This window comes from Azonexus hydrophilus (genome assembly GCF_001956855.1).
GTDB classification, from domain to species: Bacteria; Pseudomonadota; Gammaproteobacteria; order Burkholderiales; family Rhodocyclaceae; genus Azonexus; species Azonexus hydrophilus_A.
On the sequence record NZ_MTHD01000003.1, the window covers coordinates 448,714 to 540,646 of the forward strand.

Annotated in this window: 88 protein-coding genes (1 of these 88 cut by a window edge); 35 read left to right on the forward strand and 53 right to left on the reverse strand. The window is 61.9% G+C overall.

Annotation, left to right across the window (positions count from 1 at the left end; translation table 11 throughout):
• From BJN45_RS10865 to fabI, 5 genes are all read right to left on the reverse strand, one after another.
• Positions 1 to 414: the 5' portion of an acetate/propionate family kinase gene (locus BJN45_RS10865; RefSeq protein WP_076095073.1), read on the reverse strand. 768 nt of this gene lie to the left of the window's left edge; only the first 414 of its 1,182 coding nucleotides appear in the window; the start codon lies at positions 412 to 414; its stop codon lies beyond the left edge, outside the window.
• Positions 415 to 416: 2 nt separating this feature from the next.
• Positions 417 to 1,835, reverse strand: a complete 1,419-nt coding sequence (locus BJN45_RS10870; RefSeq protein WP_076095075.1) for a bifunctional enoyl-CoA hydratase/phosphate acetyltransferase — start codon at positions 1,833 to 1,835, stop codon at positions 417 to 419.
• 29 nt (positions 1,836 to 1,864) lie between these two features.
• Entirely contained in the window at positions 1,865 to 2,347 is a 483-nt protein-coding gene (locus BJN45_RS10875; RefSeq protein ID WP_076095077.1) for a hypothetical protein, read from the reverse strand.
• Positions 2,348 to 2,378: 31 nt separating this feature from the next.
• Positions 2,379 to 2,957 (reverse strand): hypothetical protein, encoded by a 579-nt coding sequence (locus BJN45_RS10880; protein WP_076095078.1) that lies wholly within the window; start codon positions 2,955 to 2,957, stop codon positions 2,379 to 2,381.
• A gap of 80 nt (positions 2,958 to 3,037) precedes the next feature.
• On the reverse strand, positions 3,038 to 3,829 hold the full coding sequence (fabI, locus tag BJN45_RS10885) for an enoyl-ACP reductase FabI (RefSeq protein ID WP_076095300.1): 792 nt from the start codon (positions 3,827 to 3,829) through the stop codon (positions 3,038 to 3,040).
• Between the two features lie 227 nt (positions 3,830 to 4,056).
• Here fabI and BJN45_RS10890 point away from each other — a divergent pair, with 227 nt between their 5' ends.
• The 5 genes from BJN45_RS10890 to BJN45_RS10910 are packed head-to-tail and all read left to right on the forward strand — an operon-like array spanning position 4,057 to position 9,168.
• Complete coding sequence (locus tag BJN45_RS10890; RefSeq protein WP_076095080.1) at positions 4,057 to 5,955, forward strand: NAD(P)H-dependent oxidoreductase subunit E; 1,899 nt, start codon at positions 4,057 to 4,059, stop codon at positions 5,953 to 5,955.
• Complete coding sequence (locus tag BJN45_RS10895) at positions 5,952 to 6,656, forward strand: 2Fe-2S iron-sulfur cluster-binding protein (protein WP_076095082.1); 705 nt, start codon at positions 5,952 to 5,954, stop codon at positions 6,654 to 6,656. The genes BJN45_RS10890 and BJN45_RS10895 overlap by 4 nt, the downstream gene beginning before the upstream one ends.
• Position 6,657: 1 nt before the next feature.
• Entirely contained in the window at positions 6,658 to 7,206 is a 549-nt protein-coding gene (locus tag BJN45_RS10900; protein ID WP_076095084.1) for an NADP oxidoreductase, read from the forward strand.
• Positions 7,207 to 7,216: 10 nt separating this feature from the next.
• Positions 7,217 to 8,677, forward strand: a complete 1,461-nt coding sequence (locus tag BJN45_RS10905) for a Ni/Fe hydrogenase subunit alpha (RefSeq protein ID WP_076095086.1) — start codon at positions 7,217 to 7,219, stop codon at positions 8,675 to 8,677.
• A complete protein-coding gene (locus tag BJN45_RS10910; protein WP_076095088.1) occupies positions 8,677 to 9,168 on the forward strand; it encodes a hydrogenase maturation protease in 492 nt (163 codons plus the stop codon). Before BJN45_RS10905 ends, BJN45_RS10910 begins: the two co-directional genes overlap by 1 nt.
• 4 nt (positions 9,169 to 9,172) lie before the next feature.
• Here BJN45_RS10910 and BJN45_RS10915 read toward each other — a convergent pair whose 3' ends face one another.
• Both BJN45_RS10915 and BJN45_RS10920 read right to left on the reverse strand, forming a co-directional pair.
• A complete protein-coding gene (locus BJN45_RS10915) occupies positions 9,173 to 11,788 on the reverse strand; it encodes an ATP-binding protein (RefSeq protein ID WP_139326337.1) in 2,616 nt (871 codons plus the stop codon).
• 75 nt (positions 11,789 to 11,863) lie between these two features.
• Positions 11,864 to 12,307 carry a universal stress protein gene (locus tag BJN45_RS10920; protein ID WP_076095092.1) on the reverse strand — a complete coding sequence of 148 codons (444 nt, stop codon included), beginning with the start codon at positions 12,305 to 12,307 and terminating at the stop codon, positions 11,864 to 11,866.
• Between the two features lie 83 nt (positions 12,308 to 12,390).
• Between BJN45_RS10920 and BJN45_RS10925 the strand changes: the two genes are divergently transcribed.
• The 8 genes from BJN45_RS10925 to BJN45_RS10960 all read left to right on the forward strand — a co-directional run bounded on the left by BJN45_RS10925 (position 12,391) and on the right by BJN45_RS10960 (position 19,395).
• Positions 12,391 to 13,803, forward strand: coding sequence for an MBL fold metallo-hydrolase RNA specificity domain-containing protein (locus BJN45_RS10925; protein ID WP_076095094.1), 1,413 nt, complete (start codon positions 12,391 to 12,393; stop codon positions 13,801 to 13,803).
• A 32-nt stretch (positions 13,804 to 13,835) separates the two neighbouring features.
• A complete protein-coding gene (locus tag BJN45_RS10930; RefSeq protein ID WP_083651211.1) occupies positions 13,836 to 15,584 on the forward strand; it encodes a PHA/PHB synthase family protein in 1,749 nt (582 codons plus the stop codon).
• A complete protein-coding gene (locus BJN45_RS10935) occupies positions 15,581 to 16,204 on the forward strand; it encodes a chemotaxis protein (protein ID WP_076095096.1) in 624 nt (207 codons plus the stop codon). The genes BJN45_RS10930 and BJN45_RS10935 overlap by 4 nt, the downstream gene beginning before the upstream one ends.
• A gap of 13 nt (positions 16,205 to 16,217) precedes the next feature.
• On the forward strand, positions 16,218 to 16,958 hold the full coding sequence (locus tag BJN45_RS10940; RefSeq protein ID WP_076095098.1) for an MBL fold metallo-hydrolase: 741 nt from the start codon (positions 16,218 to 16,220) through the stop codon (positions 16,956 to 16,958).
• A 90-nt stretch (positions 16,959 to 17,048) separates the two neighbouring features.
• Positions 17,049 to 17,492 (forward strand): hemerythrin domain-containing protein, encoded by a 444-nt coding sequence (locus BJN45_RS10945; protein ID WP_076095099.1) that lies wholly within the window; start codon positions 17,049 to 17,051, stop codon positions 17,490 to 17,492.
• A complete protein-coding gene (locus tag BJN45_RS10950) occupies positions 17,492 to 17,716 on the forward strand; it encodes a DUF2249 domain-containing protein (RefSeq protein ID WP_076095102.1) in 225 nt (74 codons plus the stop codon). Before BJN45_RS10945 ends, BJN45_RS10950 begins: the two co-directional genes overlap by 1 nt.
• Positions 17,717 to 17,725: 9 nt before the next feature.
• Positions 17,726 to 19,021, forward strand: a complete 1,296-nt coding sequence (locus BJN45_RS10955) for a hypothetical protein (protein WP_076095104.1) — start codon at positions 17,726 to 17,728, stop codon at positions 19,019 to 19,021.
• Complete coding sequence (locus BJN45_RS10960) at positions 19,018 to 19,395, forward strand: SirB2 family protein (RefSeq protein ID WP_076095106.1); 378 nt, start codon at positions 19,018 to 19,020, stop codon at positions 19,393 to 19,395. Before BJN45_RS10955 ends, BJN45_RS10960 begins: the two co-directional genes overlap by 4 nt.
• Here BJN45_RS10960 and BJN45_RS10965 read toward each other — a convergent pair.
• Entirely contained in the window at positions 19,390 to 21,375 is a 1,986-nt protein-coding gene (locus BJN45_RS10965; protein WP_076095107.1) for a sigma-54-dependent Fis family transcriptional regulator, read from the reverse strand. The two genes, BJN45_RS10960 and BJN45_RS10965, sit on opposite strands and share 6 nt — an antisense overlap.
• Positions 21,376 to 21,624: 249 nt before the next feature.
• On the opposite strand from BJN45_RS10965, the gene pedF reads away from it, so the two are divergent.
• Together pedF and BJN45_RS10975 are read left to right on the forward strand one after the other, a co-directional pair.
• On the forward strand, positions 21,625 to 22,050 hold the full coding sequence (gene pedF / locus BJN45_RS10970; protein ID WP_240494549.1) for a cytochrome c-550 PedF: 426 nt from the start codon (positions 21,625 to 21,627) through the stop codon (positions 22,048 to 22,050).
• A 24-nt stretch (positions 22,051 to 22,074) separates the two neighbouring features.
• Complete coding sequence (locus BJN45_RS10975) at positions 22,075 to 22,608, forward strand: cytochrome b (protein WP_076095111.1); 534 nt, start codon at positions 22,075 to 22,077, stop codon at positions 22,606 to 22,608.
• 95 nt (positions 22,609 to 22,703) lie between these two features.
• On the opposite strand, the gene BJN45_RS10980 is transcribed toward BJN45_RS10975, so the two are convergent.
• From BJN45_RS10980 to BJN45_RS11005, 6 genes are all read right to left on the reverse strand, one after another.
• Positions 22,704 to 23,033, reverse strand: a complete 330-nt coding sequence (locus tag BJN45_RS10980) for a c-type cytochrome (RefSeq protein WP_076095113.1) — start codon at positions 23,031 to 23,033, stop codon at positions 22,704 to 22,706.
• Between the two features lie 89 nt (positions 23,034 to 23,122).
• Positions 23,123 to 24,643: an acetaldehyde dehydrogenase ExaC gene (gene exaC / locus BJN45_RS10985; protein WP_076095303.1), complete on the reverse strand. Its 1,521-nt coding sequence runs from the start codon at positions 24,641 to 24,643 to the stop codon at positions 23,123 to 23,125.
• A 278-nt stretch (positions 24,644 to 24,921) separates the two neighbouring features.
• On the reverse strand, positions 24,922 to 26,058 hold the full coding sequence (locus BJN45_RS10990) for a porin (RefSeq protein WP_076095115.1): 1,137 nt from the start codon (positions 26,056 to 26,058) through the stop codon (positions 24,922 to 24,924).
• A 356-nt stretch (positions 26,059 to 26,414) separates the two neighbouring features.
• Positions 26,415 to 27,269, reverse strand: coding sequence for a cache domain-containing protein (locus tag BJN45_RS10995; protein WP_076095117.1), 855 nt, complete (start codon positions 27,267 to 27,269; stop codon positions 26,415 to 26,417).
• A 36-nt stretch (positions 27,270 to 27,305) separates the two neighbouring features.
• A complete protein-coding gene (locus BJN45_RS11000; protein WP_170873075.1) occupies positions 27,306 to 27,953 on the reverse strand; it encodes a response regulator in 648 nt (215 codons plus the stop codon).
• Positions 27,954 to 27,957: 4 nt separating this feature from the next.
• Positions 27,958 to 28,797 carry a sensor histidine kinase gene (locus BJN45_RS11005; RefSeq protein WP_076095119.1) on the reverse strand — a complete coding sequence of 280 codons (840 nt, stop codon included), beginning with the start codon at positions 28,795 to 28,797 and terminating at the stop codon, positions 27,958 to 27,960.
• A gap of 209 nt (positions 28,798 to 29,006) precedes the next feature.
• On the opposite strand from BJN45_RS11005, the gene BJN45_RS11010 reads away from it, so the two are divergent.
• The 3 genes from BJN45_RS11010 to BJN45_RS11020 all read left to right on the forward strand — a co-directional run bounded on the left by BJN45_RS11010 (position 29,007) and on the right by BJN45_RS11020 (position 32,027).
• Complete coding sequence (locus BJN45_RS11010; RefSeq protein ID WP_076095121.1) at positions 29,007 to 30,884, forward strand: methanol/ethanol family PQQ-dependent dehydrogenase; 1,878 nt, start codon at positions 29,007 to 29,009, stop codon at positions 30,882 to 30,884.
• Positions 30,885 to 30,954: 70 nt separating this feature from the next.
• Positions 30,955 to 31,530, forward strand: a complete 576-nt coding sequence (locus BJN45_RS11015) for a pentapeptide repeat-containing protein (protein ID WP_076095122.1) — start codon at positions 30,955 to 30,957, stop codon at positions 31,528 to 31,530.
• 5 nt (positions 31,531 to 31,535) lie between these two features.
• The gene (locus tag BJN45_RS11020) at positions 31,536 to 32,027 is read left to right on the forward strand and encodes a c-type cytochrome (protein ID WP_076095306.1); all 492 of its coding nucleotides are present in this window, start codon (positions 31,536 to 31,538) and stop codon (positions 32,025 to 32,027) included.
• A gap of 416 nt (positions 32,028 to 32,443) precedes the next feature.
• On the opposite strand, the gene BJN45_RS11025 is transcribed toward BJN45_RS11020, so the two are convergent.
• From BJN45_RS11025 to BJN45_RS11040, 4 genes are all read right to left on the reverse strand, one after another.
• Positions 32,444 to 33,904 carry a hypothetical protein gene (locus BJN45_RS11025; RefSeq protein WP_205750572.1) on the reverse strand — a complete coding sequence of 487 codons (1,461 nt, stop codon included), beginning with the start codon at positions 33,902 to 33,904 and terminating at the stop codon, positions 32,444 to 32,446.
• 376 nt (positions 33,905 to 34,280) lie between these two features.
• On the reverse strand, positions 34,281 to 35,774 hold the full coding sequence (locus tag BJN45_RS11030; protein WP_076095126.1) for a VWA domain-containing protein: 1,494 nt from the start codon (positions 35,772 to 35,774) through the stop codon (positions 34,281 to 34,283).
• Entirely contained in the window at positions 35,765 to 37,306 is a 1,542-nt protein-coding gene (locus BJN45_RS11035; RefSeq protein ID WP_076095308.1) for an AAA family ATPase, read from the reverse strand. Before BJN45_RS11035 ends, BJN45_RS11030 begins: the two co-directional genes overlap by 10 nt.
• A 74-nt stretch (positions 37,307 to 37,380) precedes the next feature.
• Positions 37,381 to 38,181, reverse strand: a complete 801-nt coding sequence (locus BJN45_RS11040) for an NYN domain-containing protein (protein WP_076095128.1) — start codon at positions 38,179 to 38,181, stop codon at positions 37,381 to 37,383.
• A gap of 736 nt (positions 38,182 to 38,917) precedes the next feature.
• Here BJN45_RS11040 and BJN45_RS11045 point away from each other — a divergent pair.
• Genes BJN45_RS11045 through BJN45_RS11055 form a run of 3 tightly spaced genes read left to right on the forward strand, consistent with a single transcriptional unit; the run spans position 38,918 to position 42,742 of the window.
• Complete coding sequence (locus tag BJN45_RS11045; RefSeq protein ID WP_076095130.1) at positions 38,918 to 39,688, forward strand: quinoprotein dehydrogenase-associated SoxYZ-like carrier; 771 nt, start codon at positions 38,918 to 38,920, stop codon at positions 39,686 to 39,688.
• Positions 39,685 to 40,623, forward strand: coding sequence for a quinoprotein relay system zinc metallohydrolase 1 (locus BJN45_RS11050; RefSeq protein WP_076095131.1), 939 nt, complete (start codon positions 39,685 to 39,687; stop codon positions 40,621 to 40,623). Before BJN45_RS11045 ends, BJN45_RS11050 begins: the two co-directional genes overlap by 4 nt.
• Before the next feature lie 28 nt (positions 40,624 to 40,651).
• On the forward strand, positions 40,652 to 42,742 hold the full coding sequence (locus tag BJN45_RS11055; RefSeq protein ID WP_076095134.1) for a TonB-dependent receptor family protein: 2,091 nt from the start codon (positions 40,652 to 40,654) through the stop codon (positions 42,740 to 42,742).
• A 10-nt stretch (positions 42,743 to 42,752) separates the two neighbouring features.
• Here BJN45_RS11055 and gdhA read toward each other — a convergent pair whose 3' ends face one another.
• Together gdhA and rnk are read right to left on the reverse strand one after the other, a co-directional pair.
• The gene (gdhA, locus tag BJN45_RS11060) at positions 42,753 to 44,096 is read right to left on the reverse strand and encodes an NADP-specific glutamate dehydrogenase (protein ID WP_076095136.1); all 1,344 of its coding nucleotides are present in this window, start codon (positions 44,094 to 44,096) and stop codon (positions 42,753 to 42,755) included.
• A gap of 25 nt (positions 44,097 to 44,121) precedes the next feature.
• Complete coding sequence (rnk, locus tag BJN45_RS11065) at positions 44,122 to 44,514, reverse strand: nucleoside diphosphate kinase regulator (protein ID WP_076095137.1); 393 nt, start codon at positions 44,512 to 44,514, stop codon at positions 44,122 to 44,124.
• Positions 44,515 to 44,653: 139 nt separating this feature from the next.
• Between rnk and BJN45_RS11070 the strand changes: the two genes are divergently transcribed.
• Positions 44,654 to 45,604, forward strand: a complete 951-nt coding sequence (locus BJN45_RS11070) for a LysR family transcriptional regulator (protein WP_076095139.1) — start codon at positions 44,654 to 44,656, stop codon at positions 45,602 to 45,604.
• Between the two features lie 13 nt (positions 45,605 to 45,617).
• Complete coding sequence (locus BJN45_RS11075) at positions 45,618 to 46,772, forward strand: PQQ-dependent sugar dehydrogenase (protein WP_240494550.1); 1,155 nt, start codon at positions 45,618 to 45,620, stop codon at positions 46,770 to 46,772.
• A 3-nt stretch (positions 46,773 to 46,775) separates the two neighbouring features.
• On the opposite strand, the gene fnr is transcribed toward BJN45_RS11075, so the two are convergent.
• Positions 46,776 to 47,519: a fumarate/nitrate reduction transcriptional regulator Fnr gene (gene fnr / locus BJN45_RS11080; RefSeq protein ID WP_076095141.1), complete on the reverse strand. Its 744-nt coding sequence runs from the start codon at positions 47,517 to 47,519 to the stop codon at positions 46,776 to 46,778.
• A gap of 85 nt (positions 47,520 to 47,604) precedes the next feature.
• On the opposite strand from fnr, the gene hemN reads away from it, so the two are divergent.
• The 10 genes from hemN to BJN45_RS11130 all read left to right on the forward strand — a co-directional run bounded on the left by hemN (position 47,605) and on the right by BJN45_RS11130 (position 59,543).
• Positions 47,605 to 49,008: an oxygen-independent coproporphyrinogen III oxidase gene (gene hemN / locus BJN45_RS11085; RefSeq protein ID WP_076095143.1), complete on the forward strand. Its 1,404-nt coding sequence runs from the start codon at positions 47,605 to 47,607 to the stop codon at positions 49,006 to 49,008.
• A 79-nt stretch (positions 49,009 to 49,087) separates the two neighbouring features.
• Positions 49,088 to 49,759 (forward strand): sulfite exporter TauE/SafE family protein, encoded by a 672-nt coding sequence (locus BJN45_RS11090; protein WP_076095146.1) that lies wholly within the window; start codon positions 49,088 to 49,090, stop codon positions 49,757 to 49,759.
• A 1-nt stretch (position 49,760) separates the two neighbouring features.
• The gene (locus tag BJN45_RS11095) at positions 49,761 to 51,974 is read left to right on the forward strand and encodes a heavy metal translocating P-type ATPase (RefSeq protein ID WP_276205214.1); all 2,214 of its coding nucleotides are present in this window, start codon (positions 49,761 to 49,763) and stop codon (positions 51,972 to 51,974) included.
• Positions 51,971 to 53,662, forward strand: coding sequence for a putative bifunctional diguanylate cyclase/phosphodiesterase (locus tag BJN45_RS11100; RefSeq protein WP_083651214.1), 1,692 nt, complete (start codon positions 51,971 to 51,973; stop codon positions 53,660 to 53,662). Before BJN45_RS11095 ends, BJN45_RS11100 begins: the two co-directional genes overlap by 4 nt.
• A 3-nt stretch (positions 53,663 to 53,665) precedes the next feature.
• Positions 53,666 to 53,872, forward strand: coding sequence for a heavy-metal-associated domain-containing protein (locus BJN45_RS11105; RefSeq protein ID WP_076095148.1), 207 nt, complete (start codon positions 53,666 to 53,668; stop codon positions 53,870 to 53,872).
• A gap of 9 nt (positions 53,873 to 53,881) precedes the next feature.
• The gene (locus BJN45_RS11110) at positions 53,882 to 54,205 is read left to right on the forward strand and encodes a hypothetical protein (protein WP_139326338.1); all 324 of its coding nucleotides are present in this window, start codon (positions 53,882 to 53,884) and stop codon (positions 54,203 to 54,205) included.
• Positions 54,206 to 54,373: 168 nt separating this feature from the next.
• A complete protein-coding gene (locus tag BJN45_RS11115; protein WP_076095152.1) occupies positions 54,374 to 56,659 on the forward strand; it encodes a TonB-dependent receptor in 2,286 nt (761 codons plus the stop codon).
• A gap of 51 nt (positions 56,660 to 56,710) precedes the next feature.
• Positions 56,711 to 57,838 carry an alpha-hydroxy acid oxidase gene (locus tag BJN45_RS11120; RefSeq protein WP_076095154.1) on the forward strand — a complete coding sequence of 376 codons (1,128 nt, stop codon included), beginning with the start codon at positions 56,711 to 56,713 and terminating at the stop codon, positions 57,836 to 57,838.
• Positions 57,832 to 58,515: a Fe2+-dependent dioxygenase gene (locus tag BJN45_RS11125; RefSeq protein WP_076095156.1), complete on the forward strand. Its 684-nt coding sequence runs from the start codon at positions 57,832 to 57,834 to the stop codon at positions 58,513 to 58,515. Before BJN45_RS11120 ends, BJN45_RS11125 begins: the two co-directional genes overlap by 7 nt.
• 11 nt (positions 58,516 to 58,526) lie before the next feature.
• A complete protein-coding gene (locus BJN45_RS11130) occupies positions 58,527 to 59,543 on the forward strand; it encodes an extracellular solute-binding protein (protein ID WP_076095158.1) in 1,017 nt (338 codons plus the stop codon).
• 68 nt (positions 59,544 to 59,611) lie between these two features.
• Here BJN45_RS11130 and BJN45_RS11135 read toward each other — a convergent pair whose 3' ends face one another.
• The 32 genes from BJN45_RS11135 to BJN45_RS11285 all read right to left on the reverse strand — a co-directional run bounded on the left by BJN45_RS11135 (position 59,612) and on the right by BJN45_RS11285 (position 90,764).
• Positions 59,612 to 59,815 carry a (2Fe-2S)-binding protein gene (locus BJN45_RS11135; RefSeq protein ID WP_076095160.1) on the reverse strand — a complete coding sequence of 68 codons (204 nt, stop codon included), beginning with the start codon at positions 59,813 to 59,815 and terminating at the stop codon, positions 59,612 to 59,614.
• A 217-nt stretch (positions 59,816 to 60,032) separates the two neighbouring features.
• Entirely contained in the window at positions 60,033 to 60,515 is a 483-nt protein-coding gene (gene bfr, locus BJN45_RS11140) for a bacterioferritin (RefSeq protein ID WP_076095162.1), read from the reverse strand.
• Positions 60,516 to 60,525: 10 nt separating this feature from the next.
• Entirely contained in the window at positions 60,526 to 61,011 is a 486-nt protein-coding gene (bfr, locus tag BJN45_RS11145) for a bacterioferritin (protein ID WP_076095164.1), read from the reverse strand.
• A 204-nt stretch (positions 61,012 to 61,215) separates the two neighbouring features.
• A complete protein-coding gene (locus BJN45_RS11150; RefSeq protein WP_076095166.1) occupies positions 61,216 to 63,912 on the reverse strand; it encodes a M16 family metallopeptidase in 2,697 nt (898 codons plus the stop codon).
• The gene (locus BJN45_RS11155; RefSeq protein WP_076095168.1) at positions 63,912 to 65,000 is read right to left on the reverse strand and encodes a cytochrome-c peroxidase; all 1,089 of its coding nucleotides are present in this window, start codon (positions 64,998 to 65,000) and stop codon (positions 63,912 to 63,914) included. Before BJN45_RS11155 ends, BJN45_RS11150 begins: the two co-directional genes overlap by 1 nt.
• 57 nt (positions 65,001 to 65,057) lie before the next feature.
• Positions 65,058 to 67,898 carry a TonB-dependent receptor gene (locus tag BJN45_RS11160; RefSeq protein WP_170873076.1) on the reverse strand — a complete coding sequence of 947 codons (2,841 nt, stop codon included), beginning with the start codon at positions 67,896 to 67,898 and terminating at the stop codon, positions 65,058 to 65,060.
• A 156-nt stretch (positions 67,899 to 68,054) separates the two neighbouring features.
• Positions 68,055 to 69,050, reverse strand: coding sequence for a FecR family protein (locus BJN45_RS11165; RefSeq protein WP_076095170.1), 996 nt, complete (start codon positions 69,048 to 69,050; stop codon positions 68,055 to 68,057).
• Entirely contained in the window at positions 69,047 to 69,559 is a 513-nt protein-coding gene (locus BJN45_RS11170; protein ID WP_076095172.1) for a sigma-70 family RNA polymerase sigma factor, read from the reverse strand. The genes BJN45_RS11165 and BJN45_RS11170 overlap by 4 nt, the downstream gene beginning before the upstream one ends.
• An 18-nt stretch (positions 69,560 to 69,577) precedes the next feature.
• Positions 69,578 to 69,820: a FeoA family protein gene (locus BJN45_RS11175; protein ID WP_076095174.1), complete on the reverse strand. Its 243-nt coding sequence runs from the start codon at positions 69,818 to 69,820 to the stop codon at positions 69,578 to 69,580.
• 7 nt (positions 69,821 to 69,827) lie between these two features.
• Positions 69,828 to 71,774 carry a ferrous iron transport protein B gene (gene feoB / locus BJN45_RS11180; protein ID WP_076095176.1) on the reverse strand — a complete coding sequence of 649 codons (1,947 nt, stop codon included), beginning with the start codon at positions 71,772 to 71,774 and terminating at the stop codon, positions 69,828 to 69,830.
• A 14-nt stretch (positions 71,775 to 71,788) separates the two neighbouring features.
• Positions 71,789 to 72,292, reverse strand: coding sequence for a TlpA family protein disulfide reductase (locus BJN45_RS11185; RefSeq protein WP_076095178.1), 504 nt, complete (start codon positions 72,290 to 72,292; stop codon positions 71,789 to 71,791).
• Entirely contained in the window at positions 72,292 to 74,427 is a 2,136-nt protein-coding gene (locus tag BJN45_RS11190; protein ID WP_076095180.1) for a TonB-dependent receptor plug domain-containing protein, read from the reverse strand. Before BJN45_RS11190 ends, BJN45_RS11185 begins: the two co-directional genes overlap by 1 nt.
• A gap of 42 nt (positions 74,428 to 74,469) precedes the next feature.
• On the reverse strand, positions 74,470 to 74,889 hold the full coding sequence (locus BJN45_RS11195) for an ExbD/TolR family protein (RefSeq protein ID WP_076095182.1): 420 nt from the start codon (positions 74,887 to 74,889) through the stop codon (positions 74,470 to 74,472).
• Between the two features lies 1 nt (position 74,890).
• Positions 74,891 to 75,637, reverse strand: coding sequence for a MotA/TolQ/ExbB proton channel family protein (locus BJN45_RS11200; protein WP_076095184.1), 747 nt, complete (start codon positions 75,635 to 75,637; stop codon positions 74,891 to 74,893).
• A 1-nt stretch (position 75,638) separates the two neighbouring features.
• Positions 75,639 to 76,280 (reverse strand): energy transducer TonB, encoded by a 642-nt coding sequence (locus BJN45_RS11205; protein ID WP_076095185.1) that lies wholly within the window; start codon positions 76,278 to 76,280, stop codon positions 75,639 to 75,641.
• 99 nt (positions 76,281 to 76,379) lie between these two features.
• The gene (hemP, locus tag BJN45_RS11210; RefSeq protein ID WP_076095315.1) at positions 76,380 to 76,556 is read right to left on the reverse strand and encodes a hemin uptake protein HemP; all 177 of its coding nucleotides are present in this window, start codon (positions 76,554 to 76,556) and stop codon (positions 76,380 to 76,382) included.
• A gap of 76 nt (positions 76,557 to 76,632) precedes the next feature.
• Complete coding sequence (locus BJN45_RS18055; protein ID WP_083651217.1) at positions 76,633 to 77,913, reverse strand: DUF2325 domain-containing protein; 1,281 nt, start codon at positions 77,911 to 77,913, stop codon at positions 76,633 to 76,635.
• Between the two features lie 93 nt (positions 77,914 to 78,006).
• Positions 78,007 to 79,221 (reverse strand): NnrS family protein, encoded by a 1,215-nt coding sequence (locus tag BJN45_RS11220; protein ID WP_076095187.1) that lies wholly within the window; start codon positions 79,219 to 79,221, stop codon positions 78,007 to 78,009.
• A complete protein-coding gene (locus tag BJN45_RS11225; RefSeq protein ID WP_240494551.1) occupies positions 79,218 to 79,913 on the reverse strand; it encodes an ABC transporter ATP-binding protein in 696 nt (231 codons plus the stop codon). Before BJN45_RS11225 ends, BJN45_RS11220 begins: the two co-directional genes overlap by 4 nt.
• Positions 79,914 to 79,951: 38 nt before the next feature.
• Positions 79,952 to 80,767, reverse strand: coding sequence for an ABC transporter permease (locus BJN45_RS11230; RefSeq protein ID WP_076095188.1), 816 nt, complete (start codon positions 80,765 to 80,767; stop codon positions 79,952 to 79,954).
• Complete coding sequence (locus BJN45_RS11235; RefSeq protein WP_076095190.1) at positions 80,764 to 81,747, reverse strand: ABC transporter substrate-binding protein; 984 nt, start codon at positions 81,745 to 81,747, stop codon at positions 80,764 to 80,766. Before BJN45_RS11235 ends, BJN45_RS11230 begins: the two co-directional genes overlap by 4 nt.
• Positions 81,747 to 83,804 carry a TonB-dependent receptor gene (locus BJN45_RS11240; protein ID WP_083651219.1) on the reverse strand — a complete coding sequence of 686 codons (2,058 nt, stop codon included), beginning with the start codon at positions 83,802 to 83,804 and terminating at the stop codon, positions 81,747 to 81,749. Before BJN45_RS11240 ends, BJN45_RS11235 begins: the two co-directional genes overlap by 1 nt.
• 237 nt (positions 83,805 to 84,041) lie before the next feature.
• Entirely contained in the window at positions 84,042 to 84,482 is a 441-nt protein-coding gene (locus tag BJN45_RS11245; RefSeq protein WP_076095191.1) for a hypothetical protein, read from the reverse strand.
• Entirely contained in the window at positions 84,466 to 84,669 is a 204-nt protein-coding gene (locus BJN45_RS17655) for a hypothetical protein (protein WP_139326339.1), read from the reverse strand. Before BJN45_RS17655 ends, BJN45_RS11245 begins: the two co-directional genes overlap by 17 nt.
• Positions 84,670 to 84,944: 275 nt before the next feature.
• A complete protein-coding gene (locus BJN45_RS11250) occupies positions 84,945 to 85,169 on the reverse strand; it encodes a hemin uptake protein HemP (RefSeq protein WP_083651221.1) in 225 nt (74 codons plus the stop codon).
• Between the two features lie 20 nt (positions 85,170 to 85,189).
• Positions 85,190 to 85,807 (reverse strand): 30S ribosomal protein S4, encoded by a 618-nt coding sequence (gene rpsD, locus BJN45_RS11255; protein ID WP_076095193.1) that lies wholly within the window; start codon positions 85,805 to 85,807, stop codon positions 85,190 to 85,192.
• A gap of 22 nt (positions 85,808 to 85,829) precedes the next feature.
• Entirely contained in the window at positions 85,830 to 86,096 is a 267-nt protein-coding gene (locus BJN45_RS11260; protein ID WP_240494552.1) for a hypothetical protein, read from the reverse strand.
• A 209-nt stretch (positions 86,097 to 86,305) separates the two neighbouring features.
• Positions 86,306 to 88,138, reverse strand: coding sequence for a DEAD/DEAH box helicase (locus BJN45_RS11265; protein WP_076095195.1), 1,833 nt, complete (start codon positions 88,136 to 88,138; stop codon positions 86,306 to 86,308).
• A gap of 200 nt (positions 88,139 to 88,338) precedes the next feature.
• Positions 88,339 to 89,133 (reverse strand): ferritin-like domain-containing protein, encoded by a 795-nt coding sequence (locus tag BJN45_RS11270; RefSeq protein ID WP_076095197.1) that lies wholly within the window; start codon positions 89,131 to 89,133, stop codon positions 88,339 to 88,341.
• On the reverse strand, positions 89,130 to 90,176 hold the full coding sequence (locus BJN45_RS11275) for an aldo/keto reductase (protein ID WP_076095199.1): 1,047 nt from the start codon (positions 90,174 to 90,176) through the stop codon (positions 89,130 to 89,132). Before BJN45_RS11275 ends, BJN45_RS11270 begins: the two co-directional genes overlap by 4 nt.
• Positions 90,177 to 90,203: 27 nt before the next feature.
• On the reverse strand, positions 90,204 to 90,527 hold the full coding sequence (locus BJN45_RS11280; RefSeq protein ID WP_139326340.1) for a hypothetical protein: 324 nt from the start codon (positions 90,525 to 90,527) through the stop codon (positions 90,204 to 90,206).
• Between the two features lie 15 nt (positions 90,528 to 90,542).
• Complete coding sequence (locus tag BJN45_RS11285) at positions 90,543 to 90,764, reverse strand: YdcH family protein (protein ID WP_076095203.1); 222 nt, start codon at positions 90,762 to 90,764, stop codon at positions 90,543 to 90,545.
• A 68-nt stretch (positions 90,765 to 90,832) separates the two neighbouring features.
• Between BJN45_RS11285 and BJN45_RS11290 the strand changes: the two genes are divergently transcribed.
• Together BJN45_RS11290 and greB are read left to right on the forward strand one after the other, a co-directional pair.
• Positions 90,833 to 91,141 (forward strand): hypothetical protein, encoded by a 309-nt coding sequence (locus BJN45_RS11290; RefSeq protein WP_076095205.1) that lies wholly within the window; start codon positions 90,833 to 90,835, stop codon positions 91,139 to 91,141.
• Positions 91,141 to 91,698: a transcription elongation factor GreB gene (greB, locus tag BJN45_RS11295; protein ID WP_076095206.1), complete on the forward strand. Its 558-nt coding sequence runs from the start codon at positions 91,141 to 91,143 to the stop codon at positions 91,696 to 91,698. The genes BJN45_RS11290 and greB overlap by 1 nt, the downstream gene beginning before the upstream one ends.
• The last annotated feature ends 235 nt before the right edge of the window (positions 91,699 to 91,933 follow it).

Below are 91,933 nucleotides of genomic sequence, written 5' to 3' on the forward strand. Positions count from 1 at the left end.
CTGCAGCGCCTTGATGCCGGCGACGTTGTGCGGTTCGTGCAGCGGTGCCAGCGGAATGAAGCTTTCCAGGTGGCCGAGCACGGTGTCGTCGACGACGATCGGCTGCGCGTAGCGGTCGCCGCCATGGACGACGCGGTGGCCGACGCTGACGATCTGCCAGCCGGTATAGGCTTCGAGGAACCATTGCAGCATGGCGTCGAGGGCGACGGTATGGCTGACGGCTTCTCCCGCGATCAACTGGTCGGCGATGCGTTCGCCGGCACGGTTCTTGGCTACGAGTTTCGTGGCGTTGGTGCCGATGCCGTCGATCTGGCCGGAGACTTCGGCTTCCGGCGAAATCGGGTGGGCGAGCGGGAAAAGGGCGAACTTGATCGAGGACGATCCAGCGTTGATCGTCAAAATGCCTTGTTTCATGGTCAGGTGGTTCCGTTCTTGCGGTTGGCGTGAGCGACCAGCGCGGCGATCACGCAGGAGGCGGTGCGGGTTTCGGCGGTATCGGCGCGGCTGGTCAGCACGATCGGCACCTTGGTACCGAGCACGATGCCAGCGGTCAGCGCGTTGGCCAGGTATTCGAGCTGCTTGGCCACCATGTTGCCGGATTCGAGGTCGGGGACGACGAGGATTTCGGCGTGGCCGGCGACGGCCGACTTGATGCCCTTGGTCTTGGCGGCAACGATGGAGACGGCGTTGTCGAAAGCCAGCGGGCCGTCGAGGATGCCGCCCTTGATCTGGCCGCGGTCGGCCATCTTGCACAGCGCGGCGGCGTCGAGCGTGGACTGGATCTTCGGATTGACCGTCTCGACGGCGGACAGGATCGCCACCTTCGGTTCGGGAATGCCGATGATGTGGGCCAGATCGATGGCGTTGCGGATGATGTCGGCCTTTTCTTCCAGCGTCGGTGCGATGTTGATCGCCGCGTCGGTGATCATCAGCGGCCGGTGGTAGGTCGGCACGTCCATCAGGAAGACGTGGCTGATGCGGCGACTGGTGCGCAGGCCGTTGGCGCGGGCAACGACTTCGGCCATCAGTTCGTCGGTGTGCAGACTGCCCTTCATCAGCGCCTCGGCGTCGCCGGTCTTGACCAGCGATACGGCCATTGCTGCGGAGTCGTGACTGTGCGCGGCATGGACGATGCGGATGCCGTGCAGGTCGATGCCGAATTCCTCGGCAATGGCGCGGATCTTGTTTTCCGGGCCGACCAGGATCGGCTCGATGATGCCGGCCTGAAAGGCCTGGACCGGACCCTTGAGGGATTCTTCGTCACAGGGGTGAGCCACGGCGGTCGGAATCGGTTCGAGCCCCTTCACGCGCGCCAGCATCTGGGTGTAGCGCGCATGTTTGTCGTCGATGTGGATTTCCGGTGCCTGCCCGCCCTGCAGCCGGGAAATCTTTTCGCTCGGTGCCAGCACTTCGGCGCTGCCGCGAACAACCTGCAGGCCTTCCTGGTTGGTGCAGACACAGTCGAAGACGATGTGCCGGTTGTGCTCGAATTTCTGCTTCACCGTAACGGTAATGACGATGCGGTCGCCGATGGTGACCGGCCGGGCGAAGTGCAGTGCCTGATCGACCAGGATGGTGCCGGGACCGGGGAACTGGGTGGCCAGCACCGTCGAGATCAGCGAACCGCTCCACATGCCGTGGGCGATGGCTTCGCGGAACATGCCGCTCTCCGAGTATTTCGGATCGATGGTGGCCGGATTGACGTCGCCGGTCAGGATGGCAAACAGCTTGACGTCTTCCGGCATCAGCGTGCGGGTCAGGCTGGCGGTATCGCCGACGGCAATCTCGTCGTAGGTCTTGTTGACGAGGTATTGCTGCTCGCTTTTTTCATACATGGCGTGGTTTCCTGGCTGGGATGAAGGGGTCACTCGCGGTTGGCGATCCGGCGTTCGCGCCTGCCGTCCGGGGTCGGCACGTCGACGCTCAGCGCCGGATGCAGCGCCAGCAGCGTGTCGAGTACCCAGGGATTGGCTTCGTAGGTGAATTCGCGTGCTTCCAGCGGTGCGCCGGAAAAGGCTTCGACAAACAGCGCCACCGCAGCGGAACGGCTGACGCCGTACTCACAATGCACCATCACGGTCATTTCGAACGGAGCGGCATGGAGTTCTTCGACAAACCCGGAAATGCTTCGTGCCATGTTGCGGTCGAACAGGCCGGGCAGGGCCGGCTGGTATTCGTCGGCCGGCACGGCATCGAAAAACGACAGCCGGAGGACATGCCGGAACAATGGGTCGAGGCGGGCTTCCGGGGTCGTCGGGTCGGTGATTGAAATCACCGCCATGTAGGGATTGCCTTCCAGCGATTCGGCCAGCTTGCGCGAGGTGAAACGGACGTGGTTGATGGTCATCTTGCGGTCAACGCGGGTTTTTCGGCATTTTTCATTCCATGAAGACCGGATCGGAAAACACCAGCGTGCCATCCTTGCGCATCATCAGGTTGTCGGCCTTGATCAGGTCGGGCAGGGCGCCATAGTCATCGGAGAAGGTTTCCAGCGCCTGCAGCGACTGCTGCACGGTGTCAGCCCAGCCCATCGGTGTCACCGCCAGATGGTGCAGGGCGATGCGGCCCATGTCCTGGGCCAGGTTGCGCCACATCATGCAGGCGTCGAAATAGGACGTGGAAATCTTCGTTGCGACCTCGGCCGCTTCGCCGGCGCCGGGTAACGGATAAAGCCGCTCGACCTCGACGACATGAAAGGGATAGCCGCGACTGGAGCGGCCGACCGCCCCGTGATCGGCGAAGACCACGGGAAAGTGCCGGCCGGTCGGCCGGTCTTCCGCGGTGTAATAGGCGTAATCAGTCGGCGAGGAGAGGATCTTGTAGACGCGTTCCTGACCGTCGACCGTGTCGGCTTCGAGCACGATGGTGCTCTCGCCGCGGCCGATTTCCTTTCTGCCCTTGAGCAGCGGATGATCGGGGACCGGGTCGGTGATGATGCAGGCTGGATTCTCGTCCATGTTCTCTCCCTTGCTCGTCGGTTCTTCATGGCGAGCATACCGCAAGTCGGCGCCGGGGCGCCGGCTTGCGCTGCCGGTACTCAGGCGACGATGTGCGCGCCGCCGTCAACGAAGATGGTCTGGCCGGTCATGCCCGAGGAGCCTGGGGTGCACAGGAAGGCGGTCAGGGCGCCGACTTCGTCGATGGTCACGGTACGGCCGAGCGGTGCCTTCTGGGCATCGGATTCGAGCAGGTTGTTGAAGTTGGCAATGCCTGAAGCGGCGCGGGTCATGATCGGGCCGGGCGACACGGCGAAGACGCGGATACCCTTGGGGCCGAGGTCGTAAGCCATGTAGCGGACGGCCGACTCAAGCGCTGCCTTGATGATGCCCATGACGCCGTAGTTGCGCACCACGCGTTCGGCGCCAAGGTAGGACATGGTGATCAGCGAACCGCCGTGGGCCATCAGCGGCTCGAGGGCCTTGGCCATGCGCAGGAAGCTGTGGCAGGAGACATTCATCGCCGAGTCGAAGCCTTCTTCGGTGGCGTCGATAACGCGACCGTGCAGGTCTTCGGCATTGCAGAAGGCCATCGAATGGATGGCGAAATCGAGTTCGCCGAAGGTTTCACCACACTGGGCGATGACGCTTTCCAGGCTGCCTTCCTCGGCGACATCGAGCTTCAGGAACAGCTTGGCGCCGAGTCCTTCGGCCAGCGGCTGGGTGTACTTGGCGGTCTTGTCGTTCTGGTAGGTGATGGCGATTTCGCCGCCCAGCGCGACGATGGCCTTGGCAACGGCGTAGGCGATCGACTTGTCGTTGGCGACCCCGGTGACCAGGCCTTTTTTGCCGGCGAGCGGGAGGTGCGAGGTATTTTCGTTGGTGGCGTTCATTTTGTTTTTCCAGGCGAGTGTCGTGCGCCGATGCTGCAATGCAGCATCGTTGGCGTGCGACCGGGGTTGAGACGAGGGCTGTTCATGCTGTGGTGCAGCATCATTCTTGCACATTCCGGCTACGTTTTGGTGACATGGAAAACGCTAGCGATTTGATCTGAGACAAGAAACGGCAAATTTCCGGTGCTAGTCTCTCGTTCGTCATTTCATGTTTTCCGGAGGCTGTCGTGACCGTAAACGATACGCGGGACATCGCCCTGATCGCCGTCGTCGAGCGCATTGTCGAGCGCAATGGCCGTGATCCGACGCGCATGGTGCAGATTCTGCGGGAAGTCCAGGAGGCGCTCGACTGGTTGTCGCCGCAAGCCATTGATGCCTTGCAGGCAGCGCTCAAGGTGCCGCGCACCAAGATCGAGGGCGTCGCCGGCTTCTACGCCTTTTTCTACCTGCAGCCACGTGGTCGCTACCGCCTGCTGTTTTCCGACAACATCACCGACCGCATGCTCGGCAATGAAGCCCTGCTCGAGCGTCTGTGCAGGAACCTGTGGATCGAACCGGGCAAGGTGTCGGAAGACGGGCTGGTAAGCGTCGATACGACCTCCTGCACCGGCCTATGCGATCAGGGGCCGGCATTGCTGGTGAATAATCAGGCAATTGGCCGGTTGACCGCAGAACGCATCGACCAGATCGCCGAACTGGTGCGCAGCAAGGTGCCGCTGGCCGAGTGGCCGGACGAGTTGTTCGCCATCGAGGACAACATCCGCCGCGCCGATGTCCTGCTCGGCAACGACATGCAACCGGGCGATGCCCTGCGCGCCGCGCGGGCGCTGGCGCCGGATGAAGGGTTGATGGCCTCGAACATGCGTTCCTGGCGCGAAGGTCTGCCGACCGGGCTGGGCGGGCCGGCGGCGATTCTCGACGAAATCAAGCATGCCAACCTGCGCGGTCGTGGCGGCGCCGGTTTCACTACCGCCCTGAAATGGGAGGCCTGCCGCAATGCGCCGCTGAAGCTTGGCCAGCAGCGCATCGTCGTGTGCAATGCCGATGAGGGTGAACCGGGTACCTTCAAGGATCGGGTGCTGTTGACGCGGCATGCCGACGCGGTTTTCGAAGGCATGACGGTGGCGGCCTACGCGGTTGGCGCGACCCTGGGCTTCCTCTACCTGCGCGGTGAATACCGGCATCTGCTGGAACCGCTCAACGCCATCCTCGAACGCCGGCGTGGCGAAAATCTTCTCGGCCAGAACATTCTTGGCATTCCCGGTGCCAATTTCGATATCGAGATCCACCTCGGCGCCGGTGCCTACGTCTGCGGCGAGGAGTCGGCGCTGATCGAGTCGCTCGAAGGCAAGCGCGGCACGCCGCGCAACCGGCCGCCGTTCCCGGTCACCAACGGTTATCTCGACCAGCCGACCATCGTCAACAATGTCGAAACCTTCGCCGCGGCGGCGCTGATCGCGCTGAAGGGCGGCGCCTGGTACGCCAACATCGGCACCCGGCATTCGGCCGGAACGAAGATCCTGTCGGTTTCCGGCGATTGCGCCCGGCCCGGCATCTACGAATATCCGTTCGGTGTCAGCGTGCGCCAGGTACTGGCCGATTGTGGTGCCGACGATGTCCAGGCGGTGCAGGTCAGCGGGCCGTCCGGTGTCTGCATTGCGCCGGCCGAATTCGATCGCATCATTGGTTTCGAGGATATTCCGACGGCCGGCGCGTTCACGATTTTCAACAGCAGTCGCGACATGTTCGAAGTCGCCCGCAACTACGTCCATTTCTTCCAGCACGAGAGCTGCGGTTTCTGCACGCCGTGCCGTGTCGGTACCGCGTTGCTGAAGAAACTGATGGACAAGTTGCACCAAGGCGCCGGATCGCCCTACGACTTCGCCGAGATCGAGAAGCTCAACGTCCTGCTGCAATCGATGAGCCACTGCGGGCTCGGACATACCGCCTGCAATCCGGTGCTCGACACCATCGCCCGCTTCCGCCCGGCTTACGACCGGCGCCTGATGCAGAAGGATTTCACGCCGGCCTTCGATCTCGACCAGGCGCTTTCGCTGGCCCGCCAGATGACCGGCCGCGACGACGCGGGGGCCCACCTGGCCTCGCAACATGGAGGTGAAGCATGAGTCAGACCTTTACCCTGGACGGCAAGACCATCGCCTTCGAACCCGGCCAGACCATCCTGCAGGCGGCTGATGCGGCCGGGGTCTTCATCCCGCACCTGTGCTACCACCCGGAATTCAAGCCGCATGGCTCGTGCAAGCTGTGCACGGTCAAGGTCAATGGCCGGCAGACCGCCTCGTGCACGATGCGCGCGATGCCCGGCATGGCGGTCGAGAGCGATACCGAGGAAATCAACGCCGAACGCCGGGCGCTGACGCAGATGCTGTTCGTCGAAGGCAATCACTATTGCCCGTCGTGCGAGAAGAGCGGCAACTGCCAGTTGCAGGCCACGGCCTACCACCTCGGCATGATGAGCACGCACTACGATCATTTCTTCCCGAATCGTGCGGTCGACGCCTCGCATCCCGAGGTTTTGCTCGACTTCAACCGCTGCATCCTGTGTTCGCTGTGCGTGCGCGCCAGCCGCGATGTCGACGGCAAGAACGTCTTTGCCCTGTCCGGGCGCGGCATCGATACCCACCTGATCGTCAATGCCAGCAGCGGCCGTCTCGGCGACACCGATTTCACGCTGGCCGACAAGGCCGCCGAGGTCTGTCCGGTCGGCGTCATCCTGAAGAAGCGCCAGGGTTTCGCCGTGCCGATCGGCGAGCGCACCTACGACAAGGCGCCGATCGGTGCCACTACTGCCGGGGAGGCGTGCTGAAATGACTGAAAAGAAAAAGCTGCGCGTCGCCACGACGTCGCTGGCCGGCTGTTTCGGCTGTCACATGTCCTTTCTCGACATCGACGAGCGCCTGTTCACGCTGCTCGAACACATCGATTTCGACCGTTCGCCGCTGACCGATATCAAGACGGTGACGCCGGGTACCGACATCGGCATCATCGAAGGCGGCCTGTGCAACGCGGAAAACGTCCATGTCCTGCGCGAGTTCCGCCAGAACTGCCGGATCCTGATCGCCATGGGCGCCTGCGCGATCAACGGCGGCCTGCCGGCCCAGCGCAACAGCCTGTCCTTGCCGGCGATCTTCGACGAGGTCTACCAGGCCGGTTTCGGTCTGGCCAACGCGCTGATCCCGAACGATCCGGAACTGCCGCTGGTGCTCGACCAGGTGCATCCGATCCACGAAGTGGTGAAGATTGACTATTTCATTCCCGGCTGCCCGCCGTCCGGCGACGCCATCTGGAAATTCCTGACCGACCTGCTGGCCGGGCGTGAACCCGAATTAGGCCACGGCCTGATGCACTACGACTGAGGTTGCACTCATGAACTACAACCTGGAAACCGCCGAACATCCCGAGAACCTGCGCCGCGTCGCCATCGATCCGGTGTCGCGGGTCGAAGGTCACGGCAAGGTCACGATCCTGCTCGACGATCACAACAAGGTGCATCAGGTGCGCCTGCACATCGTCGAGTTCCGCGGCTTCGAAAAATTCATCCAGGGCCGGCCATACTGGGAAATCCCGGTGATGGTCCAGCGCCTGTGCGGGATCTGTCCGGTTTCGCATCATCTGGCGGCGTCCAAGGCGCTGGATCTGGTGGTCGGCGCGACGCACCTGACGCCGACGGCGGAAAAGATGCGCCGGCTGATGCACTACGGCCAGATGCTGCAATCGCATGCGCTGCATTTCTTCCACCTGTGTTCGCCGGATCTGCTGTTCGGTTTCGACAGCGATCTGACCAAGCGCAACATCGTTGCTGTTGCCGCGCAGTATCCCGAGATCGCCCGCCAGGGCGTGCTGCTGCGCAAGTTCGGCCAGGAAGTCATCCGCCTCACCGCCGGCAAGCGCATCCACGGTACCGGGGCGATTCCGGGCGGCGTGAACAAGGCGCTGACCATCGCCGAGCGTGACGAATTGCTGAAGGAGGTCTATCACGCGATCGGCTGGTCGCGCGAGGCGGTCAAGCTGATCCGCCAGGTGCACGAACAGGACCCGGATCTTTACGACAACTTCGGCACGGTGCGTTCGAGTTCGCTGTCGCTGGTCGGTGCCGATGGTGGCCTGGACTTTTATCACGGTCGACTGCGTGCCCGCGACGAAAATGGCGAAACCATCTTCGACGGTGTCGATTACCAGAATTACGACCAGTACCTGGGCGAGGAAGTGCGCTCCTGGAGTTACATGAAGTTCCCGTTCATCCGCTCGCTGGGCATGACCGATGGCTGGTACAAGGTCGGCCCGCTGGCCCGCGTGCAGAACTGCGACCATATCTCGACGCCGTTCGCCGAACATGCACGCCGCGATTTCGTCGACTACGCCGGCGGCAAGCCGCTGCACGCGCCGCTGGCCTACCACTGGACGCGGATGATCGAGATGCTGCACGCGGCCGAGGTGATCAAGGAACTGCTGCACGACGACGACCTGCTCGGCGACCAGCTGGTCGTCCAGGGCGAGCGGCGGCGCGAGGGCGTCGGCGTCATCGAGGCGCCGCGCGGCACGCTGTTCCACCATTACCAGGTCGGCGACGACGATCTGGTGACGATGTGCAACCTGATTGTGTCTACGACCAACAACAACCAGGCGATGAACGAGGCCGTGCGCCAGGTGGCCCGGCGCTACCTGCACGGGCGCGAGGTCACCGAAGGCCTGCTCAACCACATCGAGGTGGCGATCCGCGCCTACGATCCCTGTCTGTCCTGCGCCACGCACGCGCTGGGCAAGATGCCGCTGACCGTTGAGGTGGTCGAGGCCGACGGCCGCGTCGTTTCGTCGCTGAGCAAGTGATGGTGGCACCGGTCGTTATTTTCGCCATCGGCAATCCAAGTCGCGGCGATGATGCCATCGGACCGGTGCTTTGCGGTCGACTGGCCGAATGGCTGAAAAACCAGGGGCTGAGCGGGCAGTTCGAGCTGATCGAGGATTTTCAGCTCAACATCGAGCATGTGCTCGACCTGTGCGGGCGGGAGCTGGCGCTGTTCATCGACGCCGGCGACCGGACGCCGGGGCCGTTCCGTTTCAGCCGCATTCAGCCGGCGGAGGGCATCGCCCATTGCACGCACGAACTGGCGCCGGAAGCCGTGCTGCAGGTTTACCGCCGGACCGAGAAGAGCGAGCCGCCGCCGTCCTTCGTGCTGTGCATCCGCGGTGAGTCCTTCGAACTCGGCGAGCCGCTGAGCGCTGCCGCGCAGGCCAATCTCGAACTGGCCAGCGCCTGTCTGCAGCAGTTGTTCCGGCAGGCCGACCTGGCCAGCTGGCAGGCACTGGCCGAGGCCTGATCCGTCAGGCCTCGGGCTGCCCGGCAGCGGCCAGCGGCAGCGTGAACCAGAATGCCGAACCGCTGCCTTCGCGGCTGTCGACGCCGATTTCACCGCCCATCATTTCCACCAGCCGTTTCGAGATCGACAGGCCGAGACCGGTGCCGCCAAAACGCCGGGTGGTCGAGTTGTCGCCCTGGGAAAATGGCTGGAACAGGAGCTCAATCTGCTGTGCCGTCATGCCGATGCCGGTGTCGCGGACGGTGAAACGGATCCGGCCAGCCGCGTCGGGTACCACCTCGAGGTCCACCTGGCCGGACGAGGTGAATTTGATCGCATTGCCGATCAGGTTGTTGAGGACCTGACGCAGGCGCGCCGGGTCGCCGGTGACTTGTTCGGGGATCGCGGGCGAGAGCTGGCAGTGCAAGGCCAACTGCTTCTCGGCGGCAAGAACGGCAAGCAGATCGCAGGTCTGGCGCAGGATGAAGGGCAGCCGGAATTCGACGCAATCGACCTGCAGCTTGCCGGCTTCGATCTTCGAGAAATCGAGGATGTCGTTGATCACGCCGAGCAGCGAGCCGGCGCTCTGCTGGACGATTTCCGCATATTCCCGCTGTTCTGCGGTCAACGGCGTATCGAGCAGCAATTCGCACATGCCGATGACGCCGTTCATCGGCGTTCGCAGCTCATGGCTCATGTTGGCGAGGAACTCGCTTTTCGCCCGGCTGGCCGCCGCTGCCTGAGCGAGCGCATCGCGTTCGGCAGCCAGGGCACGTTCGTTGGCGATCGCCAGTGCCAGCAAGCCGCCGATCTGTTGCAGCGTGTCCAGCCGGATCGGCGAGCGCGACGGATTGGGCAACGTGTGCAGACAGAGCACACCCAGGCATTCACTGCCGAGCAGCAGCGGTACAAGGTAATGGCCGTGCGCGGCATTGTCTGTGGAGTGACCGCTATCCGCCGCGCAGTTGTCGGAAACGATGAGCTTGCCGGTGGTCGCGGCGCGCTCGCACAGGTAGTTCCCGGCATCGTCCTGCCACGCGCAGTGGCGTACTGCCTGTTCGGCGGTGGCCAGCAGTATCCGGCCGTGTTGTTTGCCGCTCATGCCGCGCATCTGGAACAGGACGGCGAGCACCTCGTCGAAGCGCTCGCTCAGCGGGCGAGCGGTTTCCTGCAGGATGCGGGCGACGGCGAACTTGGTTTCGGCACCTTCGCGGGCATCGATTTCGCTGGTCTCGCGTTCGTGCCGTATCGTGATGTCGGATGCGGCGCCCCGGTATCCCTGGAGATTGCCGGCAGGATCGAATACCGGAACACCACTGACGGCGAGCCAGACGATGCGTCCATCGGGCAGACGGGCCTGGTACTCGAAGCGATGGAAGGCCTGGTGCGCATCCAGATCGGCAAAATGAGCATCGATTCTTGCCTGTTCGTGCGCATCGCTTGCCAACATGATGTCCCGGCGCGATTTCCCGATGATCTGCCGGGCATCAATGCCAAGCAGGCTGGACAGGTTGTCGGAGAGAAAGGAAAAGCGCTGGTCGGCATCGGTTTCCCAGAACCACCAGTCCGAACTGGTCGAGAAGATATCCTGGAAGCGTTGTTCATTGGCTTCCAGCGACTCGTGTGCCGTCTGCAAGTCGTGCTCGATGGCGCGGGTGCGCCGCGATAGCGCCAGGCCGAGCAGCATTGCCAGGCCGCCGGCGACCAGCAGGGCGAACAGCAGTTTGCGCAGTCCTTCGCCACGTTCGGCCGTGACATCGCGCAGGATTGCCAGTGATGCGACCGCTCGCCGTTCATGATCAGGCAGGGGAAGCAGGCTGGCCGACCACGAACGGGCTGCATCGTCTACCGCAAAAACCGTATCCGGCAGGCCGCCGGGATTGGCATTCCAGCGGGTTGCCAGGTGCGCGGGCAGGCGTTTCCTGCCCTGGTCGAGGATGGCGATCTGCGGATGCTCGTTCCAGTAACCGGTGAAACCCAGCGCCAGCTTGCCGGCGGCAAAGGCGGATTCGCTGGTGTAGGCCTTGTCGACCGCAGTAATGATGTCGACTTGCAGGATCTTTTCGATTTCCCGGGCAAACCATTCGACTTCGAGGCCCATCTCGATGTAGCCAAGCAGTTGATCGCCGTCGTACCAAGGAAGGACGTGGCGCAGGGTATAGGTGCCCAGCGGGCCGAGTTCGAGTCCGCTGACCGGGCGGCCGCTGGCGGCGGCATCGGCCAGCGTCCTCCGTTTGATCAGGTCGCCGCTGTTTTGCGGTGCGTGGACGCGCAACAGCGTATGCCGGTCCGGTCGGATGAAATACCAGTGGCTGATGCCGAATTGTTCGCGCAATTCGGCAAAGCGTTGTCGCGTCAGGGTGAGCAGGGTATCGCTGTCGCCACGCTGCATGGCCTCGCGCAGTTGCGGGTCGGCTGCGCTTTCGCGGGCGAACCAGTGCAGGTGCTGGGTGTTCTCCTGTTGCAACCTGTCCCAGGCGATCCGGACCTGGCTGGTCGTCTGCAGCGTCCGGGCAAGTTCAATCTGGCCAAGATAAAGCCAGAAGCCGAGGGCGAAGACGAGCAGTAGCCCAAGCAGCGCCATGCTGACCGGCAGGAGTATCTGGCGCTGGAAACTGAATCGTGAGCGGATGAAAGGCATCAACGGGCCGCGGCCGACGACCACGGGAATGAATGGCGGATCGCCGGCGCAGGAATCCGGGCGCTGCGGCAGGGGTCAGCGATAGACGAGGACCGGTACCTTGGAATGGGTGAGGACCTTGTTCGTTTCGCTGCCCAGCAGGAAACCGCTGATGCCACGCCGGCCGTGCGAGGCCATGAAGATCAGGTCGCAACCGGATTTGTCCGCTGCGTCGATGATGGCTTCGTACGGAATGTCGCTGGTTGCCGACAGCGTACTGCATTCGACGCCGGCTTCCTGGCACCAGGCGGCGACTTCGCCGAGGAATTCGGTAGCCTGCTGATCGGCCATTTCGGTGAATTTTTCCGGGGTGGTCGGATCGATCAGGGCGCCTTCGCCGAAATAGGCAATCGGGTACTCGGGCTTGGCGTAGAACGCGGTGACCTTGGCGCCGGCTTCGCTGGCAAAGGCGACGGCGCGTTTTGCGGTGGCGCGGGAGAGTTCGGAGCCGTCGGTCGGAACGAGAATGTGCCTGAACATGCTTTACCTCCTGAGATGGTCTGCTGGCGTTGCTTTCCGCCTTATTGGGGTTCATGCTACGCCAAGTCGGGAGGATTATAAACATGCGACTAGGCTTTTTTGGTGCGGCTGGCGAAGTGACCGGCTCCTGTACATTGGTGGATACCGGCGAGTTTCGTTTCCTGGTTGATTGCGGCATGTTCCAGGGCGGTTCCGAAGCGCGACGCAAGAACGAGCGGGCGCTCGATTTCGGTTTTGACGTGCGCCGGCTTGATTTCGTCCTGCTGACCCATGCCCATATCGACCATTCAGGCCTGCTGCCGCGCCTGAGCATGTTGGGTTATCGCGGACCGGTCTATGCGACGCCGGCGACCAAGGCGCTGGTCGACGTATTGCTGCCGGACAGCGCGCACATCCAGGAAAAAGAAGCCGAGTGGCAGTTGCGCAACCGCCATCGCCGCGGTCGCAGCGAACGTGGCATTCAACCGCCGCTCTATACGGTGGTCCAGGCGCTGAGCGCACTCAAGCTGCTGCAGCCGGTGAACTATGGTCAACGTTTGCATCCGGTCGATGGAATCGAAGTCTGCTTTCATGATGCGGGGCATATTCTCGGTTCGGCATCGCTTGAAATTACCGTCAATTCCGGCGGTCGACCGCGGAAACTGGTTTTTTCCGGCGATCTCGGCATGCCCGGGCGGCCGGTATTGAACGACCCGGAAAAACCGCCGCTGACGGCCGATGCGCTGCTCATCGAATCGACCTACGGCAATCGCCTGCATCGTCCTTTTGGCGAAACCGAAGAAGAGATTGTTGCTGCCTTTCAACGGACCTGGGCGGCAGGCGGCAACGTGATCATTCCGGCCTTTGCCGTCGGCCGGACGCAGGAAATCCTTTACCTGCTGGCCGATCTGGTCCGGCGCGGCCGGCTCGATCCGCTCAAAGTCTATGTCGATTCGCCGATGGCCAGTTCGGCGACGCGCATCACGCTCGATCACCGCAATCTGCTCGATGCGAAAACCTGCGAACTGATCGACTGGCAACAGGCGCATCCGCACCGGATGGCCATCGAGTTCGTCGCCGATGTCGAGCGCTCACGACAACTGAACGAGATCCGCCATGGCGCCGTGATCATTTCGGCCAGCGGTATGTGCGATGCCGGACGGATCAAGTATCACCTGCGTGAGAACCTGCGACGCAGCGAATGCACGATATTGATAGCCGGTTTCCAGGCCGCCGGAACGTTGGGCCGGCGCCTGGTCGATGGGGCGAAGCTGGTGCGCATTTTCGGTGAAACGGTACCGGTCCGGGCAAAGATATGCACCGTCGGGGGGCTGTCTGCCCATGCCGACCAGGCGGCCTTGCTCGACTGGCTGGGCGGGTTTCGCAAGCCGCCTGGCAAGGTTTTCGTGGTCCATGGCGAAGCCGGGGCATCGGCCGATTTTGCCCGCGCCATCACCGCCCGTTTCGGCTGGCCGGAAGTCCATTTGCCGCAACCCGGCAGCTTCGTCACGCTGTAAGATGGCAGTAGCCAGTCGATAGGAGTATCAAGATGTCCGGAAATTCTGCAGCCAAACACGACAGCCTCGATCTGGGCAGCCTGAGTCCCGCGGAGTCGATCGGGAAAGCTGTCAGCAAGGCGATTGATCCGTTCGGGATGACGACTTCGCTGCTCAACGCGCAGGTCGCCTGGATGATGCATCCGCAGGAGCTGTCGCGGGCGGTCAACGCCCTGTCCGGCGATCTTATCGCCTTGCAGTCGCACGTCATGCGGCGGGCCATGGGGATTCCGTCGGATGACGTGATCCAGCCAAACGCCGACGATGCGCGCTTTGCCGATCCGGTCTGGACCGATTCCGCCTCCTGGGACATCACCAAGGAGTGGTATCTGGCCTTTACCCGTCGCCTGCAGGACATGTTCTTCGAAACCCCCGGCCTGTCGGACAAGGAGCGCCGGCGCGCTGCCTTCTGGTTGCGCGAGTGGCTGAACATGGTGGCGCCGACCAATGCCTTCTGGACCAACCCGGTAGCCATGGAGCGCTGTGTCGCGACCAACGGCGAAAGCCTGCGCCAGGGCTGGGCCAATTTCCAGCGCGACATGAAGGCCAAGAACATCCAGATGGTCGAGCCGGATGCCTTCACTGTCGGCAAGGACCTGGCGACGACGCCGGGCAAGGTTGTCTTCCGCAACCGCCTGGTCGAACTGATCCACTACACGCCGACGACGGAAAAAGTGAAGGCGATGCCCATCGTCATCGTCACGCCGTGGATCAACAAGTTCTACATCCTCGACCTGAATGCCAAGAAGAGTCTGGTCAAGTACCTGACCGACCAGGGTTTCTCGGTGTTCATCACCAGCTGGAAGAATCCCGGCGAGGACCTGAGCGACATCCGCTTTGACGACTACCTGCTTGAAGGCGTCAACGAAGTCGTGCGCGTTGCCGCCGAGTTCTGCAAGCAGCCGAAGGTGCATCTGGTTGGCTACTGCATCGGCGGTACGCTGGTATCCACCTACATGGCCTGGGCCAACAAGCGTTTCGGCGAGGACAAGGTGCCGGTTGCGCACTGGACCCTGTTCACCACGCTGACCGATTTCTCGCATCCGGGCGACATCGATGTCTTCATCGACGAGGCCTGTGTTGGTGCGCTGGAAGAGTCGATGGCCAAGAAGGGCTACCTCGACGGTACCGAGATGGCGACGTCGTTCCGCCTGCTGCGCTCGAACAGCCTGATCTGGAGCTACTGGGTGCACAGTTACCTGCTGGGCGAACCGCTGCCACCGTTCGACGTGCTGTTCTGGAACGTCGATTCGACGCGCATGCCGCAGGCCATGCATTCCTATTACCTGCGCGAGATGTACCTGCACAACAACCTGATCAAGCGCGACAAGCTGACGATTGCCGGCGAGGCGATCGATCTCGACCGCATCGTCCAGCCACTCTATGCGGTGACCGCCGAGGACGACCACATCGCACCGTGGAAGCAGTGCTACCGCATACGCAAGTACGTCAATGTCAAGGCGCCGGTCCGTTTCGTGCTGTCGACTTCCGGGCACATCCTGGGCATCGTCAATCCGCCGGCCAAACCACCGAAGCGTGCCTACTGGATCGCCGAGCCGGAACGCAACGAACATTGGGAGCACTGGTTCGAGCGCGCCGAGAAGAAGCCGGGAACCTGGTGGGAAGACTGGACAGCATGGCTTGGCGAACGCACGGGTGAAGCGGTCGAGGCCTATCCGGCCGCCAACCGCAAGTACCCCGCACTGGCCGATGCACCCGGTACCTACGTCCTGGAAAAATGAGTACGGCGATGGTGTCGACCGCAGCAGGCAAGCCGCAAGCCGGTGTCGATCTGCTGCGCATCGTGCGCATCAACGAGGAAATCAAGGCCGTCGTTGGCGTCGCGTTCAAGATCAACATCATGGCGCTCAACGCCATTTTCCTGGCCAAGCGTGCCGGTACGGCGGCGCTTGGCTTCGGCGTGCTGTCCAATGAACTGCGGGTGTTTTCCCAGGATCTGCGGACCTGCATGGGAGCGCTGACGGAACTGATTCACCGTTGCGTGAACGAGGTTTCGGTGGTGCTGCAGGACATCCGTCACACCCGTCTGCTGCGCGATGCCGTGCTGATGTCGTCCATGCCCGGATTGGCTGTCGTGGTGCACCGCCGGGAAGCGGCCAACGTCGAGCATCAGGAGCGCCTGGCCGGATTGCGCCGGCAGTTGCAGCGGGCGCTGGAGGATGCCTTCCAGCTGGTCGAACTGGGCGGCGTGCTGGCCAAGTCGGCCAAGATCGAAGCTGCCTACGGGCAGGGCTTTGCAGCATCGCTGGCGCAGGTTTCGGGCGAGTTCGACGGTGTCGTCGAGGAAATACGCAATTCGCTGCAGGCCCTGCAGCGCTCAGATTTTTTCAAGTCCAACTGATTCCGGGGGCGGAGTGAAGAAGACCAACACGATTTTCCAGGAGGGCGATCACAAGTGGATTGCCATCGTTCGTGATCCGGAGCGTCCGGGGCATCTGGTCGATACCAACGAGTATCTGGTGTTGCACGGCGGCAAGGGCATGCTCCTCGATCCGGGTGGGGCGGAGGTTTTTCCCGCCGTCTTTTCGGCGCTTTCCGGGGAATTCGACCCGTCGGCGCTGAGCGCCGTCTTTGCTTCGCACCAGGATCCCGACATCTGTTCGTCGCTGGCCCTGTGGCTGGAATTCAATCCGGGCATGCGCTGCTACGTCAGCTGGCTGTGGGCCAGCTTCATTCCGCATTTCGGCGGAACCGCCGAGACCTTCGTCAGCATGCCCGATGAAGGCATGGACATCGCCCTCGATGGCCTGATGCTGCAGGCCCTGCCGGCGCATTACCTGCATTCGTCGGGTAATTTCCACCTCTACGACCGGCGGGCAAAAATCCTGTTTTCCGGCGATGTCGGTGCAGCCTTGCTGCCAGCAGGCCACGATGCCTTGTTCGTCGACAATTTCGATACCCACATCCGCTACGCCGAGGGCTTCCACAAACGCTGGATGGGATCGAACGAGGCCAAGCGCCGCTGGTGCGAGCGCGTCGCGCAGATGGACATCGACCTGCTTTGTCCGCAGCATGGCGCCATTTATCAGGGAGCGGATGTCCAGCGCTTCATCAACTGGTTCGACGAGTTGCAGGTCGGTATCCTCGGCGCCTGAGTTTTGCCGGAGGCTTTGATGCCAATCAATGCCGCGGCCGGTGCGCAAAGCAGAAAATGCTGATACACCTCAACCCCGTCGGACACCAACATGACCATTCGAGATTTCCTGATGGAGGATCATCGCCACTGCGATGACCTCTTCGCTGCTGCCGAACAATCCGCCAATGCAGGCGATCTGGCAGCAGCCGGCGCTGCTTTCGGGCAGTTTCGCGACGCTGTCTTCCGCCATTTTGCCGGTGAGGAGCAGACGCTGTTTCCAGCGTTCGAGGCGCGTACCGGCATGAGCATGGGACCGACCCAGGTCATGCGCATGGAGCACGGGCAGATGCGCGAGCTCATCGATGCTGCGGTCGACGCGCTGCAGGATGGAAATTCCGAAGAATTCTTCGGCCAGGCGGAAACCCTGCTGATCATGATGCAGCAGCACAACATGAAGGAAGAAAACGTGCTCTATCCGATGTGCGACCAGCAGCTTGCCGACAGCAGCGGTCTCCTGGTCGAGCGTCTGCAGGCCGAATTGAAGGGCGCCTGATGGAATTCCCCGCCGAACGTACCGTAGATGCCCGTTTCATGGAGCCGCCGCAACCTTTCGTGGCGACCATGGAAATGCTCGACACCCTGCAACCGGGTGAGGAAATGCTGCTGCTGCTCTATCGCGAGCCGCATCCGCTGTACCGGGTGTTGCAGCAGAATGGCCATCGCTGGCAGACAGAACTGCAGCCTGACGGGACATTCGCCGTCCGCATCACCTGCTGAGCGCGGCCGATGCAGCCCAAGCAGGCCCTGTTGTCCTTCGATCAAAGCCCGCCGTTGTCGGCGCCGCTGCGTTTCTTCCTGACGGCACCGCTGTTCCTCGTGCTGGCCGGGCTGCTGGTTGCGGTCGAGGGCGAAGCGCTGTTTGCCTCCCGGTGGACGCCGGCCGCGCTGGCGGCGACCCATCTGCTGACCATCGGTTTCATGCTGCAGGTCATGCTCGGCGCGCTGATCCAGATCCTGCCGGTACTTGCTGGGGCGAACCTGGCCCGGCCGGCGTTGATCGCGGCCATCGTCCATCCCGGGCTCAGCCTGGGGACGCTGGCGCTGGCCGTTGGCTTCCTGGCCGGTTCAACGGCGTGGCTGTATGGCGCCGGACTGCTGCTGGCGATCAGCCTGCTGGTATTCATCGCCGCCGCCGGTTGGGCGATCTTCCGCGTGCCATCGACCAGCCCGGCGATCCGCGGCCTGAAGCTGTCGCTGCTGGCCCTCGCCATTGCTGGTGGTTCCGGGCTGTTCATGCTGCTGGCCTTGGCCGGCGGCTGGGCCGTGCCCTTGCCGGCGCTGGCCAATCTGCATGCAGGCTGGGGGCTGGCTGGCTGGTCCGGAATCCTGCTGGCGGCGGTGGCTTATGTGGTGGTCCCGATGTTCCAGCTGACACCGGGTTATCCGGCACGACCGGCGTGGTGGTTCCCGGTGGCCGTGGTACTGGCACTTGTCCTGTGGAGCATTTCGGTGTTGCTTGACGCCGACGGCTTGGCACGCGGTGCGCAAGGCTTGCTCGCGCTCAGCGGCGTGGCCTTCGTACTGCAGACGCTGAAATTGCAGTCCGGCCGGCGGCGGGCGCGCGCCGACTGTACCTTCCGTTACTGGCAAGGCGGCTTGTACGCCTCGCTGGCGGCATTGCTGATGTTGCTGCTTGATGCTTTCCTGCCGGCCTTGTCGACGGCACCGGCGTGGCCGCTGCTGTTCGGTGTGCTGATCCTGGTCGGTGGCTTTCTGGCCTTCATCATCGGCATGCTGTACAAGATCATCCCTTTCCTGCTCTGGTTCAATCTGCAGCATCAGGCAGCCGTTCCGGGCAAGCCGGTGCCGTCGATGAACAAGTTGCTCGACGATGGGGAAATGCAGCGCCAGATGCGGACCTTTTTTGCTGCTTTTGCCCTGTTGACCGCAGCAGTCTTCCAGCCCGATCGCCTGGCCTTGCCGGCCGGCATGATCTTCGCGCTGGCTGGCGGCTGGCTTGGCTGGAACCTGCTGCAGGCCGCATTGCGGCACCGCCGCCACCGTCTCGCCGGCACGTCATGAGCTACCTGCTGCTCAAGCATCTCCACGTCACTTGCGTCGTGCTCAGCGGCGCCGGTTTCGCATTGCGCGCCTACTGGATGCTGGCAGCTTCGCCCCTGCTGCAGCATCGGTTGACACGCAGCCTGCCGCATCTTGTCGATACCTTGCTGCTGGGCAGTGCGCTGCTGATGGTCTGGATGAGCGGGCAGTACCCGTTCGTGCACGGCTGGCTGACGGCCAAGGTGCTTGGCCTGCTGGCCTATATCGGCTTCGGCATGATGGCCTTGAAGCGCGGCAGGACCAAGGCGGTCCGCCTGCGTTTCGTGGTGCTGGCGGTGCTGGCTTACGCCTATATCGTCAGCGTGGCGCTCAGTCGAAATCCGTTGCTGTCATAAACGACCAAGCTTGCGGTACAGCGTGTTGCGGCTGATGCCCAGCTGTCGGGCGGCGGCCGAGACGTTGCCGTTGCTCTGGTCGAGCGCCCGCTGCGCCAGCTGGCGGCCGATTTCTTCCAGGCTGCCGACCGGGTTTTCCAGCGGTGCCGCAGCCCACTGCGGTTCGTTACCGATTCCCGGCAAGGCCAGCGGTGCTTCGAACAGTTCTTCCGGCAGGTGCGATTCGTGGACCGTGGTCTCGTCGTCGTCGAGCAGGGCGATGGCGACCCGGATCACGTTGAACAACTGGCGGATGTTGCCCGGCCAGGCATAACGCTCGATTACCTGCAGCGCGCCTTCGGTGAAGCGGACCGGGCCGCGTTCGCAGCTTTCGCTGGTGGCCAGCTTGGCCACCAGTTGGCGGATGTCGCTACGCTCGCGCAGCGGCGGCAAGGTGACGCTCATGCCGTTGAGGCGGTAGTAGAGATCCTCGCGGAAGTTGCCGCGGGCGGCTTCCTCGCGCAGCTTGCGGTGGGTGGCGCAGACCAGCGAAATGTCGACCTGGATTTCCCGGGTGCTGCCCAGCGGCGTCACGGCGCGTTCCTGCAGCACGCGCAGCAAGCGCGCCTGCATGCTCATCGGCATGTCGCCAATCTCGTCGAGGAAGAGTGTGCCGCCATGTGCCTGCTGGATTTTTCCGGGGGCGCCTTCCTTGCGCGCGCCGGTGAAGGCGCCGCCCTGGTAACCGAACAGCTCGGATTCGATCAGGCTCTCCGGGATCGACGCGCAGTTGAGGGCGACGAACGGACCATCGGCGCGCGGGCCGCTGTTGTGGAAGGCCTTGGCGAACATTTCCTTGCCGGCGCCGGATTCGCCCTGGATCATGATCGGGATGTCGCGGCCGAGCATCCGCCGGCTGCGGTCGATTGCCAGTTGCAGGCGGGGGTCGCCGGTATTGATCGTGTCCAGCGTCAGGCGCTGCGGGCAGGGCGCTTCGCTGCGTCGGGCGGGGGCCGGGCGACTGCCGGCCTCGACATCGTAAACGCGACCGGCGGCGGACGGCGCGGGCAGGTTGCCGCGCAGGACCAGATTGATCGTCCGGCCGTTCACCGTGATCGTCGTGTGGCCCTGGGGGTTCTGCCGCTGGCGGTCGATCAATGTGCTGAGGTTGTGTTCGAAGACCATCGAGAAATCGCGACGTACCGCGTCGACGCGCCGGATGCCGAGGATTTCCAGACCGTTGTAATTGATTGCCTTGACCTGTCCGTCCGCCGTCACCGCCGCCAGCCCCTCCTTGGGGCTGCCCAGGTAGTCGGGGCGGGCATGGAAGCAGACGATGATGTCGCTGGCGTGCGCCGACTCGAACAGGCGTTTCTCGGCCAGCGCCGTGGACAGCCGGGCGAGGCCCAGGGTGTGCCGCTGCGTCGCCCGGTAGTCGCCGGAGATGTCGAGCACGCCGATCAGCGTGCCGTCCGGGCCGAAGATCGGGCTGGCGCAGCAAGTCAGGAAACCATTGTGTTCGAGGAAGTGTTCGGCGCCGAGCACTTCCACCGGGCGCTCCTCGCTCAGCGCCGTGCCGATGGCGTTGGTGCCGCGCTGGTTTTCGTCCCATGACGCTCCGGGGGCGAGCGCGATGCGGTCGGCGCGATCGACGAAATCAGGGTCGCCGACGGTATCGAGCAACAGGCCGTTGGCGTCGGCCAGGATGACCATGCTGCCTGAGTCGCGGATCTGCTCATAGACATGTTCCATGATCGGCCGCAACTGTTGCAGCAGGTAGCGGTTGCGTAGCTGCTCGGTCTTCAGTGCAACCCGGTCGAGCGATTCGACCCCGGGCAGGGCGAAGTTCTCGGTCAGGCCGAAACGACGGCAGCGTTCCCAGGAACGCAGGATGAGCGGGTCGATCAGTCCTTCCGGCAATTCCCCGCGCTCGAAAAATGCCTGCCGTGCTTCGCGCAGGCGCGGACCGTGCAGGCCGGCCACGACTTGAATTTGTCCCATCTCTCCTCCGGGCTCCAGATATAGGTATTTTTGTCTTTTGTTTCATAACGTAGCACCTGCCCAGTTTGTGAGCAATGCGCTGCGCAACTTCACGCTTCTCGAAGCAAGTCGGATGCCAGTTTCTGGTTCCTGCCGTGCGTCAGCTACAAGCAAGCTTCCGCGCTTTGGCGGGCAATGGACGGTGACTGGCACAGGCTTTGCAGACAGCTTCAGCACAAGCTGTCATTTGCCCTCACCATAGGAGACCCCGTGAAGAATTCCAAGTATTCCGCTGGCGCTTTGTTCGCCACCCTGTTCCTGTCCGCTTCGGCGACCGTCTTTGCCCACGGCGACGTGGTTCCACAGGCAGTCGATACCACCGGTTTGAAGCAGCTCGGTACCGACTGGCAGGTTTCCAACCCCTATCGCGGGGATAAGACAGCAATTCGCATCGGTGATTCCGCATTCAATCAGAATTGTGCACGCTGTCATGGTCTGGGAGCCGTCTCCGGCGGTATCGCCCCCGATCTGCGTTATCTGCCCAAAGGCGATGAAGGCGATGAAATCTACTTGCCGCGCATCCGCAATGGCGCGGTGCGTGCTGGTCGGGTGTACATGCCGCCGTTCGACGGCCTGCTCAGCCAGGAAGCGATGTGGGCGATTCGTGCGTGGCTCGAGACCGTCCATGAGGAATGATCCGCTTTTCCGGGCGTGCGCAGCATGAGCGGCGCCCGCTATAGCCGGGAGGCGATGCTGCTGCACTGGGGCCAGGCGATCCTGATCGTCTGGCTGCTGTGGCTCGGCTGGATGATGACCGACCTGCCCAAGGGGGCTGAGCGCGGTGCCGCCTATGGCCTGCACAAGTCGCTCGGACTGCTCGTCCTGCTGCTCACGCTGATCCGGATCGGCTGGCGGCTGCGTCACCCGCCACCGCCGTCGCCACTGGTCGGCCCGATGGCCCGGTTGGCCGGCGCGACGCATGGCGCGCTCTATGGCTTCCTGCTGCTGGCACCGCTGGCCGGCTATCTGGCCTCGTCCTTCACGCCTTTCGCGATGAAGTTCTTCGGGGTCGAGTTGCCGCGCCTTGTAGCGCCCGATGAAGCGCTCAACGCCTGGTTCAAGCAAACGCACCAATGGCTGGTGTGGGGAGGAGCAGCGCTTGTGCTTCTGCATCTGGCCGGTGTACTGAAGCACGTCTGGCTACGCGACGGGATACTGGGGCGCATGCTGCCCGGAAAGTTGTGCAAAAAATGAACAGTTGCTGCATGACAGCGCAATCTACGGTCTACTGACCGGGCAGGCAAAAAATGGCCGGCGGACATCGAGGATGCCCGCCGGCCAATTCGTATTCATTCGAGTGCCAGTATCCAGGCGATCGCCTGTTGCAGATCATCGTCACTGATCTTGTCGGCCGGGTGTGCCAGCATCGGGACCGTGCCCCAGTTGCCGCTGCCGCCGTGGCGAACCTTGTCGAACAACTGCGTCGGTGCCTTTTTGTCGCCGCGGTACTTGGCCGCCACTTCCTTGTAGGCGGGGCCGACACGCTTGGCGTCGATGGCATGGCAGGCCACGCAACGGGCCTTCTTGACGATGGCTTCGCTGGCCTGGGCCGGCAGGGTGAGGGCGAGCAAGCTGCCGGCAACGAGCAGGGCGCTGGCCGATCGGATGTTTTTTTTCATGGAGTCTCCAGTAAATTTTTCAGAAAAAAAAGGGGCGGTTGCCCGCCCCCGAATTGCCCACATACGGACAAGGAGGGAGATCGAGATGATCAGAAGAAGCCGAGCTTCTGTTCGGCGTAGGAGACCAGCAGGTTCTTGGTCTGCTGGTAGTGGTCGAGCATGACCTTGTGGGTCTCGCGCCCAATGCCGGATTCCTTGTAGCCGCCGAAGGCAGCATGCGCCGGGTAGGCGTGGTAGCAGTTGGTCCACACGCGGCCGGCCTGGATGGCGCGACCCATGCGGTAGGCGACGTTGCCATTGCGGCTCCAGACGCCGGCGCCGAGACCGTACTGCGTGTCGTTGGCGATGGCCAGGGCTTCGGCTTCGTCCTTGAAGGTGGTGACGGCGAGTACCGGCCCGAAGATTTCTTCCTGGAAGATGCGCATCTTGTTGTGGCCCTTGAACAGTGTCGGCTGAATGTAGTAGCCACCACCCAGATCACCGTCGAGCTGGGCACGTTCGCCGCCGATCAGCACTTCGGCGCCTTCTTCCTTGCCCAGTTTCAGGTAGGACTCGATCTTGTCCATCTGGATCTGCGACGCCTGCGCGCCCATCATCGTTTCGGTGTCGAGCGGCGAGCCCTGCTTGATCGCGGCGACCCGGGCCAGGCAACGTTCCATGAACTTCTCGTAGATCGATTCCTGGATCAGGGCGCGGCTCGGACAGGTACACACTTCGCCCTGGTTGAAGGCGAACAGCACCAGGCCTTCGATGGCCTTGTCGAGGAAGCCGTCGTCCTTGTCCATGACGTCGGCGAAGAAGATGTTGGGGGACTTGCCGCCCAGTTCCAGCGTCGCCGGGATCAGGTTGTTGGCAGCGGCCTGGGCAATGACGCGGCCGGTCGCGGTCGAGCCGGTGAAGGCGATCTTGGCGATGCGCTTGCTGGTCGCCAGCGGCATGCCGGCTTCGCGGCCGTAGCCGTTGACGATGTTGAGCACACCCGGCGGCAGCAGGTCGGCGATCAGGTCCATCAGGATCAGGATCGAGATCGGCGTCGATTCGGCCGGCTTCAAGACAACGCAGTTGCCGGCACCGAGTGCCGGGGCGAGCTTCCAGGCGGCCATCAGAATCGGGAAGTTCCACGGGATGATCTGGCCGACGACGCCGAGCGGCTCATGGATGTGATAGGCCATGGTGTTCTCGTCGATTTCCGAGATGCCACCTTCCTGCGAGCGCAGGCAGCCGGCGAAGTAGCGGAAGTGGTCGACGGCGAGCGGGATGTCGGCATTCAGCGTTTCGCGGATCGGCTTGCCGTTGTCGACGGTCTCGGCGTAGGCGAGCAGTTCGAGGTTGGCTTCGAGGCGGTCGGCGATCTTCAGCAGGATGTTCGAGCGCGTCGCGGCATCGGTCTTGCCCCACTTCGGGAAGGCGGCGTGGGCGGCGTCGAGCGCCAGTTCGATGTCTTCTGCGGTCGACCGGGCAACCTGGGTGTAAACCTTGCCGTTGACCGGCGTCACCACGTCGAAGTACTGGCCCTTGACCGGGGCCGTCCACTGACCGTTGATGAAGTTCTCGTACTTGGCCTTGTAGGCGATTTTTGCACCAGCGGTGCCGGGGGCTGCGTAGATCATCTTGTCTCCAGTGTTCTCGAAATGGGTTGCGAACAGTTTTTCAAGGCCGGCGAATACATCAGGGGAAGATTCAGCGCGACTCGTGATACTGGTGTGCATGCTGTGTGCCACCCTGAGTTTGATTTTAAAATCGTCGATAAATCATGTGTTTGCGATTTTTTCTTCGGTGGAGGTTCGGCTGGGGCTGCTCAATGGATCAACGACTGTTCAAATGTGGAGCAACAGTCGCCAAGAAAATCAGGCCTGACGCGTCGCCCGTGCAGCGCGTCAGGTCGGCATCAGAAGCTGTGTTTCATCCCCATCGCCAATCCCTTGATGCCAGCACCGCTCAAACCGAGCGAATTGCCCATCGGGTTGATGGTGAAACTCGCATTGCTGTCGTTCTTGATCTGAGCATAATCGGCATACAGTTCGGTCCGCTTGGACAGCGTATAGCGCGCACCGATCGCCCATTTGCGGGCGTCGGCGTCAGACAGGGTGCGATCCTTGACCTGGCCGTAGCTGACCAGAGCCTTCGCCTTGCCGAAGGGTATTTCCGCGCCAACGAACCAGTTTTGACGGTTGTAGCTCTGTCCAGCAGCCAGTCCGCCAAGGGTTTGATTGCCTGCAGTCGTGGCATCCAGATCAATGTTCCCGCCAATCAGCGAGTTCGGGTCGCCCTTGATGATGTCGTATACGCCTGAAATCTTCAGCGCACCGAAGTCATACGAAACACCAGTCGTTGCAACGTAAAGGCGGCTATTGGAATAACCTACGGCTGTGGTAGTTTCATAGTCGAGATCGACACTCAAAGGGCCGTCTGCGTAGATCAGGTTAGCGGAGAACAGGCGGTCATCACCATTGTTGCCCTTGGTTGCCACACCTGCAGTTGTATGAACGCCATTCAAGCTGCCTTCGGCACCTTGAGTGTTGGTTGCAGCAGCCAGGATCAGCGTGAAGCCGCTGAAAGCGGGAGAGATGTAGGCCACTGCATTGGCCGCACGGTCGTACTGGGTGGTCATCGAAGCAAAATTGCCCACCGAGTAGTTGCCGAACGGGTTGTATTTTCCGTAGATGCCATAACGCAGGCCATCGAGATAGCCGGCAACCAGCGTACCAAACCCCCCGCTCACGCCGACGTACTGGTGTCCGGCTTGGTTCAGGCCGCTTCCGGTATCGGGGGCGATCCGGTACTGCAGATCGAACACTGCCTTGAGGCCATTGCCCAGATCTTCCGTGCCCTTGAAGCCGATATGACTCTGGGAGCCGGCACTCTGCAGGTCACGTTGCGACTTGCCGGATGCAACTGCGCCATTATTGCCGCTACGATACATCCAGCCCATATCGACGTTGCCGTAGATGGTGACATTGGCCTGTGCGAAGGTGCTACCCGAGGCTGCCGCCGCTATGGCCAGTGCGATGAATTTTCTTGTCATGAATTGTCTCCAGATGTTTTCAATGATGTGTGCTGCCAGGGTGTTCTACCCGGACAGCGTTCCCCCGCTGCCATCGCTGCGATGGCATGGAAACCTGCTTGTTGCGAGGGCTGTGCCAGATTGAATTCGAACCGGGGAAAATCGACCAAACCTTTACCGGGCGGCTATTTTCAGGCAACGACCAGTATTTCGCGCCCGTGCAGGGCACTTGCCTGCACGCTCTGTTTCTGGACAGTTGCTCAAGGATGGAGCGAAATGAAGCAGCAGCTATTGCGCAAGTAAAACCGGGCGTCGAACAGAGGGAGTGCGCCCTGCACGGCGCGGCGGCCGGCAGGGTGTGGTGGGGTGGTGATGGGCTATTCGCGGTAGAAGCCGACGCCGATCATGCTGCCGTTTTCACGCCGAACGAAGCTGCGCTTTTGCTCGACTGCGTTGGTGACCGGGTTGCGCCAGACGTAGTCCACCGTGCCTTCGCCTTTGCTTCGGGCCAGTTCGAGCATTTCCCGGATCAGCGGCTTGCCTTCGACGTCGTGCAGGTCGCTGGCGTCAGTGCCGGTCCATTTCGGATTCATTCCATGGGCTTCGAATCTGCCGCTTTGCAGATTGACGGCGAAGACATAGAGGTCATCGCGCACGAAAGGGCCCTTGGTGTCGTTGAAGCTTTCCAGTGCCGCGGCCAGACCCTGCTTGCGGATCTGTGCGCTGGCGGCATCGAGCAGTTTGCGGGCGTCGTCGGCGGTCGAGCGTACGGCGTAATAGCCAACGCCGAGTATGTAATCGCCCTGACGATGCAGCCAGGCGAACTTGGGTTCGACACGGTTGCTCTTGCGGTTGAGCCAGACATAACGAATGCGCGCTTCTGCCTGCTTTTCGGTAACTGCGATCATCTCGCGAAAAAGCGGCGAGCCGGCGGCATCGACGCTGTCGAGCACCTTGAGGCCGATCAGGCTGTCCGGGGCGGCGCCATTGGCGACGTAGGTGCCCTGGCGGTCGATCACGTAAACATAGAGGTCCTTCTTGACGAAATGCCCCTTGCGGTTGTTGAAGGCAGCCCAGGCCTTCTCGTTGCCGTTGGCCTTCAGGTAGGCGACGGCTTCGTTGAACAGGGCGCGGGCTTCGCGCGGGGTGGCGTGATCGGCGGCGCCGGCCAGCGTGCTGGCTGCACCGATCAGCAGGGCGCCCAGGATGCGGGCGAATTTCAATGACTTCATTTTGGTCTCCGGGTGTGGTGAATGCTGTTGTGGGGTTCAGGCGCCGAGCGCGTGATGGATGTCCACTAGGCCATGGCGGGCGGCCAGGTGGAGCAATTTGAAATCACTGTCGGCATCGAGCTTTTGCCGGATCAGCGACAGATAGTTGAGGACGGTTTTGGGACTGACATGCATGGAACTGGCGATCCTGATCGCTGATTCGCCATGTGCCAGCATGCGCAGCACTTCGAATTCACGCGGCGTCAGGTGGGCCAGCGCGCCGTCGCCGTCGATCGCCTCCTCGGCCAGGACCTGGGCGATTTCCGGCGAGAAGACCCGCTTGCCGCAGGCAATTCGGCGGATACCGTCGATCACGTCAGCCGGCTCGCAGTACTTGGTCAGGTAGCCGAGTGCGCCGCTACGCAGGGCCTGAGTGATGTGACTGGCGCCATCGTGCATCGACAGGACCAGGATTTTCAGTTTCGGCTGGCGCAGCAACATGCCGCGGATCGCCTCAATGCCGCTGCTGCCGCGCAGGCTCAGGTCGACCAGCGCGACATCGGCTTCGGTATGCAGGATCAGGCTGTTGGCTTCGTCGGCGCTGCCGGCTTCGCCGACGACCTGCAGGCCTGGTTCGGCATCGAGCAGACGCCGGTAACCATTGCGAACGACGGCATGGTCATCGACCAGAATGATGCGAATCATGTCTCTAACTCCTCCTTGCTACGCTGTTCGGTAACGGCAGCCGGGCCTGCAAGTGCATGCCCTGGCCTGCTGCACCCGATAAACTCAGGTGGCCGCCGATCTTTGTCAGGCGTTCCCTTATCCCGAGCAATCCGCAGTGCAGACCGCTGTTTGCTGCAACGGCCATACCCCGGCCGTCATCTTCAATGCGCAACTGCAACTCCCCCCGGCCAGGCACGACGGCAATACGGCAACAGCGAGCGGCGCTATGCCGGACCACGTTGGTCAGTGCTTCCTGGACCAGCCGGTAGGCGGTCAGACCGACTTCACCGTCCACTTCAGGCAACGCGGTCGGCATCGACAACTGAAATTCGATGCCGGTCGCCCGTTGCTGCCAGCAGCTAACCAGTTCCTGCAATGCCGTGACCAGTTCGTCTGCTGTCAGGCCTCCGCTCTGCCGAGGCCGCAGGATTTCCTGCAGTTGTCGCCGGCATGCCTGCAGATCGCGTTGCAAGTCGCCGGCATACTCACGAAGCAGTGCCGGATTCAGCCGGTCGGCGTTGCGCTCGAGAAATGCTGCGGTCAAACCAATGACGGTCAGGCTCTGGCCCAACCCGTCATGCAAATCCCTTGCCAGAGATTCTCTCTCCTCGTCCTGTGCCGCCTGCAGTTGCTGGATCAGGCGATGCAGGCCGGCTTCGTGTTCGCGCCAGGGACGCAGCACGTGCCGGAGAATGAACACGCATGCTCCAGAAAGAAGCAACAAGGTGATGCAAAGTCGAACACTGTCTTCAAACCGGCTGCTCAGCAGCATTCCGCCGAGCAAGGCGGCGAACAACAAGATGATCTTTTTTTCCTGCGTCATGCGATTTCCAACGTTGAGAACAATGCTTGCCGCTCTGCAGGTTCCGTGCCGGCCACCCGGAAAATCCGGGAAAAACTCCCGGTTTGCCGCCGTCGATCTCCCGAGACATCGCCGCAAGCTGTCCCCGATACTCGGCTCGCCTGGTGTCAAACCCGGGCCGGCCCGAAGCATCGGGAACGCAAGGACACCCTTCTGGAGACGAAGAAAACATGAAATCGACCCGGTTCAATACCCGCCCCACGCTGCTGGCTGCCGTACTGGCCGCTTCCTTCTGCACCCCGGTCATGGCTGCCAAGTCCGTGAGTTGGGAAGACATCCTCAACGACGACAAGACCACCCAGGATGTGCTGTCCTACGGTCTCGGGCTCAAGGCCCAGCGCTTCAGCACGCTGACCCAGATCAATACGAAAAATGTCGAGCACCTGGTGCCGGCGTGGAGCTTTTCCTTCGGCGGCGAAAAGCAGCGTGGCCAGGAAGCTCAGGCCCTGGTGCACGATGGCGTGATCTACGTCACCGCGTCGTATTCGCGCATCTTCGCGATCGATGCCCGCACCGGCAAACGCCTGTGGGAATATGAAGCCCGCCTGCCCGACGACATCCGCCCCTGCTGCGACGTGGTCAATCGTGGCGCCGCCATCTACGGCGACAATATCTACTTCGGCACGCTCGACGCCGCCATCGTCGCGCTCAACAAGAACACCGGCAAGGTTGCCTGGCGCAAGAAGTTCGGCGACCACAAGGTCGGCTACACGATGACCGGTGCACCCTTCGTCGTGAAGGACGAGAAGAGCGGCAAGGTGCTGCTGGTGCATGGTTCGTCGGGTGACGAATTCGGCGTCGTCGGCTGGCTGTTTGCCCGCGATCCGGAGACCGGCGAGGAAGTCTGGGCGCGGCCGATGGTCGAAGGCCACATGGGCCGCCTGAACGGCAAGGAATCGACCCCGACCGGCGACAAGGAAGCGCCGTCCTGGCCACGTGACAAGGACGGCAAGCTGGTCGAGGCCTGGCATCAGGGCGGTGGCGCCCCGTGGCAGACGGCCAGCTACGACGTCGAGAAGAACATGGTGGTCATCGGCAGCGGCAACCCGGCGCCGTGGAACACCTGGCACCGGACCAAGGAAGGCGACGACCCGCGCAACTGGGACAGCCTGTTCACCTCGGGCCAGGCGTATGTTGACGCCAGCAACGGCGAACTCAAGGGCTTCTTCCAGCACACCCCGAATGACGCCTGGGACTTCTCCGGCAACAACTCGGTGGTCCTTTTCGAATACAAGGATCCGAAGACAGGCAAGCTGGTCAAGGCCTCGGCACACGCCGACCGTAACGGCTTCTTCTTCGTCACCGACCGCGAGAAGCTGACCAACGGTGCCGGCTATCCGAACAAGCCGACCTCGCTGATTGGCGCCTGGCCCTTTGTTGACGGCATTACCTGGGCCTCCGGCTTCGACCTGAAGACCGGCAAGCCGATCGAGAAGGACAACCGCCCGCCCAAGGTAAAGGATGGTGCCGAGAAGGGCGATTCGATCTTCGTCTCGCCACCTTTCCTCGGCGGCACTAACTGGATGCCGATGAGCTTCAGCCAGCAGACCGGCCTCTTCTACATCCCGGCCAATCATTGGGCGATGGACTACTGGACCGAAAAGCTGACCTACAAGGCCGGCTCCGCCTATCTCGGCCAGGGCTTCCGCATCAAGCGCCTGTTCGACGACCACGTCGGCATCCTGCGCGCCATCGATCCGAAGACCGGCAAGATCGCCTGGGAGCACAAGGAGAAATTCCCGCTCTGGGCCGGCACCATGACCACCGCCGGTGGCCTGTTGTTCACCGGCACCTCGGACGGCTACGTCAAGGCCTTCGATGCGAAGAACGGCAAGGAGCTGTGGAAGTTCCAGACCGGCTCCGGCGTGGTTTCCGTCCCGGTGACCTGGGAAATGGACGGCGAGCAGTATGTCGGCATCCAGTCCGGTTACGGCGGCGCCGTGCCGCTGTGGGGTGGTGACATGGCCGAACTGACCAAGCAGGTGACGCAGGGCGGTTCGATGTGGGTATTCAAGCTGCCCAAGGTGCTCACGCAGGGCAAGCGCTAAACAGCTCAGGCCTTCGCAAACCGGCCGGTTACGGCTGGCCGGTTTTTACGACAAGCGATGAAAGCAGACCATGTTGCGATATCTGATCGTTGCCATGATGAGCATGGCTACCGTAGCAACCCATGTCGCCGCCGATGAAGGGAATGATCCACCGGTGATCAATGGTTGTGCCATCTGGTCGCATACCCGTTGTCCCGGTGCCGACCTGCGTCATGCCGACCTCTCCGGCAAGAACCTGGCCGGTGCCGATTTTCGTGGTGCCAACATGGCCCGCGTCGACCTGCGCGGGGCCATGCTCGCCGGTGCCAATTTCGATGGCGCCGACCTCACCGGCGCCCGCATGAGCAAGGCTTCGGCCCCCACCGCCACCTTTCGCAAGGCCAGGTTGGTTGGCGCCGACCTCGAATTTGCCCGGCTCTTCCGCGCCGATTTCACCGACGCCGATCTGACCGCTGCCAACCTCGAAGCAGCCAAGGCAAACTTCGCCTGGTTCGAACGGGCCCGTCTGGTCGACGCCAACCTCCAGGAAGCCAAGCTTTACACCGTCAATCTGCGCGGCGCCGACCTGAGCGGCACCTATCGCCGCTATGCGGTATTCCAGGATGCCGACTTCACGGGCTGCACCGGCTGCCCGACCGACTGGTGAACGCCATGAAAATCCCCCAGCTTTCCCTGTTTGCCGGCCTGTTCGCGCTGCTCTTTGCCGGCACAGTGCACGCCATCGAAATCGCCACCCCGCCCGACGTCGACTATTCGGCCTTGCCGCCGCTCGGCCAGCAATGGCGCGACAGCAACCCCTACCGGGACGTAGCCGCCGCCCCCGAAATCGGCCGCGTCGCCTACAACCAGTCCTGCGCCCGCTGCCATGGCGCCGACGCCGCCACCAACGCCGCGCCGGCGCCCGATCTGCGCAACCTGAACCGCGCCTGCTGGCGCATCGTGAACACCGACCTGAAGGCCCGCTGCATCGCCGACAAGGACGCCTATTTCGCCAAAACCGTGCGTCACGGCAAGACCATCGTTGGCGTCATGCATATGCCGCCCTGGCAGGACGTCCTGCCGCAGGAGCTCGCCTGGTCCATCCAGGTCTTCATCGAAGCCCAGGCCGCCACCAAGGCTCGGGCTCAGGCGGCAGCCAGGTAAGCCAAAGCCGGCCGCCGCCGGATCGGCCTGACCGCCTTCCGCTTCGACACCGCAACCCGGCAATGCATTGCCGACAACAGTTTTGAAGCGAGTTTTGTCGATGATGCGCAGAAGACCGCGTGGGGTGAGCGGTTGGATGTGATTGTTGCGGTCGACGGGTGAAATATTGGGAAAATGGGTGAGTCGGGCTTTCGGCCAATCCGGCTATTGGCCCATGGGCTGGTGTCAGGCAGCAATCTCGCGCAGACCTGCCGTTCAGCTTCTGACCTCCTCGAACGGCAGCTTCTTCATCTGGTGAATACCTGCTTCCGACCCGAAGCGGTCAATCGGACTCAGGGAAAGCAGACATTGAACTCTCTGGTTAGCCAGCGCAGCCTAAAGCACGTGGGGGCCGGGCTGAAAGACCAGCTTAGGCTTCACATTGGGCTCTTGAACTGTGAATGGCTCCTACGAAACCGGGGATTCTCCGCTTTTGGGGAGTAGGCTACAACCTTCGGATCGATCTCCACTCGCCGGGCCATTACATCGTGCAGTTCCCCAAGTGATGCAACCACGGCAAGGTCGTTAATGACGTTGCGATAGATTGCACAAAACCCTACCTCGCGGCGCATATCTCTAAGAAACGGTGGAAGTGGCACCTTTAGATCGATGTCTGGAAAGGGGGGGAGACCGGCCATGCCTCCTATGGCGTTATACACGGTGATGAGCCGGGTAACTGGTACACCTTGGCGGGTCTTGACGGAATACTTCTCCCGCATTGAGGCAGATACACGCTGCACCGCAGCAGTGAGTTTTTCGAGCCTGCGATTGCCTTGGGCCAATGACTGATCGTGGAATGCTTCGTGAAGTTCGTTTAACTGAGCACGCGCTTCAACGAAAGGTTTGTCCAATCTGATCTCCTCTAGGGCGTGGATTGCCGCAGAGGGGTCTCCGCATTGCTGCGCGAGCCAAGCAGAGAACACCGGTAAGTCGCATGCTGCGAGTATTGGCGAGCCTGCGGTGTGGACCTCCGCAATATCTCTGCTGAGTGACATCGAAACTTGCTTGACGAGTCGTCGAGGAAAATCCGCATGGTATTGAAAGCGCTGCGCGATGTAGTGCTGTTGGTAGGCTTGACGAATCGGATAAAGAAACGAGTCTGCTTTAAGGTGTGCTGCCGCGAGGGTATAGAAGATAGCTCTGTTCGCGATCCAAACTAGCGATGCAACGAAGGCGGGAATTGCGCCGCTAACTGGCCCGGTTTCGCCGATCCCCCAACGCGCATCAGGCACCTTGTAGTCCTTGGTAATAGGATTTCCATACCGGTCAACCAGTTCGACATCCGGCTTTATCCATTGTCCGGCATTCTTGGCATCACCAAGCTCTTGGAAAATGGCAGTAGCGACGGCCCCATATTTGCGGAATTCTTGGCTTCCTTCCTCCGCAAGCACCTTCAAGGTAAGGTGGTAGATACTGCTCCCGATATCCCATGTGCAAACCATGTGGGACTGAAGTAATTCAAAAAGCGCTTGGAACTCGTTATTAGCAAAGTTCCCTCCATGAATCTTCGGTCGAATACCTGCTGCAATGGTGTCGGCCGTGGCTGCGACTTGCTGTAGCCCAAGAGCAGCCGGATCGATGTGCGTTACCTGAGGGAACGCTTGGCGCCGGCCTTCACGGAGGCCTGGGATGTAGTCATCTATGACTGCCAAGTCGTCATAGAAAAGTCGCGCCTGAACGAAGTTCTCGAAAGCCACCAGATCGACATCTATCGAATCTGTACTCCTTGACGGCGCTTGTCCAAGAATGCGCTGAACGCCAGTCAAAGTCGCGTTGTCTGTAAGGGCTGTGGTCATGGTTTGTGAAGTAAAACTGTTATTGAATTGATATTTCCCCACGGATTATGCGCGCGGTATCCAATGCAAGGTAACGAAACTACCGTTCCATAGCGCCTGTATACGAACTCCAATACTCGAAAGCGAGATGGGCGAATGTCCGCTTTCGGGATAGCATCCCGACGGACCGCTCCTGGCCGATTGTACTCATTGGGCATTTTGTCCGAAAGCGGTCTGTGGCAACATCGCGACCAACGGCGAGCGGCTGCTTGCGGGAGCGCATCCCCAAAGGCAGTCTTCAGCCAGGAGTTGCCGCACGACGTTTCCACAATGCAGCCATTCAAACGCCTGCGCTACTCCCTAAGTGGCCAGAATAGCGAATCCCATGCATCGCCAATGCTGTAGTTCATCTTGTGATTGCAGCAATTACAGCCACAAACTATTGAACACTCGCTTTTTCGATTATGTTTCGCTCAAAACTTACCAGTTCATGAATACGACTGGTTCGCGGGTCATAAACCCATTCATTGTCAAAAAACGTTTTCAGGCGATGGGACATGTAGCAGTTCCCCACAACAAGCGAGTGAAAACGGTTCCCGTCAAGTCGTCGGCCTTCTATTCGGCTTAGCGAATATTCTGGCAGTTCGGACATAATGAAATCGGAAACGATCAGCAGATCTGCGTTTTTGTAAGCATCCTCTTCCATCTTATCCAATGCGTGCTCAAGGGCTGGAGCAACATCAGTGCCTCCGTGAAATGACATCCCTAGAAAGCGTAGCAGGGATTCCATGCCGATATCTGCACTCAAATCCAAAGTGTAGATACCTGTCGAGAAATTGATCAGGTAACAGGGTCTTTTCTGCTCCCTTGCTTTCGTGGCGAGGAAAAGAGCGACAGCCTTGGCAACAGTCTCGGGCGTACCGTTCATTGATCCGCTGGTGTCGATACAAATAACCATTGGGCCTTGCTTTTCGGCTTCTTTAATACTTCGCTCTTCTTCTGTTTCCACATGCCTATGAATGTTTTGAATACCGTTCATATCAAAGCACATAAGACTGGATTCGACATATTTCAGGTCGAATAGGATGGCAGTGTCAGGGTCTGCAAGTAGCGCAAGTTCAGAGGGCAACACATGTTCAAGATCACGCCCGAGCCGGATGCCGATAATTTCCTCCCGTGAGTTGATGTCAGGAAGGTTTGCTTGAACAGGAGTGACGGACCTGACGCGCTCAATTTTTTCCGACAGTTCAATTTGTCGGATTTTTCCCAAGAGTTCGCACAACGTCCTGATACCATTATCTTCCGCAAGGTATTTTGCCCATCGCTCGAATTGCTGGATGTCCTGAGCAGTGAGACTCCCCTTGGACAGGTCAAGCAAGAGGCCCGTATCTAGGCCAAGCTCTTGAAGCCGCTCTCGCAAGCTCTTCAATGAGCGCAATATTTTTTCGAGTTCTACCATGAGAGCAGCCCGGCGTGCCTCGATTTCTCGAAGTTCCCATTCCGTACGAACTCGATCCATTCGCTTTTGCCATTCATTCAACAAGAGGCGGATGCCAATTGAGGTGTCGTCAGCGCGCTTTTGGGCAATGGGCGTTTTCGGCGTTTTTGATTTGAACTGACCTCGCCAAAACGATTCGTTAGCGGGATGCCCAGTTTCCTTGCAGAAATCCATGTACCCATCCACAGCCTTAGCAAGGTCGCTCTCGGAAATGGCTGGGTTTTGCAGGCGATTGTGCCAGTCGAAAAAATCTTGTTCTTGCGATAAGAAAGGAAATCTCGAATCGAGAATGGACGTAGTCGCCAACTCCCATTCCCTGATTCGATCAGTGACGTGGCTACGGATGGCATTCGAACTGGCCAGCAATGGTGAATAGGAAGAGCCTATCTCGTCGCGGATGCTTTCTGACGCGATTACGATTGGGCTTATCGGCATAGCTCTTCAAGCCGTTCGCAATCCTTGATACGGAGTTTCAAGCTTTCAACCTGCTCAGAAATGCCGAGAATCGCCAGATTGGTTTTTTCGGTTGGCACAAAAAGAGAAGCAAGCTCAGATTCAATTTTTGAAAAATTATTGGTTACTATTTCTAATGCTGATAGAAGCTGAGACTTGATTTCAGAAACTGATTTGGATAGTGCCGCAATAAGCCGCTGGTTGACACCTTCTTTTTTATCTCCTTTTTTAATCAGGATGGCTGGCGTGAAATTGACGGAATCTCTGTTCTGTATATATTGAACCTTACACGACCCTTGCCCATCGAAAGAGCATTCGATTTCTCGAATCACATTGCCCGATATATCCACGGGCGTGAAGGGGGTTTGGGATTTGATTTTTTCACATGAAAGGTAAATCAACTTACTTGAGTTGTAGTGTCCTGAGCGAGGAAAATTTGGGGCGAATTTAAAGAACTCTTTTCCCTGTATTTTTTCTGTCTTGTATATGTCTGACGAATGAAATAGCTCCTCGGATATTTCTTGCTCGAGGGTTTCCTTTTTTCGGTCAATATCGGCCAAGCTATATTCACTATTAATTCCCGATGCCTTTACCGCCTCCATGACAATATCCGTCACTGCCTGATGATTTTTTTCTTCCGTCCAAAGGCAATGCTGCAATAGCAACGCATCGCTATGGTTGGTTGCCATTCTTCCATTAAAGAACGCCGCAGCCTTCATCAATATGGCAGCGCGTTGCCAACGCCGATCAGATACGTAAATCGCGGTCGACTCATCCAACTTCGCCAGTTTTTCACGGATCAGATGAATGATCGTCAGTGTTTCTGAGGACAGCGCGACTGAGTGGATTTGTTGCTGCCAAGCATCCCATTCGTCAGATTTAATGCGAAGCTCCTCAGAAACATTAGCCTCTGCCGAACTAGGTTTACTGTTCAGTAAGAACTCGAAATGTTGCAGCTCACCGATGGGCTGAACCATCAAGCGGACAATGAAACGATCATATAGCGCCTCTAGCCCTTGGTTGATGTCTGGCGTTTCATTTGATGCAGCAAGTAATGCCTTGAGCGGCACTTGCTCTATGGTTTCACCATTCTTGAATATCCGTTCGTTGATGAGTGTCAGAAGGGTATTCAGGATTGCAGGACTGGATTTCCAGATCTCGTCGAGAAAGGCGAAATCTGCTTTCGGGAGATAGGAATCTGTCTTCCGAATATAGTGATCCTCCTTTAATGCCTTGATCGAAACAGGGCCGAATACTTCCTCAGGTGTGCTGAAGCGGTTCATCAAATATTCAAAGTAGGCCGGTTTATGAAAGGCGCAGGAGAGGCGCCTGGATATCAGGCTCTTTGCTGTCCCTGGTGGGCCATACAGAAATGTATTCTGCCCACAGAGTACCGCCAGGAGTGAAACAGCAATGATTTCCTCCCGTTCGTACATGCCCGCACTAATTGCTTTGATCAGATGGTCAATTCGGTCTCGCAGGGAATTCGTATCTGAGGTTTTGTTGTTTCTCATGAAGGCACCGTTGTGATGATCTGTTATGGCGACGTAAGCCACATGTTGGTAACTAACGCACGCGAAATTTTTGATTACTTTGCGCGTAGGTAAAGTTGTTTTTGGGTTTGGCTGCCAGGTGGTAGGCGTTCTTCGGTAATGAACAAATCAGTCTTGGCTTTTACCAAGTCAGATAATTTCTTGAAGCCATATACCCGAGAATCAAAGTCCGGTTGGAGCTTTGTGAGATAGCTGCCGAAAGTGCCAAGATGAGCCCATCCGCTTTCATCTGAAGATTCCTCAAGAGCGGAAAGGAGAAAACCCTTGGGAAAAACAGTGGAATCCAGCCCTTCTGGGGTGAGTTTTGCCACCGCAACAGGAATCGCATCAGACTTGTTTGGAACCACTTCGGGTTCGGGGGCGGGGCGGCGCAGTACCTCTGTGAGGATAAATTTATTGCACGCATTTCGAAATGCATCAGGGGTTTTCTGTTCACCAAAACCCAAAACCAATAGACCTTCTTCTCTAATGCGAGTGGCTAGACCCGTAAAGTCACTATCACTGGTAATCAGGCAGAAGCCATCTAAACGGCGGGTATAGAGCAGATCCATCGCGTCAATGATGAGTGTGCTGTCCGTCGCATTTTTTCCTGTTGTGTATGCGAATTGCTGGACTGGCTTGATGGCGTATTTCTGAAGAACTTTTTTCCAGGATGAGCTGTTCGGGGAAGTGAAATCGCCATAAATCCGCTTGACAGAAGCTTCGCCAAACCGAGCCACTTCCGCGAGGATTCCTTCGATAACGGCAGCTTGTGCGTTGTCCGCATCGATAAGCACTGCAAGCCGGAGGGTTGGTTCTTCGGATTCAATTTTTGCTACCAGTCGTGGGGAAACCATTGCGCCGCCTGAGAAATTTTACAGAGTCAAAATCATAGTGCATATACGCTAGGAGTTGCTTAAGCCGTACGACACCGGTTTGAGGATTGCCAACAGTAGCGAGCCGATATAACTAATGATCAAGCTTGGAGGATGAACGACCCCTCCAATCGCAAACCTACCGTTCAATCCCCGATGGGATGAGTGTCTCTTGTGGGTCGAGAGCACGTATTCGCCAGAAGGGAAAGCTGCCGCTCAGGACCTCTCAAGGCTAAGCGGCAGGTAAGCGGCCGATAGCAGCCCGATTGAGCGCCTTATGCCAATGGCCGGAATGGCCGAATTCCCCGCGTACGTCCTAAGCACTCTCCCAAGTCAATTCAATCCGGAAAAACCGCAAATTTTTGCGGTCGACCGCAGAATTCGCGCAGTTTTGTCATCAGGGCAGCCTCCGCACTAATCCCAACATTATTGGCTGGAATAAGTCGGGAGCTTCCGGCAGAAGACCGTGCGCATCTGCTTGCACTGCCGTCGCACAGCACGCCGGCCATGATCACCGGGCAGTCGAGATGCCGACCGGCGGGTAGCGCCGGTCTTCGGTCAGGCAGCTAACCGTCTTGCTGCAAATGGAAGCAACTGCTCCACGCTTGAACAGCGTGCCTGCTGCATCGGATGCTCGCGCGGGACAGGGCGGGGTTCTGGTGTTGGCACGGCGCTTGCGAACTCACTACCAAACAGCCCACAGGGCGTGGAGTGAGACATGAATCTGATGACAGGCATTGCCGCCGTTTTGCTGGCGGTGCTGGCGACTGTCCGGCCTGCGCTGGCCGGGCAGGACGAGGTCGATCCGCTGGCGTCGCCGCGCTGGGCGGATATGCGCTACCTGTTCCCGGAAGGGGCGACGCTGCGTTTCGATCCGCGGGTCCGGGTGCTGGCGCCAGCCGTGGCCGAAAATCCGCTGCAGGTGCCGCTTACTGTGGACGCCAGCGAACTCGGGCCGGTCAGTGAGGTGCTGGTTTTTGCCGATTTCAATCCCATCGTCGAGGTGATGCGCTTTTTTCCGGAGGCAGCACCGGCCTGGCTGGGTTTTCGCATCAAACTGCAGCAATCGACGCCGGTGCGGGCGGCGGCGCGGACAGCCGATGGTGTCTGGCACGTCGGCGGCACCTGGGTGACCACGGTCGGCGGAGGCTGCACTGTGCCCTCGGCCAAGGCGGGTAGCCCGGACTGGCAGGCGCGGCTCAATCAGGTCAGCGGCCGGCAGTGGAACAGGGGGGCGCAGGCTGACCGGATCCGGCTGCGCATCGAGCATCCGATGGATACTGGCCTGGTTGCCGGAATTCCCGCTTTTCACCTGGATCAGGTGGAGTTGCTAGACGCGGCGGGCCAGCGCCTGATGCGCCTGCAACTGCACGAGCCGGTCAGCGAGAACCCGGTGTTCACGCTGCGTCGTGGCGCTGTCGCCGGGCCGGTCGAGGTGCGCGGCTACGACAACAACGGTAATGCCTTCCACGCGAGGATAGCGCCATGAAGCGCTGGTTGTCGGGCTTTCTTGTGCTGCTTGCCGGGGCTGCCGGGGCTGCCGATTTCGATTACGGGCTCAAGGCGCAGCGGGTTGCCGATGGTGTCCATGCGTTTATCGGCAAGACCGAGGACTTTACGCCAGCCAACGGTGGCAACATCGTCAATACCGGTTTCATCGTCGCGCCGGGCGGCATCATCGTCATCGACAGTGGACCGTCGCGCCGCTACGGCGAGCAGATGCGCCGGGCGATTGCCGCCGTGGATCAGCGGCCACTGGTGCTGGTCATCAACACCCATCATCATCCCGACCATTTTCTCGGCAACCAGGCCTTTGCAGGCGTGCCGCTGGCGGCGCTGCCGGGCACCATCAAGGGTATTGGCGAGGAGGGCAATGCCTTTGCTGAAAACCTTTTTCGCCTGACCGGCGACTGGATGCAGGGTACTGAAGTCGTGGTTCCCGGGCAGGCGCTGCGGGCCGGCCACCAGGAAACTGCCGGGCGCCGCCTGCGCCTGCTGGCACTGGCCGGACATACCGAGGCCGATCTGGCGATTTACGACGAAACCAGCGGCGTGCTGTTCACCGGGGATCTCGGTTTTTTCGAGCGGGCGCCGACGACACCGCACGCTGATGTCGGCCGCTGGCTGGCGGCACTCGATGCGCTGGAGGCGATCACCCGCGAGCCGGGTTTCCGGGCGATCGTTCCCGGGCATGGGCCGGTGGCGCGCGATGCCGCGCCGCTGCGGCAGACCCGCGCCTGGTTGAACTGGCTGCAGATGGCCCTGCGCCGTTCGGCGGAAGAGGGGCTGGACATGAACGAGACGATGGCACGCGCGATCCCCGCCGAGTTTGCCGTGCTACCGCTATCCGCCAGTGAATACCGGCGCTCGGTCGGCCATCTGTTCCCGGGGGTCGAGCAGGAAATTCTCGAACCGGCACGTTGAAACAGCCATTATTACAACCGGAGACAAAATGAAAACTCACCGCATGAACCCGCTCGCCACCTGCTTGGCGCTGGCCTTTGCCGCGCCGGCGCTGGCCGACGAGGCAATCCGTTTCGACCCGATGGTGATCACCGGCAGCCGGGTCGAGCAGAGCACGTTCGATCTGCCTGCTGCGGTCGACGTGGTCGATTCGGCAAAAATTGGCGCCGCCCAGCTTGGGGTAAATGCTTCCGAGGCACTGGCAAGTGTGCCCGGGATCGTCGTCCAGAATCGTCAGAACTACGCCCAGGATCTGCAGATTTCGTCGCGCGGTTTTGGCGCCAGAACCGCCTTCGGCGTCCGCGGCATCCGTCTGGTGGCCGATGGTATTCCGGCGTCGATGCCGGACGGACAGGGGCAGGCGGCGACCTTCAATCTCGACCGTGCCGAGCGCATCGAGGTCATGCGTGGGCCGCTGTCGTCGGTTTATGGCAACGCGGCGGGCGGCGTCATCCAGTTGTTTACGCCGGATGGCAAGGGGCGGCCAAGTATTGAGGGCCGTTTCAGCGCTGGCAGCAACGACACCTGGAAGAGCGATCTGGCCAGCCAGGGCGAGGTCGGCGGTCTGGCCTATGTCGTCGATGCCTCGCGTTTCGTGTCCGATGGTTACCGCGACCATAGCGCCGTCCGGCGCGACCAGGGCCTGGTCAAACTCGGCGTTTCGCCGAGCCCGGACGGGCGGCTGACTTTTGTTGCCAGCAGCTTCCGCCAGATCGCCGACGACCCGCTCGGGCTCGACTGGGCCGCTTACCAGAGCCGGCCGGAAGGCGTCACCCCGGGCGCACTCAGTTTTGATACGCGCAAGCGGATCAGCCAGCAACAGGCCGGGCTCAATTACGAGCATCGTTTCGGCGAACATGCCCTGCAGTTGTCGACCTACGCCGGCCAGCGCTCGGTGATCCAGTACCAGTCCATCCCGGTCGGGGTGCAGGGCAATCCGCGCCATTCGGGCGGCGTCATCGATTTCGACCGCAGCTTTGCCGGCGCCTCGGCGCGCTGGATTGCCCGCAGCCGGCTGGCCGGCGGCCGGCTGACGACAACCCTGGGCGTCGATTACGAGCGTTCGCTCGATGACCGCCAAGGCTACGAGAATTTCATCGGTGCCACGCTCGGGGTCAAGGGCCGCCTGCGCCGCGACGAAACCGACCGGGTGGCGGCTAGCGGTGTCTATGTGCAGGGCCAGTGGCAGGGCGAGCGCTGGGGTTTCAGCGGCGGCCTGCGCCATAGCCGGGTTGGCTTCAAGGTCAGCGACCACTACATCGTCGCCGGTAACGGTGACGACAGTGGTGAGGTCGACTACCGCAAGACGACGCCGACGCTGGCAGCAACGTTCGCGCTGACGCCTGGCGTCAATCTCTACGCCAGCGTTGCCCGCGGTTTCGAGACACCATCGCTGAACGAGCTTTTCTATTCCGGGCCGGGTGCCAGCTTCAGTTTCGACCTCAAGCCGGCGACCAGTACCCACCTGGAAACCGGTATCAAGGCCCTGCTCGGCAACAACAGCCGGCTGGACATCGCGCTGTTCGAAGTGCGGACCCGGGATGAACTGGTGGTGGCTGCCTCGGCTGGCGGTCGCACCAGCTACATCAACGCCGGTCGTACCCTGCGCCGTGGCATTGAGGCGGCGCTCGACGTGCGCTGGTCGGGGGGCTTTTCCGGTCGTCTCGCCTACACCGGCCTGCGCGCCGAATTCGACGAGGCCTATACCGGCAACAGTGGTGTCGTCGCTGCCGGCAACCGCCTGCCCGGCGTGCCGTCCTCGCAGTTGTACGGCGAACTGGCTTGGAAACATGCGGTCAGCGGTTTCCAGGCGGCGATCGAAACGCTGGCGCGGAGCCGGGTCTATGTCGACGACACTAATGCCGCGCGTTCGGCACCCGGCTACGCGATCGCCAACCTGCGCTTCGCGCTTGATCGCGATTACGGCGCGTTGTCGGTCGGTACCTTCCTGCGCATCGACAACCTGTTCGATCGCCAGTACGTCGGTTCGGTAATCGTTGGCGACAGCAACGGCCGCTATTACGAATCAGCGCCCGGCCGCAACTGGCTGGCCGGGGTAACGCTGAAACACCGTTTCTGAACGATGCCGTTCAGACCACGCCCTGCGCCAGCATTGCATCGGCAACCTTGACGAAGCCGGCGATGTTGGCGCCATTGACGTAGCTGACCTTGCCATCCGGGCCTCGTCCATACTTCAGGCAGGCTTCGTGGATGTTGCACATGATCTCGTGCAGGCGGGTATCGACTTCTTCACGCTGCCAGGAGAGGCGCATGGCGTTCTGGCTCATCTCCAGGCCGGAGGTGGCGACGCCGCCGGCGTTGCTGGCCTTGCCCGGGGCGTAGAGCACGCCGGCTTCTTCGAAAACCCGCACTGCTGCTGCCGTAGACGGCATGTTGGCACCTTCGGCGACGCAGATCACGCCGTTGTTCACCAGGGTCCGAGCATCGTCACCGTCGAGTTCATTCTGTGTCGCGCAGGGCAGGGCGATGTCCACCGGTACGTGCCACGGACGGACGCCGGGCAGGAAGTCGGCCTTGACGCGCTCTGCGTAGTCGCTGACACGGCCATAGCGGTGGTTTTTCACCTCCATCAGTTCGGCCAGTTTCTCCGCCGTGAAGCCATCGTTGTCGACGACGGTGCCGCTTGAGTCGGAGACAGTGATGACCTTGGCGCCGAGCGCCATGGCCTTTTCCACGGCGTACTGGGCGACATTGCCGGCGCCGGAAACGCTGACCCGCCGGCCGGCGAAGCTGCAGCCTTGCTGGGCGAGCATCTGCTCGGCGAAATAGACGGTGCCGTAGCCGGTGGCCTCCGGGCGGATCAGCGAGCCGCCAAAGCTCAAGCCCTTGCCGGTGAACACGCAGTCGGCGCGGTTCGACAGCTTTTTCATCATGCCGGCCATGAAACCGACTTCGCGCCCGCCAACGCCGATGTCACCAGCCGGCACGTCGGTGTCGCTGCCGATGTGGCGGAACAGTTCGCTGACGAAGGCCTGGCAGAAGCGCATGACTTCGCCCGGGCTGCGGCCCTTCGGGTCGAAATCGGAGCCGCCTTTGCCACCGCCCATCGGCAGCGTCGTCAGCGCGTTCTTGAAAGTCTGCTCGAAAGCCAGGAACTTCAGGATCGACAGGTTGACCGAAGGATGGAAGCGGATGCCGCCCTTGTACGGGCCGATGGCCGACGAGTGCTGGATGCGGTAGCCGCGGTTGACCTGCACTTCGCCATGATCGTCCACCCAGGAAACGCGGAACATGATGACCCGTTCCGGTTCGACCAGGCGGTCGAGCAGGCCGTGCTCGGCATATTTCGGATGTTGCTGGATATACGGCCAGAGGCTTTCGATGACTTCGGTGACCGCCTGATGGAACTCGGGTTGCCCGGGGTTTCGTGCGGCAACGTGTTGGGTGAATTCCTCGAATGACTTGTAGCGCACGATATTGGGCTCCCTGGCGTGTTTTTCAGTGTTGTGGTGATTTGTCTTCGGCCGGGCCGGCAGTCGGCTGGGTGACGCCGACGACAACCAGTCGGCGGGTATTGCCACCCGGGAAATCCCAGTCGATTTCATGGCCGATGCACAGGCCGATCAGCGCGGCGCCAACCGGGGCGAACACGGATATCCTGCCCTGCGCCGGGTCGGCTTCTTCCGGGAAAACGATCTCGACTTCACGGCTGTTGCCGGTTTCGAGTTCGGCGTAGCGTACGCGTGACCCCATCGTGACGGTGTCGTTCTGTATTGATTCGTCCTGGACGACAATTGCGCGTTCAAGCTCTGCACGTAAATCGGGCGGGGGCTGGCTCGCCATCAGGCGGACAAAGTCGGTCTCGCCGATGATCAGGTTAGTTTGTTGCATTTAAAGTGTTTTTTCTTTTGTTTCTTGAGGTGGTTAATCTTGTTTTGAAGACTTGGGATGTTAGATCGCTTGCTGTCACTTGATAAGTCGGCAACTTTGAATAAAACTGTTTCCAATTTGATAACAATAAAGTTCCGAGATGAGTGATATCAACGACATGCTGCTGTTTGCCCAGGTGGTCAAGGCCAGGAGTTTTTCCGGGGCGGCACTGCGGCTCGGTATCTCGAAGTCGCGGGTCAGCAAGGCCGTGGCGCGACTGGAAACGGCGCTCGGGGTCCGTCTGCTCCAGCGCAGCACCCGGCGGCTCAGCCTGACCGAAGTTGGCGAAGCCTACTTCGAGCATTGCGACCGCATCCTCGATGAGCTGGCGCTGGCCGACAACACGGTCAGCAGCCTGCATCAGGAGCCGCGGGGGCGGTTGAAATTCAGCGCGCCGGTTGCTTTCAGCACCCTGCACGTGGCCCCGGCCTTGCCGGATTTCATGGCGCAATATCCCGACGTGTCGGTGGACATGACGATCAGCGATCGTCTTGTCGATCTGGTCGAGGAAGGTTATGACCTGGCGCTGCGCATTGCGCCGGAGCCCGGCTTGAATCTCGTGGCCCGGCGCCTGGCGCCAATCCGGCGCAAGATCTGCGCGAGTCCATCCTATCTGGCGCGGCGCGGCATACCGCGGGTTCCCGAAGATCTGGTCGGGCACAATTGTCTCGACTACACCTACATGAATGCCCAGGGGTTCTGGCATCTTCAGGGGCCGCAAGGCGATGCTTCGGTAGCGGTTTCCGGCACCTTGCGCATCAACGACGATGAGGCGCTGTCGCAGGCCGTGCTTGGCGGTCTGGGACTGGCCCTGTTGCCGACTTTCATCATCGGTAGCGAACTGCAGGCCGGCCGGCTGGTCGAAGTCTTACCCGGCTATGTGCCAGTCGAGCGCTTCATTTACGCCGTGCATCTGCCCAACCGGCATTTGCCGCTGAAAGTCAGGGCTTTTGTCGATTTCCTGCAGCAACGTTTCGGCGATGATCCCTATTGGGATCAGGCGCAATCCGGTGATGACTCGGAGCGGCTGTGGCTGGGATTGAGTCGTTGAACAGGAGATGTTGATGCGGCATGGATGGATGATGGCGGGCTTGCTCGCAACTGGTTTTTGCCTGACCGGATTTGCCGTTGGGGCCGAGCAGCCGCCGATCCGCAGCGAACGGGAAAACTTCCGTATCGAGGTGGTCGCGGCGGGCTTGGAACATCCCTGGTCGGTTGCTTTTCTGCCTGATGGCCGTTATCTGGTTATGGAACGTCCGGGACGCCTGCGCGTCATCGATGCCGACGGTCGTCTCGATCCACGTCCGGTTGCCGGAATTCCCGCGGTTTCGGCGCGTGGTCAGGGCGGTCTGCTCGATGTCGTCTTGCACCCGGGGTTCGCCGGGAACGGGTGGGTGTATCTCAGTTATGCGGGCGCTGGCGAGGGTGGTGTCGGTACCGAGGTGTTGCGCGGACGCTGGGTCTCCGATCGCGCCGGTAATCGTCTGGTCGATGTGCAGGTCATCTACCGGCAGTGGCCGAAGTCGGATGGTGGCGTGCATTTCGGCTCCCGGCTGGTGTTCGATCGAGCCGGATTGCTCCATGTCACCCAGGGCGATCGGGGCGAAATGGCGCGGGCCCAGCGCCTCGACGATCTCGCGGGCAAACTGGTGCGGCTTCACGACGATGGCGGCATTCCTGCAGACAATCCCTGGCGGGGTGTTGCCGGCGCCCGTCCGGAAATATTCAGCGTCGGCCACCGCAGCATGCAGGGCGCGGCGCTGCATCCGGTCACCGGCGAGTTGTGGACGCACGAGCATGGCCCGCAAGGCGGCGACGAGATCAATGTCGCCCGGATCGGGCGCAATTACGGCTGGCCGGTGATCACTTTTGGGGTCAACTACGGTATTGGCACAAAAATCGGTGTCGGTACGCAGCGCGAAGGGCTGGAGCAGCCCTTGCATCAATGGACACCGTCAATCGCGCCCTCCGGGATGGCGTTCTATACCGGCGATCGTTTTCCCGGCTGGCGCGGCAACCTGTTCGTCGGCGCGCTCAAATTCCAGATGCTGGTCCGGCTGGAGCTTGATGGCGAGCGTGTCGTTCGCGAGGAGCGCTTGCTGACCGGTCGCGAGGGGCGTATCCGCGATGTCCGTCAGGGCCCGGACGGGTTGCTTTACCTGCTGACCGACGCCAGTAACGGAAAATTGTTGCGTCTGGTGCCGGTCAGTACGCCCTGACGATCAGACCCGATGGTTCATCAAGGCCTTCAGGCCATTTACGTTCAGGATGCGGATATGCTTTTGCTGGACAGCGATGTAGCCTTCTTCCTGGAACTTCGAGAAGGCGCGCGACACGGTTTCCAGTTTCAAGCCGAGATAGCTGCCGATTTCCTCACGCGTCATCCGCAGGTAGAACTCGGCATGCGAGAAGCCGCGGGCGGTGAAGCGCTGCGACAGGTTGAGCAGGAAGGCGGCCAGTCGTTCCTCGGCGCGCATCGTGCCGAGCAGCATCATGACGCCATGGTCGCGGACGATTTCGCGGCTCATCACCTTGTGGAAGTGATGCTGCAGGTTGTGGATCTCGCGCGACAGGGTTTCCAGCCGCGAGAACGGGATCGCACAGATCTCGCTGTCTTCGAGTGCGATCGCGTTGCAGGTGTGATGTTCGGTGCTGATGCCGTCGAGACCGAGCAGTTCGCCGGCCATCTGGAAACCGGTGACCTGGTCGCGTCCGTCTTCGAGCAGCACGTCGGTCTTGAAGAAACCGCTGCGGATCGCGTAGATCGAGTCGAAGGCTTCGCCGGCACGGTACAGGTGATCGCCGCGCTTGATGCGACGCCGGGTCGAAATCAGGTCGTCGAGACGCTCAAGCTCTTCCAGGCTGAGGCCGAAGGGCAGGCAAAGTTCGCGCAGATTGCAGTTGGAACAGGCCGTCTTGATGACGGACAGGGAAATCTCCTGATTCAACGGTATTGTATTGGGCATTGGCAACCTGCATCGGCTTGATCCATGTCAACCGAAAATGCGATCCATCCCCACATAATCGAACCTAAACTTGGCGCTATGTTAAATGAATTTCGCAACTGAAAACCTCGTCTTCGATCCACAGATCATTCGCCGTTTTGACGTGAACGGTCCTCGTTACACGTCGTATCCGACAGCAGACCGCTTTGTCGAAGCATTCGACTCGGAGGCTGCTGCGCTCTGGCTCGGCAAGCGCAACATCGGCGGAATAAGCCGGCCGCTGTCATTATACTTCCACATCCCTTTCTGCAACACCATCTGTTACTACTGTGCATGTAACAAGATCATCACCAAGGATCACGGGCGCAGTGCCAAGTACCTGAAGTACCTGGGCAAGGAGCTGGCGCTGCAGAGTGCGGCGCTGGAAGGCCGCGATGGCGAGCATGAGGTGATCCAGCTGCACTGGGGTGGCGGTACGCCGACTTTCCTGTCGCATGATGAAATGCGGCAGTTGATGGCCGAGACGCGCAAGCACTTCAAGCTGCTTGATGGTGGCGAGTACTCGATTGAAGTCGATCCGCGCAAGGTCGATCGGGCGACGGTTGAGTTGCTTGGCGAACTTGGTTTCAACCGGATGAGCGTCGGTGTCCAGGATTTTGACGAGAAGGTTCAGGTCGCCGTCAATCGCGTGCAGAGCGAGGAAGAAACCGCTGACGTGATCACGGCAGCCCGTGCCAGCGGTTTCAAGTCGGTATCGGTCGACCTGATCTACGGTCTGCCGCATCAGAACGTGATCGGCTTCAACCGTACGCTGGAACGCGTGCTGGCGATGGACCCGGATCGTCTGTCGATCTACAACTATGCTCACCTGCCTGGCCTGTTCAAGCCGCAGCGCCGTATTGCCGATGCTGACCTGCCGACGGCGGAGGAGCGCCTGCAGATTCTCGCGCTGGCCATTCGCAAGTTGACCGACGCCGGTTATGTCTTCATTGGCATGGATCACTTCGCCAAGCCCGACGACGAACTTGCCGTGGCCCAGCGCCAGGGGCGGCTGCACCGCAATTTCCAGGGGTATTCGACCTATGCCGACTGCGACATGCTGTCGTTCGGCATCTCGTCGATCAGCAAGGTCGGGCCGACCTACTACCAGAACGTCAAGACGCTGGACGAGTATTACGACCGTCTCGATGCGCCGATGTTGCCGATTGTGCGCGGCATCGAACTGAATGCCGACGATATCCTGCGGCGTTCGATCATCCAGGCCTTGATGTGCCACTTCGAGTTGTCCATCGAGAGCATCGAAAGCTCGCACCTGATCGATTTCCACAAGTATTTTGCGGCGGAAATCGAGGATCTGCGGGAGATGGAGCGTGGCGGTCTGCTGAAGATTGAGCGCGACTGGATTACCGTTCTGCCGCCGGGGCGCATGCTGGTGCGCGTGATCTCGATGGCTTTTGACCGTTATCTGCGGGCCGACCGCCAGCGGACGCGTTACTCCAAGGTGATCTAGGCGGGATGCGGGTATCGGGCGGGCAGCGGGCAGGTTAAACTGTCCGCTTGTCTGATGTTCTGGCCGCTTGCTTTCTCCCATGCCCGATTCCGGCTTCTTTGCATTGTTTCTCGTTGGCTTGCTCGGCGGTACCCACTGCGTTGGCATGTGCGGTGGCATCGTCGGTGCACTGGCCATGGGCGGCGCTTCGCGCTGGACGATGCATCTTGCCTACAACGGCGGGCGCATTCTCTCGTATGCACTGGCCGGCGCCATCGCCGGCGCCCTCGGTGCGGCCAGCCTGGGGCTGGAAGGGCAAGTGCCGGCCCGCCTGATCCTCTACCTGTTTGCCAACCTGATGCTCATCGCGCTCGGCTTCTATCTGCTGGGGGCGACGCGCGCCCTGGCGTTTACCGAACGTGCCGGTCAGGCCCTGTGGCGCCGGGTACAGCCGCTGACGCGGCGTTTCCTGCCAGCGACGACGGTGCGCCAGGCTTTTCCGCTCGGCATGCTGTGGGGCTGGTTGCCCTGCGGCCTGGTGTACAGTGCGCTGGCCAGTGCCTTGTCGGCGGGTTCGGCGGGTCGGGGCGCGGCCTTGATGCTGGCTTTCGGGCTGGGGACGCTGCCCAATTTGCTGCTCGCCGGCATCGTTCTGGCCCGGATCAACGAATTCGTCCGGCGGCCGCTGGTGCGTACGCTTTCCGGTTTGCTGGTGCTCGGTTTTGGCGTATACGGGCTGTTCGGTTTGCGTTATCTGCTTGAAGGAGCCTGAAGTGAATCCGCAGGTGCCGTTGGAAAATGCAGAAAAAGTCGTCGAGTTTGCCATTGGCGGCATGACTTGCGCGGCGTGTTCTGCGCGCTTGGAAAAAGTGCTCAACCGGCAGGCCGGCATGCAGGCGAACGTCAATCTGGCTGCCGAGCGGGCGCGGGTGCGCCTGAACGGCGTCGCTGCCGAGGCGGTGATTGCGGCCGTGGCCAAGGCCGGGTTCTCGGCGGAGATTGTCGATGAAGGTACGCGAGCCCGGGAAAAAGCGGAAAAAATGCGGGTGTACCGCGAGGAAATACGCCGCTTCTGGATTGCGGTTGCGCTGACGCTGCCGTTGGTCGGCCAGATGCTGTTCATGTTCGGCGAAGGCGGGCATGCCAACGAATTGCCGCGCTGGCTGCAGTTCGTGCTGGCGACGCCGGTGCAGTTCTGGATCGGCTGGCGTTTTTACGACGGCGCCTGGAAGGCATTGCGCGGCGGCGGGGCCAACATGGATGTGCTGGTCGCGCTGGGGACCACAATGGCCTGGGGCTTTTCGACCGCAGTGACGGTGTTCGGCCTGCACGATCAGCACGTCTATTTCGAAGGCGGGGCGGCGGTGATCACGCTGGTGCTGCTCGGCAAGTTGCTGGAAGCACGGGCCAAGGCGCGGACTTCCGAAGCCATCGAATCGCTGATCCGGCTGCGCCCGAAAACTGCGCGCGTCGAGCGCGATGGCCAATGGATCGAGTTGCCGGTGGATGCGCTGATGCCGGGCGATATCTTTCTGGTGCGCCCGGGCGAGAGTGTGCCGGTCGATGGCGAGGTGATCGATGGCGAATCCAGCCTCGACGAGGCGATGTTGACCGGCGAAAGCATGCCGGTCGGCAAAGCCGCCGGCGATCGCGTTTTTGCCGCGACGGCCAACGGCCAGGGTTCGCTGCGCTGCCGGGCGACCGGTGTCGGCGAACAGACGCTGCTGGCCGGCATCATCCGCCTGGTCGGCGAGGCGCAGGGTTCGAAGGCGCCGGTGCAGCGGCTGGCCGACAGGATTTCAGGCATCTTCGTGCCGGTGGTTTGCCTGATTGCGCTGGCGACCTTCGTTGCCTGGTGGTGGGTCAGCGGCGATTTCGCCGAAGCGCTGGTCAATGCGGTGGCGGTGCTGGTCATTGCCTGCCCGTGCGCGCTCGGGCTGGCGACGCCGACGGCAATCATGGTCGGCACCGGCCAGGGAGCCCGCGCCGGCATCCTGGTACGCAACGCCGAGGCGCTGGAACGGGCCGAGAAGATCGGCGTGCTGGCGCTCGACAAGACCGGCACGCTGACCTGCGGTCAGCCGCAGGTGACCGATGTCGTGCCGCTGCAGGGTACGCGTGACGAGGCGCTGCGCCTGGCGGCCGCGCTCGAGCATCATTCGGAACATCCGCTGGCGCGGGCGGTGATGCAGGCGAATGTTGCGGTCGACCTGCCTGCCGTGACCAATTTCCGGGCAACGCCGGGGCAGGGTGTGACGGGCGAGGTTGCGGCGCGCAGCCTGAAACTTGGCGCCCCGGCGTGGTTTGGCCTGGATGCCGACGCGGCGATTGTGTCGCTGCAAGCCGCCGGCAAGACGGTGATCGTGCTTGGCGAGGTGCAGGGTGAGTCAGTGACGCCGCTGGCCCTGATCGCCATTGCCGATGCGCTGCGTCCGACCTCGCGCGAAGCGGTTGCCCGCTTGCGCCAGCGCGGTATCCGCGTCGTCATGCTGACCGGCGACAACGCGGCGACGGCAGCGGCGATCGCTGAACAGGCCGGTATCGCCGAGTTCCGGGCAGGTATTCTGCCCGGCGACAAGGCTGCTGCGGTCAACGCACTGAAAACGGAAAAAATGCTGGTGGCGATGGTCGGCGACGGCATCAACGATGCGCCGGCGCTGGCCGCCGCCGATGTCAGTTTTGCCATTGGGGCCGGTTCCGATGCAGCCATCGAGGCGGCCGATCTGACGCTGATCCGCAACGACCTGCTCGGAGTGGTCGATGCCATTTCGCTGTCCGCTGCGACTTTGGGCAAGATTCGGCAAAACCTGTTTTTCGCCTTCATCTACAATGTGCTGGGTATCCCGCTGGCGGCAGCGGGTTTGTTGAATCCCGTCGTGGCCGGGGCGGCAATGGCCATGAGTTCGGTTTCCGTGGTCTCCAATTCGCTGCTGCTCAAGCGCTGGCGGCCGCGGGGTGCGCAGTCAGGGGCCATGGAGCAACGATGACCGGAAAGGTCGAGGGAGGTACCAACTTGTTTCAGGCCACCATGGAGGCGGCGCAGGTTGGTATTTTCGTCATGGGGGAAGGGCGCTTCATCTACGTCAATCCGTTCATGCGCGAGCTGTTTGGTTACAGCGAAGACGATTTTCAGAGCCGCATCGGTCCGCTTGACCTGGTCGTTCCCGAACAGCACGACATCGTTGCCGAGCAACTGGCGCTGCGCGCTGCCGGCGTGCCGGGAAAGGCCTACGAGTTGTCCGGGCGGCGCAAGGATGGATCGGTATTCACCATGTCGATTCTCGGCATGCCGGCACGTTTCGGCAATCTGCCGGTATCGGTGGGCACCGTGCTCGATGTCACCGACCGCAAGGCCGCCGAGCTGCGTATCCGCGAGCTGGCCGATTTCGATGCGCTGACCGGCCTGCCCAACCGGCGCCTGCTGCACGACCGGGTCGAACAGATGATTGCCAGCGCCGAGCGGGAAAACGGCAGCGCAGCCCTGATGTTTCTCGATATCGACCACTTCAAGCGGGTCAACGATTCGCTCGGGCACAGCGTCGGCGACGAATTGCTGTGTGCGCTGGCCCAGCGCTATGCCGCAGTGGTGCGCAAGGTTGATACGCTGGCCCGGCTGGGTGGGGACGAGTTCATCATCCTGTTGCCCGAGGTCACCGCTGCCGCCGCTGCCGATGTTGCCCGTCGGGTGCTGGAAATCGCCGCGGCACCGTTTTCCGTCGGCGGCCACGCGCTGACCATCACGCCATCGATCGGCATCAGCCTCTATCCGCAGGACGGCAAGGACATCGACACGCTGCTGAAGAACGCCGACACGGCGATGTACAAGGCCAAGGATCTCGGTCGCAACACGTTCCAGTTCTATTCGTCCGAGATGAACATGGCGACGCTCGAGCGTCTGATGATGGAAAGTAACCTGCGCCATGCGTTGACCGCAGCAGAGTTCGAACTGCACTACCAGCCGCTGGTCAGCCTGGAAAACGGTGAGATCGTCGGCGTCGAGGCCTTGATCCGCTGGTGCCATCCCGACCTTGGCATGATCATGCCCGACCGTTTCATTTCGGTGGCCGAGGAAACCGGAATGATCAACCCGATTGGCGACTGGGTGTTGTTTGAGGCCTGCCGTCAGGCCCAGGCCTGGATCGATGAGGGACTGGCATTGCGGACGATGGCCGTGAATGTGGCGCCGGTGCAGTTCCGTCAGGCCGGTTTCGTCGAAATGGTCGCCGGCGCCCTCAGTACTTCCGGGCTCGCAGCGGATCGGTTGGAACTGGAACTGACCGAGCGCACCGTGATGCACGATGCCGAATTCACGCTGGGCACGCTATCTGCACTGAATCGCATGGGCGTCTGTCTGTCGCTCGACGATTTCGGTACGGGTTATTCGTCGCTGGCCTATCTGAAGCGTTTCCCGGTCGGCAAGCTGAAGATCGACCGGTCGTTCGTCATGGACCTGGAGCGCGATGCCGACGATCGCGCGATTGCCTCGACCATCGTCAGCATGGGGCGCAACCTGCGCCTGACGGTGCTGGCCGAGGGGGTGGAGACGGCAGAGCAACTTGCCCTCCTGCGCAATATGGGGTGCGCGATGGTTCAGGGCTATCATTTCAGCAAACCGCTTACTGCGGCGCGGATGACCGAACTGCTGCGCAGCCAACCTTTTCTTCACGAAAGCTGAAACATGGAAAACACCATCATCAAGATCGGCGGCATGAGCTGCCAGGGATGCGTCAGGAACATCACCGGCGTGCTTACCGGCCTGCCTGGTGTCGCTTCGGCCGAAGTGTCGCTGGAAAAGGCCGAGGCGGTCGTTGCCTTTGATGCGCAACAGGTCGGTCGCGGCGAACTGGTCGGGGCGATCGAGGATGCCGGGTTCGATGCCGAGTGATGCTGCGTGATGAGCAGTGGCTCTGCTTTTTGCCTGTTGCTGGCACTGCTGCCTGATGACGAGATCGAGCGGCGTTCTTTGCTGCGGATACTGGAAGTGGCGATTCCGGGCGTCAGCACCGTTGAAACAGGGGCAGGAAAAAGACTATTGGATACGCTGCGTGACAGTGATCCGGTGAGCCGGGAAGCACTCGCGCAATATGCTGCAGCATTGCCGGACGAAGGAGCGGCGGTGCGGGTGCTTTTTCCCGGCAGTGTCCTGACGGTGGTGCTGTCTGTCATGTTGCAGCGGGGCTGTCATGATTTCCTGTTGCTGAAGCGTTACAGCTTGTAACAGAATAGCAAATGAGATACATTATCAACAGCATTTAAGCAAGCCAGCCAAACGCCAGCCAGCTTTTCCCCCAACCGTCTCGTTGTTGGGGCACCTGTCTGGTCACGGCCGTTTCACGTTGTGCGGTTTGTCCCGGGTTGCCCCGCAGCGGTTTTCCTGGATACGACAGTGAAACGAAAAGCCTCCGCAGCCATTTTTCCGGCCAGCTTCCGGACAACACGGGTAGTCAGCCCGTCGATGACCAAAACCAGCATTGCGCTGGGTATTTCCACGGCGATGCTCGCTCCGGCAAGCCTCCTGGCCGACGAATCTGCCAAGGAAGCGGAAATGGATCCGGTCACCGTGGTTGAACGCGTGATCGATCACAATCCCTATGCCGAGCCAGATGCACCCTATAAGGCTCGCATCTCCGGCGATGAGCGGCGCAAGCGCCCCCTGGCTGAAACGCCGGCGACCATCAACGTCCTGACCAAGACCCAGATCGAGGATTCCGGCTACACGGATTTGCGTGACATCCTCGATACCCAACCCGGTATCACGCTGGGTACAGGTGAAAACGGCAATGCTTTCGGTGACCGTTACATTATCCGCGGTCAGGAAGCACGCAGCGACGTCTTCGTCGATGGCCTGCGTGATCCCGGGATGAGTATCCGTGAGAGCTTTGCCGTCGAGCAGGTGGAAGTCTCCAAGGGCCCGAATTCAAGTTTTGCCGGCCGCGGTACTGTTGGCGGTGCGATCAACTCGATCACCAAACAGGCCACCACCGATTATGATTTCACCAAGCTATCGGTTGGTCTGGGTACCGATGACCATCGTCGCGTGACGGTTGATACCAACTACGCGTTGACCGATACCGTGGCGCTGCGCGCCAACGTTCTCTATGGTTACGAAGATGTGCCTGATCGCGCACCGGCCGACCGGGAGCGTAAGGGGGTGGCATTGTCGGCGCTGATCAAGCCGACTGATCGCTTGGACATCGTGCTTGATTACTACGGTTTTCGCGGTGAGGATCGCCCGGATATGGGCTCTTATCTGTACGGCACCGTGCCCAACCGCAAGCCGTTCAAAAATGCTCCGGTGTACGCTCAGGACAACGACTTCCTGAAGTCCGAGGTGGATACCCTGACGGCACGTCTCAAGTACCGCTTCAACGATCAGGTCCGCATCACCAATGCAACCCGTTGGGGCAAGTCGGAAAATGGTTATGTGGCAACCGGTGCTGGCTATGTCAGCGATACTACGCTCCGGCTGTCGACACACCAGGGCTGGCAGGAAGTCGATTACTTCGCGAATCAGACCAACCTGTTCGTCGATACCGAAATCGCCGGCATGAAGCACGAATGGAATTTCGGGCTGGAGTATACGGATCACGCGGTCCTCAACGGCATTTACTCAATCAATGGAATAACGGCAACGAATCAGCCCAGCGCAAATAATGTGGCGTTCGCCAATGTCGATGGGGCAATTGACCATAGCAATATCCGGAAATTCAACTGGGACCAGGATTGGCGTGCCAAAGCAATATCCGCCTCGATCATGGATACCGTTGATCTGAGCGATAAATGGACGGCTTTCGCTGGTCTGCGTTACGACCGGACGCGGATTTCCCTGAAAACCCAGACTGCCGCTACAGGGGTTTTGACGGGTGACTATTCCTACAGCGAAAGCATGTGGAACGGCCATGTTGGCGTGACCTACAAGTTCCTGCCGGATGCCAATGTTTACCTGACCTACTCGACAGCCAAGGACCTCAATGGCGGCGAGTCGGACGTTGGTACCAGTGGCGGTTATGGTGGTCTCATCACCCTGAACGGACAGGTGGCTGGCGCGAAACCGGAAAAGACCGAGAATGTCGAACTGGGGACGAAGTGGAATCTGATGGGTGGCAAGCTGCTGGCGACTGCCGCGGTATTTCAGATCACCAAGACGGATGTCATGGAGGCCTCCGGCTATACCTCGACCGGGACTTTCAATAGCGCAGCAAACCGTGTTCGCGGCATTGAATTCGGTCTGGCCGGTAACATAACCGACAAGCTGAGCGCCTTTGCCGGTCTGACCCTGATGGATGCGGAAGTCACCAAGTCGGCCAATTCGAACCACAAAGGCAAGACCCTGAGCAACTTTGCCGACAAGTCGGCTTCGGCGCAGTTGCGTTACCAGCTCACCCCGGTATTTGCTTTCGGAACAGCCGTGAAGTACGAAAGCAAGAAATACGCAGGTGAGCCGGACACCGCAGCCAGTTATAACGCGGCCGGACAATACAGTCAGCCGATCCCTGCCTATACCGTCTGGGATCTGTTCGCTGACTACCGTCTGAACAAGGCGGCCAAGCTGCGTGTCAACGTGGGCAACGTGTTCGACAAGGATTACTACCTTGCCGGCTACCGCTCGGGTTCGTTCCTCTACAAAGGGGATGCGCGCAATGCCCGGGTGACGCTCAATTACGAGTTCTAAGCAAAACCTGTCGGAAACGGGCGAATTCAAGGAATTCGCCCGTTGTCATTGATGAAACAGAATCGTCCTCCGCTGACCGCCATTCCTGCCGAAATCCGTTGCGCGCAGGACTACGAAATCGTCGCCGAGCATTTCCTGGCGCCGGACCGTCACGCCTATATCGCTGGCGGTTGCGGGCGCGAGATAACTCTGGCGGCGAACCGTTCGGCCTTCGATGCCACCCGGCTCTGGCCGCGTCTGCTGCGCGAACTTGGTCGGGGGCATACGGCTGTCGACCTGTTCGGGCGCCGGCTCGTGCATCCGATCCTGCTGGCGCCGCTGGCCTACCAGACCCTGGCGCATGTCCAGGGCGAGATAGATGTTGCCCGTGGCGCGGCAGCTACCGACAGTGGTTTCGTGCTGAGCACACTGGCGGGTCGGACGCTGGAGGAAGTGGCTCCGCACGCCGGCGAGGAGCGCTGGTTCCAGTTGTATTTCCAGGCTGAGCGCAGGCATACGCTCGACCTCGTCAAGCGCGCCGAAGCCGCTGCTTACCGGGTGCTGGTGGTGACGCTCGACACCGCGATCAAGCTGCCCAGCCTGCGCGCGCAACGTGCAGGTTTTGTCATGCCGGAACAGGTTGTCGCCGCCAGCCTGACAGATTATCCGGAGCCGGCCCCGTGCGTCATCGAGCGCGGCCAGAGCCGGGTTTTCCAGGGGGTGATGGCACAGGCGCCTGGTTGGGACGACCTCGACTGGTTGTTGAGCCAGACCCGCCTGCCAGTGGTGGTCAAGGGCGTATTGCATCCGGACGATGCACGACAGTTGCAGGCGCGGGGTGTTGCCGGAATCATCGTATCCAATCATGGCGGGCGTTCGCTCGACGGCGTGCCGGCAAGCCTGGCGGCGCTGCCGGCGATCCGTGCTGCAGTCGGTGCCGGCTATCCGCTGCTGCTCGACAGCGGCATCCGCTCCGGCGGCGATGTTTTCAAGGCCCTGGCGCTGGGCGCCGATGCGGTGCTGGTCGGACGTCTGCAGATCTATGCCCTGGCAGTGGCCGGGGCGCTCGGCGTTGCCCACATGCTGCGCCTGCTGCGCGAAGAACTGGAAGTGTGCATGGCGCAAGCGGGCTGCGCGACGCTGGCCGATATCGGCCCGGCGATGATTTTCAAGGAAACGGAAGAGGAAACGAGATGTTGATTCCAATTGAAGGCGTCCTGAGCAAGGACGAGGTCAGGCAATTCCGCGAGCAGCTTGCTGCGGCGCCCTGGGAAGACGGGCTGAAGACGGCCGGGACGCTGGCGCGCGCGGTCAAGCGCAACCAGCAACTGGCGGATGGCTCGCCGCTGGCGGTCGAACTCGGCAACCGCATCCTGAGGAAGCTCGGAAACAACCCGCTGTTCATCTCGGCGGCGCTGCCCAGCCGTATCTACCCGCCGAAGTTCAATCGCTATGCCGATGGCGGGACCTACGGAGCGCATGTCGACAGCGCCGTGATGCAGGTACCGGGAAGCTCGGTTTCGGTGCGCAGCGACCTGTCAGCGACCTTGTTCCTGGCCGAACCTGATGAATATGACGGCGGCGAGCTGGAAATCGAGGGGCCGTTCGGCATCCAGGCGGCGAAGCTGGAGGCCGGCGACATGGTGCTCTATCCGTCGAGCAGCCTGCACCGGGTGATGCCGGTGACGCGCGGTGCGCGCATTGCATCGTTCATGTGGATCCAGAGCATGGTGCAGAACGACAGCTCGCGCACGCTGCTCTTCGATCTCGACCAGGCGATCCAGGGGATGAGCGGCGTCGTGCCGCCTGACGACGAGCGGCTGCTCAAGCTGACAGCGGTCTATCACAACCTGCTGCGCCAGTGGGCTCAGCCGTAAGAGGAAGCAAAATGATGATGAAAAAACTGTTTCCCTTTCTTGCCGCCTTGCTTTCGCTCAATGCGGCCCAGGCACAGGAGAAGGTGCTCAACCTCTACTCGGCGCGCCACTATCAGGCCGACGAGGCGCTGTACAACGACTTCACCAAACAAACCGGCATCCGCATCAACCGCATCGAAGGCAAGGCGCATGAGTTGCTGGAGCGCATCCGCAACGAAGGCGCGAACAGCCCGGCCGATGTCTTCATTACCGTCGATGCCGCCAGTCTGGCCGTGGCCAATGCCTGGGGTATCTTCGCACCGGTCAAGTCGGCGGTGCTGGAAGCGCGGATTCCGGCATATTTGCGTTCGGAAACCTGGTTCGCCTTTTCGACCCGGGCGCGGATGATCATCTACAACAAGCGCAAGTTGAAGGCCGAGGATGTACCGACTTACGAGTCGCTCGCCGATCCGAAACTGAAAGGCCTGTATTGCAGCATTCCGGGCGGGCATATCTACAACCTGACCTGGGTTGCTTCGCAGATTGTCCATCAGGGTGAGGCCCGGGCCGAGGAGTGGGCCCGCGGGCTGGTCGCCAATCTGGCGCGCAATCCCAGGGGCGGCGATACCGATCAGATCAAGTCGGTGGCAACCGGTGAGTGCGGCGTGGCCGTCTCGAACAGCTATTACCTGGTGCGGATGATGGCCTCCGAGCGAGTCGAGGATCGTAACCTGGTCAAGCGGCTTGGTGTTGTCTGGCCCAATCAGGGCAGTTACGGGACACATATCAACGTTTCCGGCGCCGGCTTGGTCAAGACCAGCAAGAATCGTGAGGCGGCGATACGTTTTCTCGAATATCTCGCCAGTGACGACGCGCAGCGCTATTTCGCCAATGGCAACAACGAGTGGCCGGCGGTGCCGACAGTCAAGGTCAGCAATGAAGAATTGGCGGAATTGGGTCAGTTCAAGGCCGACACGACATCCCTGGTGACGATCGCCAACCAGTTGCCGGCGGCGCAGAAACTGCTGGATCGCACAGGCTATCGTTGAGCATTCTGGCCGGCGTCAACGAAAACGGGAACCCTCGGGTTCCCGTTTTTGCATTCAGCTTCCGGTTTTCATGCCGCCATGCGGTTGACCTTGCCCGGCTTGGGCGCGCAACTGTGGGCTTCCTTCAGGCATTCATGGGCGCAGGAGGCGCAGCGACCGCAGTCGCGGGTGACGCCGAGATCGCGGCGGAGATCCTTGAGCGTTCGCGCGCCGCTTTCCGCTGCTTCGCGAATCTGGCGATCCGTGACTGCCTGGCACACGCAAACGTACATGCTTCGTCTCCGTTAATAGTTAGGTAATGCGAACAATTTGCATTCTATCTATTTGAGAATGGATGTCAATACGCAGAATGACCGCTTGTCGGTTAGCTGACAGTTTTTCCCGGAATTCTGCGGTCGACCGTAGTAATGCAAGGAAAATGCCCGTTGCCGTCCGTCAACGAAAAAGCCGCGGACTGGCCGCGGCTTCTGTGGTCCGGGATGAGGCGAATCAGCCTTCGCCCGGCTCCATGTGCGCCTGCAGGTAATTCGGCAGGCTGACGTCTTCGATCAGACTTTGTTGCGTTTCCAGCCAGTCGATGGCTTCCTCGCAATGTTCCAGCAGGTCTTCCAGCAGTTCACGGCTGACGTAATCCTGCAGTTCCTCGCACAGGGCGATGGCTTCGATCAGCAGCGGGCGCTGGATGGTCTGCTCGTACTTCAGGTCGCCTTGCAGGCATTCGACGACGTTTTCGCCGATCATCAGCTTGCCCAGGTTCTGCAGGTTGGGCAGGCCTTCGAGGAAGAGGACGCGCTCGATGAGCTTGTCGGCTTCCTTCATGACGCGGATCGATTGCTTGTACTGGTAGTCGTTGAGCTTTTCCAGACCCCAGTTGCGGAACATGCGGGCATGCAGGAAATACTGGTTGATCGAGGTCAGTTCGTTCTTCAGGACCTTGTTCAGGACTTCGATGACTTTCTTGTCGCCTTTCATGTCGCGCTCCTCAGGCCGGGCTGCCAGAGCCCATCTGGCTCTGCAGGTAGTTTTGCAGGCCGACCAGGTCGATCAGGCGGAGCTGCTTTTCGAGGAAGTAGGCGTGGTCCATTTCGGTATCGTCGAGCTGGACACAGAGCATGTCGCGGGTCACGTAATCCTGGGCCTTCTCGCAGGCGGCAATGGCCTTCTTGAGGTCGCCATCGACTTTGTATTCAACGGCCAGGTCGGATTTCAGCATGTCCGGTACGGTCTTGCCGATCTTCAGTGCTTCGCGCTTCGACAGGTCCGGCTTGCCTTCGAGGAACAGGATGCGCTGGATCAGTGCGCGCGCATGTTGGCGTTCGTGGTCGGATTCGTGGATCGATTTCTGGGCCAGTTCGTTGAGGCCCATGTCGGCATACATCTCACCATGGATCAGGTACTGGTCAACGGCGGTCAGTTCGCCGGTGAGCAGATCGTTGAGGATGTCGATGATTTTCTTGTCGCCCTTCATGGCATTTCTCCGGAAAGTTGGGAATGGCTGGCTGGCGAACCTCGGCTGGCTTGCCTCGGTCCCGATTGTAGGGGGTCAGACCGTTGATTTCCAGCGTTGTTCCAGAAAAGTTCTTTGATAACAATGAATTACGAACCGTTCTCATTTGTGTTGTCGGTGTGTGACACGTAGATGCGCGGTATTACCTTGAGCCAGCAGGGGATATCACTCCCCTTTGCCGATGGCCCAGACTATCTGTGCGTCGCCAAGGTGGCGACGCAGTGCGGCATTGACCTGGTCCACGTCGAGTCGTTCGATGTGCTGGTCGCGTTCGGCTTCCCAGGCGTAGCTTTGGCCGGTCAGCAGCGTCAATGTGAGGCGCTCGGCGTAGAAGGATTCTGCCAGAGTCGTCTTGCGCCGTTCTTCCAGCCAGTTGGCGATACCCGCGCTGACTTCCTGCGTGCTGAAGCCGCCGGCCAGCGCCTTCGCCAGTTCCTCACGCAGCATGTCGCGCGCCCGCTCGGCTTGCCCGCTGGCGACGCTGGCACTGATCGAGAGGCGGGCGCGGCTATCGAGACTGCTGGCAGACAGCGAGGCGCCGGCGCTGTAGGCCAGCCCTTCCTGTTCGCGCAGGCGCAGCCGGATGCGGCTGCTGGCGTCGCCGCCGAGCAGGCGTACGGCGAGCGCCAGCGGCAGGTAATCGTCGGCATCGTTGCGGATCGGCAACAGCGCCTGGCCGACAACGTCGGCATTCGGGAATTTCGGCAGCGCGACGACGATGTCGCTGGTGTCGACCTGTGCCGGCGCATCCGGATGAGCGATCCGCCGGTAGGGCAGCTCTGTTTTCGGCAAGGTCTGCAGCGCCTGCCAGAAGCCGCGTAAATCGTCCTCACCGAGGTCGCCGACAGCGGCAATGCGCAGCGACGAACGGCCGCCGAAATCGGCGATGCAGCGGCGCACGTCGTCGAGTGTGACGGCGCGCAGTTCGGCCAGTTGTTCTGCCAGCGGCCGCGGTCGGGACGGGTGCTCGGGCGGGTAGTTGTCAAAGCGTAGCGCGGCCTGGCTGACGGCCAGCTGGCTCGGCTGGCCTTCGGCCGCTTCGATACCGGCGATGGCGCTGGCTTTGATCCGCTCGAATTCCGCAGCCGACAGGGTCGGGGCGCGGCGCACCGTGAGCAGCAATTCGAGCGCGGCGCCCAGGTTTTCTGCCGGTGCGCGCAGGCTGATCCGACCCAGGCTGTGGCTGGCGCGGGCTTGCAGCGCTTCGAGCTGGCGTGTCAGTTGTGTGCGGTTGATGCCGCCGCCGCCTTCGGCGAACAGACTGCCGGCGATTCGGCAAGCCGTCAGCCGGCCGCGCAGCGCATCGACGTCGCCGAAATCGTTGGCGATGACCAGCCAGGCCATGCCGTCCTGAGTGCGCCGCGAAATCAGTGCGGCCTTGGCCGACGGATCGGCGAGCGTCACCTCGATGGTGGCGGCGGCGAGTTCTGCGGTCGACTGCGGTAAAGGGTCGATTTTCGCCATCGGGACCGGCCAGTCACGATCACCGACCAGCGCTGATGGATTTGCCGGTGCCGGCGGTTCCGGCATGCGCGGCGCCTGGCCGTGGTGGAGCAGGACTTCGGCCGGTACGACGCCGGCGATCCATTGGCGCAGCGCGGCGTTGATCTCGGCCAGCGTCAGTTCGGCAATCAGGTCGCGCTCGACGAAGAACAGCCGCCAGTCGCCGGCAACCTCGGCGGCCGAGAGGCGGTTGGCGCTTGCCTCGGGTGAAAGACGGGCGCGGTCGAACTGGCGCAGTCGGTTCTGCCGTATCCGCTCAAGCTGGGTGGCGTCGATGCCGGCGTTGGCGAAGCGATCGATGGCATCGCGCAGCGCGCTGGCCAGCGTTGCCGCATCGGCATCCTTGTCGTGGCTGGCGGTGGCCACCAGCAGCGAGTACTCAGGGCGGTCCTGGACGGCGCAGGAGACACCGAGCGCCAGGCGCTTCTCGTCGACCAGCGTCCGCCGCAGGCTGCCCCAGCTGTCGGCGCATAGCGCCGGCAGCGCCAGGTCGACGGCCAGCGTCTGGCGGTTGGTGGTGCCGGGCAGCAGCCAGGCCGCGGCGGCGACGGTGCTGCCGCTTTCGCGGTAAATCTCGGCGCGCTGGCGCAGGCGTTCGGCGTCTTCGCGGGTCCATGTGGCCGGTGGTGGGCCGGGCGGGTTTTTGGCCGCGGCGAACAGTTGACCGGAAAGTTCCAGGACGCGCGGTGCGTCGAACTTGCCGGTGACGATCAGGACCGCGTTGTCGGGCCGGTAGTGGCGACGGTGAAAAGCCTGCAGCGCGGTGAACGGCGCATTTTCGATGTCGCTGCGGGCGCCGATCGTCGGCCGCCCGTAGCCATGCCAGAAGAAACTTTGGCGTTGCAGCGCGCGGGCAACCAGGCTGCCGGGATTGTTGTCGTTGCGTTCGAGTTCGTTGCGCACGACGGTCATCTCGCTGGCCAGGTCGGCGGCGCTGAAGCTCGGGCGCAGGAAGCGGTCGGCCTCGATGCGGATCGCCGCGTCGACCTTGTCGGGGTCGGCGCGCACGGTCTCGAAATAGTTGGTGCGGTCGCTGTTGGTCGTGCCGTTCCAGGTCGCGCCCAGCGCCGTCAGCGCCTGCTTGAGGTCCGGGTGCCGGCCGGCGCCCTTGAACAGCATGTGTTCGAGCAGATGCGCCATGCCGGTTTCGCCGTAGCCCTCATGCTTGCTGCCGGTCTTGACCAGCAGTTCGATGCGCGTCGTTGCGGCGTCGGGAAAGGGCGCCAGGATCAGGCGAAAGCCGTTGTCCAGCCGGTACGACGAGAAGCCGCCGGCACTGGCTTCGGGCTGCCAGGGCGTGGCGGCGGCCAGCACCGGCAGTGCGGCGAGGGCGATGGTGAGGAGGGCGAGCCGGCGCATTACAGTACCTTCAGGAAGGCTTCGAGCGCCTGCATCTCGCGCTCGTCCAGTTTGAGCGGCTTGATCAGCGGCGACGTGACCGGGAAGCGTGGGTCCTTCGCTTGTGCCTCGTTGGCCGGTTTCGGATGGAACATGCCGGCGTTATAGATGTTGACGATGCCGCGCAGCGAGCGGAACAGGCCGTTGTGCATCCACGGGCCGCTGCGCGAGACGTTGCGCAGTGTCGGGGTCTTGAATTTGCCCACATCCTCGTTGTTGCCGGTGACGTTGTAGCGGCCGAGATCCTCGTACTTGCGCCCGAAATAGGTCAGGCCGAGATTGTGGAATTCGTTGTCATTCAAGGCCGGCCCGGAGTGGCAGGTCATGCAGCGGGCCTTGGTGCGGAACAGGTGCAGGCCGAGCAGTTGCTTGTCATCCAGCGCCTTGCTGTCGCCGTCGAGGAAGGCATCGAAGGCGGTGCGCTCGGCGACCAGCGTGCGCTGGTAGGCGGCGAGCGTCGCCTGGATGCGCTCCAGCGTCACCTCGCGATCGCCCCACGCCGCGGCGAAGTCCTCGGCATAACCGGGAATCGCCGCCAGCTTGGCCGGCAAGCGCTTGAGGTCCATCGCCATCTCGGCCGGGTCGGCGATCGGCCCGAGCGCCTGGTGCTCAAGGCTGGGTGAGCGGCCATCCCAGAACAGGCTGCTCGAATGAGCGGCACCCACCAGCGCCGGTGCGTTGCGCTTGCCCTTGCGTCCGTCGTGACCTGGCGTGACCGCCAGGGTGTCGGCGTAGGCGTGTTCGGGACGATGACAGGAAGCGCAGGCAATCTTGCCCGAATCCGACAGTGCCGGATCGAAGAACAGCCGGATGCCGAGCTTCACCAGCGGGTAGGGCAGCGTTGCCGGCAGGTCGGGCGTCTTGACCGAAGCCATTTCCTGCCAGGCGACCTGACCTTCGACCTGCGGCGCCGGCCATTGGGCGAGCGGCCGGGCGTAGGCCTGACGCAGGCAGGTAGGATCGCGGCCGTCGAGTAGTTGGCGACAGTCGCTAGCGGCAAAGGTGAGAAGCGGCAGACTGAGGAGGATCAGGGGGAAGAGTTTTCTCATGGCGTTCAAGAATGAAGGCGCCGGCGGTTCAGCCGGCGTGTATCGGGACGAAAAAAATCAGAAGCGATAGCCAACCTCGATCCAGTACTGGCGACCGACTTCGTACGTCGGGACTCCGCTGTCGGTAACGCTGCTGGTGTCGGCAACCGAAGCCTTGTTGAGGACGTTGAAGACATCGAGGTTGACGAAGAAGGCCTGATTGCGGGTGGTCGGGAATTCCCAGCCGAGGCGCAGGTCCCAGGTCAGCGCGTTGTTGAACTTGCGCTTTTCCCAGACGGCGATCTGCTGGCCGTTGTGATAAACGCCCGAGGTGGTGGCCGGCTTGGCCTGGGCGATTTTCGAGTAGGCTGCGCGGTAACGCAGGAAATTGGTCCACGTCATGTTCCATTGCGGAATTTTCGTGATGCTGGAAAGGCGCAAGGTCCATGGACGGTTGTAATTGTCGGCCGGACGGCTCGAGTAAGGAATGACCTTGCCGTCGTACTGGATGTAGGGATTGGTGATATACAGGTCAGTGTCCGCGCTGATGTACGAAGGTGCGTTATGCTTGCTTTCGTTCCAGTCGAAAACTAGTTGACCGGTAGTTTCCGTGCCCAGCCAGCGCAGCTTGCTGAGCGGTGAAACCGTCAGTGAGACGATTTCGGCATCGCTTTTTCCAGCATTGGTGAAGGTCGTGTAGGTGTTGGAAAGCGTCGGGTCGGTCGAGGGCTGGCCGATGATCGTGCCGGTGACTTCCACTACCTGATCGCGGCCCTTGCGCTTGACGTATTTCAAGTCGAACTTTAAGTTCTGCCAGCGTTGTTCGATGCCCAGCATCAACTCGTCGTCGTATGGAATGTCAAGTTCGTTGAACTTGACCAGATTGGTCGCCTGGGTGCCGACGGTCCATGTGCTGTTGACCGTGTTGCGTTGCTCGCTGTTGTAGCGTAGCCGGTTGCGCCCCTCACGCAGGCGCCAACTAGTGATGTTGCGGCCGTAGTAACGGTTTGCCCCGGCGTTGAAAACGGTGCTCCTGTCGGCAAACAGATCGTACTGGAGGGCAAAGCGCGGTGCCCAGGTCGTTTTGTTCATGTAGTTGTCGCTATCGACGCGTACACCAGGACGCAGGTTCCAGCGGCCGATCTCGATCGTATCCTGGAGCCAGGCTGCCCATTGGGTTGTGGTGAAGTCGAAGTCGCCGGTGGTGAACCGGGTGCGCCGGGTCATGATCTGTCCTGGCCAGCTGCCAGTTTCGGTGGTGCCCATCGCGCAGGCGTCTACGGTGACGCCACCGGCATTGGTACAGGTTGCGGTCGATGCCGGCGTCGTGTAGGTGCTGTTTTCGGTCAGGCGCTCGTAGCGAACATATTGGGACGAGAGTTCAACACCGGTTTGCAGGCGATGTTCGCTATCGAGCAGGGAAAACGATTTCCAGTCGGTGTTGATACGGTACTGCCAGGTGTTCTGCTCCTGTTCGACATCGCCGTAGCCACCTTCAAGACTGCTGGCTGCCGAAGTTCCCCAGCTTTTGCTGGTCGAGCGCCGCCAAGCGTAGTAATCGTCGTAGTCGGAATCACGTGACTGGTCGAGCTTGCTCCAGGAAAGGTTGTGCTCAACCTTGGCCAGGTCACCATCCCAGCGTGCCTTGAAATTAAGTTGGGTGCCACCGGTCTGGGTTTCGAAAGCGGAGTTCGCGATGTTGCCTCGCCAGTAGGTATTGTTCTCTGGCGCATAGGTGACGCTCGATTCCAGATCAAGACGGCTGATCGGTTTCCAGTTGGCCTTGATGAAGTAGTTGTCGATCGAACGTTCCTGGTCGCGTTTTTGCTGGCCAATAGCAGCATTGGCAGAGGAATAGAAACTGGTCGGGATCGTCGAGTGTTTCTGGCTGAAATTGGCGAGCAGGCCGAAGTTCTCCGTCAGGTGTCCTTCGACAGTGCCGCGGATGATGGTCTTGTCGAATTCCGGCTGATCGTAGTGGGAAGACGAGTTCTCGAAATTTTCCGCCTGTTGTTCGGCGATGTGATAGCGGGTCCAGGATGAACGGGTGGTCTGGTAAGAGAGTTTTCCGTGCAGTTCCTTGCTTGCCTTGCGCGTCGTGGCTTCGATGACGCCGCCGTTGAATCGGCCGTAAGCGGCGGGCACGTTGCTGTCGTAGACGGTGATGCTCTCCAGCAGGTCGGTGTCCAGTGCCAGCCCCTGGCTCTGGCCGGGTACGTCAGACAGCGAGTTGATCCGGGCTTCGGTGCGTTCGCCGGGATCGATATCGTTGTTGATGTTGGCGCCGTCCATGATGAAGGCGTTCTGATAGTACTGGGCGCCGTTGATGCTGATGTCGGCGGGAGAAATTTCTCCGGGGGTCTTGCTGCTCAATTGGGTGTTGTTGAATTGCACGTTCGGATGAATCTTGAGCAGGCTGGTGATGTCGCCGTTGCCAACAGGCATGGCTTCGATGGTTTTCCGGTCGACAACTGTGGTTCCCATCGGCTCATGCTGTTCGACCACCAGCACCGGCGCCAGTTGTGTTTCTCCGGTGTTGCCGCTGGCGTCGACGTTCTTTGGCAACGCCACCAGGATGTAGCCGGAGGGCGTGCGGGCGACGCCGTAGCCGGTGTTGCGCAGCAGGGTGGTGAAGCCGTCGTCGATCGCGTAGTTGCCCTTGATGCCTTCGCTGCGTAAATCCTTGAGTTTTTCTGCATCAATGACAAGTGGTACACCGGCTTGAACAGCAAAGCGGTTGAGCGTCGTATCGAGCGGGCCGGCCGGGATGTCGTAATGGCGGCTGGTCTGAGCGTGGGCCAGCGTTGGCAGTGCGCCGGCGAGGCTTGCGGTCAACGCCATGTGGGTCAGGAAAACCAGCGGCTTGAGGCGGGTGCGCAGGCGGCTGGGGCGGGTCGTCGCGGTCGGCAGGTTGATCATCGTCAGGTTCCATTGGGGTTGGCGAGCCCTTGCGGGCAGGGACGAGTACCGGAACTGGCTGGCGCATGTGCTGCGGATTTGGCTTGGCTACCCAATCTCGTCTTTCATGGGTATTGACGGATGAGCTTGCGAAAGCGGAACTGCCGGAACAAAAAATCAGCGATTTTTTTCGTGATCGACGATGACGAGGTAGGGCGTCAGCGTCCGGATGCGCAACTCGGGGAAGTTGTTGGCGAGCAGTTGCAGCGAACGGTCGGTGTCGTTCAGTGGCAGTACTGCCGAGACGTGCAGCTTGGCGATTGCGCTGCGGTCGTAGCGGATCAGGCCGGGCCGGTGGCGGGCGAGTTGGTCGAGGACTGCGGCCAGCGGGCGGTCGCGGACGACCAGCTGGTGCTGCTGCCAGGCGGTTTCCAGCATCTCGCCGTCAATCGCGGCCAGGCTGTTTTCGCTACCCGGGCCAAAGCGCAGGCTCTGGCCGGCTTCGACTACGACGGCTTGCTCCTGGCCATCGATGCGGACTTCGACCCGGGATTCGATCATGCTGAGCACGGTCGCATCGTCCTGCCGGCTGACCAGGAAGCGGGTGCCGAGCGCGCGGATGTTGCCGTGTGCGGTACTGACGACAAAGGGGCGACTGCTGTCGCGGGCGACATCGACGAGGATTTCGCCGCGCAGCAGGTCAACGGTTCTGGTTTTTGCATCGAATTCGAGGTCGACCGCAGAATTGCTGTTCAGCGACAGCTGGCTGCCGTCCGCCAGCGTTCTGGCGATCCATTCGCCGCTGCCGGTTTGCAGATCGGCGAACAGGATGTCGGCCGGCGCCGATTGCAGGGCGATCCAGCCGGGCAGCAGCAGGGCGGCGGCCAGTGCGAGGGCGGTGGCGAGGCGTGGCGGTGGCCGCCGTGGCCGGGCGCTGTGGATGGCCTGGCGGGCTGGGCCCTGGGTGCCACGACTGCGGATGTCGTCAAGGCGGCCAAGCAGGCTTTCGAGATGGGCGGCGGCAGCGGCATGGCGTGGGTCGGCCTGTTTCCAGGCGCGGTAGCCGGCTTCGGCCTGTTGCCGTTCGCCGGGATCGTCGGCGCTCAGCCGGACGATCCAGTCGGCGGCCTGTTCGGCCAGCGTTTCCGGGGTGGCCGGCAGGCGGCTGTTCATGCCGGTTCGGCCGGGGCGCAGGCCAGCAGGCATTGCACCAGGTATTTGCGCACCATGCGCGGACCGACGCCGAGACGTTCCCCGATTTCGGCGTGCGTCAGTCCGTCCAGGTAATGCAGCAGAAAGGCTTCGCCGGCCTTGGCCGGGACGTTCTCGAGTGCAGCGGCGATGTGGGTCAGCGCCTCGACGGCGATCAGTGTTTCTTCCGGTGACGGAAAGCCGGTGAGCGGGTCGGCGAGCGCCGCCAGTTCCGCCAGATAGGCTTGCTCGATGGCTTGCCGGCGGGCGCGGTCGATGATCAGCCGCTTGGCGGTGGTGCTCAGGTAGGCGCGTGGCTCGCAGATCCCCGCCAGAACGTCGCGCGAGCCGATCAGGCGGAGGAAGGTGTCCTGGGCCACGTCGGCCGCGTGCTCCGGGCAGCCGAGCTTGCGCCGCAGCCAGCCGATCAGCCAGCCGTGATGGCTGGCGTACAGTTCATGCAGCGGGTCCGGACTGGCGGCGAGAGACATCGTGGCGGTGTCAGAGCTTCAGCTGACGACCCAGATGTGCCGGGCGACTGCGTGTTCGAGCGCGAGTTCGACTTCCTCGGCGAGGATCACGGTCATCGGTTTTTGCTGCAGCACCTTGATCGGGCGTGATTCGGCGAGGCCGTAGGCGGTCAGTTGTTCGCGCTGGAGGGCGTCGATTTCCTCGCCCAGTCCGGCCAGGCGGACTTCCGTGCCGGGGGCGATGAAGGCAAGGGGGAGGCGGGCGTCGTGATTGGGGCTCATGGTCGTCTTACCAGATGGCGCGCAGGGCGAGGTTGAACAGGCCGCCGATGAAGAAGGCGAAGGGGACGATGACGGCAACCATGGCGATGGCGATCTTTGCACCCTGTTCCTTGACCATCATCAGCAAGCTGGCGAAGCAGGGGATGAACAGGGTGATGGTGATCATGCCAACGATGGCCTGGATCGGATCGAGGACATCGGCCATGGCGAACAGGCCGGTGGCGCCGAAATCGCGGCGCAAAAAGCCCATGACGAAGGCCGCCGAGGCTTCCTTGGGCAGGCCGAGCCAGCCGCTGACCAGCGGTTCGCCGGCTTCGATGATGGCCGGCAGGACGCCGATCTTGTCGAGCGCGAACATCAGGAAGGTGCCGATCAGGAACAGCGGAATGACTTCGATCAGGTACCACTTGAGCCGCCCGGTGGTTTTCTTGACGACGTTGCCGACGATCGGCAGGCGCATCGGCGGCAGTTCGGTGACCAGCGGGATGCGCCGGCCGGGAATCAGCTTGGCGGCGAGGAAGCCGGCCAGCAGCAGGACGCCGACCATGGCCAGGGCCCAGATCAGCACGGCGGTGAAGGAAACGCCGCCGAGCATGCCGAGGACGACGCCGAGCTGGGCCGAGCAGGGAATGGCGAGGGCGAGCAGGAAGATGGTGATGACGCGTTCGCGTGGCGAGTGCAGGATGCGCGTGGTCAGCGTCGCCATCGTCACGCAGCCGAGACCGAGCACCATCGGCAGCACGGCGCGGCCGTTGAGGCCGATCATCGCGAACATCCGGTTGGCGATCACCGACAGGCGCGGCAGGTAGCCGGAATCCTCGAGAATGCCGAAGGCGATGAAGAAGGTGGTGACGATCGGCAGGATCAGTGCCAGGGCGTAGGTCATGCCCATCGTCCACAGGCCGTAGTCGCCGACCAGCATTTCGCTGATCCACGAGGCCCCGAACCAGCCTTCGACCAGCGCCGTGAAGCCCGGGTTCAGGATGCCTTCGAACAAGTCTTCTTCAAGCAGGCCGACCAGTGTCGTCGCGCCGAAGACGCCAACGAACTGGTACACCGCATAGAGCACGGCGAGCAGGATGGGAATGCCCCACAGCGGGTGCACCACGGCCTGGCCGATACGTTGTGACAGCAGCGGACTGCTCTTGACAGCGCGACGGGTGACGCTGGTCGCCAGCGCGTCGGCGGCTTCGGTACGCTCGCGGGCGAGCAGGGCCGGCAGATCGCCTTCGGCGCGTTCGCTGGCAGCGCGGCGCAGGGTGTCGAGACAGGCGTAATGCTCGCCGGCATGCTCTTTCAACCAGGCTTCGACTTCGCTGTCCTGGCCGAGATAGAGGATTGCCAAACCGCGCGCGGCGAGCACCGGATGCGGGGCGGTTTCATTGATGGCGCCAGCGACGGTTTCGATGGCAGTTTCGATCGCCGGGTCGTAGCGCAGCAGGCGGTCGGCGATGGCGGCCCTGGTCAGGCTGCCGGTCAGTTCGCCAATGCCTTCGCCGCCGGTGGCGACGGTGGCCAGCACCGGGATCGCCAGTTGTTTCGCCAGTGCCGGGATATCGACGGTGACGCCACGGGCGGTGGCTTCGTCATGCATGTTCAGCGCCAGCACCATCGGCACACCGAGCTCGGCCAGCAGTGCGGTCAACGTCAAGGTACGGCGCAAATTCTTGGCGTCGCCGACCTGAACCAGGCAACGGCTGGATTCATTGAGCAGGGCGCGCATCGTCGCCCGCTCGTCGTCGCTGCGCGATGGCAGCGCGAGCACACCCGGGGTGTCGAGCAGCGCCGCCTGCGGATCGAAGCGGGCGCTGGCGCGGGTGACTTCGACAGTCGTGCCGGGGTAGTTGGAGACGTTGACGTAGGCACCGGTCAGCCGGTGGAACAGTACGGACTTGCCGACGTTCGGATGGCCGACCAGCAGGACGGCGTTGGCGGTGGTGGTGTTGGCGTTCATGAGGCTCCCGGGATTCAGGGCTGGTCGCAACTGGCCAGCGAGGCAGCCAGCCAGTGACGGTTGATTTCACCGGTACGTTGCGTGCAGGCGCGGCGTCCGGTATCGAGAATGACGGTGTGGGGCAGGGCGCCGGCGCGGTTGCCGAAACGGGCCAGCAGCCCGCGCGGGTCGCCCGGGCCGTGCAAGGACAGCAGCGGCGGCTGCAAGGCGGCCTGGATTTCCGCCGGTGCGGCGGCGGTTTCGCTCGGGCGTTGCAAGGCTACGGTGATGACGCGCGCCTTGCCATTGCGGGCGAGGGCGGCGAGTTCTGGCATTTCGCGGACGCACGGCGGGCAGTCGGCGCGCCAGAAATTGACGACGGTGGGCATGCTCGGCAGCGACGACAGCTTGACGAATTGCTGACCGTTCGAAAGCTCGAAGTCGAGCGGCGTTTTTGCGGTCGACGGGCGGTCGACCGCAAAACCCGGCTCGGCCGCCAGTGCGAGGAGCAGAAAGAGCTTGAGCCCCCCGGCGGTCATCACAAAGCGAACTTCACGCCGCCGTAGATGAAGCGGCCGCGGTTCGGCCCCCAGATCTGCGTGACGTCGTAATTGCCGGCACCATCAACCCAGAGCATGCTTTCCTTGTCCGACTGCTTGAAATCGAACAGGTTGTCCACGCCCAGGTAGAGGCCCCACTGCTTGTTGATGCGGTATTCGCCGCGCATGTCGACGGTCCAGTAGGACGGGCTCTTGTCCATCTTCGGCGTGCCGTCGAAGTTGTAGCGCGGCGTGTTGGCGTAGTCGTAGAACTTCTTCAGATCCATCGGGCCGGTCCAGGTGCCGCGCGCCATGCCGGTCCAAGGTCCGCTTTCGTAATCGAGGCGCAGATAGGCGCGGGTTTCCGGCCGGGCGAAGGCCAGGGTTCCCGCTTCGGAGAAGCGATATTTGTAGTGTTCGGCCGCCACCGTGGTTTCCAGTTGCGGTGTCAGCTTGTAGGTCAGCGTGATGTCGGCGCCGATGACGGTGACCGGCTTTCTGGCCGAGGTGAAGCGCGTGATCGCCGCGCCGGTGATCGGGTCGGTGGCGCCGGAATCGAGCAGCGCCATGTTTCTGATGCGGTTGTAGTTCAGCGAGCCGACCCAGGCCAGCCGGTCGCCGGCATAGGACAGCGCGTACGAGGCGTTGTCGGAAATTTCGGCTTCCTTGATCTCGCGGACGATGCGCGAGGTGTCGAGAATGCCGTGGTCCTGCTCGAAGAACGAGGTCGGCGCACGGAAGCCGCGACCGACGGCGAAGCGGCTGTTCAGTTCGTGGCTGTGGTTCCACAGCACGTTCAGGCGCGGGCTGGTGATGCCGCCGAAGACGTTGTGATCATCGTGGCGGACCGAGCCGTTGACTTCAACAAGGCCGTCCAGAAAAGCGTGATAGGCCTGCAGGAAGACGCCCGGGGTGCGGTACTTGTAGTTGTCGATGCCATCGTTCGAGGTGCCGTTGGCCATCGCCCCCTTGCTTTTCAGATCCTCGTAGCGGTAGGTCAGGCCGGCAGTCACCAGCGTTGCGCCGAGCGGTTGCTGGGTGCTGGTTTCCAGGTAGTACTGGGTCTGTTCGGCCTTGTAGATCGCGTGTTCGTAGTAGGAATCCTGCTTGTGTCTGGCCAGACCGACGGCAAAGCGCAGCGTGCCGTCGCCGAGCTTGCGCGTGGCGCTGGAAACGAATTGCTGGCGGTCGGTGAAGATGATTTCCGACATGCCGCCGAGGCCGTCGTTGTAGGGCACGATGCTGCCATCGTCGCCGTTGCCGGCGATGCCGTCAGGGCCATCAACGGCAACCCAGCCGGCAGCGCTGGGCGAACCGTTTTTACCCTTGCTCCAGTTGAAGGGATTGCCGGTTTCGTCGCCCTTGACCTTCGAGTAGTTGTCGCCCATGGCGCCGCCCATGCGCTTTTCGTCCACGATATCGAGGCGGCCCTTGATGCTGAAACCGCCGACGTCGTCGATGAAGTAGCCGATGCCGCCGAGATTGCGCTTGAAGCCGGTGTATTCGGAAACCTTGTTGCCGTCGGCATCAACCGAATCGTGCGCGTTGTGGTTGAAGTTTGCGGTCAACGCGCCGCCGGCAAAGGTTTTGGCGCCGAACAGGTCGGTATTGATGTGGCCGAACGAGCCGAACTGCTGGTTGATCAGCAGTTCATCCTTGATGGGGCGGCGGGTCACCATGTTGACCGAACCGGCCAGGGCTTCCGGGGCAATCAGGCTGGTGCCGGCGCCGCGCGAGATATCGATGCGCTCGACGCCGCCGAGGCTGACGCTGTCTAGGCCGTAGGCGGTGGATACCGACGAGAAGATCGGAATGCCGTCGATCAGCAGCGTCGTGTAGCGGCCAGGCAGGTTGTTCAGCACGACATTGCGCACGTTGCAGATCGAGCACTCGGTCTGCACCGAGATGCCCGGGCGTTTGTCGAGAGCTTCGGTCAGCATCGTTGCGCCGGTCTTTTCCAACTCGCGCGCGCCGAGCGATTCGGTGGCGATGATTTCGTCGCGCAAAACCGGCCTGGCGCCAACGCTCTTGCCCGAGCTGACGGTGATTTCGCCGAGTTGCTTGTCGGCCAGCGCCGGCCCGGCGAAGGCCAGCAGGACCGCCAGGCTGAGCGGCTTTGGATCGAAATGCTGCATGCTGAACTCCCTGATTTTGTTTTTTTTGTTTGCTGCTGCTTACTACTTGTCGCCTGGCTGGGTGACGAAGCCGATCTTGCCGATCCCCGCCCGGCGTGCTGTGCTCATGGTCTCGGCGACGCTCTCGTAGCGGCTGTCGCGGTCGGCCTTGAGGTGCAGTTCGACGTTGGCATCCTGGCTGACGGCGTCGCGGAAACGGCTTTCCAGCGTCACCGCATCGACCGGATCACTGCCGACGAAGACCTTGTTGTCGGCAGTGATCGAAACCTGCAACGTCATCGGCTTTTCCGGTGTCGGTGTGCTCGATGCCCGTGGCAGATCGACCTTGACCGAGTGCGTCATCAGCGGCGCGGTGATCATGAAGATGATCAGCAGGACCAGCATGACGTCGACCAGCGGCGTCATGTTGATCTCGGCTGTCGGCATCTGGCTGCCGGTGCCGTTGAAGCTGCCCATCGCCATGTCAGACAGCCTCCGCGGCAGCGCGGGCGCGCATCGGGTGGATCTGGGCGCTGTTGGCGACCATCGGCTTGCCGACCGTGAAGAAGGCGTGCAGGTCGTGGGCGAAGGCATCGAGGTCGGCCAGGATGACGCGATTGACGCGGGTGAAGGTGTTGTAGGCGAAGACCGCCGGCAGCGCGACGGCGAGGCCGGCGGCAGTCATGATCAGGGCTTCGCCAACCGGACCGGCGATCTTCTCCAGCGCCGCCTGGCCGGTCATGCCGATGGCGACCAGTGCGTGGTAGATGCCCCAGACGGTACCGAACAGGCCGACGAACGGCGCGGTGGCGCCGGTCGTGGCGAGGAAGGTCAGACCGTCTTCCATGCCGGCTTGAGTCGTCGACAGTTGCTGGCGCAGCGCCCGTTCCATCTGCTCGGACGGGTCGAAATGGGAAGCCAGGCGGCCGGTCACCGTTTCGCAGTCATGGTTGCAGCAGTTGGCCTGAGTGGCCAGCTGGGCGTAGGGGCTGTCTTCGCCGGCATCGCGCAGCTTGTCGATGCCTTCGGCGACGCTGCCGGCGGCCCAGAAGGCGCCAACGGCCTTGGCCGCCTTGCGCAGACGCCACCAATCCCAGGCCTTGGCCAGGATCAGGTACCAGCTGGCGATCGACATGACGACGATCAGGATGGCGACGGTGTGCGAGACAGTGTCTCCCTGGGCCCACAGGTGGGCGATACCGAAGGCGTTTTCTTGCGTGGTTTCCTGCATGCTATTGCTCCAATTTGAAAATGATGGGGACCAGGACCCAGCTCTGGACGGCGACGTCGCCGCGTTTGGCTGGTATGAATTTCCAGTTGCGCACGGTCTTCAGCGCCGACTCGTCGAGACGGTTGCTGCCGGACGATGTGCGGACCTCGATGGCATCTGCCGTGCCCTGCGGATTGACGGAAACGCGCAGGACGACCTTGCCTTCCTCGCCCATCCGGCGCGACAGCGGCGGATAGGGGGGCGGCGGGTTACGCAGGTAATCGGCGTCGAAACGGGCCTGGCTGATCGCCGGGGCTGCCGGTGCCGGCGGGGTCGGTTCGGCGACCTGCGGTGGGGCGACCGGGGCATTTTCGGCTGGTGCTTCGCTGTTGGTGGTTTCGAGGACGGGCGCCGGGGCCTTCGGCACCGGGACCGGCTTCTGCTTGATCGGTTCTGGTTTGGCCACCGGCAGCGGCTTGGCTTCCGGCTCGCTCTCGATTTCCGGGGCTGGCAGCAGATCGACGATCAGCGGCATTTCCATGATCTGCGGTGCGATGGTCTTGGCCGCCATGATCAGCAGGAAAACGCCAACATGCAGACCGACCACGATACCCAGCAGACTGCTGCGCTGGCTGGTTGAGGGGCGGGAAAGTGTGTAGCTCATGGCGATTTTCAGGTAAATCCCGTGCTCGCCGAAAAAACCCTTGGCTTGCTGGCGACTGGCGCGCTGGCTACGGGAAAAAGTTTTACAACGGAGAGAAACTTACTTGGTCAGGATCAGCTTGTTTTCACGGGTGACACGCAGCAGATAACGCTGGCCCGCGTGCTCGATTTCGACGGTATTGGCGCCGCGCAGTATCTGTTCGCTCCCCATCCGGGGCAGGTTGCCGGCTGCTGGCGTAGGGCTGGCGGGCGGAACGGGTTTGGGCTGGCTGTTCATTTTCATGTCTTGCTGACGAGGACGGATTGGATTGTATCTAAACGAGAACCATTGTCAACAACATTCGCATTGGCGTTTATTCATCAAGCGCACAGGCTTCGCTGACGACGCGGCTGAAGCTCGATATGCCGGCGTTGCGTACGAACAGGCAGCGTTTGCCGGTACGTTTGCACTGCTCCTTGACCCGCCAATAGGCGTTGTGACTTATGCAACCAGCCTGGCAAATGACCAGGTCGGCGCTGGCCAGCACGCCGTCGATGCGGTGCAGGCTTTCCTCCAGGCCGCCGTCGTGATGCAGGAAGCGTCCGCCGGACTGCTCGACCAGCTGGCGATAGCCGTCGATGGCGCTGGCCCGGCCGCCAACGCAGAGGACCGATTTGCCGGATAGCGTTTCGGCCGGGCAGGTAGTGGCGAGCGGGTTGCCCTCCTCCGGATTCTCCTGGGCGATGATCTGGTTGATGGTTTCTTCGGCATGGCGCAGGCGCTGCCGGAGATGCCAGATTTCCGTTTCCTGGTTTTCCGCCTGGGCACTCAAGGCTGTGCACCGTGCTTCGGCGTCGTTGGCGCGCCGTGACAGATTCTGCCGGTCCTTCAGATCGGGCAGGCTGGCTCGCAGCTGGTCGACTTGCCCGGTGAGCGAAGCGATGCAGGCATCGCGACCGGCCAGTTCGGCGCGCAGGTCGATGATGCGCTGACCCAGCGCCTGCGTTTCGGATGATTTTTCAGCACGCAGCGACTCGTTTTCCTGGCGTGCCTTGTCCAGTTGCTGGCGCAGTTCGCGGTTTTCGTCCTTCAAGGCCTTCAATGTCCGGAGATCCGCCCGTGTACCGGTGCCGATCTGGTGCTGGATCATGTGAATGTCGCCATAAACGGCGTGCTCGAGCGTACTGTCGCAGGCCGGGTGACTCCAGGTGGCCCAGAGTGCCGCCGGGATTTCGCTGCCGCTGCTAGTGGCTTCCTGCCACAGGGCCTGCAGGGCGCTCGTGTCCTTGGCGGCCGCAAAGCGGCGGATGGTCTGGTGGAAGCGTTTTTCCAGCTGCTTTTGCAGTAATTCGGAGAGTTGACCGCGAGATTCGCAGGCGCCCACCGCCGTGGTGTGCAGTACGAAATCGGTGGTGTCATGCGTGAAGTGCATGACTTTCTTCATCAGCGCCCGCAGCTCGGCAACGTCGAAACAGGTGCCGATGATCGGGCAGTGGAACTTGTGCGAAACCTCCCACAGCTTGCGCCGTCGGGAAGGTTGTGGCGTTGGTGCAAGCGCCCGCGGGGCGTTGTTCAGCATGGATTCAAACAACTGCAGCGGCTGGCGGGTCGGGTTGAAGCTGCCGCCAGCGACATGAAAAGGGAAACCGGGCATGCTGGGACTCCTTGGAGAAGGCTGAGCTGGCTTGCCGGGTTTCTGGCTGGCTTGCTTAAACGAGAATTATTATTGTTTAAGCGTTATGGGTTGTCAAGCAGCCTCGTCGCAGCCCTTTCCGCCATCCGGTCGCGGGCCGGTGAGCCCGCGCCAGGAACAGGCGAGGTAGAGGCTCCAGGCGACCAGCCACAGCGTCGCCGCGCTGTGCAGCAGCGGCAGGTAGGCGCCAGCGAAGGCGGGCAGGCTGGCGGCGGCGCGCAGCAGGGCGGCGCCGAGCAGCAGTGCGGCGGCAGAAGGCAGCCAGCGGCGGTGGTCGAGGCCGTGGCCGCTGTGCAGGCGGCCGGCGACGCTCATCACGATCAGGATGGACAGCGCCATCGCCCCGGCCAGCAGCAGGTGGTGGCCGGCGCTGTTCCAGTTGCTGCCGGCGAGCATGCCGAGGCCGATCAGCGCGTAACCGAGCGCCATCGCCCAGTACACCAGGTAGGGAATGAGCACCCAGCGCTGCCACAGCGCCCGGCCGACGTGCCAGTCGTTGAGCAGGTTGAGCAGGGCCGCAGCAGCGGCGAGCGCCAGCCAGCCGGCGACGGCGTTGCCGGGCAGGAAGAATTCGGCGGCCGAGAACAGGCCGATGGCGAACATCGCCAGATTGCGCCGTGGCGGCCGTGCCAGGTAGGGCGCGGCGATGCCGCCCTGGCGTTCGAGCACGTCGTTGACCAGGCGCATCGAGATGCGCGACAGGGCGATGACGATGAGGATCATCATCAGGCCGACGCCGAGCAGCAGCCAGGCCATCGCGTCGCCGCCGCGCCACAGCGCCAGGTAGAAGCCGGCGTGGATTGCGGTCAACGCCGTCAGGGCATGAAAAAACGCCAGGTGGCGGCGGCTCGGCTGGCGCCACAGCGGACCGGCGATGCGGGCGGTCAGCAGGGCCAGGAAGGCGAGGTCGCAGACAGCCGCCGGCAGCACGCCGAGCCAGCCGGCGAGCAGGTAGCAGAGACGGCCGCCGGCCCACAGGCCAAGCAATAGCTGCACGGTTTTACGGTCGACCGCCGGCGTGCCGGTGAATTCGATGATCGCGGTCAGCAGGAAGCCGGCGATCGAGGCGCCGGCGAAGCCGAAGAGCATCTCGTGGGCGTGCCAGACGATGGCGCCGCCGGGCAGTTCGGGCAGCGGCAGCAGGCCGGCCAGCGCGCCCAACCACCAGGCCATGGCAACGACGGCGTGGCCGGCGGTGAGCAGAAAGAAGGAGCGGAAGGCGCACAGCCACAAGTTTGCGGTCGACGGCCAGAAACGGTCGATTTTCATGCGCCCTCCAGCGGCGGCAGCGCGAAGGCGGCGCGGATCTCCGGCCAGCGGATGAACTCGGCGGTGCGGGCGAAGACCCAGGCTTCGTCGCGGGCGGCGACCGGGGTATCGACCCGGTGCTCGGCGACGATCCGGCCGGGGCTGCCACTCATCACCAGGATGCGGTCGGCCAGGCGGACGGCCTCCATCAGATCGTGGGTGATCATCAGCACGGCGCTGCCGTGCGCCGCGCGCTCGCCGGCGAGCAGCCTGTAGAGCTCGCTCTTCAGGCCGATGTCGAGGGCCGAAAAGGCTTCATCGAGCAGTAGCAGGTCGGGGCCGACGGCGAAGGCGCGGGCCAGGGCGGCGCGGCTCTGCATGCCGCCGGAGAGGGCGCCGGGAAATTTCGCCAGATCGTCGGCGGTCAGGCCCATGCGCGCGGCCAGCCCGGCCGCCTGGCGGTCGCGCTCGGCACGGCCGACGCCACGTGCCTTGAGGCCGAGACCGATGTTGGCGAGCGTACGCTTCCACGGCAGCAGGCGCGGTTGCTGGAACATCATCGCCGGCCGCGCGAAGCTGCTGGCGATCGTGCCTTCCCACGGCGTCAGCAGGCCGGCGGCGAGGTTGAGCAGGGTCGTCTTGCCGCAGCCGGACGGGCCGACCAGCGCTACCGCCTCGCCTTCGCCGACATTCAGCGCGATATCCTCGAGCACGCGCTGGTAGCCGAAGCGGTGGTTCAGCGCGGAAATGGTCAGTTGCTTGATGATGCGAACTCCCGCCAGGATTCGACGCGGCGCTTGAGCGGTTCGAGCAGCAGGTACTCGATCGCCAGCAGCGTGCCAACCAGCGCGACGATCCAGGCCATCGACGCGGCCGTGTCGAGGTGGCTGCGTGAGACCGCCAGCGCGGCGCCGATGCCGTCCTCGGTGGACAGCAGCTCGGCCATGACGACGATCTTCCACGACATGCCGAGCGCCGAGATCCACGCCGGGAAGAGATAGGAAACGACGTGCGGCAGATAGACGTCGGTCAGCTTCATCCAGGTCGACAGCCCGAACATCCGGGCGACTTCCTTCAGCTGACCGTCGAGCGTGCGTGTGCCCTGCATGGCGCCGACGAAGATGATCGGGAAGCAGGCGATGAAGACGGTGAAGATAGGCGTCCCGTCGCCAGCGCCGAACCACAGCAGGGCCAGGATCAGCCAGGCGATCGGCGGCATGCCGACGAGCACGGTGATGATCGGCCGGGCCATCATCGAAGCGGTCATCGAGACGCCGGCGGCCAGCCCGAGCAGGCTGCCGATAACCACCGACAGGCCGAAGCCGGCCAGCGCCCGGCGCGCGGTGATGGCGATTTCCGGCCAGGCGGCGCCACTTTCGAACAGGCCGCGCAGCGTTGTCAGTGCTTCGATCGGCGTCGGCAGGATCAGCGGACCGAGCTGTTGTGCGGTCAACTCCCAAATAGCGAGAAAAATGCCCAGGCTGGCCAGCGAACCCCAGCCGCTCCACAGGTAGTGGCCGCTCGCCGTCAGCGCGTCGCTAGCCTGTTGCCGCAGGTTTCGCGTCATGGTCCGTAGAAGGCGTCGTCGGGCAATTTGCCGCCAACCAGCGCCGGGTTCTCGCCGTGCAGGCGTTCGAGGAAGAACTGCAGCTCCGGGCGCGCGGCGGCGATCGGCACGTGGCGCATCTGGCTGACCGCCAGCGAATCGGCGACGGCTTCCGGGCTGAGCAGGTCGATCCGTCTGGCGACCATTTCGCCGCAGGCCAGCGCGTTCTTCTGGCACCAGTTCAGCGAACGTTCGTAGGCGGCCATGATTTTTGCCTGCAATTCGCGGTCGACCGCAGCACGCCCGATGGCGGCGATGCCGGCTTGCGGGATGCGCGCCTCGCGCTGGTACAGCCGGCCCCATTCCTTTTGCAGGTCGACGCTGCGGTACAGATCCGGGGCGATCAGGCTGACCGGGAAGGATTTCGTCTTGCGCAGCACCATCGACACCGCCGGCTCGGCGAGTAGCGCGTGGTCAACGCGGCGGGTGACCAGCAACTGCATCGCATCGAGCGGCGAGGCGACGTAGCGCAGCTTGAAATCCTTCTTCGCATTCAGCCCCTGCTTTTCGGCGAGCAGTGCAAAGACAATATCGGGCATGTCGGCGCGGAAGGGCATGGCGATTTCCTTGCCGCGGAAATCGGCCAGCGTCTTTGCCTGGCCGTCGCGCGACACCATCCACAGCACGCCCCAGGTCGAGATGTTGAGCAGGCGCAGCTTGACGCCGCGGTTGTAGAGGTTGGCAGCGACGTTGCTCGGCATCGCGACGAAATCGGCCTGGCCGCCGAGGGCGAGCACGCGCAGCTGGTCGGGGTCCTTCCAGACGCGGAACTCGATCTTGTCGGCGAGATCCTTCAAGGCGCCGCTGTCGATCATGTGGATCAGCGGCGTCGACACCGAGGCCGGCGGACCGGCCAGCACCAGTGAAGGCAGCCGGCCCGCCGCCAAGGCCGGCGTGGCCAGCGCAAGCACCGTCAACAGGGCGGCGAACCGGCGGCGCATCAGAAGCTCCCGCGCCAGGCGAGCTGGATGCTGCGGCCCGGGGCCTTGATCTCGTTGCCGGAAACGCCTTCGGTCAGGTGCTCATGGTAGGTCTTGTCGGCCAGGTTCTTGACGGCAAAGCGCAGGCTCTGGTTCTTGGCGAACTGCCAGGTCGCGCCAAGGTCGGCGGTGACGAAGCCGGCCGTGCGGTTTTCCGTGCCGCGGGTGAATTGCGTGGCGACGCGGTCCTGCTCGTCGACCAGGCGCAGCGTGAAGTCGGCCTTGACGCCGGGCAGCACGCTGCCCAGCCAGCCGAGCGAGATTTCATCGGCCGGCATCTGGAACAGCGGCTCGTCGAGGTCGTCGTTGTCGCCGCGGATGCGCGAGTAGCCGGCGTTCAGCCAGTGGCCGCCAGCGACCTGCCAGGCGACTTTCGCTTCGAAGCCCTTGATCGTCGCGCTGCCGAGATTGACCGTCTTCTTGCAATTGCCCGCGTTGGCCGCGCCGCAGGCGGCGGTGGCGGTGGCACCGGTCAGGATCTGGCCGGTGATGTAGTTGTCGATGCGGTTGTAAAACGCCGAAATCTGGTAGTTGACCGCAGCATTTGCCCCCTTGAGGCCGATTTCCAACTGGTCGGCCTTTTCCGATTCGACTTCCGGGCTGCCGGCGTAGAAATAGCCGTCGCCGCGCAGCCCGGATTCGTAGCGTTCGCGCATGCCCGGCGCACGGAAGGCGCGGGCGACGCTGGCGTAGGGACGCAGCAGCGGCGCTACTTCATAAACCGCGCCGAGACTGCCGGAGAAAGCGCTCTCCTTGTTGTCGAGGCCGCTGCTGCGGACGCCGTTGTTCATGCTGGCAGCGTCGCCGTCGACGCTGTCGTAGCGCAAGCCGGCGAGCAGGTTGAGCTTGCCGAAGCGCATGTCGTCCTGCAGGTAGGCGCCGAGCGCGCGGATTTCGGCATCCTGGAACGGGTTGTTCGCGCTCAGCGTGGTGAACGGTGCGCCGGTGGCCATGTAGCGATCCGGATTGCCGGTCATCTTCCAGGCATTGATGCCGAACGACAGCAGGTGCTGCGGATGCGCCAGCCAGTCGGCCTTGGCGTCGATACCGTCGGTGCGGAAAGTGACCTGGTTGGTGACGATGTCGCGGCGGAGGTTGTTGGCATGGCTGTAGATGTAGCGTTCCATTTCCTGGCGGTAGACGCGCAGGTCAAAGTTCACTGGCGCGGCGCCATCGCCCGTGCGGTTGTAGCCGAGTTCGTAAAGGCGGCGTTCCTGCTTCGGCGAATGCACGGTGGTGCTGCCGACCAGCGGGCTGGCGTGGGCGCGCGTCGAACCCGGATACCAGACGTCCTCGTCCTGATGATGCTGCGCCGAGACGCGAACTTGCTGCTGGCTGTCGATACGGAAACGGTACTGGCCGATGAAGGCATCGGAATCGTAGCCGGTACGGTCCACCTTGCCCTTCGGCGAGTCGTAATCGTCGATGCGGGCCAGCGAGGCGCCGAGCATCAGCGCATGGTCGCCCTGGCTGGCGTTGACCACCGCCGTACCGCGCCAGCCTTCGCTGGCGCTGTCGTAGCTGGCGCCGGCCTTGAGGCCGATGCCCGGGGTGAATTTTGCCTGCGGCATGAGCACGTTGATCGCGCCGCCGAGTGCGCCGGTGCCGTAGAGCACCGAGGCGCCGCCCTTGACCACTTCGACGCGCTCGGCCAGGCCGAGCGTCATGAACGATGCGACGGCGCCGGCCGGCTGCGCCGAATTGAAGCGCATGCCATCGACCAGCAGCACCGTGCTTTCCTTGCCGAGACCGCGGATCACCGGGTTCTGGCCCTGCGCGCTGTCGTTCGAGATGGCGATGCCGGGCTCGCCGCGCAGCGCATCGCCGACATTGGCAGCACCGCGCCGGGCGATTTCGTCGGCATCAAGGGTGGCGGTGGAAATTGGCGTTTCGAGATCGGCCGAGGCATAGCCCTTGGCAGTGACGTTGACGGCGGAAAGTGTCGTTTCTTCGGCGTTGACCGCAGAAAAGGCAAACATCAACGCCAGGGCAAGCGGGGTGAGGCGAGGCAGGTCCATGAATGACTCCAGGTGGTGAGGCTGGCTGGCGTCTAGCTGGCTTGCCGGATTAGGAACACTATCAATTCTATCGATTGATAATCGTTCGCAATTTGATCTGCCTTAATTTTCCCCGGGGCTTGCTGCTATGTTTATGTTTTATATATAAAAAACACGCCTTCTCGATGTCGGGCGTGTGCAGGGAAAAAAAAGCTGGCTGGCAGCTGGCTGGCTTGCTCGAAGCGAGGGTGAGAAAACTCAGTTGATCAGTTCGGCGGCCTGGCAGGTCAGGCGCAGTGCGAGATTGTCGCGTTCGCGCGCGAGGCGTTCGCACTCGCGATGGGCGGCGCATATGGTCTTGTCGAGATGCCAGACGCGCTGGGCGGCGACGATCAGGTGTTCGTTGGCATCTTTCAGCGCCATCAACTGGCGCCCCAGTTCGATGATGGCCTGACCGGATTCAAGTTCGACAATGCGTGCGCGAAAATTCTCGCAACGCGTTTCCAGTGCCGCGATCCGGTTGGCTTGTTCGATGCTGCGACTGCTGTTCAGCGTCGCCATGCGCTTCTGGCTGGCGCGGGCCTGGCGCAGCGCATGCTGGAGTGCAGCGTTCTTGTTTTCCAGTTCGGCAATGCGCTCGTTGGCTGCATCATCCGGTTCGCGTTCAAGCAGGGCGCGGTTTTCAAGCGGTGCAAGCATGGCGGGCCTCCGTGGTGCCAAGACGCTGGCTGGCGCGCTCGCACAGCCGGCGGGTGTCGTCATCGATCTCCAGGTCGCAGAGATGGTCGAGAAGGCGTACCGCGTTCAGTGCCGATTGACGGCAGCCGGTTTCTTCGTGGATCAGCAGCAAGCTCAATGTTGCAGCCCATAATTCGCAAGGTGGCATCGTGCGCTCCTTCAGGCAGAGGTTGCGGCGATCAGCAGCCAGAGCAGCAGCCCGGCGATGGCGGTATTGATCAGCAGACTGTTCATGTGGCACCTCATTGATTGAGAACTGTTCTCAATATATCGCGAATTAGAACAAAGTCAAACAAGAATTACTATTATTTACTCAAATGTCGTTTCCGGGTGGAGGGCGCCGGCGTGTGTTCGGCGCCCTCCGGTGGAGCAGGCGGGGTCAGCGACCTGCTCCTGTTGCTCGGTGCTGGTAGTGCGAACTGCTTACTTGGTCAGGATCAGCTTGTCCTGGCGCGTAATGCGCAGGCGATAGTCGCTGCCGCAATGCTGGATGGAGATTTCGTTGCTGTTGCCGAACAGCGTCAGGCTGGAGATGCTGTTCGTGACCTGCGCTTCGCTGGCCGGCTTTTCCCGGTTCAGGCGCAGGGTGCTGCGCGGGCCGTTGGCATGCAGGAAGGGGGTGCGCAGCGTGCGGTTGCTGTTGTCCATGGTGTGCTCCGGAAGCAGGCTTACATGCGGGTGGCGTAATACTCGACGACGCGTTGCAGGTCGAGCGGGAAGGGGGCGGCATCGCCGTCCGGCAGATGGGTCAGGCGGGCCGTCTGGGTTTCGTGATCGAGACTGATCCATTGCGGGCGTTCCAGTGCCGGTTCTTCCAGCGTGGCGCGGACCAGGTCGATTTTCCGGCCGGCTTCGGTCGGGCCGAAGGCGTCGCCGATGCGCAGGCGGATCGACGGAATCGTGACGCGCTTGCCGTTGAGCTGGAAGTGGCCGTGGCTGACCAGTTGGCGGGCGGCCGGGATGGTCGGCGCAAAGCCGGCGCGGAACACCATGTTGTCGAGACGGCGTTCGAGCAACTCGACCAGTTTGTTGCCGGTGGCGCCACGGTCCTTCTTGGCATCGGCAACGGCGCGGCGCAACTGGCGCTCGGTCAGGCCATAGTTGTAGCGCAGTTTCTGTTTTTCCATCAACTGCTGGCCGAATTCCGACTTGCGGCCATTGACCTTGCGGGCGCCATGCTGGCCGGGAGGCTGGTTGCGCTCCTGCATGGATTTGCGCGACAGGCCGGGCAGGTCAATGCCGAGGGCGCGCAGGACTTTCAGGCGGGGGCCGGTATAACGGGACATGAAACTCTCTCTCTTTATATGGTCAGTGGGTTTGGCAACCCAGTGCGGTCAACGGGTAGAAATCGACAGGAATCGACGCTGGATGGCACTGCACGGCCTCCCAGCCGCCGAGGACTTCCTGCAAGGTGCTCTTGAGAAAGGGATTGATGCCGTCGATTTCGCTGACTCCGCGCAGATGTGCGCGCAGCGCCTCGGTCTTGTTGAACGTGGCGCCGCGCAGGGCGGAGGAGGACAGCAGGTGAATGACGGCCGCCAGTCGGAGTTCGAGGGGCATGTCGGCGTTTTCCATGGGGCACTCCAGTCGTTTCAGGGAAACTGGCTGGCTCACCGGAAATGCGGCTGGCTGGCTAATGAATGCGAATTATTCTTGTTTGTTGTGTATCTGTCAACCGCGGCATGCCATGTCGATTCTTGTTCTGATGCGTGGCGTGCCTTGCTTTTTGCCCAGAAAAAAACCACGGACTGTGCCGTGGTTTTTTTGGGGAGAGCGTAGAGCTTTCAGCGGTCGCCGAAACTCTTCTTCTTGAACTTGCTGCGGTCGCCGTCGAATTTGCGTTCGCCGCCGCTTGGCTTGCGTTCGCCGCCGAAGCTGTTGGCCGGGCGGCCTTCATCCTGGCGCAAGTTGATCGGCACGCCGCGGATGCGGGTGCGCTTCAGGGCGTTCGAGGCTTCGGCGGGCATGCCAGCCGGCAGTTCGACGGTGCTCGATTCGTCGTAGAGGCCGATGCGGCCGATGAAGCGGCTTTCGATGCCGGCTTCGTTGGCGATGGCGCCGACGATGTCGCGAACTTCCACGCCGTGGTCACGACCCACGTCGATACGATAGCGCACCATGTCGCCGGCGGGGGCCGGACGGGCCGGACGGTCTTCGCGGCGCGGACGGTCTTCGAAACGGGGGCGTTCGCTACGTTCGCCTCGTTCCTCGAAGCGCGGCTTGCGCGGCTCGCGGTCGGCAAAGGCTGCCGGGCGGCGGTCATCGCGGTCGAAGCTGCGCGCCGGTGCCGGATCTTCGCCTACGATTTGCAGCGGCTTGTTTTCCTGGGCCATCATGGCCAGTGCGGCAGCGACTTCCTCGGGGCTGACGTTCTGTTCTTCAGCGATCTGCGAAACGATGTTGGCGAAGAAATCGAGGCCTTCGGCATTGAGGACTTCGGCAACCTTTTCCTTGAAGCCGGCGACGCGCTTGTTGGTGACATCGGCGCGGCTCGGCAGCGTCAACGGTGCGATCGGCGAGCGGGTCGCCCGCTCGATGGTCCGCAGCATGCGGATTTCACGCGGGGCGACGAAGAGAATGGCGTTGCCGGTGCGGCCGGCGCGGCCGGTACGACCGATGCGGTGTACATAGGCTTCGGTGTCGTACGGAATGTCGTAGTTGATGACGTGACTGACGCGCGGCACGTCGATGCCGCGGGCGGCGACGTCGGTAGCGATGACGATGTCCAGCGCACCGGATTTCAGCTGTTCGATGACACGTTCGCGCATCTGCTGGTTGAGGTCGCCATTCAGCGCCGCAGCAGCATAACCGCGGGCGTTGAGCTTGTCGGCCAGTTCGACGGTGGCGGTCTTGGTGCGGACAAAAATGATCGCGGCGTCGAATTCTTCCTCGACTTCGAGGATGCGGGTCAGGGCATCCAGCTTGTGCATGCCGGAAACCTGCCAGTAAACCTGGCGGATGGCGGCGACGGTGGCGGTGGCCGACTTGATCTTGATTTCACACGGATCGACCAGATACTTCTGGGCGACGCGGCGGATCTGTTCCGGCATCGTGGCCGAGAACAGCGCGGTTTGGTGCTGGGCCGGCGTGCGCTCGAGAATCCATTCGACGTCGTCGATGAAGCCCATGCGCAGCATTTCGTCAGCTTCGTCGAGAACCATGGTTTTCAGGTTGTCGAGGTTGAGCGTCTTGCGCTCGAGGTGGTCCATGACACGGCCTGGGGTGCCGACGATGACGTGGGCGCCGCGCGACAGTTGCTTGAGTTGAATGGTGTAGCTCTGGCCGCCGTAGATCGGCAGCACGTGGAAACCGGGCAGGTTCTTGGCGTAGGTTTGCAGTGCTTCGGCGACCTGGATGGCCAGTTCGCGGGTTGGCGTCAGGATCAGTGCCTGCGGCTTGGCGACCTTGATGTCGATCTGTTCCATCAGCGGCAGCGCAAAGGCCGCGGTCTTGCCGGTGCCGGTCTGCGCCATGCCGATCATGTCGCGGCCGTCGAGCAGCACGGGGATGCACTGGGCCTGGATGGGGGAGGGGGTTTCGTAACCGATTTCGCTGAGGGTCTTGAGGAGCGATTCGCTCAAGCCGAGGTCGGCGAAGCTGTCGACGGATGTCGTCATGATGCTGTTTCCTTTCCTCGTCGCACTTGCATTTGTTTTAAGCAGCGACGGATTGGCCCGATGGTCGGGCAGCCTGGGTGACCCCGACGCAGCCATGCCGGGGAAGAAATCAATGGGGTGAATCCTGCACAAGAACCTGAAAAACCGGGGGCTGCTCGGAGTTACTGCGGGCGATGCATCAACGCATTGAACTGATTATTCTACATTTTTTTCGCGAAGACCGCCAGTTCGGCGGCACTGAAGCCGGCTTGCAGGCGCGCGGATTCGTTCATTGGCGCCTGTGGGCGTGGTGCCTGATATGCGGTCAACAGCTCGCGATACGTGTTTTCCGGTTCAATGCCGCGTTGACCGCAGAATTCCCTGAACCAGCGATCACCAAGCCCGACATGGCCGATTTCGTCGCGCAGGATGATGTCCAGTACCCGGGCGCTGGCGTGGTCGCCGGCGGCTTCGAGACGTTGCTGGATCGGTGGCGTCGCGTCCAGCCCGCGTGCTTCGAGCAGGCGCGGTACCAGTGCCATGCGGGCGAGCGGGTCGTGTGCCGTTTTCTCGGCCATTTCCCACAGGCTGCCGTGGGCGGGGAAGTCGCCGTAGTCGTGGCCGAGTGATTGCAGGCGTTCGCGCAACAACTGAAAATGCAATGCTTCCTCGGCGGCCACGCCGATCCAGTCCGCGTAATAGGTTTGCGCCAGGCCGCGGAAGCGGGCCGCGTGGTCGAGCGCCAGGTTGATTGCGGTGAATTCGATATGGACGATGGCGTGCAGCAATCTGGCGCGACCTTCCGGCGACCCGGCATGGCCGTAGGGGACCTGCCGGTGTCCGACCAGTTCCGGCTTCGGTGGCGTGCCGCAGACGAGTTCAACCGGCGTGCTGTCCTGCCAGTCGAGTTTGCCGGTTTGCCAGTCCGCGGCAATTGCTGCGGTCAACGTGATTTTCTGGTCGATTCCGGTCGCGGCCAGCGCTTGTGCCAGCCGCAGATACAGCGATTGCTTCATGGTGCCGGGTTGGTATAGCGCAGATGAATGGCGTCGATTGCTTCGAGCAACTCGGCGTGCATGGGTGTCAGCGTGGCCGGCAGGGTTTCCTTCAACTGGCTCAGCGACGAGGCGCCGATGATGGTGCTGGCGACGAACCAGCGCGAGCGGACGAAGCCCAGTGCCAGTTGCGTTGGCGTCAGGGCATGGTTGCGCGCCAGGTCGGCGTAGGCCTGGACGGCCGCAGTCACGTTTGGTTTGGCATAGCGCTGGCCGAAGAAGGGCCAGCGGGTCAGGCGACCGGGCGCTGCGCTGTCGGTCAGGTATTTGCCGCTGAGATGGCCGAAGGCCAGCGGCGAGTAGGCGAGCAGGCCGACCTGTTCGCGGTGGCAGGTTTCGGCCAGGCCGTACTCATAGGTGCGGTTCAGCAGGTTGTAGGCATTCTGGGTGGAGACGATGCGTGGCAGGCCGAGTTCGTCGGCCAGTCGGGTGAACTGGCTGATCCCCCAGGGGTGTTCGTTGGACAGCGCGACATGACGCACCTTGCCCTCGCGCACGAGTTCGCCGAGTGTTTCCAGTTGCTCACGGATACTGGTGCACGCGCGCTCCTTTTCTGGGTCGAATTGCCATTGCCCGAACATCGGCTGGTTGCGTTCCGGCCAGTGCAACTGGTAGATGTCGATATAGTCGGTCTGCAGACGCTGCAGCGAACCGTCGACGGCGGCGTGGATGTTGGCGCGGTCCATGCTCAGTGGGCCGCCGCGGATCCATTCAAGGCTGCGCGCCGGTCCGGCAACCTTGGTTGCCAGAATGATCTTGTCGCGCGACTGTCGCTGCAGCCAGCGCCCAACGATGGCCTCGGAAGCGCCGTATGTCTCGACGCGGGTTGGCACTGCGTACATTTCCGCTGTGTCGATGAAGTTGATGCCGTGTTCGAGTGCGTAATCGAGTTGGGCGTGCGCATCGGCTTCGTCGGTCTGTTCACCGAAGGTCATCGTGCCCAGGCAGATTTCAGGAATGTTGAGTTCGCTGCGTCCGAGCGGATGGCGTTTGAACAGGCTCATGGTTTCTCTCCAGGAAACAGGGTTTGATCAAGGTTGACCGCACAACACGCCATAAATCAGCACATGCCGCTTGAGCACCGGGTCGAAACTGGCAGGGACAATGGCCAAGCGGTGTTCGTCGGGTTGCGCGCAGTGTTTGCGCGTCCATGTGGCAGCGGCATTGCGGGCTTCGGCGAAGTCGCTGAACAGGGCGTCGAGTGTACTTTCCCGTACTGGCAGGAAGGTGCCCCGGTGCCGGTCGAGCAATGTATCGGTATCCAGCATCTGGACGGCGTAACCGGTGGCCGGGCGTGGCAGGGGCAAGGCGTGTACGTCGAATGGGTCGCCAAAGGCGTCGTCGGGGAAATGCACGGTCAATAAGGACGGTCAGGCGGGAATGTCGGGGATGAGCATCTGCTCAAGCAACAGGATGCGATCCTTGAGTGCCAGCTTGCGCTTTTTCAGGCGCCGGATCAGCAACTCGTCTGGTGGCGGGTTCTCGATCAGATGCAGGATGACCTGGTCGAGGTCACGGTGCTCCACCTGCAATTCGTTCAACTGAAGGCGAATGTCGCTGATTTCCGCGTCGGTCAGTGGGCGAAGGGACATGGCGAAGCTCCTGACAGCATCTATGGTTTTGCTTAGAATAACCGAACCATGAACAGGAGGAGAACATAATGCAGCACCACATAATAGTGTCGTTCGGAAAGGACGCAGAATTCGAATACAAACTGGTAGGCGGCGGCGCGCCGGATGAAGCCCGGCAGTGGTTCGACCGTGAATTCACCGCACTGGAGTGTGATGTGGCTACCCCGACCGGGAAAATTCTCGCGGTAGACCGCATTCTCAGTGTGGCCAGATATGCCGGTGAAGGGCGTTTCCGCGACCAGCCAGCTTGGGCAGAGCAGTTTGCCAAAAATACGGCATCCATTCTCGGGCGCGACCTGATTCGCGTCGATGTCGAGCAATACAGTATCGGTTATTGATGAACAAGGCTTTCGTCCGCGAAAGCGATGGTGATGATGATGAGGAACTGCAGCCGGCCCAGGGCATTCCTCACGGTACGCCGAACTACATCACGCCGGCCGGCCATGCCCGGCTGAAAGAAGAGCTCGAACACCTGGTCAAGCGCGAGCGTCCCCATGTTGTCGAAATCGTTGCTTGGGCGGCTTCCAATGGGGATCGTTCGGAAAACGGCGACTATATATATGGCAAGCGACGTTTGCGCGAGATCGACCGGCGCATCCGTTTCCTGACCAAGCGCCTGGATATCGCTGAAATCGTCGATCCGCTGCGCCAGGGAGACAACGATCAGGTGTTCTTTGGTGCCACCGTCACCATTGGCGATCCCGATGGCAGTGAGCATGTGTACACAATAGTCGGGATCGACGAGGCTGATGCCTCAGTCGGACGCATCAGCTGGATCTCGCCTTTGGCGCGTGCGCTGCTCAAGGCACGTGAAGGCGACAGTATCCGTTTCATGAGTCCGGTGGGGGTGCGCGAGCTGGAAGTTCTGGATGTTTTTTACGGTGATCTGAAATAATTTTCAAAAAGGTATTGACGGAATTTTTGTGATGGGTAGAATGCGCACCTTCCTTGCGGTGCCGGGGTTTTCGGCGGCGTGAGGGAGGAAGTAGTGAGGCGGTTCGGCAGAAAATTTTTTACTGAAAAGCTTGACGGAAGTGAGGAAGTGTTACATAATCTCGCTTCTCTGCTGCAGACGAATTGATGTTTAAGACGGCGCGGCGATGTTCTTTAAAAGTTTGGACAACCGATAG

Coding starts and splice junctions, on each gene's coding strand:
- BJN45_RS10870 (WP_076095075.1), bottom strand. CDS start 1,835: ATGTATGAAAAAAGCGAGCAGCAATACCTCGTCAACAAGACCTACGAC.
- BJN45_RS10875 (WP_076095077.1), bottom strand. CDS start 2,347: ATGACCATCAACCACGTCCGTTTCACCTCGCGCAAGCTGGCCGAATCG.
- BJN45_RS10880 (WP_076095078.1), bottom strand. CDS start 2,957: ATGGACGAGAATCCAGCCTGCATCATCACCGACCCGGTCCCCGATCAT.
- fabI (WP_076095300.1), bottom strand. CDS start 3,829: ATGAACGCCACCAACGAAAATACCTCGCACCTCCCGCTCGCCGGCAAA.
- BJN45_RS10895 (WP_076095082.1), top strand. CDS start 5,952: ATGAGTCAGACCTTTACCCTGGACGGCAAGACCATCGCCTTCGAACCC.
- BJN45_RS10900 (WP_076095084.1), top strand. CDS start 6,658: ATGACTGAAAAGAAAAAGCTGCGCGTCGCCACGACGTCGCTGGCCGGC.
- BJN45_RS10905 (WP_076095086.1), top strand. CDS start 7,217: ATGAACTACAACCTGGAAACCGCCGAACATCCCGAGAACCTGCGCCGC.
- BJN45_RS10910 (WP_076095088.1), top strand. CDS start 8,677: ATGGTGGCACCGGTCGTTATTTTCGCCATCGGCAATCCAAGTCGCGGC.
- BJN45_RS10915 (WP_139326337.1), bottom strand. CDS start 11,788: ATGCCTTTCATCCGCTCACGATTCAGTTTCCAGCGCCAGATACTCCTG.
- BJN45_RS10920 (WP_076095092.1), bottom strand. CDS start 12,307: ATGTTCAGGCACATTCTCGTTCCGACCGACGGCTCCGAACTCTCCCGC.
- BJN45_RS10925 (WP_076095094.1), top strand. CDS start 12,391: ATGCGACTAGGCTTTTTTGGTGCGGCTGGCGAAGTGACCGGCTCCTGT.
- BJN45_RS10930 (WP_083651211.1), top strand. CDS start 13,836: ATGTCCGGAAATTCTGCAGCCAAACACGACAGCCTCGATCTGGGCAGC.
- BJN45_RS10935 (WP_076095096.1), top strand. CDS start 15,581: ATGAGTACGGCGATGGTGTCGACCGCAGCAGGCAAGCCGCAAGCCGGT.
- BJN45_RS10945 (WP_076095099.1), top strand. CDS start 17,049: ATGACCATTCGAGATTTCCTGATGGAGGATCATCGCCACTGCGATGAC.
- BJN45_RS10950 (WP_076095102.1), top strand. CDS start 17,492: ATGGAATTCCCCGCCGAACGTACCGTAGATGCCCGTTTCATGGAGCCG.
- BJN45_RS10955 (WP_076095104.1), top strand. CDS start 17,726: ATGCAGCCCAAGCAGGCCCTGTTGTCCTTCGATCAAAGCCCGCCGTTG.
- BJN45_RS10960 (WP_076095106.1), top strand. CDS start 19,018: ATGAGCTACCTGCTGCTCAAGCATCTCCACGTCACTTGCGTCGTGCTC.
- BJN45_RS10965 (WP_076095107.1), bottom strand. CDS start 21,375: ATGGGACAAATTCAAGTCGTGGCCGGCCTGCACGGTCCGCGCCTGCGC.
- BJN45_RS10975 (WP_076095111.1), top strand. CDS start 22,075: ATGAGCGGCGCCCGCTATAGCCGGGAGGCGATGCTGCTGCACTGGGGC.
- BJN45_RS10980 (WP_076095113.1), bottom strand. CDS start 23,033: ATGAAAAAAAACATCCGATCGGCCAGCGCCCTGCTCGTTGCCGGCAGC.
- exaC (WP_076095303.1), bottom strand. CDS start 24,643: ATGATCTACGCAGCCCCCGGCACCGCTGGTGCAAAAATCGCCTACAAG.
- BJN45_RS10990 (WP_076095115.1), bottom strand. CDS start 26,058: ATGACAAGAAAATTCATCGCACTGGCCATAGCGGCGGCAGCCTCGGGT.
- BJN45_RS10995 (WP_076095117.1), bottom strand. CDS start 27,269: ATGAAGTCATTGAAATTCGCCCGCATCCTGGGCGCCCTGCTGATCGGT.
- BJN45_RS11000 (WP_170873075.1), bottom strand. CDS start 27,953: ATGATTCGCATCATTCTGGTCGATGACCATGCCGTCGTTCGCAATGGT.
- BJN45_RS11005 (WP_076095119.1), bottom strand. CDS start 28,797: ATGACGCAGGAAAAAAAGATCATCTTGTTGTTCGCCGCCTTGCTCGGC.
- BJN45_RS11010 (WP_076095121.1), top strand. CDS start 29,007: ATGAAATCGACCCGGTTCAATACCCGCCCCACGCTGCTGGCTGCCGTA.
- BJN45_RS11015 (WP_076095122.1), top strand. CDS start 30,955: ATGTTGCGATATCTGATCGTTGCCATGATGAGCATGGCTACCGTAGCA.
- BJN45_RS11020 (WP_076095306.1), top strand. CDS start 31,536: ATGAAAATCCCCCAGCTTTCCCTGTTTGCCGGCCTGTTCGCGCTGCTC.
- BJN45_RS11030 (WP_076095126.1), bottom strand. CDS start 35,774: ATGCCGATAAGCCCAATCGTAATCGCGTCAGAAAGCATCCGCGACGAG.
- BJN45_RS11035 (WP_076095308.1), bottom strand. CDS start 37,306: ATGAGAAACAACAAAACCTCAGATACGAATTCCCTGCGAGACCGAATT.
- BJN45_RS11040 (WP_076095128.1), bottom strand. CDS start 38,181: ATGGTTTCCCCACGACTGGTAGCAAAAATTGAATCCGAAGAACCAACC.
- BJN45_RS11045 (WP_076095130.1), top strand. CDS start 38,918: ATGAATCTGATGACAGGCATTGCCGCCGTTTTGCTGGCGGTGCTGGCG.
- BJN45_RS11050 (WP_076095131.1), top strand. CDS start 39,685: ATGAAGCGCTGGTTGTCGGGCTTTCTTGTGCTGCTTGCCGGGGCTGCC.
- BJN45_RS11055 (WP_076095134.1), top strand. CDS start 40,652: ATGAAAACTCACCGCATGAACCCGCTCGCCACCTGCTTGGCGCTGGCC.
- rnk (WP_076095137.1), bottom strand. CDS start 44,514: ATGCAACAAACTAACCTGATCATCGGCGAGACCGACTTTGTCCGCCTG.
- BJN45_RS11070 (WP_076095139.1), top strand. CDS start 44,654: ATGAGTGATATCAACGACATGCTGCTGTTTGCCCAGGTGGTCAAGGCC.
- BJN45_RS11075 (WP_240494550.1), top strand. CDS start 45,618: ATGCGGCATGGATGGATGATGGCGGGCTTGCTCGCAACTGGTTTTTGC.
- fnr (WP_076095141.1), bottom strand. CDS start 47,519: ATGCCCAATACAATACCGTTGAATCAGGAGATTTCCCTGTCCGTCATC.
- hemN (WP_076095143.1), top strand. CDS start 47,605: ATGAATTTCGCAACTGAAAACCTCGTCTTCGATCCACAGATCATTCGC.
- BJN45_RS11090 (WP_076095146.1), top strand. CDS start 49,088: ATGCCCGATTCCGGCTTCTTTGCATTGTTTCTCGTTGGCTTGCTCGGC.
- BJN45_RS11100 (WP_083651214.1), top strand. CDS start 51,971: ATGACCGGAAAGGTCGAGGGAGGTACCAACTTGTTTCAGGCCACCATG.
- BJN45_RS11105 (WP_076095148.1), top strand. CDS start 53,666: ATGGAAAACACCATCATCAAGATCGGCGGCATGAGCTGCCAGGGATGC.
- BJN45_RS11110 (WP_139326338.1), top strand. CDS start 53,882: ATGAGCAGTGGCTCTGCTTTTTGCCTGTTGCTGGCACTGCTGCCTGAT.
- BJN45_RS11120 (WP_076095154.1), top strand. CDS start 56,711: ATGAAACAGAATCGTCCTCCGCTGACCGCCATTCCTGCCGAAATCCGT.
- BJN45_RS11125 (WP_076095156.1), top strand. CDS start 57,832: ATGTTGATTCCAATTGAAGGCGTCCTGAGCAAGGACGAGGTCAGGCAA.
- BJN45_RS11130 (WP_076095158.1), top strand. CDS start 58,527: ATGATGATGAAAAAACTGTTTCCCTTTCTTGCCGCCTTGCTTTCGCTC.
- BJN45_RS11135 (WP_076095160.1), bottom strand. CDS start 59,815: ATGTACGTTTGCGTGTGCCAGGCAGTCACGGATCGCCAGATTCGCGAA.
- bfr (WP_076095162.1), bottom strand. CDS start 60,515: ATGAAAGGCGACAAGAAAGTCATCGAAGTCCTGAACAAGGTCCTGAAG.
- bfr (WP_076095164.1), bottom strand. CDS start 61,011: ATGAAGGGCGACAAGAAAATCATCGACATCCTCAACGATCTGCTCACC.
- BJN45_RS11150 (WP_076095166.1), bottom strand. CDS start 63,912: ATGCGCCGGCTCGCCCTCCTCACCATCGCCCTCGCCGCACTGCCGGTG.
- BJN45_RS11155 (WP_076095168.1), bottom strand. CDS start 65,000: ATGAGAAAACTCTTCCCCCTGATCCTCCTCAGTCTGCCGCTTCTCACC.
- BJN45_RS11160 (WP_170873076.1), bottom strand. CDS start 67,898: ATGATCAACCTGCCGACCGCGACGACCCGCCCCAGCCGCCTGCGCACC.
- BJN45_RS11165 (WP_076095170.1), bottom strand. CDS start 69,050: ATGAACAGCCGCCTGCCGGCCACCCCGGAAACGCTGGCCGAACAGGCC.
- BJN45_RS11170 (WP_076095172.1), bottom strand. CDS start 69,559: ATGTCTCTCGCCGCCAGTCCGGACCCGCTGCATGAACTGTACGCCAGC.
- BJN45_RS11175 (WP_076095174.1), bottom strand. CDS start 69,820: ATGAGCCCCAATCACGACGCCCGCCTCCCCCTTGCCTTCATCGCCCCC.
- feoB (WP_076095176.1), bottom strand. CDS start 71,774: ATGAACGCCAACACCACCACCGCCAACGCCGTCCTGCTGGTCGGCCAT.
- BJN45_RS11185 (WP_076095178.1), bottom strand. CDS start 72,292: ATGACCGCCGGGGGGCTCAAGCTCTTTCTGCTCCTCGCACTGGCGGCC.
- BJN45_RS11190 (WP_076095180.1), bottom strand. CDS start 74,427: ATGCAGCATTTCGATCCAAAGCCGCTCAGCCTGGCGGTCCTGCTGGCC.
- BJN45_RS11195 (WP_076095182.1), bottom strand. CDS start 74,889: ATGGCGATGGGCAGCTTCAACGGCACCGGCAGCCAGATGCCGACAGCC.
- BJN45_RS11200 (WP_076095184.1), bottom strand. CDS start 75,637: ATGCAGGAAACCACGCAAGAAAACGCCTTCGGTATCGCCCACCTGTGG.
- BJN45_RS11205 (WP_076095185.1), bottom strand. CDS start 76,280: ATGAGCTACACACTTTCCCGCCCCTCAACCAGCCAGCGCAGCAGTCTG.
- hemP (WP_076095315.1), bottom strand. CDS start 76,556: ATGAACAGCCAGCCCAAACCCGTTCCGCCCGCCAGCCCTACGCCAGCA.
- BJN45_RS18055 (WP_083651217.1), bottom strand. CDS start 77,913: ATGCCCGGTTTCCCTTTTCATGTCGCTGGCGGCAGCTTCAACCCGACC.
- BJN45_RS11220 (WP_076095187.1), bottom strand. CDS start 79,221: ATGAAAATCGACCGTTTCTGGCCGTCGACCGCAAACTTGTGGCTGTGC.
- BJN45_RS11230 (WP_076095188.1), bottom strand. CDS start 80,767: ATGACGCGAAACCTGCGGCAACAGGCTAGCGACGCGCTGACGGCGAGC.
- BJN45_RS11235 (WP_076095190.1), bottom strand. CDS start 81,747: ATGCGCCGCCGGTTCGCCGCCCTGTTGACGGTGCTTGCGCTGGCCACG.
- BJN45_RS11240 (WP_083651219.1), bottom strand. CDS start 83,804: ATGGACCTGCCTCGCCTCACCCCGCTTGCCCTGGCGTTGATGTTTGCC.
- BJN45_RS11245 (WP_076095191.1), bottom strand. CDS start 84,482: ATGCTTGCACCGCTTGAAAACCGCGCCCTGCTTGAACGCGAACCGGAT.
- BJN45_RS17655 (WP_139326339.1), bottom strand. CDS start 84,669: ATGCCACCTTGCGAATTATGGGCTGCAACATTGAGCTTGCTGCTGATC.
- BJN45_RS11250 (WP_083651221.1), bottom strand. CDS start 85,169: ATGGACAACAGCAACCGCACGCTGCGCACCCCCTTCCTGCATGCCAAC.
- rpsD (WP_076095193.1), bottom strand. CDS start 85,807: ATGTCCCGTTATACCGGCCCCCGCCTGAAAGTCCTGCGCGCCCTCGGC.
- BJN45_RS11260 (WP_240494552.1), bottom strand. CDS start 86,096: ATGGAAAACGCCGACATGCCCCTCGAACTCCGACTGGCGGCCGTCATT.
- BJN45_RS11265 (WP_076095195.1), bottom strand. CDS start 88,138: ATGACGACATCCGTCGACAGCTTCGCCGACCTCGGCTTGAGCGAATCG.
- BJN45_RS11270 (WP_076095197.1), bottom strand. CDS start 89,133: ATGAAGCAATCGCTGTATCTGCGGCTGGCACAAGCGCTGGCCGCGACC.
- BJN45_RS11275 (WP_076095199.1), bottom strand. CDS start 90,176: ATGAGCCTGTTCAAACGCCATCCGCTCGGACGCAGCGAACTCAACATT.
- BJN45_RS11285 (WP_076095203.1), bottom strand. CDS start 90,764: ATGTCCCTTCGCCCACTGACCGACGCGGAAATCAGCGACATTCGCCTT.
- BJN45_RS11290 (WP_076095205.1), top strand. CDS start 90,833: ATGCAGCACCACATAATAGTGTCGTTCGGAAAGGACGCAGAATTCGAA.
- greB (WP_076095206.1), top strand. CDS start 91,141: ATGAACAAGGCTTTCGTCCGCGAAAGCGATGGTGATGATGATGAGGAA.